Genomic DNA, 86,082 nt, shown 5'->3' on the forward strand with positions numbered 1-86,082 from the left:
TGGCAGCGTCGGCGATTCCTACGACAACGCGCTGGCCGAGACGATCAACGGGCTGTACAAGGCCGAGGTGATTCACCGGCGCTCGTGGAGGAACCTCGAAGCGGTCGAACTGGCCACGCTGGATTGGGTGGACTGGTTCAACCACAAGCGACTGCTAGGGCCGATCGGGAACATCCCGCCAGCGGAAGCCGAAGAGGCTTACTATCGGCAACAGGCCGCGCTGCCGCTGGCAGCGTGACTCAAACCAAACAGCCTCCGGAATTTCCGGGGCGGTTCAGATCGAGCTTTGCAGGGATTTAGGTTCAAAGCTGGTTGAACGCTTTGGCTTTGCCTTGCAGTTCAATGTCCATCTGCCAGACAAGCCCGGTGGCCTCAACCACCATGTACACATGCTGGCTTCAACCAGAAAGCTGGAAGCAGGAGGCTTCACCGACAAAACCCGCGAACTCGATGAGATGGCCAAGGCCAAGGATGAAGACGGCAAGCGCTTCAATCCTGCCATTCTGGAAGTCAGAAAGCTGGTCGCTGATGTCACTAACGAACACCTTGCTCATGCAGGTTTCAGCGTGCGTGTTGACCATCGTTCTTTGCTGGATCAGCAGCAGGCAGCAGCAGATGCCGGCGATCTCAAAGCCTTGGTCCATGCCAACAGACGGCCCACCATCAAGGAAGGGCATGGAGCAGGCAGCGAACACAGGAAGGCAGTGAATGTTCAGATTAGGGCCGAGAACTTCCAGCAGCAGCGGGAATTCATCGACCTGCTGAAAGCAGAAATCAATCCCATCGAGATCAAGAAGGAAGCGCTGGCAATGCTGGGCCTGAGCGCCGAACCCAGCAAGGCAAGACCTTCTGGACCCATTGCCACCTCAAGCCCACATGCTCGCTTTGAGCAGTTTGGAAATCTGGTTGCACATCTGGCAGGCCAGCAGGCTCCATCAATGTCCAGCAGTTCGGGCAGTTCAATGGATGGCTCGATAGAAGCCACCATCAGCCAAATCGATGCCCTAGAAGCTCAGCTTGCAGCGTTACCTGGTGCTTTTAACCCCAAAGTCAGCCAGCAGCGTGCCAGCCTCAAGAAACAGATTGAGAACCTGAAGTCCCAGCTTGCTCAGCAGTTGGACCAGAAAGCGAAGCAGAAGGGGGCCAGCAGCACAGGCCCCACATTCCCCAGCAGGCCAACGGCCACACCAGTAGCCACAGGTCCACCAGTGCCCGCCGTGAAGCTGCCAGCACTAAGGTCCCGAAGGCTTATTTAGGCTCATGTGTTGCCCCTTTTTGGAGGGACGCAAACGAACAAGCCCTAATGCCAGCAGTGGCAGAAGAAGAAATGGATCGATGGAGCCACCGCCACCTTGATCCGTGTCGTCATCTGCGGTTGCTTTCGATAAATCAGCAACTGCCACGACGCTGCTCAGCCCATTTTCTGAAGGATGGTCGCAAAGAGCCATGAAGCCCGGAATGCTGTCTGGGCTGCCTGTGCCATCTGCACTGTTGTTCGAATTGCCAAGGCTGCCAGAAAAATCACCAGCACTGTTTCCGGGACAATACGTGTCTTGAGCCTGTGAACGATCGCCAAATCCATAGGGATTGTTGTAGGGCACCCCAACATAAAAAATGTGGACCTGCCCTGACGCTCCTTGATCCAAACTCACGGCGTCTGTTAGCACGCCAGAATTTGAGATATTGCCCGAATTATTCTGCCCAGTTGCATCCGGAATATTGGCCGGACCAACAGTGTGAAGCACCACGTTTTTTGTGCTGGTATTGATGTCAGTTTCTGGGTTCCAAGTGACCGTGAAACCCCGAGTCTGGTAGGTGCTAGTGTAGTTCAAATTCGCATACTGCCGACCTTTCCCAGCGTCCAAGGCAAGTGGAGAAGGATGCACACCATTGACGATCAAGCCTTCTGCTGGCTCTGAAATTGCAACAATGTCAGGCGTGGTGCCTGCACTTTGATCACCCGCAGCATAGACGAAACGATAAGTCTCATATTCTTTCGTGGCAGGGTCATAGTGATAAGCCGTGCTTCCATTGGGAATTACGTGCTCCCCTTCGCCTGAAATTACTTCAATGTCGCGCGGGTTCCCTGAGTTGCATTGAAATGAACGGAAGGGGCTTGATGTTGAGCCTTTCGAATTGACCGTGAAGACTTGGCACTGCCGCCCACCGGCTTCTGTCTTGATGCCTAGTACATAGATGTCGCCATTGACGACGTTTTGATCGAGACCCACCGCCTTAAAGCCTGTGAGGGCAAGGGAAAGCGTCTTTTGCTTTCCCTCGTCATCAAATGCAGTGATTTTTGACTGTCCGGCTGTATCAACCTGCAGAAAGGCGGTGTTGAAGTAAGCGAACGCGCAAGATGGAGCAAAAGAAAGAATGGCTAAAAGATTGGCGTTATAGGTCTTCATTGTTCTTGGCGTGATAAGTAGCGACAGAGTGAACTCGACGATATGTCTATTTTGTTTGATACCCGAGTACGTCCGATACTTCTTTCAGGAGTCCGAAGGCTTGAACGGAAGCGGGTAAAGAAAAACCTGCCATCAATTGCTTGGTGGCAGGTTCTGTTGAGTACAAGAAATCAGCGGAAGCCCATAATGTTGCCAACTTCTGCCATGAGGCCATATGCCTGCGCTTCATTCAGGGCGCTGCCAATGATGTGCCTATTGCCCCCTGCCTCGAAGCAAACCATGTTACCCACTGCTGCCACCTGAGCTTCACGAGCTTGGCGAATTGAATCAGTGATGGCATTTGCAACACCTGCGGCCATCATGGTCCCTGATGTGCCCACAATCGTTGTAGAGGTGGACTCTTTGCCCGTCATGACATTACGTGTCAGAACCCGAGCAATCGAAGACACAGGGTAAGTCCGGCCATCGAGCGTCAGTTCATTTTCACTGACTACAAATTCATAGGGGCGGCCGAGCGTCTGCTTCTGGAAGCCCTTCTTTGCAGAATGGCGCCAGAGCACCGTCAGCCAGGTAGCAAAGATGGCCGGAGTAACGATTAAACCCGCGATGCCTGTTGCCAAGCCCAAGTTGACGTCCTTGTCCCCCGTAACAATAACGGCAAGGCACATCATCCCAATAAATCCGCCGATGAAGCCTCCCACCAGAGTGATGAAGGAGGTGCCAAGGTATTTGCCTTGATCAACATTCGGGGAAACGGTGAACTTCCATTTCCCAGCCCCGGCCTGCGTTCTTTCGTAGCCCGGTATCGCTTTGGTGGAAATCCGCCTTGAGCGCATTACTTGCAGGTGGGTCCACATGAAGAAGCAGAGGCCACCTGAAATTGCCAAATAGATAAGCAGTCTCATGGGTGCCGCCTTACTTTCCGGTCAGGGGATTAACAGCAGGTTTCCCCTTCTCGTTGCAGATGGCGTCTGAGACGTTCTTGCCAGTGATGCCAATGGTGCCCATCACATAGCAGTTGTATTGCTTGCCGGCCTTCGTCTTCACTGAGTAGGTCGTTTTCAGCCCTTCATCCATGCGGTTTGCGATCGTGAAATCTCCCACGTCCAGGCCCAAGGCAAAGGCCGTGTTCTGTTCCAGCCTTTGATCTGTGACAGCCATTGAAGCGCAGGCCGACAACAGGACAGCAAAACCCCCAACCGCTACTTTTTTCATGCGTGGCTCCCGTAATTCTCCCAAAATGGGAGTACAGATAGCCTAGCGGTAGCCTAGTTGGCTGTATAGACGGCATGTCTCCCGAGAACATGGGCGAATGCCAAAAGGAGCACGAAACACAACCATCCGCCGCCATCTTGGGATGAACCTCAAGTACGGCAGGACCCTGCTGGGGCTGACCCAGGAACAGTTGGCAGAGCGGGTCAATGTAGACCGCAGCCTTGTGGGTGCCATCGAGCGGGGAACCAGCGGGGCCAGCATCGACTCACTGGTAACGCTGGGGGCGGCCATCCATGTGCCTGCCCATGTCCTCATCATGCCACCGGCAGAAGCGCATCCCCTGATACTGGCTGGCATTCAGCCACTGCTGCAGAAGGCGCAAATTGACGGCCTGATTGAAGGCAAAAACCTTCCAGCAGGAAAGAAGCGGAAACGCTACACCGGCTTATAGAACTGGGCGGTCTTCACCAGTCGGCAAATCTTTGTGGGCCATGTCAGCCTTAATCGTTGCGTCCTGCTCGGCCGCCCTCTCGGCATCTAAGTGCTTCTGCCTTGCTGCCAGATACTGAGGAAGTGTCAGCCACTGGCCTTCCGTGTCTTCAGATAGGTTCTGCGTCAGAGAGTGGAAGAATTCCAGCGGTTTCCCGGCCTCGATCATGAAGGGCCACAGTGAGTCATGGCCTTCGTTCATGAAGGCACTGAAAGAAGCACTCATCAAGCCACTGGTGAGCTTCCGTTCATGGCTTGAGGCTTGGGCAGTGCTCTTGAACGTATTGCCTCGAACGTACTCGCGGATTGCCTGAATGCTGTACCGGTTCGATCCACCCACCTTTGTGAATGGCGGGGGACGGCCTGCCGCTCGGTCATCGCTGAGTTGCTTCGGTGTTCTTGAGAGAATGATGGACGCCTGCTGGGGGGTCACCAGCAGCATCCCATCAAGCTGCGACAACTCACGCAGCAACACTTCCGTAGGAATGCCAGGGATTTCTTTTGGCACAGGCAACTCCGAGGCTCTTTTTCTCAGGCGAGGATACCTGCTGGCGAGCCAAAAGAAGCAGCAAAAGGGCAACGGTAAATGCCCGTATAAGCCGGAGCCATGCCGGAGCCATAATCAAATTGGTGGGCCCACCCGGACTTGAACCGAGAACCTACGAATTATGAGTTCGCTGCTCTAACCGATTGAGCTATAGGCCCTTTTTACACTTTCCCCAACCAGCGCCTTCGACTTCTGAAAATCCCAAACGCGGGATTATGAGTCTCCTGCTCTAACCATTGAGCTATAGGCCCGCGCGGAGCGCGCATCTTACGCGAAGGGCGCGGCGGACCGGAATGCGCTCAGGGCGGTGGCGCGATGGGCAGCTCGATGCGCACGCGCAGGCCGCCGCCGTCGCGGTTTTCGGCGGCGATGCGGCCGCCGCTGGCTTCGATGACGCGCTTGGCGATCGCCAGGCCCAGTCCGTAGCCGCCGCTTTCGCGCTCGCGCGCCTCGGAGACGCGCACGAACGGCTGGAACACGGCTTCGAGGCGGTCGGCGGGAATGCCGGGGCCGCGGTCTTCCACCTCGATCGTGCAGCGCCCGCCGACCGCCTGCAGGCGGACCTCGACGGCGCTGCCGGGCGCGGTGTAGCGGATGGCGTTGCGCACGACGTTCTCGATCGCACTGTGCAGCAGGTTCTCCTGCCCGCGCACGTGGACGTCGGGCTGCAGCTGGCTGCGCACTTCGATGCCGCGTGCGCGGGCCTCGAAGCGGGCGTCCTCGCACAGGGCTTCGACCAGTCCGTCGAGTTCGAGCACTTCGCTTCCGAGCGGCGTCTCGCGGTGCTCGAGGCGGGCGATCAGCAGCAGCTGGGCGATCAGCTCCTCGAGCTTGGCGGCTTCGGTTTCGATGCGGTCGAACTGCGCGTCGGCGTGCGTGTCGCGCGCCAGCTCGGCGGCGATCTGCAGGCGCGCGAGCGGCGAGCGCAGTTCATGCGAGATGTCGCGCAGCAGCTGCTGCTGCGCGTCGAGCAGGCGCTGCAGGCGCTCGGCCATGTGATTGAAGTCGACGGCCAGCGCGCCGATCTCGTCGTGGCGGCCGGCGACCTCGGCCGGCACGCGCGCGTCGAGGTGACCTTCGGCGACGGCGCGGCTGGCGCGCTGCAGCGCGGCGACCGGTTGCGTGATGCGGCGTGCGACGAGCCAGGCGGAAAGCGTCATGACGACGATGCCGACGGCCAGCAGCAGCAGCGTGTCGAGGCGGCGCATGTCCGGGCCGCGCGGCGGCGGGATGACGGCGACCCAGCGCAGGCGGTGGCCGTCCTCAGTCAGCACGATGGCGGTCTTGAGCAGGGCGCCGCCGGGCAGCTGCACGAGGCTGTTGCCGGCTTCGGACGCGGCGATGGCGTCGCGCAGACGCGGCGGCGGCGGGCCGTCGTGGCCGGTCAGCGGCGCGCCGTGCTCGTCGAGCAGCAGGCGGTAGATGCCGTCCTCGCGGCGCAGCTGGCGTTGCCAGCGCTCGACGGCGCGCGGGCCTTCCTCCGCGAGCAGCGCCGCGGCGGTGCGCGCTTCGGCGGCGGCGTCATATTCGCGGTACATCAGGCGCCAGAGCTGCGAGCCGAGCGTGAAGCTCATCGCCACGGTGACGACGATGCCGAGCGTGAACCACAGCGCCAGACGCGTGCGCAGGCGCATCAGCAGGACTCCGGACGGGTGCGCGCGGCGCGCAACGGGGCAGGCGGCCGGTGCGTCATTCGGTAGCGGCGTAGAGATAGCCGCGGTTGCGCACCGAGCGCACGCGCGGCGAGCCGTCGCTGTGCGGGCCGAGCTTCTGGCGCAGGCGGCTGACGTGCATGTCGATCGAGCGGTCGAAGGCGCCGAGCCGGCGGTTCAGCGCGCGCCGCGAAAGGTCTTCCTTGGCGATCACCTGGCCGGCGTCCTCGATCAGCGCGCGCAGCACGTCGAACTCGGCGCCGGTCAGCTCGACCGGACGGCCGCCGACTTTCACCAGGCGCGCGGCCGGTACCAGTTCGAGATCGCCGCAGCGCAGCGGCGCCGGGTCGGCGGCGGCCGGGTGCGAGCGGCGCAGCACGGCGCGCAGGCGGGCGGCCAGCTCGCGCGGGTTGCAGGGCTTGGCGACGTAGTCGTCGGCGCCGAGTTCGAGGCCGACGATGCGGTCGACGTCCTCGCCGCGCGCGGTCAGCATGACGACCGGCAGGCGGTGGCTGCTGCGCAGGCGTTCGAGTACGCGGAAGCCGTCGGCCTTCGGCATCATCACGTCGAGCACCAGCACGTCGTGCGCGCCGCGCCCGGCCTGTTCGATCGCGGCCAGGCCGTCATGGACGGCGTCGACCTCGAAGCCCTGACTGCGCAGGTATTCGGACAGCAACTCGCAAAAGCCGACGTCGTCGTCGGCGAGCAGCACGCGCGGTTTGCCGGATTCCAGGCTCATGATCGCCGCCACTTTACGCGGTCGCGGCGCCCGCAGGCGCCGCGATCGGTTCGGAACCGTCAGTCATGCGCGCGCGGCGGGGCCTGCGGGCGCTCGGCATGGCGTTTCGCGCGCTCGGCGCGGCGCTCCTGCAGCTGCCGGGCCTGTTCCGGGGTCAGGGTCGCGACCAGCTCGGAGCTGACGCGGGCGCGCAGGCGCAGCTGGTCGCGTTCGATCTGGCCGGCCTGCTCGGCGAGCTTGTCGCTCTGCGCGACGTAGTCCTTGGCCTGCGGATCGAGCGCGGCGAGGCTGCGGTGCAGATCGCGCTCGCGCTTGAACAGGTCGCGCCGTTCGCGGTGATGCTTGACGGAAATGTCGTCGATCGCGTCCTGCTGCGCGTCACTGAGGTCCAGGCCGCGCAGCTCGCGCCCCAGCGGGCCGCCGGGACCGACGTGCATCGGGTTGCCGGCGCGGCCGCGGCCTTCGCCGTGCCGCATCGCATGGTGCAGGCCGCGCCCGCCCGGCGCCGGGGCGAGCTCGGGCGCGTCGGCTTCGGCCGCCGGCGGCGGCAGCGGTGCGGCGGCCGGCGCGGCGGCGAAAGCCGCGGTCGTGGCGGCGGCGAGTGCCAGCGCGGCGCCGAGCGAGGCCTGTTTGAAGGAAAGTTTCATTGTCGACTCCGGGGTCGGATGCGCCACAAGTGATGGCGTCGACGTTATAGGCCCGGGGCGCGCAAGGATGCGCTGCGCTTTGTAAAGAATAGTAACCATCGGCCTCGGCTTGTCGTTATCCTCCCCGTAGAATGAAGATGGATGTCCATAGTGGGTAAATGGGGGAATAGCTGTCGGCGATGAGGGTCCGGACCAAACTCCTGGCCGTAATGATCCTGGTGAACCTGGCCATCGTGCTGGCCGGGCTGGTGATCGTGCCGTCCCTCGATGCCGACCGCGACATCGAGTCGGACGTGCTCGGCCGTGCCAACCGCGTGGCGATGACGGTGGTGCTGCAGCGCGCGCTGGCCGATGTCCGCCGCGAGAGCGCCGCGCTGCAGGCCGACCTCGCGGCCGGCGCCGATCCGGCGCTGGCGCTGGCGCGGCTGCAGTCGGCCCGCGCCATGGTCCGCAACCAGCTTGCCTTCCTGCCGTCCCGCAACGAGGCCGGCGTCACCGCGCTGCGCCAGTACATCGAGGACGGCGACGCCCAGCTCGAGGCCCTGCTGCAGCCGCCGCTCGATGCCGCGCGCGCCGAGCAGGCGGTGCGCCTCGGCGCGGCGCTCGACGATCGCGCCGGCCGGCAGCTGTCGACGTTGATGGAGCGCGACAACGCCGAGGGGCTGCGAGATACGGCGACCGAATTCACGCGGCTGCACCGCCGGCTCGCCATCGCGCTCGGCGCGGTGCTCGGTGCGCTGCTGCTGTCGGTGGCGCTGTCGGTGTTCGCGTACCGGCGCGTGCTGCGGCCGCTCGGCTCGGTCACCGGCAGCCTCAACGCGGTGCTGACCGGCCGCCAGCCGAACAGCAACATGATCGAGACCGCCGACGAATTCGGCGACATCGTGCGCGCGATGCGGCGCATCCAGGCGCAGGCCGAGCACATCCGCCGCATCGCCTATCTCGATCCGGGCAGCGGCCTGCCGAATCGCAACAGCCTCGACGCCGAGCTGCGCGAGGTGCGTCGCCTGCGGCCGATCGATGGCACGCACGGCCTGCTGCTGATCGGCGTCGACACTTACGTGGCGATCCGCAGCGGCTTCGGCACGCGGCTGGCCGAGGCGGCGATGCGCACGGCCGGCGAACGCCTGCGCAATCTGGACGTGCTGCCGACGCAGACCTTCCGCGTCGACGCCGAGACGATCGCCCTGCTGATCGACCGCGGCAGCACCGAGGCGGTGACCCGCGTCGATCTCAAGCGCATCGCCGCCGAGGCGCTGCTGCGCCTCGCGCAGCCGGTCGAGGTCGACGAGCAGCGCTTCCTGCTGACCGCCAACGCCGGCGGCGCGGTGTATCCGGACGACGCGCGCGATCCGGAGGAATACGTCAACGTCTGCCTCGAGGCGCTGCGCCTGGCGCGCAGCGAGGGCGCCGGCCACCTGCGCTTCGGCGAGCGCGGCCACACGCATCGTCTGCGCCGCCATCTGGCGCTGACCGAGCAGATCCGCAGCGGCCTGCGCCAGGGCCAGTTCGTGCCGTTCTTCCAGCCGATTGTCGACGTCGCGCGCCGCAAGGTCGTCGGCGCCGAGACGCTGACGCGCTGGCGCCAGCCGGACGGCCGCGTCACGCTGCCGAGCGAGTTCATCTTCGTCGCCGAGGGCTCGGACCTGATCGCCGACATGACGCGCGCCGTGCTGGCGCGCGCCTGTACCACCTTCCGCAACTGGAACGATCGCGGCTACGAGCTGCGCGTGTCGTTCAATCTGTCCGCCAAGCTGCTGTCGGCGAACGTGCTCGACATCGTGCGCGAGGCGCTCAAGGAGAGCAGCATCAATCCGGCCCATCTGGTCGCCGAGGTCACCGAGACGGCGCTGGTCGGCAACGTCGACGACGTCAGCCTCGTGCTCGACGACCTGCGCAATCTCGGCGTGATGCTGTCGCTCGACGACTTCGGCACCGGCTATTCGTCGCTAACGCATCTGTATCGCTTCGATGTCGGCGGACTCAAGATCGATCCGGTGCTGACGCGTGCCGCGGCGCAGAACCGCCGCGTGCAGGAAATCATCCGCAGCCTCGTGCAGCTGACCAGCGCGCTCGACATCACGCTGATTTCCGAAGGCGTCGAGACCGAGGACGACATGCGCCTGATGCGGAAGCTCGGCGTGCGTCTGATGCAGGGCTTCTTCTTCAGCCGTGCGATGCCGGAGGAGCAGTTCCTCGACTGGCTGCGCAATTACGAGGCTGGCATTCTCGCCGCCTGATCCCACGACGCGGACCCGTCCGCCCATGCCGGAGCCATCGATGAAAACCCCTGCCTGCAAGTCGCTCGCGCTGGCGCTCGGCGCCGCCTTCGCCGCCGGCGCCGCCAACGGTTTCGCCGCCACTGACCTCGGCCGCGGCTACGAGCTGGCCGCCAACACCGAGCCGGCGCCGAAGACGCCGGCGGCCCCGGTTGCCGCGCCGGCGTCGCAGCCGGCCGATGCCGGCAAAGCCGCCGACAAGACGGCCGACAAGGCGGCGGAAAAGGCTGCCGACAAGGCGAACGGCAAGGCCGACAAGGCCGCCGAGCACGCCTGCGGCGAGGGCATGTGCGGCAGCGCGCCGCCGCCGGCGCGTTGAACGACCGCGGGCGCGTCGGCCTCGGCCTGCGCCGCGGTCTGCTCGACGCGCTGGAAGGTGAGGACGCGCCGCTCGACTTTCTCGAACTCGCGCCCGAAAACTGGCTCGAGCTCGGCGGCCGCGACGCGCGCCGTCTGCGCGCGCTGGCGGCCCGCTTTGCGCTGAAGGCGCACGGGCTGTCGCTGTCGCTCGGCGGCTTCGCGCCGCTCGATCTCGACTTCGTCGGCCAAGTGGCGCGCTTCCTCGATGCGTTCGGCATCGACGACTACAGCGAGCACCTGAGCTGGTGCGCCGACGACGGCCAGCTCTACGAGCTGCTGCCGATGCCGTTCAGCGCCGAGGCGGTCGAGCACGTCGCCGCGCGCGTGCGCCGCGTGCAGGCGCTGACCGGCCGCCGCCTGGCGCTGGAGAACATCAGCTATTACGCGAGCCTCGGCGGCGAGCTCGACGAGCCGCAGTTCATCGCCGCGGTGCTCGACGCGGCCGACTGCGAGCTGCTGCTCGACGTCAACAACGTCTACGTCAACGGCCGCAATCACGGCTACGACCCGCGCGCCTTCATCGACGCGCTGCCGGCGGCGCGCGTGCGCGGCTTCCACATCGCCGGTCACCGGCGCGGCGACGATGGCGTCTGCGTCGACACGCACGGCGAGGCGGTGGCGCCGGCGGTCTGGGAACTCTATGCGTATGCCTGCCGGCGTTTCGGCGCGCGGCCGACGCTGCTCGAACGCGACAGCGCGCTGCCGCCGTTCGCCGAGCTGTGCGCCGAGCTGGACACGATCCGCCGCCTGCAGGCCGCGAGCGCATGAGCGAGACCGCGCTCGCCGCGCGCCAGCACGCGTTCGCCCGGGCCCTGCGCGATCCGTCGCTGCCGGCGCCGGCCGGGCTCGATCCGGCGCGCCTGGCGCTGTACCGGCGGCTGCTGCGCGATAACGTCGACCGCGCGCTGGCGCGAGTGTTTCCGGTGCTGCGGCGCACACTCGCGGCGGCGACCTGGGACGCCTGCCGCGACGACTTCCTGCTCCGCCACCACTGCCGCACGCCGCTGTTCCGGGCGCTCGGCGGCGAGTTCGTGCGCTATCTGGAGCACCGCGACGGCGGGCCGCCGCTGCCGGCCTACGCGGCGGCGCTGGCGCATTACGAGTGGCTGGAGGCCTGGCTGGCGGCGGCGCCGGACCCGGCCGAGCCCGGGCCGCTGCGCGACGGCGACCTGCTCGACGGCGTGCCGGTGCTGTCGCCGCTGGTCGTGCTGCAGGCCTACGACTGGCCGGTGCACCGCATCGGCGCGGCGCTGCAGCCGGCGGCGCCGCTCGCCGTGCCGGTGTTCCTGCTGCTCAACCGCGACGCCGCCGGCACGGTGCGTTTCCTGGAGGTCGACGCGCTCGGCGCGGCGCTGGTCGACAGCCTGCGTCGCGCGCCGCAGCGCAGCGGGCGCGCCCAGCTGAGCGCACTGGCGGCGCATCACGGCCTGGCGCCGGACGTCGCGTTCGCCGCCGGCGGCGCCCTGCTGGCCCGCCTGCGCGAGCGCGGCGCGATACTGGGCGTGCGCGCCGCCTGAGGCGGCGGGGGCGCTCGCCGCGCGTTCGCCGTCCGCCGGCGCGGCCCGGCCGCAGTGCCGCGCGGCGCGGCGGCCGCGGCGGGGCGTGCAGCGCCGTTGCCAGCCGCTCCGGCGGGGTAGGGCGACCGTTCGTCGCTGCCCGCCGGACCCCGGCCGGCGCGGCGGCGTGCGGGGCGGTGCAGCGGGTACAATGCGCGCCCACCCGGAGGCCTCCATGAGTGTTATCGCCGAGCGCGCGGCGCGGCGCCGCACGTTCGCCATCATTTCGCATCCCGACGCCGGCAAGACGACCTTGACCGAGAAGCTGCTGCTGTTCGGCGGTGCGATTCAGCTGGCCGGCACGGTGAAGGGGCGCAAGGCGAGCCGCCACGCGACTTCCGACTGGATGGCGCTCGAACAGCAGCGCGGCATCTCGATCACCACCTCGGTGATGCAGTTCCCGTACAACGACTGCATCGTCAACCTGCTCGACACGCCGGGCCACGAGGACTTCTCGGAAGATACCTACCGGACGCTGACGGCGGTCGACTCGGCGCTGATGGTGATCGACGCCGCCAAGGGCGTCGAGGCGCGCACGATCAAGCTGATGGAAGTCTGCCGCCTGCGCGACACGCCGATCGTCACCTTCATCAACAAGCTCGACCGCGAAGGCCGGCCGCCGCTGGAGCTGCTCGACGAGGTCGAGAAAGTGCTCGGCCTGCAGTGCACGCCGGTGACCTGGCCGCTCGGCATGGGCCGCGACTTCAAGGGCGTCTATCACCTGCTCGAAGACCGCTTCTACCTGTACTCGGGCGACAAGCACCGCGTCTCGGAGATCGAGACCATTGACGGCATCGACGCGCCGGGGCTGGCCGAGCGCTTCGGTCACGTCTACCAGCAGCTGCGCGACGAGATCGAACTGCTGCAGATGGCTGGTGCCGAGTTCGATCTCGACCAGTACCGCGCCGCGAAGCTGACGCCGGTGTTCTTCGGCTCGGCGATCAACAACTTCGGCGTGCGCGAGCTGCTGAACGGCTTCACCACCTGGGCGCCGCCGCCGCAGTCGCGGCACGCCAAGACGCCGGGCGGCGAGCGCGACGTGCAGCCGGACGAGGAGAAGTTCACCGGCTTCGTGTTCAAGATCCAGGCGAACATGGACCCGAAGCACCGCGACCGCGTCGCCTTCCTGCGCGTCTGCTCGGGCGTCTACAAGAAGGGCATGAACATCCACAGCGTGCGCCTCGACGGTCCGGTGCGCGTGTCGAACGCGCTGGTGTTCATGGCCGCCGACCGCGAGGCGGTCGAGGAAGCCTATCCGGGCGACATCATCGGCCTGCACAACCACGGCACGATCTCGATCGGCGACTCGTTCTCCGAGGGTGAGGTGCTGAACTTCACCGGCATCCCGAACTTCGCGCCGGAGCTGTTCCGCCGCGTCGTGCTCAAGGACCCGCTGAAGGCCAAGCAGCTGAACAAGGGCCTCGACCAGCTGTCCGAGGAAGGTGCGACCCAGGTCTACCGGCCGGTCATCAGCAACGACATCGTGCTCGGCGCGGTTGGCGTGCTGCAGTTCGAGGTCGTGCAGTACCGCCTGCGCGACGAATACGGCGTCGAGTCGGTGTTCGAGCCGGTGCAGGTGCACACGGCGCGCTGGGTCGAATGTGACGATCCGAAGAAGCTCAGGGAATTCCGCGACAAGAACGATTCGCGTCTGGCGCTCGACCATTACGGCCAGCTCGTCTATCTGGCGTCGAGTTCGGTGAATCTGAGCATGACGCGGGAGCGCTTTCCGGACGTGCGCTTCCTTGAAACGCGCGAGCACGGTGCCCAATGAGGGGGCATGCCGCTGCTGGCGCGACTTTCGCATCCTTTTTCCGCTGTTCCCGGCGCACTGTCGCGCTGTCACCGTCGATGCAAGACTTAGATGGACACTCCGCTTAAATCCCGCAGCTTCGATCCGTCGAGCTGGCCGATGCTGGTCCTGTTCGTCGCCATCCACCTCGCCTGCTTCGCGGCGATCTGGACCGGCGTGCACTGGAGCGACGTCGCCCTGTGCGTGGCGCTTTACGTGGTGCGCATGTTCGGCGTCACCGCCGGCTACCACCGCTACTTCTCGCACAAGGCCTACAAGGCCGGCCGCGTGTTCCAGTTCGTGCTCGCCTGGCTCGCGCAGTCGTCGCTGCAGTCGGGCGCCCTGTGGTGGGCGGCCAAGCACCGCGATCACCACCGCTACTCGGATACCGAGCTCGACGCGCACTCGCCGCGCCAGTACGGCTTCTGGTTCGCGCACCTCGGCTGGATCTTCAACAAGCAGGCGCAGGCGGTCGACTACGAGCGCATCGCCGATTTCGCCAAGTATCCCGAGCTGCGCTGGCTCAACAAGTACCACTGGGTGCCGGGCGCCACGCTCGGCATCACCGTCTGGCTGATCGGCGGCTGGTCGGCGCTGGTCGTCGGCTTCATCTGGTCGACGGTGCTGCTCTGGCACGCGACCTTCTGCATCAATTCGCTGGTGCACGTGCTCGGCCGCCAGCGCTATCTGACCGGCGACGATTCGCGCAACAACTGGCTGTTCGCGCTGCTCTCGCTCGGCGAGGGCTGGCACAACAACCATCACTACTACATGGCCTCGGCGCGCCAGGGCTTCAAGTGGTGGGAGATCGACATCACTTACTACACGCTGTGCGGTCTGGAGAAGATCGGTCTGGTGTCCGATCTGCGCGATCCGCCGGCGCACGTGCTCGACGGCAGCCGCGCGCTGTCGGCGGAGATCAAGGAGCGCGTCGCGCAGGCGCTGGCGCGCCGCTTCTCGCCGGATCACATCGTCTACCGCATGCAGAAGCGCTGGGCCGAGCTGCACGGCGGTCAGGCGATCGCCGACTGGCGCCGGCACTGGGCCGAGCAGATGGCGAGCCGCCGCGAGCAGCTGCTGCAGAACGTGCACGCCGAGCTGCCGAGTCTCGACCAGCTCTATCGCACGGCGCGCCGCCGCTTCGCGCGCACGCCGGCGATGGAGGAGATCGTGGCCCGCGCCCGCGAGCTGATCGCGCACGCCGTGGTCGCCCGTCTCGAGACCGTGCCGGTGCATGCCTGAGACGCCGGCGCCGGCGCGGCATGATCCGTATGCCGCGCTGCGCTATCCGGAGTTCCGGGCGCTGGCGGTCGGCGCTTTCCTGCTCAGCTGCGGGCTGCTGATCCAGGAAGTCGCGCTCGCCTACGAGATCTACCGCGTTACGCACGACCCGCTGTCGCTCGGCCTGATCGGTCTGGCCGAAGCGGTGCCGTTCATCACGCTGGCGCTGTTCGGCGGGCATCTCGCCGACCGCCGCGAGAAGCGCGGCATCATCCGCGCCGCGATCGCGGTGATCTTCGCCGGCTCGCTGGCGCTGGCGGCGCTGTCATGGCCGGGCGTGCGCGCGCAGCTGGCGCCCCACGTCTGGCTGTTCAGCGCCTACGGATTGATCGCGCTGGTCGGTTTCGCGCGCGGCTTCTACTCGCCGGCGGCGTCTTCGCTGCGCGCCTTTCTGGTGCCGCGCGAGGTCTACGGCAACAGCGCAACCTGGTGGAGCACCTTCTTCCAGACCGGCGCGATCCTCGGCCCGGTGTCGGCCGGCTTCCTGTTCGCGCTCGGCGGCCTGTCCGGCACGCTGGCGGTCGTGGTCGCGATGTTCACCGGCAGTCTGCTGCTGATCTCGTTCGTGAAGCCGCGCCCGGTGGCGCCCGGCGCCAGCGCCGGCAATCTGTGGGCGAGCCTGCGCGAAGGCATCGACTACGTTTTCGGCAACAAGATCATCCTCTACGCGATCTCGCTCGACATGTTCTCGGTGCTGTTCGGCGGCGTGGTCGCACTGCTGCCGGTCTTCGCCGAGGACATCCTGCGCGTCGGGCCCGAGGGGCTCGGCCTGCTGCGCGCGGCGCCGGCGATCGGCGCGCTGCTGACCGTGGTCTGGTGCGCCTACCATCCGCCGCTGGCGCGGCCGTGGCGCAACCTGCTGCTGGCGGTGCTCGGCTTCGGCCTGGCGACCTTCGTGTTCGCGGTGTCGAAGTGGTTCTGGCTGTCGATCGCGGCGCTGTTCGCGACCGGCGCGTTCGACAGCGTCAGCGTCGTGATCCGCAACACCATCATGCAGGCGGTGCCGCCGGATCACCTGCGCGGCCGCGTGCAGGCCGTCAACAGCATCTTCATCAGCTCGTCGAACGAGCTGGGCGCGTTCGAATCCGGGCTCGCCGCCAAGCTGCTCGGCACGGTGCCGTCGGTGATCGCCGGCGCGGCGGTGACCTGCGGCGTCGTCGCCTGGATGTGGCGGCGCTCGCGCGAGCTGTTCACCGTGAAACTGTAGGGCCGAATTCCATGCGCATTTGCGTCTTCTGCGGTTCCAGCGCCGGCGCGCGGCCGGCCTATTGCGCGGCGGCGGTTGCGTTCGGCGAGGCGCTGGCCGATGCCGGCATCGGCCTGGTCTACGGCGGCGCTTCGGTCGGCCTGATGGGCGCCGTCGCCGACGCAGCGCTGGCGCGCGGCGGCGAGGTCATCGGCGTGATGCCGCGCGCGCTCGCCGATCGCGAGCTGGCGCATCGCGGCCTGACGCAGCTGCACGTGGTCGGCTCGATGCACGAGCGCAAGGCGCTGATGGCGGAGCTGTCCGATGCCTTCGTCGCGCTGCCGGGCGGGCTCGGCACCTTCGAGGAACTGTTCGAGATCTGGACCTGGGTGCAGCTCGGTCATCACCGCAAGGCCTGCGCGATGCTCAATACCGAGGGCTACTACGACGGCCTGCTCGCCTTCCTCGACCACGCCGTCGACGAGGCGTTCATCAAGCCGCTGCATCGCGGCACGCTGCGCGTCGAGCGCGATCCGGCGGCGCTGCTCGATGCGATCCGCGCCTATATGCCGCCGCCGGCGACCGGCAAGTGGATCGGCCGCAACGAGACTTGAACGCGGGGCTGCGCCTCAGGGCTTCTGGCGCGCGGTGTTGACCACCGTCGCCGCGAGTCCGAACGGCTGATCGCCGATCAGCTCGCGCAGGCGCGTCGGCAGGTGGCGCTTGTCGAGCTGCAGCACCGAGACCTGCGCGAAACCATCCGTCGCTTCGCCGGCCCAGGTCTCGGCGATCGGCTGATCGCCGGTGCGCTTGGGGCGGATGCCGAGCGCGGCCAGACGTTCCTGCTGCGGCAGCAGGCCATGGCTGCCGGCGTCGAGCGAAGCGGTCGAGGCCTGGATCTCGACCCAGGTGTTGAGATCGAGCTGCAGCAGCGGCTCGGCCAGGCGGCGGACCAGCGGCACGGCGAGCGCGCGCTGCGCGACGCTCTGCACGGCATGGCCGGCGCGTTCGGCGAGGCGCAGCGAGCGGCCGGCCGGCGCCGGCGGCGTTGTTCCGGCGGGCGGCAGCGCCGCGCGCTCCGAGCCGTCTTGCCGCGCCTGTGCGGCGGCCAGCGCCGGCCGCAGCGCGCTCGCGAAATTGGTTTGCAGGTGCGCGCGCAGGCGCAGCCGTTCGCCGTCGGCCTGCGGCTCGGTGACCATCTGCACCTGCAGCTTCCACAGGGGTTCTTTTTCGCCGACCGGCAGCTCGGCGACGAACGCGAAATTCTCGGTGGCCGGCGCCACCGCCTGCGTCTTGTGCTTGCCGCGCCGGTTTAAGATCGCCATGGGTTTTCCTCGATGCACACTTCGAGCATGTCGACATCGTACCGGTTCCGCGTCCGCGGCCGCGTCCAGGGCGTCTTCTTCCGGCAATCGACGCGCGAACGCGCCGACGCGCTCGGTTTGTCGGGCTGGGTCGAAAACCGTCCCGACGGCAGCGTCGAGGGCCTGGCCTGCGGCGCCGCGCCGGCGCTCGATGCCTTGCGCGAATGGCTGCAGCACGGCCCGCCGCGGGCGCGCGTCGATGCGCTCGACTGGGAGCGCAGCGACGAGCCCGCGGCGGCCGGCTTCAGCGTGCGGCGCTAGGCAGCCGCCTTGGCGGCCGGCGCCAGCGCTTCGGCGAGTGCGGTGGCATTGCGCGAGACGAAGCCGTAGATCGTCAGCTGCGGGTTGGCGCCGATCGAGCTCGGGAACATCGAGCCGTCGAAGATCGACAGGTTCTCGGTCTCGTGATGGCGACCGCGGCTGTCGATCACGCAGCGCTGGCGGTCTTCGCCCATCGCGCAGCCGCCCATCAGGTGCGCCGTGACCAGGCCGGTGCGGTGCTTGCGCATCGGCAGCGCCGCGATCGCCGCGCGCGCCTCGTCCATGTTGGCGCACGGCTCGGCGTCGATGTGCGCCGGACGCACGGACTTGGCGCCCGCCGCAAACTGGATCTCCGCCATCTGCACGAAGGCATGGCGCAGGGCGTTCCACAGCGGCTCGTGCACGTCGTAGTCGAACACCGGCTGGCCGGCGTCGTCGATGCGCACGCGGCCGCCGGCCGATTGCTCGTGGAAGCCGTCGCGCATCAGCGCGATCAGCACGTTGGTGTTCGGCAGCTGCGCCATGTCCTGCGCGAGCGCGTCGCCGTAGCGCGCGAGCACGCTGCTGGCGAGCATCGGCTGCAGCGGCGGCACTTCGAGCTTGTAGCCGATGCCGCCGTCTTCCGGCCACAGGAAATGGTCGGAGTAGATCGACTGCGGCGCGCCGTGAAAGCCGTCGATCTGGCGCTCGAACACGGCGAGGCTGGCGTTGACCGGATGCACGCAGGTGCGCTGGCCGATGCGCTGATGCGGATCCGGCGCCTTCGAGCGCAGCAGCAGCGCCGGCGTGTTGATCGCGCCGCCGGCGAGCACGTAGTGCCTGGCGCGCACGTTCAGCGTGATGCCGGTCGGATGCCGCGTGTCGGCGTCGAGCGCGTGCACAGTCAGGCCGTTGACGCGGCCGCCGGCGAACTGCAGGCGGTCGGCGCGGGCGTGATGGACCAGCGTCATGCCGCGGTCGAGCGCCGCCGGGATCGTCGTCACCAGCATCGACTGCTTGGCGTTGACCGGGCAGCCGACGCCGCAGTAGCCGAGGTTCCAGCAGCCGCGCACGTTGCGCGGGATCGTCTTCCAGTGCAGACCGAGCTTCTCGCAGCCGTCGCGTAGCACGGCGTTGTTGGCGTTCGGCTCGGCCGCCCACGGCGCGACGCCGAGACGCTCTTCCATCTTCGCGAACCACGGCGCCATGTCGTCGCTGGCGGAGCTCTTCAGGCCGAAGTCGCGGGTCCAGTATTCGAGCGTCTGCGCCGGCGTGCGAATGCTGGTCGTCCAGTTGACCAGCGTGGTGCCGCCGACCGCGCGGCCCTGCAGGATCGGGATCGCGCCGTCCGAGGTCGCGCGTCCGGCGGCCTCCTGGTAGAGCTTGCTGTACGAGCTGAATTCGTCGAGCGCCTTGAAGTCGCGCGAGGTGTAGAGCGCGCCTTCTTCCAGCATCAGCACCGACAGGCCGGCCGCGCTGAGGATCTCGGCGGCGGTACCGCCGCCGGCGCCGCTGCCGACGATGACGACGTCGGCTTCCAGCGTCTCGTCGCGCGTCAGCGTCGAGGCGTCGCGAATCTTCCAGCCCTTGGCGAGGCCGTCGGTGTAAAGGTCATTGATGGCCATGGCGGGACTCAGGCGTTGAGGGCGGCGACCGCCCAGGCCGGCGGGCCCGGGTAGCGCGCCAGCGGATAGGCGACCGGCTGGCTCCAGAAGACGATGCTGCCGATCTTCGCGAGCGCGCGGAAGGCGCCGTTGAGCAGGCCCAGGCGGCTGGCGCTGAAGTTGGCGAGCAGGGCCTGCATGTCGGCCGCCGTGGCTTCCGACCACGGCTTGGCGACGCCGCCGGCGAAGCGGCGGAACGGCCCCCACTGCAGGAGGTCGAACAGCTTGCGCACTTCCTTCTGCGCTGGCGCGCCGAGCGCGTCCAGGCAGATGTCGATGCGGCGCACGCCTTCTTCGAGGGCGGCGTCGGCGACCGCCGGGTCGGCGGGCAGCGCCGAGCCGGCGACGCCGGCGACGAGCAGGCGCGCGAATGGCAGGTCGGCGGCGGTCAGCCAGCGGAAGCCGGCGGCGGCCGGCGTGGCCTGCTGGCTGCAGCCGGCGAGCTGCACGCTGGCGCCGAGCAGGGTGAAGGCGGCGGCGCTGCCGGCGCCGAGTTTGAGAAAGCCGCGGCGATCCAGCGCCGTGGCGGGCGCCCAGTCGGGGGACATCGGGACTCCTCCGTTCGGTCTTGTATTAATTGAACGATAGATCAATTCCGGCCCGCAGAGCGGACCGGAGACGCCGCGACTCTAGCGCGGCGGCATCCGGTCTGCGATTGGCCCTGGCGCCCGCGAGGTGGGCGACCGACCGTCAGAAGCGATCAGCAGCGCGAGGTGCGCGCCGCAGCAGGGCGGCGGCCGGCGCGTGCCTCAGAGACGGATCGCGCGGCCGAAGATGAAGTCGAAGTGGAAGTCGCGGGCCGCGGTCTTGGCGTTCTGGAAATCCGCCATGCGCGCGAGGCGCGTCGGCACCTTCATCAGCTTTTCCTGGGCTTCGCGCCCGGCGGCCGACAGGTTGGTCATCACGCCGATCTTCCAGAAGTCGAGTAGTTCCTCGACGATTTCCTTGTACTGGCTCGCGCAGAAGACCCCGGCGCGGCGCACGACCTCGCTCATGTCGTCGTAGCCGCGGATCGCGTGGCCCGGCATCGCGAAGTTCAGCGTCACCTTGAGCAGCGACTGCAGCGCGCGGTTCGGGTCGCGCTCGAGGATCGCGCCGAACACGGCGCGATAGAACTGGTAGTGGCGCGACTCATCACTGGCCAGATGGGCGAGCACCTTCTGCGCCATCGGCTCGATCGCCGAGCACAGGCGGCCGGCGTTGGCGTGCGAGATCTGCGTGGCCTTTTCCTGCAACGAGGTATACGCGAGCAGGCGATACGGATCCTGCTCCCAGTCCGGGTTGAAGCCGGCCTCGATGTAGCGGTACTGCAGCTTCTCGAGCGCCCCCATGTCGAACAGGCGGGCGTCGCGCACGTAGTCGCGCAGCGCGCAGCCGTGGCGATCCTCTTCGGCCGTCCACAGATTGTTCCAGTCGCTCCACGGCGTGCTGTTGCCGAGGTGCACGGCGATCAGGCGATGGAAGTGCGGCAGGCCTTCTTCGGTCAGCAGGTTCAGCGCGATGGCGACGCGGACGGTGTCCGGCAGGCCGCGCGCGGCATCGCGGATGCGGGCCAGCTCGGCGTCGGCGGCGGCGTCGAGATTGGCGTCGGCCGGCATCAGATCGTTCGGGAACCACAGGCGGCGCTTCTCGACATGCAGTGCCATCTGCTGGGCGACCACACCTTCGATCGCGACCAGGGTCTCGATTTGATCGGGAGAGCCGAAACGCGCATTGAGCGCCAAGCCAGACATCGTCAATAACTCCGGGTGATTCAATGGGAGCGGCCGCTTTGCCGGCCACGGTAAGGCGAGCTTATAAGAAATTCACATTACCCGCGACGGACCAGACTGAGGAACTCCTCGCGGGTCCGGTGATCTTCCCGGAAGCGGCCCACCATCATCGACGTGACCATCGTCGAATTCTGCTTCTGGACACCGCGCATCATCGCGCACAAATGCTGCGCCTCGATGACGACGCCGACGCCGTGCGCGCCGGTCACCGACTGGATGCAGGTGCCGATCTGCTGGGTCAGGTTCTCCTGGATCTGCAGACGGCGCGCGAACATGTCGACGATGCGCGGAATCTTCGACAGGCCGATGACCTTGCCGGCCGGCAGGTAGGCGACGTGCGCCTTGCCGATGAACGGCAGCAGATGGTGCTCGCACAGCGAGTACAGCTCGATGTCGCGGACGATCACCATTTCGTCGTTGCTCGACTCGAAGACGGCGCCGTTGACGATCTCGTTGACGTCCTGCTCGTAGCCGCGGGTCAGGAACTCCATCGCCTTGGCGGCGCGGTGCGGCGTGCGCAGCAGGCCCTCCCGCTCGGGGTTCTCGCCGATCGCTTCGATGATGGCGCGAAAGTTCTCTTCCATCGTCCCTTCCGTTATTCGTTGTAATGCGCATTATTCCACGCCTTGGCGGCGCGGCGTGCGCCTGGGGCCGTCGGCGCGGCGGGCGCGGCGCGGCGGCGGCCCGTAAAATGCGCGCATGAGCCGCAAGCGCGCCCCCGGCGAAATCCGCGATATCCCGATCGACCTGATCCGGCCCGGCAGTCAGCAGGCGCGTCGGCACTTCGACGCCGATGCGCTGCGCGAGCTGGCCGGCAGCATCAAGGAATCCGGCGTCGTGCAGCCGATCGTGCTGCGCACGCGGGTCTGGGGCTACGAGCTGCTGGCCGGCGAACGGCGCTGGCGCGCCGCGCAGCAGGCCGGGCTGCACGAGATTCCGGCGCTGATCCGCGACGACCTGTCCGACAGCGAAGCCTTCGTGCTCGGCCTGATCGAGAACCTGCAGCGCGAATCGCTGACGCCGATGGAGACCGCCGCCGGACTGAAACGCCTCGGCGAACTGTTCTCGCTCAAGCACAGCGAGATCGGCGAGCGCATCGGCAAGTCGCGCGAATACGTGACGAACTACCTGCGCCTGCTCAATCTCGCGCCCGAGGTGGCGGCGCTGGTCAACGAAGGGCATATCCTGCTCGGCCACGCCAAGGTGCTGGCCGGTGTGCCGGTGGCCGACCAGGTGCGCTATGCCGACGAGATCATCCGCCACAAGCTCACCGTGCGCGGACTCGAGCAGCGCATCGCCGCGGCGCGCGACAAGCTCGTCGTGTTCCGGCCGGGCAAGCCGAGCGACTGGCAGCGCCTCGAGCGCGAGCTCGCCGATCATCTGGCCTGCCCGGTGACGGTCAGCGCCGACAAGGCGGGCAAGGGCGAGCTGCGGGTGAAGTTCCATTCGCTTGACGAGCTCGACGGCGTATTGGCCAAGATCGGCTATGTCGCCAAGTGATCGCGGCGAGTTGTCCCCAGAGCGCGGGGAAAAGCCTGTGGATAGCCGTCGGATGAAGTGCGTGTGATGCCGATGGCGGCTGCGTTTCAAGCCGATCGGCGCTTTTTTCGGCGACCGGCGGTGCGCGGATGCCGAGTTATCGACAATGGCGCGGGATAAGCTTGTGGATAGCGCGCGGATGAAGTGGCGCAGAGCTTGCTGCGACAAGCCTGAGCTGCGGTGCCGGTGAAAAATTCAGCAGCGGCGCGGGCTTGGCGGCAAGAGTTATCGACAGCGGGGCGGGATAAGCCTGTGGATGAGTTGCGGATGGAGTGCCACCGGGCCAGCTGTGATGCGGCCTGCTGCGGGGCTGCGCAAAAAATCATCGCGCCGGCGGGCTGAACGGCAGGAGCGGCATGCAGATCGAATTGTTCCGCGACGACTATCACTTCGAGGAGCGGGTCAGCGCCAAGGCGCGCAGCATCCGTCTCGAAGTGCGGCCGGACCGTCGCGTGGTGCTCGTCTACCCGCGCTGGACGCCGCGCGCCGAGGCCCTGGCTTTCCTGCGCTCGCGCGAGCGCTGGGTGCGCGAGAAGCTGGCCGAGATGGCGCAGCTCGCCGCCGCCCGGCCGCTGCCGCAACAGCTGCGCTGGGACGGCAGCGATCTGCTCCAGCTGCGCGGCCGCGAGCTGGCGGTGCGCGTCGAGCCGGCGCGCCTGCGCAGCGTCAACGTGCGTTTCGAGCCCGAGCGCATCGTCGTGTTCGCGCCGCCGGCGCTGCGCGAGACGCCACGCAAGCTGGAGGCGGCGCTGCGCCAGGCGCTCGCGCATCAGGCGCGGCTGGACGCAGTGCGCCTGCTCGAGGACGGCGCCGCTCCGCTCGGCGTGCGCTACCGCGAGCTGCGCATCAACGATCCGCAGACGCTGTGGGGCAGCTGCAATCCGGGCGCGGTGATCTGCCTGTCGTGGCGCCTGGTGATGGCGCCGCCCGAAGTGTTCCGCTACGTCGCGGTGCACGAGCTCTGCCATCTGGTCCATCTCGATCACTCGGCGCGGTTCTGGAACCTGGTGGGGCGGCAGATGCCCGATTACGAAACGCACAAGCGCTGGCTGCGCGACCACGGCCACCAGCTGCACGGCTGGCTGCCGCGGCGCAAGGCTTGAGTGCGCCCCGCGCAGGGGCTATCGTCGGCTCACAAACGCCACTGCGCGTCGGGCGGATCGAGGAGAGCGATATGGCCACGCTGGAAAAAGTCAGCGTCCGCGACTACATGAGCACGCGGCTGATGAGCTTCACCCCCGAGATGGAGGTGATGAACGCTGTGCACCAGCTGGTCAAGAGCGGTCACTCCGGCGCGCCTGTGGTCGATGCGCAGGGCACGCTGGTCGGCATGCTGTCGGAGCGCGACTGCCTGCAGATCGCGATGGTTGCCGCGCAGGACACCTGCGTCGCCGGCCCGGTCAGCCAGTACATGAGTACCAAGGTCGAGACCGTCAGCTCGGACATGAGCCTCGCGCAGCTGGCGGGCTTGTTCATCAGCAACCGCCACTTCCGCCGCTACCCGGTGGTCGACGGCGGCAAGCTGGTTGGGCAGATCTCGCGTTCCGACGTGCTGCGCGCGATCAGCCACTGCTGCTGAGGCGGCGCGCGCCGCTCAGGGCGTGCAGGGCCCCATGTAGCGGCCGTTGATCTTCTGCGTCATCTCGATCGGGGCGCCGCTGCGGTCCTTGCCGGTGACGTGGGTCGTCGAGGTCATCGTTCCGCCGCTGTAGGTCGCGGTGCCCGTCGCATTCATCTTGCCGTGCGGCGAATCGCAGACCGAGGCCCACTCGACGGTGTTGCCGCGGCGATCCATGCGCGTGATCTTGCAGTGCTCGCCGCTCTGGTCGTTGCGCGGGACCAGGTCCGCCTGCGTCAGGCAATGCTCGTAGTTCATCGTCATGCCGCCCGCGCCCATCTGCGGCAGTGCCATGCCGGGCGGCAGCTTCGAGGCATCGACTTTCGGCATCGCGGGCATGTTCGGCATTTCCATGGTCATGGTGTAGGCCCAGCGGCCCTCGCGAATGTCCTCGGCCTGCGCGCCAAAAGTCGCGGCCAGCAGCAGGCCGGCGAGCGCCGGTGCGATCGTCTTCATGGTCGGTTTCTCCGGTGCCGGCTTTACTTGAACAGCTTGTTGAAGACCTTGTCGAGCGCCTTGTCGACGGCCTCGTCGGTCTTTTCGTCGACCTTGTTGTCGACGCGCTGGGTGACGCGGTCGGTCTGGCGCTCGACCTTGCCGCCGGCGTAGTCACCGGCCGCGTCGGCGGCCTGGTGGCCGGCGTCTGCTTCCCCGGCCGGCGGTTCGGCGGCGAGCGCGCTGCCGAACAGCAGGGCGGCGGTCACGGCGAGATAGGCAGGCTGGTTCATGGTTCTCCCCCAAGATGTCGTGGTGCAAGACGGCGCATGGTCGAAGAATCGCCGATCGCCAACCGAGACCTGGGTAGCAACGCGGCGGCGGGTTCGTGCGCCAGTCCACACCCGGCCTGCCGGCAGTCGCCAGGACGCGGGCAATAAAAAAGGGCTCTCTCGGGGGGGTGAGAGAGCCCTCGGGGCGCCCTGCGGGGGGATGCAGGGCTGGGGGGACTATTCAGCAGGGCGACGACGATCTGGTTCGTGTCGCGCTGGCCCGGATGTCCTTGCGGTCCGATCCGGCCGTGACATGCAGACTACGGGCCCGCGCTGAATTGCAGATGAACGGGTGTCAGCCCTGCCGGCGCAGCCGCCCGGTTTTCTTCAGGTGGATCAGCAGCAGCGAGACCGCGGCCGGTGTGACGCCGGAAATGCGGCCGGCCTGCGCGACGGTTTCCGGGCGATGCTCGACGAGCTTGGCGCGGACTTCGTTGGAGAGGCCGATGACGCTGTGATAATCGAGATCGACCGGCAGCGGCGCCGCCTCGTAGCGCTGCACGCGCTCGATCTCCAGCTGCTGGCGATCGATGTAGCCCGCGTACTTGGCCTGGATCTCGACCTGTTCGGCGACCTGCGGATCGATGTCGGCCGGCGCCAGCCCCTGCGCCTGCAGGAAGGCATAGTCGCCTTCGGGCCGGCGCAGCAGGTCGGTGCCCGACAGGCCGCTGTCGCTCGGGGCCGGCCCGAAGCGCTCGACCAGCGCGGCCTGCGCGAGTTGCGCCGGCTTCAGCCACAGCGCATCGAGCCGTGCGCGCTCGCGCTCGATCGCCTCGCGCTTGCGCGCGAACGCGTCCCAGCGCTCATCGTCGACCACGCCCAGCTCCCGGCCGAGCGGCGTCAGGCGCAGGTCGGCATTGTCCTCGCGCAGCAGCAGGCGGTGCTCGGCGCGCGAGGTGAACATGCGATACGGCTCGTTGGTGCCGCGCGTGATGAGGTCGTCGACGAGCACGCCGATGTAGGCCTCGTGGCGCTGCGGCGTCCACGGCTCGCAACCCTGCACCTGCCGCGCGGCATTGAGGCCGGCGAGCAGGCCCTGTGCGGCGGCTTCCTCGTAGCCGGTCGTGCCGTTGATCTGGCCGGCGAAGTACAGGCCGGCGATGACCTTGGTCTCCAGCGAGCGCTTGAGGTCGCGCGGATCGAAGTAGTCGTACTCGATCGCGTAGCCCGGCCGCGTGATGCGTGCCTGCTCGAGGCCGCGGATGCTGCGCACGAAGCGTTCCTGGATGTCATACGGCAGCGAGGTCGAGATGCCGTTCGGGTAGATCTCGCGCGTGTTCAGGCCTTCCGGTTCGAGGAAGATCTGATGGCTGTCCTTGTCCTGGAAGCGGTTGACCTTGTCCTCGACGCTCGGGCAGTAGCGCGGGCCGACGCCCTCGATGACGCCGGTGAACATCGGCGAGCGGTCGAAGCCGCTGCGGATGATCTCGTGCGTCTGCGCGTTGGTATGCGTCAGATGGCAGGGCACCTGACGCGGATGCTCGGCGCGCGAGCCGAGGAACGAGAACACCGGCGTCGGCTCGTCGCCCGGCTGCGGCACCAGAAGATCCCAGGCGATCGTGCGCCCATCGAGGCGCGGCGGCGTGCCGGTCTTCAGCCGGCCGACGCGCGGGTGCAGTTCGCGCAGGCGTGCGGCCAGCGCGTTGCTCGGCGGATCGCCGGCGCGGCCGCCCTGGTGGTTGGCCAGCCCGACGTGGATGCGGCCGGCGAGGAAGGTGCCGGTCGTCAGCACCACGGCCGGCGCGTAGAACTTCAGGCCGAGGCGCGTGACGATGCCGCGCACCGCGCCGCCTTCGACGATGAGGTCCTCGACTTCCTGCTGGAACAGCGACAGGTTCGGCTGGTTCTCGAGCGCCTCGCGCACGACCCATTTGTAGAGCATGCGGTCGGCCTGCGCGCGCGTCGCGCGCACTGCCGGACCTTTCGAGGCATTGAGGATGCGGAACTGGATGCCGGCGCGGTCGGCGGCGCGCGCCATCAGGCCGCCCAGCGCGTCGACTTCCTTGACCAGATGGCCCTTGCCGATGCCGCCGATCGCCGGATTGCAGGACATCTGTCCGAGCGTTTCGATCGACTGCGTGACGAGCAGGGTGCGGCAGCCCATGCGCGCCGGGGCGAGCGCGGCCTCGGTGCCGGCGTGGCCGCCGCCGATGACGATGACGTCGAAATGATGCAGGTCCGACATGGGCTGATTCGGCTGGTTCCGCGGGGCGCGGATTCTACGCCAAAGCCGTCGGCGCGGCTAAAAAATGCTCAGGGCAGCGGCGCCAGATCCGGCTCGACGAAATCCTGGCGGGCCGCTGCGCTGCCGAGCCGCTGTGCCGAGTAGTGCCGAGCGACGAGGCTGCGCGCCTCGCCGAACAGTTCGGGATGGGCGGCGGCGAAGGTGTCCCAGTCGGCCTGCGGCATCTGCCGGCGGCGGGCTTCGATCAGGCGCAGCAGGGCGATCGTCAGCGTGTGGTGGTACTTGGTTTCGGCGCCCAGCGCCGCGACATAGCCGCGCAACAGCGCCACGAAGCGCTGCTCGGCCGCGGCGCGATCGGGGGCCTGCTGCAGGCATTGCCAAGCGGCCTCGACGTGGCGGACATGATCGAACGCCGCTGGTGGCAGCGAGCCGTCGGCCAGCTGTTCCAGCAGGCCGCGGTCGTCGGCCGGCATGGCTTAGAACGCGAGGCGTCCGCTCAGCATTTCCCACCACATGCGCCAGTCGCCCATGAAGGAATAGAACGGATGCTTGAAGGTGGCCGGCCGGTTCTTTTCGAAGAAGAAGTGGCCGACCCAGGCGAAACCGTAGCCGAGCACCAGCGCCAGCGGCAGATACCACCACAGGCCCTTGATCGCGGCGAACAGCACGCAGGCCAGCGCCAGGCTGCTGCCGGTGAAGTGCAGGCGCCGTGCGGTCTGGTTCGAGTGTTCGGTCAGATAGAACGCGTAGAAATCGGAGAACGTCTTGTACTGCGCGACAGCCATGTCCCACCCCCGTGACGAGAGTTCGAGTATAGGCGGCCCGCGTGACGCCGCGCAGCCACGGCTTCGCCGCTATGCTTGTCGGACGACGACGATACGGAGTGCTCGTGAGGCGACGCGACAGTGAACCCCTGCGGGAGCTCGGCTGGCGGGAGTGGCTTGCGTTGCCCGAACTCGGCGTGGCGCGGATCAAGGCCAAGGTCGACACCGGCGCGCGCTCCTCGGCGCTGTACGCCTCGGCGATCGAGACCTTGCCGGACGGGCGCGTGCGCTTCGCGCTGCGGCCGCTGCAGAACTCCGGCCGCGAGCAGTGGTGCGAGGCGCAGCTGATCGACCGTCGCTGGGTCACCGATTCGGGCGGCCGCCGCGAGTTGCGGCCGTTCATCCGCACCGAGGCCGTGCTCGGCGGCGAGCGTTGGCCGATCGAGATCTCGCTGTCGGCCCGCGACAGCATGCGCTTCCGCATGCTGCTCGGCCGAACCGCGATCGCCGGGCGCTTCACGGTCGATCCGGCGGCCAGCTACGTGCAGGGGCGCCGCGTCGCGAAGGAGCACGCATGAAGATCGCCCTGCTGTCGCGCAACCGCCGTCTGTACTCGACGCGGCGTCTGATCGAGGCGGCCGAGGCGCGCGGCCACAAGGTCCAGGTCATCGACGTGCTGCGCTGCTACATGAACATCCAGCCGGGACGGCCGGAGATCTGGTATCGCGGCCGGCGGCTCGAGGGCTTCGACGCGGTGATTCCGCGCATCGGTGCGTCGGTGACGTTCTACGGCACGGCGGTCGTGCGCCAGTTCGAGATGCAGGGCGTCTACACCCTCAACGAATCGGTCGCGATCACCCGCGCCCGCGACAAGCTGCGCGCGCTGCAGCTGCTCGCGCGCAAGGGTGTCGGCCTGCCGCGCACCGGCTTTGCCCATGCGCCGGACGACACCGAGGGCCTGATGAAGCTGGTCGGCGGCGCGCCGATGGTCATCAAGCTGATCGAGGGCACGCAGGGGCAGGGCGTGGTGCTGGCCGAGACCGACAACGCCGCCGCCTCGGTGATCGAGGCTTTTCGCGGGCTCGACGCCTACTTTCTGGTCCAGGAGTTCGTCGGCGAGGCCAACGGCAGCGACATCCGCTGCTTCGTCGTCGGCGGCGAGGTGATCGCGGCGATGCAGCGTACCGCCTGCGCCGGCGAGTTCCGCTCGAACCTGCACCGCGGCGGCAGCGCGGCGCCGGTCGAGATCAGCGCCGCCGAGCGGCGCACGGCATTGCGCGCCGCCAAGATCATGGGGCTCAACGTCGCCGGCGTCGATCTGCTGCGCTCGAAGTCCGGACCGATGGTGATGGAGGTGAACTCCTCGCCGGGTCTCGAGGGCATCGAGGCGGCCTCCGGCATCGACATCGCCGACGCGATCATCCGCCTGGTCGAGGCGCGTGCCCGGCCCGGCAGGACGGGCACGCAGGGCCGCGGCTGATGGCCGGGACGGGCCGCAGCCGGGCAGGTAGGGCGCCCGGCCGGCGTGGCGTCTCTATAAAAGGTGTGGCATGGCGATAAAAAGGCAGCGTCGCGCCGGCGACGGCTTCGAACTGGGCGGGCAGCAGATCGCGCCCGGCGAGGCGCGCGTCGTCGAGCTGCCGGTCGCCAATCTCTATACGCATACCCCGGTGACGCTGCCGGTGCGCGTGCTGCGCGGCCGCGAGCCGGGGCCGACGCTGTTCATCAGCGCCGCGCTGCATGGCGACGAGATCATCGGCGTCGAGATCATCCGGCGCCTGCTGCTGCAGCGGGCGCTCAAGCGCCTGCGCGGCACGCTGCTGGCGGTGCCGGTCGTCAACACGCTGGCCTTCCTGCACCAGTCGCGCTACCTGCCGGACCGCCGCGATCTCAATCGCAGCTTTCCGGGCAGCGAGAAGGGATCGCTGGCGGCGCGGCTCGCGCATCTGTTCCTGAAGGAGATCGTCGGCCGCGCGCAGTACGGGGTCGACCTGCACACCGGCGCGATTCACCGCCCGAACCTGCCGCATATCCGCGGCGATCTCGGCAACCCGGAGATCCTGCGGCTGGCGCAGGCCTTCGGTGTGCCGCTGGTGCTGAATTCGCCGCCGACCGCCGGCACGCTGCGCCATTACACGACCGAGCGCGGCATTCCGGTGCTGCTGTACGAGGCCGGCGAGGCGCTGCGCTTCGACGAGCTGGCGATCCGGACCGGCGTGCGCGGCCTGCTCAACGTGCTCAAGGCGCTGGGCATGCTGCCGGCCGACGGCCGGCCGGACCGCATGCCGGCGCCGGTCGTCGCTCGCGCCAGCAGCTGGGTGCGGGCGCCGGCCAGCGGCGTGCTGCGCGCCCAGGTGGCGCTCGGCGAGGAGGTGCGCAAGGGTCAGGTGCTCGGGGTGATCGGCGATCCGCTCGGCACCAGCGAGGTGGCGGTGCTGGCCACGGCGCATGGCGTGGTCGTCGGTCGCGCGGCGCTGCCGCTGGTCTATGAAGGCGACGCCCTGTTCCACCTGGCGCGCTTCGATGCGCCGGAAACCGCTGCCGGCGTTGCGCGCAACATCCGCAACGCGCGCCGCGTGCTCAAGCGCAGCCGGCGCAACCAGCCCCGCGTGGTCTGATCTCCGGTCGGTGCCGCGGGGGGATCTTCCCCCCAGTCAATTCGAATCGTTTCCCGATCTGGCTGCAAAAACGTTGTACGGAGCGCCGGGCTACGTCGTTCAAGCCGTTGATTTCGGCTTATGAACGGTCGGAATTGTGCGGCCAGTCATATACAATTCCGCCACTTTACGCGGGCGCAACCCGGCAACGACGCCATTGCGCCCATCTGGATGGCACTCAAGAGGCTTGCGATGGCTCCCATCAGCGCGTGGTCCGCTCAAACCTGGTCCCTGATCGTCTACGTGGTCGCGGTCATCGGTCTGGTGGCGCTGATGCTGGGCCTGTCCTGGGTGCTGGGCGGACGCGACTGGGGCCGCGCCAAGAACGAACCGTTCGAGTCCGGCGTGCTCGGCCAGGGCGGCGCGCGCCTGCGTCTGTCGGCCAAGTTCTATCTGGTCGCGATGTTCTTCGTGATCTTCGACGTCGAAGCCTTGTTCCTCTATGCCTGGGCCGTTTCCCTCAAGGAAGCCGGCTGGGCCGGCTTCGCCGAGGCTTTCATTTTCATCTTCATCCTGACCGCCAGCCTCGTCTATTTGTGGAAGATCGGTGCGCTCGAGTGGGCGCCGGCCTCCCGCGCGAAACTGGCCAAGGAACGGCAGGCCGAGCGGCCGACGCCACCCTCGCGCTGACCTAAGCCGCCAGCCTACGCAGAGCAAGCAGCCATGGAATACACACTCACGCGAATCGACCCGAACGCGCAGCGCTACCCGATGCAGGAGCGCGAGAAAGTGCGCGATCCGCTCGAGGAGCAGGTCGAGAAGAACGTCTTTCTGGGCACGCTGGAAGGCGCGCTGCACGGCGTCGTCAACTGGGGACGCAAGAACTCGATCTGGCCGTACAACTTCGGCCTGTCGTGTTGCTACGTCGAGATGGCGACCGCCTTCACGCCGACGCACGATCTCGCCCGCTTCGGCGCCGAGGTCATCCGCGCTTCGCCGCGCCAGGCCGACCTGATGGTCATCGCCGGCACCTGCTTCATGAAGATGGCGCCGGTCGTGCAGCGTCTCTATGAGCAGATGCTGGAGCCGAAGTGGGTCATCAGCATGGGCTCCTGCGCCAATTCCGGCGGCATGTACGACATCTATTCGGTGGTGCAGGGCGTCGACAAGTTCCTGCCGGTCGACGTTTACATCCCCGGCTGCCCGCCGCGTCCCGAGGCCTTTCTGCAGGCGCTGAACCTGCTGCAGGACTCGATCGGCAAGGAGCGCCGCCCGCTGTCGTGGGTGGTCGGCGACCAGGGCGTCTACAAGGCCGAGTTCCCGTCGCGGCGCGAGACGCTGCGCCCGGAGCGCAGCGCGCAGACGACGCTGCGCACGCCGGACCAGGTCTGAGGAAAGGCGATGGCAGACGACGTCCCGCACGCCGCGCCGGGCCTCGATAACGAGGTCCTGCGCGAGCTCTACGCCCGCTTCGGTGCCGACGCTTTCGTCGCGCAGCAGACGAAGGACGGCATGCCGACCCTGTGGGTCGGCGCCGAGCGCATCATCGAGGTGCTGCGCTTCCTGAAGGGCAGCATCGCCAAGCCGTACAAGACGCTGTACGACCTGACCGCGGTCGACGAGCGCCTGCGCAAGAACCGCCAGGGCCTGCCGCCGGCTGATTTCACGGTCGTCTACCAGCTGCTGTCGGTGGAGCGCGACATGACGCGCGCCGGCACGCCGGACCTGCGCCTCAAGGTCGCGCTGCACGGCGAGTTCCCGCACCTGCCGACGGCGACCGCGGTCTACGCCAACGCCAACTGGTACGAGCGCGAGGTCTGGGACCTGTTCGGCATCGTCTTCGACGGCCATCCGAACCTGCGTCGCATCCTGCTGCCGCCGCGCTGGGTCGGTCATCCGCTGCGCAAGGAGCACCCGGCGCGCGCCACCGAGTTCGATCCGTTCGTGCTCGACCAGATGCGCCAGGATCTCGATCAGGAAGCGCTGCTCTTCAAGCCCGAGGAATGGGGCATGAAGAAGGGCACGGAGAACGAGGACTACATGTTCCTCAACTTCGGCCCGAACCATCCCGCCGCGCACGGTGCGTTCCGCATCGTGCTGCAGATGGACGGCGAGGAGATCGTCGACTGCGTGCCGGACATCGGCTACCACCATCGCGGCGCCGAGAAGATGGGCGAGCGCCAGTCCTGGCATTCGTACATTCCGTACACCGATCGCATCGACTATCTCGGCGGGGTGATGAACAACCTGCCGTACGTGATGACGGTCGAGAAGCTCGCCGGCATCCAGGTGCCGCCGCGCGCGCAGACCGTGCGCATCATGATGTCGGAGTTCTTCCGCATCACCTCGCACCTGCTGTTCTACGGCACCTTCCTGCAGGACGTCGGCGCGATGTCGCCGGTGTTCTACGCCTTCGTCGACCGCCAGAAGGCCTACGATGTCATCGAGGCCGTCACCGGCTTCCGCATGCATCCGGCGTGGTTCCGCATCGGCGGTCTGGCGCACGACCTGCCGCAGGGCTGGGAGCGTCTGGTCCGCGAGTTCGTCGACTACCTGCCGAAGCGTCTCGACGACTACCAGAAGGCGGCGGTCGAGAACAGCCTGGTCATCGCCCGTACGCGCGACGTCGCGGCCTACACCACGGCCGAAGCGCTCGAGTGGGGTACGACCGGCGGCGGTCTGCGCGCCACCGGCCTCGGTTACGACCTGCGCAAGGCGCGCCCGTACTGCGGCTACGAGAACTTCGACTTCGAGGTGCCGACCGGCTCGCGCGGCGACGCGTACGACCGCCTGGTGCTGCGCGTCGAGGAGATGCGCCAGTCGGTGCGCATCATCAAGCAGTGCCTCGAGAACATGCCGTCGGGCCCGTACAAGGCGGATCACCCGCTGACGACGCCGCCGCCGAAGGACCGCACGCTCAAGGACATCGAAACGCTGATCACGCACTTCCTGCAGGTGTCGTGGGGACCGGTGATCCCGGCCGGCGAGGCATGCACCATGGTCGAGGCGACCAAGGGCATCAACAGCTACTACCTGACGTCGGACGGCAGCACGATGAGCTACCGCACGCGCATTCGCACGCCGAGCTACGCGCATCTGCAGCAGATCCCGAGCGCGATCCGCGGCGAGATGATCGCCGACCTGGTCGTGTACGTCGCGTCGATCGACTTCGTCATGGCCGACGTGGATCGTTAAGTTATGAGCGATACCGTCATCAAAGATACCGTCATCAAGCTGGCCGATCTGGTCGGCAAGCCGGCTGCCAAGCCCGAGCCGTTCGTGCTGTCCGACGCGGAAAAGCACGAGATCGAGCACGAGCTGACGCACTTCCCGGACGGCCGCGCCGCCAGCATCGAGGCGCTGAAGATCGTCCAGAAGCACCGCGGCTGGGTGCCCGACGCGGCGCTCGAGCCGGTCGCGCAGCTGATCGGCATCACCGCCGCCGAGCTCGAAGGCGTCGCCACGTTCTATTCGCAGATCTACCGCAAGCCGGTCGGCCGCCATGTCGTGAAGGTCTGCGACAGCATCACCTGCTTCCTGGTCGGCTTCGAGGAGATCAAGGCCGCGCTCGAGCAGCAGCTCGGCATCGGCTTCGGCCAGACCACCGCCGACGGCCGCTTCACGCTGCTGCCGATCTGCTGCATCGGCGCCTGCGACAAGGGCCCGGCGCTGATGGTCGACGACGATCTGCATTACGACCTGACGCCGCAGAATCTGGCCACGGTCCTGGAGGCGTACAAGTGAGCGATTACGCCCAAATCGAAAAGGAACTGCTCGTCCGTCCGCTGACGGCGCGCATCAACGCCAGGCTGTCGGTCGACATCGCTTCGTACGAGGCGACCGGCGGCTACCGCGCGATCCGTCAGGCGATCAAGGACCTGTCGCCGGCCGACGTACAGACGCGCGTCAAGGATTCGAACCTGCGCGGCCGCGGCGGCGCCGGCTTTCCGACCGGCGTGAAGTGGGGCCTGGTGCCGATGGGCCCGGACGCCGGCAGCAAGTATCTCGTCTGCAACGCCGACGAGATGGAGCCGAACACCTTCAAGGACCGCCTCCTGATGGAGGACGCGCCGCACCAGCTGATCGAAGGCATGCTGGTCGCCGCGTACGCGATCCAGGCCACCGCCGGCTACATCTTCCTGCGCGGCGAGTACGTGAAGTCCGCGCAGCGCCTCAACGCGGCGCTCGCCGAGGCGCGCGCCGCCGGCCTGCTCGGCGACAACATTCTTGGTTCGGGCTGGAGCTTCACGCTCATCGTCCACACCGGCGCCGGCCGCTACATCTGCGGCGAGGAAACGGCGCTGATCAATTCGCTGGAAGGCCGCCGCGCCAATCCGCGCGCCAAGCCACCGTTCCCGCAGATCGCCGGCGCCTGGGGCCGGCCGACCGTCGTCAACAACGTCGAGTCGCTGTCGAACCTGGCACACATCGTCAACAACGGCGCCGACTGGTTCAAAGGCCTGTCGCAGGGCAAGTCCAAGGACGGCGGCACCAAGCTCTACGGCGCCAGCGGTCGCGTCAAGCGCGGCGGCATCTACGAGTTGCCGATCGGCACCAGCGCGCGCGAGATCCTCGAAGAGCATGCCGGCGGCATGCGCGACGGCTACACGCTGAAGTGCTGGCTGCCCGGCGGCGCCTCGACCGACTTCCTGATGCCCGAGCATCTGGACCTGGCGATGGACTTCGACACCATCGCCAAGGCCGGCTCGCGCATGGGCACCGGCCTGATTCTCGCGCTCGACCAGACCCACAACATGGTCTCGGCGGTGCGCAACCTCGAGGAATTCTTCGCGCGCGAGTCCTGCGGCTGGTGCACGCCGTGCCGCGACGGCCTGCCGTGGAGCGTGAAGATGCTGCGCGCGCTCGAGGAAGGCCGCGGCAGCGCCGAGGACCTCGTCCAGCTGCAGAAGCTGACGCGCCTGCTCGGTCCCGGCAAGACCTTCTGCGCGCACGCGCCCGGCGCGATGGAGCCGCTGCAGTCGGCGCTGAAGTTCTTCCGCTCCGAATTCGAAGCCGGCATCGCCCAGACGCCGGCCCCTGCCGCAGCCGGGGCGCCCGTCGCCGCCGGCGCAGCCAGTGCCAAGGTCGCATAAGCTCTCATGGCCACGATTCACGTAGACGGCAAGCAGTACGAGGTCAACGGCGCCGACAACCTGTTGCAGGCCTGCCTCAACCTCGGACTCGATATCCCGTATTTCTGCTGGCACCCGGCGCTCGGCAGCGTCGGCGCCTGTCGCCAGTGCGCGGTCAAGGCGTTCCGCGACGAGAACGACAAGCAGGGCCGCATCGTCATGTCGTGCATGACGCCGGCTTCGAATGGCACTTTCATCTCGATCGACGACGACGAGGCCAAGCAGTTCCGCGAGGCGATCGTCGAGTTCCTGATGACCAACCACCCGCACGACTGTCCGGTCTGCGAGGAAGGCGGGCACTGCCACCTGCAGGACATGACGGTGATGACCGGCCACCACAGCCGCTCGTACCGTTTCGAGAAGCGCACGCACCTGAATCAGGAACTCGGGCCGTTCATCGGCCACGAGATGAACCGCTGCATCTCGTGCTACCGCTGCGTCCGTTATTACAAGGACTACGCCGGCGGCACCGATCTTGGCGTCTACGGCGCGGCCGCCAACGTCTACTTCGGCCGCGCCGAGGAAGGCACGCTGGAGTCGGAGTTCTCCGGCAACCTGACCGAGGTCTGCCCGACCGGCGTGTTCACCGACAAGACCCACAGCGAGCGCTACAACCGCAAGTGGGACATGCAGTACGCGCCGAGCATCTGCGAGAGCTGCGCGGTCGGCTGCAACCTGTCGCCGGGCGAGCGCTACGGCGAGATCCGCCGCGTCGAGAACCGCTACAACGGCGAGCTGAACGGCTACTTCCTCTGCGATCGCGGCCGCTTCGGTTACGGCTACACCAATCGCAAGGACCGTCCGCGCCAGCCGCTGGTGCAGGGCGAGGTGGTGACGCGCGAGACCGCGATCGCCGCCGCCGCCGCCGCGCTCAAGGGTGCCGGCAAGCTCATCGGCATCGGCTCGCCGCGCGCGTCGGTCGAAGCCAACTTCGCGCTGCGCGGTCTGGTCGGCGCCGAGAGCTTCCATGACGGACATGCGCTCGGCCATGGCGAACTGGTGCAGCTGGCGCTGAACATCGTCCGCAACGGCCCGGCGCGGACGGCGACGATCAGCGAGATCGAGGATGCCGACGCCGTGCTGGTGCTCGGCGAGGACGTCACCGCCACGGCGCCGCGCTTCGCGCTGGCGATCCGTCAGGCCGCGCGCGGCAAGGGCAAGGCGCTGGCCGCCGAAAAGAAAGTCTCCGAGTGGCAGACGATCGCGCTGTCCGATCTGCTGCAGCGCGACAGCTATCCGGTCTACCTCGCCAGCGTCGACAGCACCCGCCTCGACGACGTTGCGCGTGCCACCTACCGCGCCGCGCCGGAAGATCTGGCCCGCCTCGGCTTCGCCGTTGCGCATGCGCTCGATGCCGCCGCGCCGGCCGTCGTCGGCCTCGACGCCGCAACGGCCGAGCTGGCGCAGGCGATCGCCGCGGCGCTCGGCCAGGCCAAGCGTCCGCTGGTCGTCTCGGGCACCGGCGCCGGTTCGGCGGCCGTGCTGCAGGCGGCGGCCAACGTCGCTTGGGCGCTGAAGGCGAAGAACGAGAATGCCGGTCTGGCGCTGGCGCTGCCGGAAGCCAACAGCTTCGGCCTCGCGCTGCTCGAACCGCAGCCGCTCGATGCGGCGCTGTCCGCCATCGAGCGCGGCGCGGTCGACACGCTGGTCGTGCTCGAGAACGATCTGTACCGGCGCGCGCCGAAGGCTCGCGTCGACGCCGTGCTGGCCAAGCTCAAGAACCTGATCGTCATCGACCACCAGGTCACGCCGACCGCCGACAAGGCCCAGGTCGTGCTGCCGGCGGCGACGGTGTTCGAGGGCGACGGCACGCTGGTCAACTACGAAGGCCGCGCGCAGCGCTACTTCCAGGTCTTCGACCCGACCTATTACGACAGCAAGATCGGCCTGATCGAGTCCTGGCGCTGGCTGGCGACGCTCGAGCATGCGTCCGGCTGGAAGATCCTCGACGACATCGTGCTGGCCTGCGCGCAGGCTTTCCCGGCGCTGGCCGGCATCGTCGGGGCGGCGCCGAACGCGGCGTTCCGCATCGACGGCCTGAAGATCGCGCGCGAACCGCACCGCTACTCGGGCCGCACCGCGATGCGCGCCAACCAGAGCGTGCACGAGCCGCGTCAGCCACAGGACCCGGACACCGCGCTGAGCTTCTCGATGGAAGGCTACAACGGCGTCGGCAGTCTCGACCGCCCGTCGGAGCTGACGCCGTACGCCTGGTCGCCGGGCTGGAACAGCCCCTCGGCCTGGAACAAGTTCCAGCAGGAAATCGGCGGCGCGCTGCGCGGCGGCGATCCGGGCCTGCAGCTGTTCGCCGGCGGCAGCCCGCAGCCGTACTTCGGCGAGGTGCCGGCGGCGTTCGCGCCGCGCGGCGATGCCTACCGCGTGCTGGCGCTGAACCTGCATTTCGGCGGCGAAGAGCTGTCGTCGCGCGCCGAGCCGATCGTCAAGCGCGCCTCGCCGGCCTTCGTCGCGATCGCTCGCGCCGACGCCGCGCGGGCCGGCGTCAACGGCCACGCGACGGTTGCGATCGACGGCCAGCTCGTGCAGTTGCCGACCTTCGTCAGCGACACGCTGCCGGCCGGCACGATCGGTCTGCCGGCGGGTTTCGCCGGCGTGCCGTTCATCGCGCCGGGCGCGATGGCGACCGTGACGGGAGCCTGAGCATGGACGCCATTGCCAACTGGTTCGCCGCGCATCCGCAGTTCACTGCGGCGCTGATCGCCTGCATCAAGGCCGTCGTCATCCTGCTCGCGACCGTGATCGTCGCGGCCTGGATGATCTGGCTTGAGCGTCGCCTGCTCGGCCTCTGGCAGGACCGCTACGGGCCGAACCGCATCGGTCCGTTCGGCCTCGGCCAGGTCATCGCCGACATGATCAAGATCTTCTTCAAGGAAGACTGGATCCCGCCGTTCGTCGACAAGTTCACGTTCATCCTCGCCCCGGCGATCGCGATGGGCCTGATGCTGCTGATGTTCGCGCTGATCCCGGTGACGCCGACCTGGGGCGTCGCCGACTTCAACGTCGGCATCCTGTTGTTCCTGGCGCTCGCCGGCCTCGAGGTCTACGCGGTGATGCTCGGCGGCTGGTCGAGCAACAGCAAGTACGCGCTGCTCGGCGGCCTGCGCGTGACCGCGCAGACGGTCTCGTACGAAGTGTTCATGGGCATTTCGCTGATGGGCATCGTCATGCTGGCCGGCAGTTTCGACCTGCGTCAGGTCGTCGAGTACCAGGCCCAGAACGGCTGGAACATCGTCCCGCAGTTCTTCGGCTTCTGCGCCTTCGTGATCGCCGCGATCGCGGTCGTGCACCGCACGCCGTTCGATCTGCCGGAAGCCGAGTCCGAACTGGCCGCCGGCTTCCACACCGAGTACTCGGGCATGAAGTTCGGCATGTTCTTCGTCGGCGAGTACGTCGGCATCGTGCTGGTCTCGGCCATCACCGTGGTGCTGTTCTTCGGCGGCTGGAGCGGTCCGGGCGTCGCCAGCCATGCCTGGCTGGCGTTTCCGTGGTTCGCGCTCAAGTGCCTGTTCTTCATGTCCGGCTTCATCCTGCTGCGCGCGTCGCTGCCGCGTCCGCGCTACGACCAGATGATGGCCGTCGGCTGGAAGGTCTGCCTGCCGCTGTCCCTGATCAATCTGCTCGGCACGGCCGCGGTCGTGCTCGCCGGGCAAGGAAGCTGATATGGCCGAGACCATCGCCAAGACCAATTCGGAGCGCGGCGCGTTCGGCGCGCTCAAGGGCCTGCTGTGGGGCATCTACACGCAGCTGCGCAGCATCTGGATGATCTTTTCGCACTCGTGGCACAAGCGCGACGTCATTGCGTATCCGGAAGTGAAGCCGTACCTGCCGCCGCGCTACCGCGGCCGCATCGTGTTGACGCGCGATCCGGACGGCGAGGAGCGCTGCGTCGCCTGCAACCTCTGCGCGGTCGCCTGTCCGGTCGGCTGCATTTCGCTGCAGAAGGCGGAGAAGGAAGACGGCCGCTGGTATCCGGAGTGGTTCCGCATCAACTTCTCGCGCTGCATTTTCTGCGGCCTGTGCGAGGAAGCCTGCCCGACCACCGCGATCCAGCTGACGCCGGATTTCGAGCTCGCCGAGTACAAGCGCCAGAGCCTGGTCTACGAAAAGGAAGACCTGCTGATCAGCGGCACCGGCAAGTATCACGAGTACAACTTCTATCGCGTCGCCGGCATGGCGATCGCCGGCAAGCCGAAGGGCGCGGCGGCCAACGAGGCGGCGCCGGTCGACGTCAAGAGCCTGCTGCCATGACGATCTTCTTCTATATCGCGGCCGCGGTTGCCGTCGTCTCGACGCTGTTCGTGATCAGCGGCCGCAATCCGGTGCACGCGCTGCTCAACCTCGTCGTGTCGCTGCTCGCGGTGGCCGGCATGTTCTTCATGCTCGGCGCGCCGTTCGCCGGCGCGCTCGAGGTGATCGTTTACGCCGGCGCGATCATGGTGCTGTTCGTGTTCGTCGTCATGATGCTGAACCTCGGCAAGGCCACCACCGAGCAGGAGCGGCACTGGCTGACGCCGAAGAACTGGGTGGCGCCGAGCATCCTCGCCGGCGCGCTGCTCCTGGCGCTGCTGGTGGTGATCGCCGGCGGCGGCATGCACCCGGCGGCCCTGGCCGGAGTCGACGCCAAGCAGGTCGGCATCGCGCTGTTCGGTCCGTATCTGCTCGCGGTCGAGCTGGCCTCGATGCTGCTGCTGGCGGCGCTGGTCGCCGCCTACCATCTCGGCAAGCACGACTAAACGACAAGCACAACGACTATGGAAACTGGCACTGGTTTGGCGACGGGCTTGGTCGGGATTCCGATGGAGCACGGACTGGCGGTTGCCGCCGTCCTGTTCTGCCTCGGACTCGCCGGCGTCATGGTGCGCCGGAACATCTTGTTCATGCTGATGTCGCTCGAGGTGATGATGAACTCGGCGGCGTTGGCCTTCGTGGTCGCCGGCAGCCGCTGGCAGCAGCCCGACGGACAGATCATGTTCATTCTCGTGCTGACGCTGGCCGCTGCCGAGGCGTCGGTCGGTCTGGCGATCCTGATGCAGCTGTATCGCCGCTTCCACACGCTGGACGTCGATTCGGCCTCCGAGATGAGGAGCTAAGGCGATGCATCTGCTCTTCCTCGTCTTCCTGCTGCCGCTGCTCGGCTTTCTCACGCTGGCGCTCGGCCGCTCGCGCGTTTCCGAGAACGCGGCGGCGGTCATCGGCGTCGGCTCGATCGGTCTGTCGGCGCTGCTGACCGCGTTCATCGGCTGGCAGTTCTACCAGCTGCCGGCCGGAGAGTCCTACACCCAGGTGCTGTGGACCTGGATGAACGTCGACGGTTTCGCGCCGCGCTTCGCGCTGCGCCTCGACCAGCTGTCGATGCTGATGATGTCGGTCATCACCGGCGTCGGCTTCTTCATCCACCTGTTCGCGTCCTGGTACATGCGCGGCGACGAGGCGTATCCGCGCTTCTTCGCGTACATGAACCTGTTCGTCGCGGCGATGCTGTTCCTGGTGCTCGGCGACAATCTGCTGTTCCTGTACTTCGGCTGGGAGGGCGTGGGTCTGGCCTCGTACCTGCTGATCGGCTTCTGGTACAAGGATCCGGCCAACGGCGCCGCGGCGCGCAAGGCTTTCGTCGTCACGCGCGTCGGCGACACCTTCATGGCGATCGGCCTGTTCATCCTGTTCCATGAGCTCGGCACGCTCGACATCCAGCAGCTGCTGACGCTGGCGCCGCAGAAGTGGCCGGAAGGCGGCACGATGGTGACCATCGCCGCGCTGCTGCTGCTCGGCGGCGCGGTCGGCAAGTCGGCGCAGCTGCCGCTGCAGACCTGGCTGCCGGACGCGATGGCCGGTCCGACGCCGGTCTCGGCGCTGATTCACGCGGCGACCATGGTTACCGCCGGCGTCTACCTGATCGCGCGTACGCACACGCTCTTCGAGCTGTCGCCGCTGGCGCTCGATGCGGTCGGCTGGATCGGCGGCCTGACGCTGCTGATGGCGGGCTTCATCGCGCTGACGCAGTCCGACATCAAGAAGGTGCTCGCGTATTCGACGATGTCGCAGATCGGCTACATGTTCCTCGCGCTCGGCGCCGGGGCCTACCAGCCGGCGGTGTTCCACCTGATGACGCACGCCTTCTTCAAGGCGCTGCTGTTCCTGTCGGCGGGCTCGGTGATCCTGGCCTGCCATCACGAGCAGGACATCTTCAAGATGGGCGGTCTGCGCAAGCAGATTCCGTTCACGTTCTGGGTGTTCCTGATCGGCTCGCTCGGCCTCGTCGCGTTCCCGCTGACCTCCGGCTTCTTCTCGAAGGACGAGATCCTGTTCCAGGCCTGGGCCTACGGCCACCACGAGCTGTTCTGGATGGGCCTGGTCGGCGCCTTCATGACCGCGCTGTACACCTTCCGCCTGATCTTCATCGCCTTCTTCGGCGAGGCACACGGGCACGAGGTGCACAAGCCGCACGGCGTCGATCACACGCTGCCGCTGGCCGCGCTCGCGGTCGCCGCGCTGCTCGGCGGCTTCATCCACATCCCGCTCGACGCGGTGCTGCCGCAGGCGGCGATCCCGGAAGAACTGGAGCCGATGAAGCACACGCTGGCGTTCGCGTCGGTCGGCGTGTCGTTCGTCGGCATCTTCCTGGCGTGGTTCTTCTTCCTGCAGAACCGCGGCTTGGCCGCCGCCATCAAGAACTCCGCCATCGGCCAGCTGCTGTTCCGCTGGTGGCGCGCTGCGTTCGGCTTCGACTGGCTGTACGACAAGCTGTTCGTCAAGCCGTACCTGTTCCTCGTCCACATCAACCGTAACGACATCGCCGACCAGGCGATCGGCCTGTTGCCGCGCCTGACGCTCGCGCTCAATGCGCGCCTCACGCGCACGCAGACCGGGCAGCTGCGCTGGTACGCCGGCGCCACGGCTGCCGGTGCCGTCGTCGTGATCGCCGCGGTGGTGCTCCTATGATTCTGCTCTGGCTCATCCTCATCCCGTTCATCGGCGGCCTGCTGGCCTGGCAGGGCGAGCGTATCGTCGGCCGCGGCTTCCCGCGCTGGATCGCGCTCGGCACGATGCTGGTCGCGCTCGCCATCTCGGTGTGGCTGTGGGTGGTCGGCGACTGGTCGCTGGCCTCGGTCGGCGGCGTGCCGCAGTGGACCATCGAGTATCAGGCGGCGTGGATTCCGCGCTTCGGCATCTCGCTGCATTTGGCGATGGACGGCCTGTCGCTGCTGCTGGTCGTGCTGACCAATCTGCTCGGCGTGATGGCGGTGGCCTGCTCGTGGCGCGAGATCGACCGCAACGTCGGCTTCTTCCATCTGAACCTGCTGTGGAACCTCGGCGCGGTGGTCGGCATCTTCCTCGCGCTCGACCTGTTCCTGTTCTTCGTGCTGTGGGAAATGATGCTGGTGCCGATGTACTTCCTGATCGCGCTGTGGGGCCACAACGCCCCCGGCGGCAAGGGACGCATCTACGCGGCGACCAAGTTCTTCATCTTCACGCAGGCCTCGGGTCTGGTCATGCTGCTGGCGATCCTCGGCTTGGTGATCGTGCATTACCAGCAGACCGGCGCCGTCACTTTCGACTACATGGCGCTGCTGAAGACCGAGATGTCGGCGAACGTCGAGATGCTGCTGATGCTCGGCTTCTTCGTCGCGTTCGCGGTCAAGACGCCGATGGTGCCGCTGCATTCCTGGCTGCCTGACGCGCACTCGCAGGCGCCGACTGCGGGCAGCGTCGACCTCGCCGGCATCCTCCTGAAGACGGCGGCCTACGGCATGCTGCGCTTCTCGCTGCCGCTGTTCCCGAACGCCTCGGCGGCGTTCGCGCCGGTGGCGATGTGGTTCGGCGTGATCGGCATCGGCTACGGCGCGTTCCTGTGCTTCGCGCAGAACGACATCAAGCGCCTGGTCGCGTACTCGTCGGTCAGCCACATGGGCTTCGTGTTGATCGGCATCTACGCCGGCACCGAGTACGCGCTGCAGGGCGTCGTCGTGCAGATGCTGGCGCACGGCCTGTCGGCCGGCGCGCTGTTCATCCTCAGCGGCGAAATCTACGAGCGCCTGCACACGCGCGAGCTGTCGAAGATGGGCGGCCTGTGGGCGCGCTTCCCGTACCTGCCGCCGATCGCGTTGTTCTTCGCGGTCGCCGCGCTCGGTCTGCCGGGCCTCGGCAACTTCGTCGGCGAGTTCCTGATCCTGCTCGGCAGCTGGCCGGTCAATCCGCTGATCACCGTGCTGGCGTCGACCGGCCTGATCCTCGGCGCCGTCTATTCGCTGATCCTCGTGCAGCGCGCTTTCCATGGCGCGCCGCCGGAAGGGGCGCCGCCGCTCAAGGATCTGGGCAGCCGCGAGCTCAGCATGATGGCGGTGCTGATGGTGCTGCTGATCGCGCTCGGCATCTATCCGCAACCCGTACTCGACACATCGGCAGCCGCGATGCAGCAGGTGCACAGCATCTATAGCGCCGCCCAGGCGCTGACCGGGGTGACGCCATGAGCTTCACGTCCGAACTCTTCGCGGCACTGTCGCCGATCCTGGCGCTGTCGGCGACGATCGTCGCCGTCATGCTGGCGATCGCCTTCCGCCGCCGTCACACCGCCAATGCGACGCTGGCCGTGATCGGCCTGAACCTCGCGCTCGCCGCCTGCGTGGCGCTGATCTGGACCGCGCATCCGGCGACGATCGTCACGCCGCTGCTGGTGGTCGACGGCTACGCGCTGTTCTACATGGCGCTGATCCTGGTCACGACGCTGGCGACCGCGACGCTCTCGCACGCGTACCTCGAGAACGCCAGCGGCGAACGCGAGGAGATGTACCTGCTGCTGACGCTGTCGGCGCTCGGCGGCCTGACGCTGGCCTGCGCGCAGCACTTCGCGTCGCTGTTCATCGGCCTCGAACTGCTCAGCGTGCCGCTGTACGCGATGATCGCCTATCCGGTGAAGGGGCATCGCCCGCTCGAGGGTGGCCTCAAGTATCTGGTGCTGTCGGCAGTCGCTTCGGCCTTCCTGCTGTTCGGCATCGCGCTGATGTACTCGCAGGCCGGCAGCCTCGGCTTCTCCGAGATCGGTGCGTACTTCGCGGCCGGCGGCACGCCGATCGCCCTGGTCGGCGGCGCGATGCTGCTGATCGGTCTCGGCTTCAAGCTGTCGCTGGTGCCGTTCCATCTGTGGACGCCGGACGTCTACGAAGGTGCTCCGGCGCCGGTCGCCACCTATCTGGCGACGGCGTCGAAGGTCGCGGTGTTCGCGGTGCTGACGCGCTACTTCGTCGAGGCCGGCGGCTATTACCAGACCTCGCTGGTGCAAGTGCTCGCCTGGCTCGCCTTCGCGTCGATGCTGATCGGCAACCTGCTCGCGGTGCGCCAGAACAACGTCAAGCGCATGCTCGCGTATTCGTCGGTCGCGCACTTCGGCTACTGCATGGTCGCGCTGATCGCCGGCGGCCCGCTCGCCGTCGAAGCGGTCGGTGCCTACCTGCTGACCTACGTCGTCACCTCGATCGGCGCGTTCGGCGTCATCACGCTCAGCTCCAACGCCGGCGGCGAACGCGACGCGGATGTCATCTACGACTACCGTGGCCTGTTCTGGCGTCGCCCGTACCTGGCCTCGATCCTCACCGCCATGCTGCTGTCGCTGGCCGGCATCCCGCTGACGGCCGGCTTCCTCGGCAAGTTCTACGTGATCACCGCCGGCGTCGACGCGCATCTGTGGTGGCTGCTCGGCGGTGTCGTCGTCGGCAGCGCGATCGGTCTCTACTATTACCTGCGCCTGATGGTCTCGCTGTTCCTGCTCGATCCGTCGAAGCATCGCTTCAGCGCCAAGCTCGACTGGGCGCAGCGCTCGGGCGGCATCATGGTGCTGCTGGCGATGATCCTGATGCTGGTGCTTGGCCTGTATCCGCAGCCGTTCGTGCAGCTGCTGCGGATCGCGACGCTGATTCCCGGCTGAAGCCGCGACACAACCGACCGGCGAGGCCGCGCCCGGCGAAGGCGCGGCCTTTTTTGTGCGCCATGACCACCGGCCCGGGCCTCCGCGGCTGGCGAGCGCCCGCCATTTCGCATAACGTGTTCGCTACACGACAAGGGGGAGCCGGAATCACCGGCGGCGGCATGCAGGCGTACGAGAAATTGAAGGATCTGGCGCGGCTGGCTTCGCGCGAGGAGTGGTACCGGCGCATCGTCACGCCGGAGATCGAGCAGCAGATTGCGCGCATGCCGAAGCCGGTCGGCAGCTTCGGTTACGACGCCTGGGGCTACAACGAAAACGCGGCCAAGCTGGGCCTCGGCATCGTCAAGCTGCTCTATGAAAAGTACTTCCGCGTCACCGCGCACGGGCTCGAGCACATCCCGCCGCACGGCCACGTGCTGGTGATCGCCAACCATTCCGGGCAGCTGCCGCTGGACGGCGTGCTGATCGGCGGCGCGATGGCGATGAACCCGCTCGGCCCGCGCGCGCCGCGGGCGATGGTCGAGCGCTTCTTTCCGACGGTGCCCTGGCTCGGCAGCATGCTGACCGGTCTCGGCGCCGTGATCGGCGATCCGCTCAACTGCGTCAAGATGCTCGAACAGGACGAGGCGATCATTGTCTTTCCCGAAGGCGTGCGCGGCTCGGGCAAGCTTTATCGCCATCGCTATCAGCTGCAGCGCTTCGGCAACGGCTTCATGCATCTGGCGATGCAGACCGGCGCGCCGATCGTGCCGGTCGGCGTGGTCGGCTGCGAGGAGACCATGCCCTCGCTCGCCAATCTTTCGCCGCTGGCCCGGCTGCTCGGTCTGCCCTATGTGCCGGTCGCGCCGCCGCTGCCGCTGCCGGCGCGCGTCTACCTCAATTTCGGCGAGCCGCTGCACTTCGATGCGGCGGCCTGCAGCGAGGAGGAAGTGACGGCGCGCGTCGAGACCGTCAAGGAGCGCATCCGAGCCCTGATCGATCGCGGTCTGGCCGAACGCAGCAGCGTGTTCTGAACGGCGGCACGCAGTCATGAACGAAAAGAAGAAAACCGTCCTCGTCACCGGCGCCGCCGGCTCGCTGGCCAAGCGCGTCATCGCGCGCCTGCACGGCCGCTATCACGTCGTCGCCGTCGATTTCCGCCGCAAGGTCGAGACCGATGCGGACATTCCCTCGTACAAGGTCGAGATCCACAAGCGTGGCTTCGAGGACGTGTTCCGTCGCCACAAGATCGATGCCGTGCTGCATCTCGGCCGCATCTTCGCGCATGAGGGCGATCGCACGCGCCGCTACAACGCCAACGTGCTCGGCGGCAAGAAGCTGTTCGAGCTGTGCCGCAAGTACGGCGTCGGCCAGGTCATCGTGCACTCGACCTACTTCGTCTACGGCGCCTCGGCTTTCAATCCGGCGCTGCTCGACGAGGATGCGCCGCTGAAGGCCAGCGAGGTGACGCAGGATCTCGTCGATTCGGTCGAGCTCGAAAATCTCGCGCAGATCTACCTGTGGAAGGCGCCGGAACTGAACATCACGATCCTGCGTCCCTGCAACGTGCTCGGCCCCGGCGTCCGCAACACGATGTCGGTGCTGCTGTCGCGGCCGCTGGTGCCGGTGCTGGTCGGCTTCTCGCCGCTGATGCAGTTCCTGCACGTCGACGACATGGCCGACGCCATCGTCTGCGCGTTCGAGCAGAACAAGCCGGGCATCTACAACGTCGCGCCGGACGATTATGTGACCTACCAGGTCGCCGTCGAGCAGTGCGGCTGCCGCAAGCTGCCGGTGCCGTCGATTCCGCCGCTGCTGCCGAAGATGATCAGCGGGGCGCTGAACTGGAACGCGTTCTTCCCGCCGTACCTGATCAACTACTTCAAGTATCCGGTGATCATCGACGGGCGCCTGTTCCGCCAGACCTTCGGCTGGAAGCCGAAGCGCAATCTCAACGACATCTTCAGCTACTACCGCAAGCACAAGCTGCTGATGGCGTGAATGGCGCCGGAAGCGCCGGCGACTCGATAGCCGGTCTCAATCGCGCGGCTTGATAAAGATCATTTTGCCGGCGTGATGATGCACTCTAAACTCATTTGCATCATTCGACAGGAGCCACGCATGGCCAAGAGCAAAGCCAAGGAAGCCGGGTCCGCCAAGATCGACATCGGCATCGACAAGCAGCAGCGCAAGGCGATCGCCGAAGGCTTGTCGCGTCTGCTCGCCGACGAATACACGCTGTATCTGAAGACGCACAACTTCCACTGGAACGTCACCGGGCCGATGTTCAACTCGCTGCACCTGATGTTCGAGACGCATTACACCGAGTCGGCGACGGCGGTCGATCTGGTTGCCGAACGGATTCGCGCGCTCGGCTTCCCGGCGCCGGGCACCTACAAGCAGTACGCCGCGCTGTCCTCGATCGAGGAAACCGACGGCGTGCCGGAGGCGATGGACATGGTCCGCCTGCTCGTGAAGGGGCATGAGGCCTGCGCGAAGACCGCGCGCAGCGTGTTCCCGATCGCCGAATCCGCGCAGGACGAACCGACCTGCGATCTGCTGACGCAGCGTCTGCAGCTGCACGAGAAGACGGCCTGGATGCTGCGCTCGCTGCTCGAGTGAGCGTCACCGCCGCCGCCGGCCGGGCGAGTCCGGCAGGCCGGCGGCGGGACGTGCCGTTCTCGGCGTCGGGGCGCCCGCCGTAAAATGGTGCGGTTGTGCGCTGCCGATGCGAGATCGGCCTGCTTACCAGAGTCGTGCCGCGGTGCGTCCCGTTCCCATTGCTTCGAATTCCGGCGCCGAGTCGCCCCTGCTGGCGGTGCGCCAGCTGCGCGTCCACTATCACGGCCGCCGCTGGCTGCCGTGGCAGGCGCCGAGCCTGCTGCGCGCCGTCGACGATCTCAACTTCAATCTGCGGCGCGGCGAAACCCTCGGCGTGGTCGGCGAATCCGGCTCCGGCAAGTCGACGCTGGCCCGGGCACTGGCCGGGCTCGAACCGATCACGGCCGGTTCGGTGCGCTTCGAGGGCCGTGAGCTCAAGGGCCTCGACAAGCGTGGCTGGAAAGGCCTGCGCCGTGATGTCCAGATGGTCTTCCAGGATCCGCTGGCGAGCCTCAATCCCAAGTTCAAGGTCGGCCGCTGCGTCGGCGAGCCGCTGAAGGCCTTGCACCCGGAGCTGCCGGCCGACGAGCGCCGCCGCCGCGTGCTGGAGATGCTGGAGCGGGTCGGCCTGTCGGCGGCCGATGCCGAGCGCTATCCGCGCGAATTCTCCGGCGGCCAGTGCCAGCGCATCGCCATCGCCCGCGCGCTGATCGTGCGGCCGAAGCTGCTGATCTGCGACGAGGTGGTGTCGGCGCTCGACGTCTCGGTGCAGGCGCAGATCATCAACCTGCTGCGCGAATTGCAGCGCCAGTACCAGCTGGCGATCCTGTTCATCTCGCACGACCTCGCCGTCGTGCGCCACATCAGCGACCGCGTGCTGGTCATGTACTTCGGCAAACTGATGGAGCAGGCCGAGCGCGACGCGCTGTTCGCCACGCCGCGGCATCCATATACGAGGGCCCTGCTTGCGGCGATCCCCGGACACGACGCGTTCGCGGCCTTTCGCGCCCGCGACGGCGAGCTGCCGAGTCCGTACGCGCAAGCGGTCGGCTGCCTGTTCGTGTCGCGCTGTCCGATGGCCGACGAGCGCTGCACGCGCCAGCCGCCGCACTACCGACGCTATCCGGACGGGGCCGTTGCGCTATGCCATTACGCCAGCGAATTCGGCCGCGACGGTATCGTCGATTTCGAGACGGCGGCGCTGGCACGCTCCTGAAGCCGCTGCCATGATGGCGCCCCCCACGCAATCAGGAGCACGGCGATGCGGATTCTCTGGGCCTGTGCCGCGGTCGGCGCTCTGGCGCTGAGCGCTTGCGACGACGGTCGGCTCGATCTGCAGCTGACCGACGCGCCCTATACGGACGCGAGCAGCGTGCTGGTGACGATCACCGGCGTCGAGCTCAGGTCCGTCGACAAGGGCTGGCAGCGTTTCGAGTTCGCCACGCCGCGGCGGGTCGATCTGCTGGCGCTCAACGGCGGCAAGACGCAGTCGCTGCTGAGCAATGAGAGCGTGCCGTCCGGCGACTACGATGCCGTGCGCCTGCTGCTGCGCACGGCCGAGGACAGCACCGCCGACGCCTACGTGCGCCTGCGGACCGGCGAGACCTTGCCGCTCCACGTCGCCGACGACAGCGACGCTCGCCTGGCGATCGAGTCCGAATTCTCGGTCGACGATGTCGACAACACCGCGCTGACGCTCGATGTCGATCTGCGCCGGGCCCTGCTGAAGCCGACCGACGCCAAGCCGGACGTCTATCGCTTGGTATCGGCACTGCGCCTGGTCGACAACGACAAGGCCGGCACGCTCAGCGGCACGGTCGCGGCGCAGGGCTCCGGCTGCGTGCCGGCGGTCTATGTCTACGAGGGCGAGGTCACGCCCGACGACATCGGTGGCAGCGGCGCCGAACCGCTGACCTCGGCCGCGGTGACGACCAGCGGCAGCGGCGGCAGCTTCACCGCCGCGTTCCTGCCCGAGGGTCGCTATACCGCCGCGCTGACCTGCCAGGCCGACGAGGACGATCCGGCCCGCAACGACAGCATCGACTTCTCGGACGCGGTCCGTTTCGACGTCGACCGGGGGCAGACGACGACGATCCGCTTCTGAGCGCGCCGCCGTCGCGCGCATGAAAAAGGCCGCGGCTTTGCGCCGCGGCCCTTTCCGTTCTCTCCTCCAGAGGCCCTCTGGACTATGCGGCGCGCGACTCGCGTGCCGCTTTCATCTGCTCGAATTTCTTCTTGCCCGGCAGGATGCCCATCATCTTGCAGATGATGCCGAGCATGACCTCGTCGGCGCCGCCGCCGATCGAGACCAAGCGCGTGTCGCGATACGCACGCGTCACGACGTTGTCCCACATGAAGCCCTGGCCGCCCCAGAACTGCAGGCAGGCATCGGTCACCTCGCGCGACACGCGCCCGACCTTGAGCTTGCACATGCTGGCGAGCATCGCGATGTGCTCCGCCGACTGCTTGCCGCTCAGGTATTCCTCGGTGGTCTGGTAGACCATCGCCTTCAGCGCCTCGACTTCGGTGCGCAGTTCGGCGAGCCGGAAGTGCACGTACTGATTGTCGAGCACCGATTGTCCGAAAGCCTGGCGCTGGCCGGTATAGGCAATCGTCTCGTTGATGACGTTGAACAGTCCGTCGATGCCGCTGGCGGCACCGAACAGGCGCTCTTCCTGGAACTGCAGCATCTGGTAGGTGAAGCCCATGCCTTCCTGGCCGATCAGATTGCGCTGCGGCACGCGCACTTCGTCGAGGAAGATCATCGCCGTGTCGGAGGCGCGCATGCCGAGCTTGTCGAGCTTGGTCTTGCGATCGATGCCCTTGGCGTCCATCGGCACGACGATCAGGCTCTTGTTGAGGTGTGGCTTGCCGTCCGAGGTGTTGACCAGCATGCAGGCCCAGTCGCTTTGCGTGCCGTTGGTGATCCACATCTTCGAACCGCTGATGACGTAGTCGCCGCCGTCCTTGCGCGCGGTGGTCTTGATGTTGGCGACGTCGGAGCCGGCGCCGGCCTCGGAAACCGCGATCGACACCACCATGTCGCCGCGGATCGCCGGCTCGAGATATTCCTTGCGCAGCTCATGCGAACCGAAGCGGGCGAGGGCCGGCGTCGCCATGTCGGTCTGCACGCCGATCGCCATCGGCAGCGAGCCGCAGCTGCAGTTGCCGAGCGCCTGCGCGAACAGCACTTCGTACGAATAGTCGAGGCCGAGCCCGCCGTACTGCGTCGGCTTGGTGATGCCGAGCAGACCGAGGTTGCCCATCTTCTTGAGCACCTCGTGCGCCGGCCAGATGCCGGCCTGCTCCCATTCGGCGACGTGTGGATTGAGCTCCTCCTCGACGAAGGTCTTGACCGTGCGGTACAGCTCCTTGTGTTCGTGAGTAATTTGCATTACCGCATCTCCGGAGGAATTCGGGTGAGCAGTTATAAGGCGCCTTCGGATTTAGCGTCAATGCTGGGCGCGCATCGAATGATGCAAAGGTAAATATAGTTACCGAACGACTCGCGCCATCACCGCCTCGGCACGTCGCCAGCGGTGGCGCGGGGCCTCGGCAGCTTGGCGAGGCGCAGCTCGTACATCACCGGCCAACGCTTGCCGGTCACGTAGTAGCGATCACGCGCGGCGTCATGGGCGATGCCGTTGAGGACGTTGTCGGTGGCATCCCAGTCGGAGCCGTGCTCGATGTGCTGCGTCAGCGCCGACAGGTCCAGCCAGGCGAGCACGGCGCCGTCGGCCGGATCGATCGCGGCGATGCGATCCGACTGCCAGATGTTCGCCAAGATCAGGCCGTGCGCGTACTCGAGCTCGTTGAGGCGCTCGACCGCGCGCGCGCCGTCGTGCACCTCGATCGTGCGCGCGATGCTGAAATCGTCGCGGCGGCGGAAGGACAGGGTCGCGCTGCCGTCGCTCATGATGAGGTGCTCGCCATCGTGCGTCAGGCCCCAGCCTTCGCCTTCGTAGTGCAGCACGGCGCGCGGTTGCAGCTGGCGGTCGTAGACCACGGCAGTGCGCTCGCGCCAGCTGATCTGGTAGATGCGATCGTCCACGCAGGTCGCGCCTTCGGCAAAAAAAGCGGGCGGCAAGCGATAGCGCTGCAGCGCTTCGCCGCTGTCGATGTCCTTCCGAATCAGCGCAGAAACGCCATACAGGCCGACACTCTCGATCATCGTGCCGTCACAGATTTCGAGGCCCTGCGTGAAGTCGGAACGCGCATGCGGCAGCGTGCGAACGATCTCGTAGCGCAATGCTGTGGATGCCTCGAAACCCGCATCAGAGCTGGGTTTCAGCGCGATGGCCGGTACGCTGAAAAGCGTGATCGAAGCGATGCAGATTGCGGCGATGCAGAGGTGTCGGCGCATGATGTCTTGAGTTCGGTCCTGATGAAGACATTGATTTGAAAACTTTTTATCAGTAAAAATTCACAACGTGGAAATACGCAAGCAAGCGATTCCCGAATCTGCGCGGAGATTTCCGCGAACCTTGTCTCTCGAGGAGGATGTCCAGATGGCGACTGCGAAGAAGGCTGCGAAGAAGGCGACGAAGAAGGCTGTGAAGAAGGCGCCGGCCAAGAAGGTGGCGAAGAAGGCGGTCAAGAAGGCGCCGGCCAAGAAAGTCGCGAAGAAGGCGGCCAAGAAGGTCGTGAAGAAGGCGGCGAAGAAGGTTGCCAAGAAGGCTACGAAGAAGGCGGCGAAGAAGTAAGCGGACTGTCTCCGCAAGGGCGGTTCTCCCAGGGAGTAAATGCCGCAACGGCTGCCGCCCGGTTTCAATCGAAGTAGCACACGCTTCACTCTTACGCCGCGGCTATGCGAACGCTCGTCTAGCCGCGTTTTCTTCGGCGCGATCCGCCGTCCTGGTCCATCCCGCCGTCATCCCGCCGCGACGCCGCTACAATGCCGCGTCATCCGGTCCGCCCTCGGCGGCGGACAGCCAACGGGAGTTCACATCACATGATCCACAGCATGACGGGCTATGCCCGTGTCGAGGCCGCATTCCCCTGGGGGCGCCTCAGCTGGGAGCTGCGATCCGTCAATCATCGCTACTTCGACGTGCAGTTCAAGGTGCCGGAGGAATTCCGCGTGCTCGAGGGCGAGCTGCGCCAGGCGGCCGGCGCCAAGATCGCGCGCGGCAAGGTCGAGTGTGGCTTGCGCTACGTGCGCGAGGCAGCGGTCGCCGACCGCATCGAGCTCGATCGTCCGCGCCTCGTGCAGCTCAAGGACGCGCTCGACGCGCTGGCCGCGGAACTGGGCGCCACTGCCGTTCCCGAGCCGATGCGCGTGCTCGCCTATCCGGGCGTCGTCCGCGAAGAGCAGGCCGATTTCGCGCCGCTGCTCGCCGAGGCGCGCACGCTGTTCGACGCCGCGCTGCGTGACTTCGCCGCGGCGCGTGCGCGCGAAGGCGAGCGCCTGCAGCAGTTCATCGTCGAGCGCTGTGCGGCGATCGAGACGCTGGTCGCCGACGTCCGTGCCCGGCATCCGCTGGTGCGCGATCAGTGGCTGGCGCGGCTCAAGGCACGCTGCGCCGAGCTTGGCGTCGAGGTCGAGCCCCAGCGCCTCGCCCAGGAGCTGGCGCTGATGGCGCAGCGCCTGGACGTCGAAGAGGAGATGTCGCGCCTGCTGAGCCATCTGCAGGAAGTGCGCACCTCGCTGGCGCGCGGCGAATCGGTCGGTCGTCGGCTCGATTTTCTGATGCAGGAGCTCAACCGCGAGGCGAACACCCTGTCGTCGAAGTCGCAGGATGCGGAGATGACGCGCTGCGCGGTCGAGATGAAAGTGGCGATCGAACAGATCCGCGAGCAGGTCCAGAACATTGAGTGAGCGGCGACCGGACGCAGGAGCGCGCAGCGCATGAGCCAGGGCAGTCTTTTCATCGTTTCGGCGCCGAGCGGCGGCGGCAAGACCAGCCTGACGCGGGCGCTGGTGCCGGCGCTCGCGCGGCACGGCGTCACCGCGACGATCTCGGTGTCGTTCACGACGCGTGCGCCGCGGCCGGCCGAGACCGACGGCGTGCACTACCACTTCATCGACGAGGCCTGCTTCGTCGACAAGATCGGCCGCGGCGATTTTCTCGAGCACGCCGAGGTGTTCGGGCGTCGCTACGGGACCGGGCTGTCGGAGACGCGCGCGCTGCTCGACGCCGGCCACGACGTCATCCTCGACATCGACTGGCAGGGCGCCCGGCAGGTCAAGCGCGAGTGGCCGCAGGCGATCGGCATCTTCATCCTGCCGCCGTCGCTCGCCGAGCTGGAGCGGCGCCTGCGTGGTCGCAGCCAGGACTCCGACGCGGTGATCGCGGCGCGGATGCGCGAGGCGCATGAGGAGATCGCCCACCACGCCGAGTACGACTACCTGATCGTCAACGAGGACTTCGAGTGTGCGCTGGCCGAGATGGTGTCGATCTTCCTCGAGCCGCGCCTGCGTGGTCAGCGGCAGATCGCGGCGCATGCCGGCCTGATCGCCCAGCTTCTGGCCAATTAGTGCCCGTTCCGGTATGATCCGCGCCCTTCCGTTGTAACGCCCGATGGTAGCGAAGTCATGGCACGTGTAACCGTTGAAGATTGCCTGAAGCTGATTCCGAACCAGTTCGACCTGACGCTGGTCGCCGCCAAGCGTGCCCGCCAGCTGGCGCGCGGCGCCGAAGCCAAGCTGCCGTGGGGCAACCACAAGTCGACGGTGCTGTCGCTGCGCGAGATCGCCGAGGGTTACACCGACCGTTCGGTGCTCGACGAAGTCGATCTGCCGGCGATCCAGCAGCCGAAGATGGAACTCGAGGCGCTCGACCCGTCGTTCGACGCCTGATCCGTCCCGCTTCGGTCCGAAGGCCCGCCTCGTGCGGGCCTTTTGCTTTTCCGGCTGCAGGAGGGGAGGGTCGGCGCGGGGCCCCGTTCGTGCTCGGGCTGTCCGCGCGGCGCCAGCGGCGCCGGGCCATGGTCGGCGCCCGCGACCGGCGGGTCGTGATCGCGATGCGCCGGCGGGCGGCGCCGCGGTCCGTTTGCGGATCGGCAGGTTTTGCTTGCGCGAGCACCGTCACGCCTTCATATACTCCTGCCATGGAGCAGCTTTCCGTCATTCAGCGTCTGGGCAATGCCCTGCGCACGCAGCGTGCCGAGCGCGAGTTCGGCATGGATGCGCTGACGCGCATGCTCGAAGGCTATCTGCCCGAAGAGCAGATCGCCCAGGTGCGCCGCGCGGCGGAGTTCGCCAAGAACGTTCATGAGGGACAGCGGCGCACGTCCGGCGAGCCGTACGTGTATCACCCGCTGGCAGTGGCCCGCATCCTTGCCGAGATGCGCCTCGATCACACGACCTTGAGCGCCGCGATCCTGCACGACGTCATCGAGGACACCGGCATCTCGCGCGAGCAGCTGGCGACCGAGTTCGGCCCCGATGTCGCGGCGCTGGTCGACGGCGTCAGCAAGATCGCCAAGATCGAGGGCCGCTCGCGCGCCGAGATGCAGGCGGAGAGCTTCCGCAAGCTGCTGCTGGCGATGACGCAGGATCTGCGCGTCATCCTCGTCAAGCTCGCCGACCGCCTGCACAACATGCGCACGCTCGGCGCCATGGCGTCCGAGAAGAAGCGGCGCATCGCCCGCGAGACGCTCGACATCTATGCGCCGATCGCGCAGCGGCTCGGTATCTACTTCATCCGCACCGAACTCGAGGACCTGGCCTTCGCCAACCTCTATCCGCGCCGTTACGCGGTGCTGGTGCAGGCGATCAAGGCCCAGCTCGGCGATACCCGCAAGCTGATCCGCGAGGTCGAGCAGAAGCTGTCGACGGTCCTGCGCGAGGAGGGCATCGGCGCCAGCGTCGTCGGCCGCGAGAAAAACGTCTACGGCATCTATCAGAAGATGCGGCGCAAGAAGCTGAAGCTGCTGAAGGTCACCGATCTGCTCGGCTTTCGCGTGATCGTCAACAAGGTCGATGACTGTTACCGCGCGCTCGGCGTCGCCCATCACGTCTACAAGCCGGTGCCCGGCGAGTTCGACGACTACGTCGCCAATCCGAAATCGAACGGCTACCAGTCGCTGCATACCTCCTGCGTCGGCCCGGGCGGCCACAAGATCGAGATCCAGATTCGCACGCGCGACATGCACCACGTCGCCGAGAGCGGCATCGCCGCGCACTGGCAGTACAAGCTCGGCGAGCGCGACAGCCAGTCGGCCCCGCAGGTGCGTGCGCGCGAATGGGTGTCGGGCCTGCTCGACGAATTCGGGTCCACCAATGCGATGGACTTCGTCGACAACGTCAAGGTCGATCTCTTCCCGGACGAGGTCTACGTGTTCACGCCGCGCGGCGAGATCCGCCGCCTGCCGCGCGGCGCGACTTCGGTCGACTTCGCCTACGCGGTGCATTCGGAACTCGGTGACCACTGCGTCGCGGCGCGTCTCGATGGCCAGCTCGAGCCGCTCAACACGCATCTGCGCAACGGTCAGACGGTCGAGATCATCACCTCGCGGCACGCGCGCCCGAACGCCGCTTGGCTCAACTTCGTCAAGACCGCCAAGGCCCGCGCCGCGGTGCGCGGCTATCTGCGCACGCAGCGCGAGGACGAGGCCGTGCGGCTCGGGCGGCGTCTGCTCGAGATCGCGCTGCGCGAGCTCAACGTGCCGGCCGCGGTGCTCAAGGATGAGGCGCGCCTGCAGCCGGTGCTGAAGATGCACCAGATGCACGACGTCGAGGAGCTGTTCGCGGCGATCGGCTCGGGCGAGCGTCTGGCCGCGCTGGTCGCCCGTCATTTTCTGCCGGAAGGCGAGGCGGACCGCCAGCCGGGACAGGCGGCGCCGCTGGCGATCGAAGGCACCGAAGGGCTGGTGCTCGATTACGCGCGCTGCTGCTACCCGCTGCCGGGCGACGAGATGCGCGGCCACGTCAGCACCGGGCGCGGCATCGTCGTGCACCGCCTCGACTGCCGGCAGGCCAAGGCGCGGCCCCAGGACTGGGTGCCGCTGGCCTGGTCGGATCGCGTGCAGGGCGATTTCCTCTCGGAAATCCGCATGAAGACGATTCGCAAGCGCGGCATGCTGGCCAAGGTCACGGCCGAGATCGCCGGCGCCGAGTCGTCGATCGAGAACGTGCAGATGCCGGACCGCGCCGGCAGCGAGGCGGTCGAGATGCGCTTCATCATCACCGTGCGCGATCGCGTGCACCTGGCGCGCGTGCTGCGCCGCCTGCGCCGCATCGAGGGCGTCGAGCGCGTCTTGCGCGCGTAGCCCGGCCGGCGGATCTGCCGTTCCGGGCCGCGGCGCGTGTGCCGTCATCGCCGGCCGTGTCCGGCGGCGAGCGCGGCGGCTGCCGGCAAGTCCGCGCCTGCCGCCTTGGCTGCCGCGCCGGCTTCGCCGACAATCTCCGGCGCTTCATCCCCATCCGCAAAAGAACTAGAGCAGAAACGACATGGCACGGCAGATCATTCACACGGACGCCGCCCCGGCGGCGATCGGCACGTATTCGCAGGCGGTCCGCTGTGGCAACACGGTGTACCTCTCCGGGCAGATTGCGCTCGACCCGCAGACCATGCAGCTCCGCAATGCCACGATCGAGGACGAGATCCATCAGGTGTTCAAGAATCTCGACGCCGTCGCCAAGGCCGCCGGCGGTACGCTGAGCCAGCTCGCCAAGCTCAACGTCTACCTGACCGACCTGGCGCACTTCGCCAAGGTCAACGAGATCATGGCGCAGTACTTCAGCGCGCCGTATCCGGCGCGGGCGGCGATCGGCGTCGCCCAGCTGCCGCGCGGCGCGCGCATCGAAGCCGACGGCGTTCTCGTTCTCGACTGATCCCTTGGCAGCCGCACGGCCGGCGTCCGGTGCTCCGCGTCCTGCGCTGACGCTCGACACCGAGGCGACCTTCCTCAAGGGCGCCGGCCCGGCGGTGGCGATGCGCCTGCGCACGCTGGGGCTCGTCCGCGTGCGCGATCTGCTGTTCCATCTGCCGCTGCGCTACGAGGACCGCCGTGCGCATCAAGCGGTCGCGCGTCTGCGCATCGGTCAGGAAGCGCTGGTCCGCGGGCGCATCGTCGGGCAGGACCTGCGCTTCGCCGGGCGGCGCACGCTGCGCGTCACCATCGACGACGGCAGCGGGCCGCTGCTGCTGCGCTTCTTCCACTTCAACGACGCGCAGCGCGCCCAGCTCGCCAGCGGCCGCTGGCTGCAGGCCTTCGGCGACGTGCGCGCCGGCAGCGGCGGCCTCGAGATGGTGCATCCGCAGTACCGCGTCGCCGATGCGCCGGAAGAACTGCAGCCCGAGGCGACGCTGACGCCGATCTATCCGCTCACCACCGGCCTCACGCAGGCACGTCTGCGCCTGCTGATCGAGCAGACGCTGGCGCTTGCCGCGCGCGACGCCGATCTGGCGCGCGCGCTGCCCGGACTCGACGGTCCGGACACGCTGGCGGCACTGCATGCGATCCACCAGCCGAAAGACGATCGCGACGCGCAGCGCCTGCTCGCGCAGACGCACCCGGCGCAGCAGCGCCTGAAGTGCGAGGAGTTGCTCGCGCACCAGCTGAGCCTGCGCGTGCTGCGCCAGCGGCAGCGCAGCCGGCCGTCGCCGCGCCTGCCGGACGCCGCGCGGGCGACGGCCGAGCTGCAGGACGTGCTCGGCTTCGCGATGACCGGCGCGCAGCGGCGCGTGATCGCCGAGGTCTGTCGCGACCTCGGCGCCGCGCAGCCGATGCTGCGACTCGTGCAGGGCGATGTCGGCAGCGGCAAGACCGTGGTCGCGGCGGTGGCGATGCTCGCGGCCGCGCGCGCCGGGCTGCAGGCGGTGCTGCTGGCGCCGACCGAACTGCTCGCCGAGCAGCATCAGCGCAACCTCGAACGCTGGTTCGCGCCGCTCGGCTTCGCGCCGGTGCTGCTCGCCAACAAGCTGAAGAAGGCGCGCCGCGAAGCGGCGCTGGCGGCGATCGCCGACGGCAGCGCCGCGCTGGTCGTCGGCACGCACGCGGTGTTCCAGGACGAGGTGCGCTTTCACCGGCTTGCAGTGGTCGTGGTCGACGAGCAGCACCGCTTCGGCGTGCAGCAGCGTCTGGCCCTGCGCGACAAGGGCGGGGCCTGGGCGCCGCACCAGCTGATCATGTCGGCGACGCCGATCCCGCGCACGCTGGCGCAGACCGTCTATGCCGATCTCGACGTGTCGGTGATCGATGAGCTGCCGCCGGGGCGTACGCCGGTGCAGACCGTGGTGCTGTCGAACGAAAAGCGCGACGAAGTGCTGGCGCGTATCGGCGAGGCCTGCCGGCAGCAGCGTCAGGCGTACTGGGTCTGCACCCTGATCGAGGAGTCCGAGGAGCTGGACGCCGAGGCCGCCGAGGCGACCGCGACGCGCCTGCGCGCCGAGCTGCCGGGCGTGCGCGTCGGCCTCGTGCACGGGCGCATGAAAGGCGAAGCCAAGGACGAGCAGATGCGCGCGTTCAAGGACGGCGTCACGCAGCTGCTGGTCGCCACCACGGTGATCGAGGTCGGCGTCGATGTGCCGAACGCCAGCATCATGGTGATCGAGAACGCCGAGCGTCTCGGTCTGTCGCAGCTGCACCAGCTGCGCGGCCGTGTCGGCCGCGGCAGCGAGAAGAGCCAGTGCGTGCTGCTGTATCAGGGGCCGCTCGGCGAGGCGGCGCGCGCGCGGCTGGAGACGATGCGGGCGACCACCGACGGCTTCGCGATCGCGCAGCGCGATCTCGAATTGCGCGGGCCCGGCGAACTGCTGGGCCGTCGCCAGACCGGCGAGATCGGCATGAAGCTCGCCGACCCGCTGCGCGACGCGGCACTGGTGCCGCCGCTGCAGCAGCTCGCCGAACGCTATCTCGAACGCGAGCCGGAACTCGCCAAGCTGCTGATCGCGCGCTGGGTCGGCGACCCGGACCGCTACGCGCGCGTCTGAGCATCACGCCGCGATGCGATACTGCGCCCGATCATGAATCCGCTTTCCCGCGACAAGCTGGTCGACTACTGGCGCCTCACGCGCATGGACCGGCCGATCGGCATCTACCTGCTGCTGTGGCCGACGCTGTGGGCGCTGTGGTTCGCCGCCGGCGGACCGCCGTCGCTGCACGTGCTCGCGGTCTTCGTGCTCGGCACGGTGCTGATGCGCGCGGCCGGCTGTGCGATCAACGATTACGCCGATCGCGATTTCGATCCGCACGTCAGCCGCACGCGGCAGCGGCCGGTCGCCGCCGGTCGCGTCAGCGGCCGCGAGGCGGTCGGCGTGTTCGTCGTGCTGTCGCTCGTCGCCTTCGCGCTGCTGCTGTCGCTGCGCAATGCCTATGCCGTCGCGTTGTCGGTGCCGGCGGTGCTGCTCGCCGGCAGCTACCCGTTCGCCAAGCGCGTGCTGTCGATTCCGCAGGCGATTCTCGGTCTGGCCTTCTCGGCCGGCATCCCGATGGCCTACGCCGCCGTGCATGGCACCGTCGACTGGGGCATGGCGACGGCGCTGATCGCCGCGAACCTGTGCTGGGTGATCGCTTACGACACCTACTACGCGATGGCCGATCGCGAGGACGATCTGAAGATCGGCGTGAAGTCGTCGGCGATCCTGTTCGGCCGCCATGACCGCCTGATCACCGCGGCGCTGCAGGCGCTGTCGCTGCTGATCCTGCTGGGCGTCGGCCTGCACGACGGGCGCGGCGCGGCCTACTACGCCGGGCTGGCGGTCGGCGCCGGCTGCGCGGTCTACGAGCAGTGGCTGATTCGTGCGCGTGAGCCGGCGGCGAGCTTCCGCGCCTTCCTGCACAGTCATTACATCGGTCTGGCGATCCTGGTCGGGCTCGCGCTCGATTGGCGTTAGCCGGGCCGGTCGCCGACGCCTTCAGGCGACGCGCGCGAGGGCCCAGGCCTCCACCGTCACGGCGCCGGCACGCCGGCAGCTGCGCGCCAGTTCGCCGAGCGTCGCGCCGGTCGTCATCACGTCGTCGAGCAGCGCCACGCGCAGGCCGCGCACGCCGGCGTCGACGCTGAACGCGCCGCGCACATTGCGCCGTCGCGCGACCGCATCCATGCCGATCTGGTCCTGCGTCGCGCGCATGCGTCGCGCCCAGCCGGCTTCGACGCGCAGTCCGGCTTCGTCGGCGAGCGGCCGCGCCAGCTCGACGCTCTGGTTGTAGCCGCGCCGGCGCAGACGCCCCGGATGCAGCGGCACCGGAATGACGACGTCCACGTCGTCGCCGCCGCGTGCGCGCAGGCTCAACGCCAGCAGACGGCCGAGCGTGCGCGCCGGCACGAAGTCGGCGGCGTACTTCAGTGCGTGAATCTGCTCGCGGATCGGCGCTTCGAGACGGAATGGTGCCCAGGCGCGGACGTACGGCGGCGGATGCGCAAGGCAATGGGCGCAGGGCTGATCGTGCGTCTGCGGCAGCGCGCAGCGCGGGCAGGCCGGGTGATTCCACGGCAGATCGGCGCGACAGGCCGCGCACAGCGCCAGCTCGTCGCTCGGCGCGGCACAGAACTGACACCGGGCGGGCGACAGCAGGGCCAGCAGCTCCTGGCGGATGTCAACCATGTCAGTGCATTTTGAGTTGACAAGTTCCGGCGTGACCCGGAACACTAAAACCGCTGGCGCACCGACGCTTCGTGCGCTTCGCTGCGTCTAAAAATCATTATTCCAACTTTTATCACAGGGTTCGCTCCCTGAAGGAATTCGCATGTCGGCCGTGCTCAGCCCCAGCGTATCCACCGCGTCCGGCGCTGCCGAGACGCACCGCACGGACGACGGCCTGCGCCACGACTGGCGCCATGACGAAGTCCAGGCGCTGTTCGATCTGCCGTTCAACGACCTGCTGTTCCAGGCCCACACCGTGCACCGGCAGCATCATGAGCCGAACACCGTGCAGCTGGCCACGCTGCTGTCGATCAAGACCGGCGCCTGTCCCGAGGATTGCGCGTACTGCCCGCAGTCGGTGCGCTACGAAACCGGCCTGAAGAAGGAGCCGCTGCTGCCGCTCGACGCGGTCGTCGAGGCGGCGAAGGAAGCCAAGGCCAACGGCGCGACGCGCTTCTGCATGGGCGCCGCCTGGCGCTCGCCGAAGGATCGCGACATCGAGCGCGTCGAGGCGATGGTGCGCGCGGTCAAGGACATGGGTCTGGAGACCTGTGTGACGCTCGGCATGCTCAAGCCGGCGCAGGCGCAGCGTCTCGCCGACGCCGGCCTCGATTACTACAACCACAATCTCGATACCTCGCCGGAGTTCTACGGCAAGATCATCAGCACGCGCACCTACGAGGATCGCCTGCAGACGCTCGACAACGTACGCGAGGCCGGCATCAAGGTCTGCTGTGGCGGCATCGTCGGCATGGGCGAACAGGAGCAGGATCGCGCCGAGCTGCTGCGCCAGCTGGCCAATCTCGACGTGCATCCGGAAAGCGTGCCGATCAACAACCTCGTGCAGGTCGAAGGCACGCCGCTGCAGGGCCAGGATGAGGTCCATCCGATCGACTTCGTGAAGATGATCGCGGTGGCGCGCGTGCTGATGCCGAAATCGCAGGTGCGCCTGTCGGCCGGGCGCCAGCAGATGAGCGAGGAGATGCAGGCACTGTGCTTCTTCGCCGGCGCCAACTCGATCTTCTATGGCGAGCGCCTGCTGACGACCGAGAACCCGCAGAACGCCAAGGACCGTGCGCTGATCGCGCGCCTGGGCATGCGCACCGAAGGTCGCGTCGAGACGGCCGACCCCTGCGCGCACGAGCATGGCCGCGGGCCTGAGCACGGGCACGCGCAGGGTGGCTGCAACGCCGCCGCCTGCGCCCACGGCTGAGCGTCCGGCGATGGCGGCTGACGACGCACGCGCGGCGCGGTCGCCGCTGGGCTCGCACCTGGCGGCCGAACTGGCGCGCATCCGCGCCGCCGATCTGTATCGCGTGCGTCGCGTCATCGACGGCGGCCACGGCGCGCAGATTCACGTCAACGGCCGCCGCTGCATCAACTTCTGCAGCAACGACTATCTCGGTCTCGCCGCCGATCCGCGCCTCGCCGAAGCGGCGCGGCGCGCGCTGGCGGGCGGCACCGGCAGCGGCGCCTCGGCGCTGGTGTCCGGCTACAACCGCGAGCATCAGCGGCTCGAAGAAGAAGTCGCCGCCTTCGTCGGCCGGCCGCGCGCGCTGCTGTTCTCGACCGGCTGGGCCGCCAATCTCGGCGTGCTGCGCGCCTTGCTTGGCCGCGACGATCTGCTCGTCGCCGACGAACTCAACCACGCCTCGCTGATCGACGGCGGTCGCCTGTCGGGCGCGCGCTACCAGCGTGTCGCGCATGCCGACGCCGCCGGCTTCGATGCGGCGTTGCGCGATGGCGGCGCGGCAGGGCTGAAGCTGCTGGTCAGCGACGGCGTGTTCAGCATGGACGGCGATCTCGCGCCGCTCCCGGCGCTCGCCGCGGCGTGCGCCGCGCACGGTGCAGCGCTGATGGTCGACGATGCGCACGGCTTCGGCGCGCTCGGTGCGCAGGGGCGCGGCGTGTTCGAGCTGAGCGGCGTGACGCCGGATGTCCAGGTCGGTACCTTCGGCAAGGCGGCCGGCGCCGCCGGCGCCTTCGTGGCCGGCGACGAGGATCTCATCGAATACCTGATCCAGCGTGCGCGCAGCTGGGTGTTCTCGACGGCGCCACCGCCGGCGGTCGCCGCCGCCGCGCGCTGCGGTCTGCGTCTGATTCAGGAAGAACCCGAGCGCCGCGCGGCGCTGCACGAGAACCTGCGCCGTTTCCGCGACGGCGCGCGCCAGCTCGGCATTGCGCTCTTCGACTCGGCGACGCCGATCCAGCCGCTGCTGCTCGGCGATGCGGCGCGGGCGCTGCGCCTGTCGCAGCGCCTGTTCGAGCAGGGCTTCTGGGTGGCGGCGATCCGCCCGCCGACGGTGCCGCCGAATACCTCGCGGCTGCGCATCACGCTGAGCGCCGCGCACCGCGCCGCCGAGATCGACGCGCTGCTCGCCGCGCTCGCCGACGGGCTGCGCGGATCGTGAGCGGCGCCGGACTGCAGGCGCTCGACGAGCGCCGCGCCGCGCGTCGCTTCTCGGCGGCGGCGGCGCGCTACGAGCAGGCCGCGCGGCTGCAGGCGCAGACCCGCGCGCAGCTGCTCGCGCTGCTGACTCCGTACGTGCCGGTGCGCTGTGTCGTCGATCTCGGCTGCGGCTCCGGGCCGGCGCTGCCGGCGCTGCGCGCGCGCTATCCGGACGCGGCGCTGGTCGCGCTCGATCGCGCCGCCGGCATGGTCGCGCAGGCGCGCGGCCGCGACGCCGCGCAGGGCCTGATCGCCGATGCGCAGGCGCTGCCGCTGGCCACGGCCAGCGTCGACCTGCTGTTCTCGAATCTGGCGCTGCAATGGTGTTCGCGCCGCCAGGCAGCACTTGACGAGGCGGCGCGCGTGCTGGCGCCGGGCGGTTTGCTGGCGCTCGCGGTGCCGGGGCCGGCGACGCTGCGCGAGCTGCGCCTCGCGTGGCAGCAGATCGACGCGGCCGAGCACGTCCACAGTTTTGCCGCGCCCGAGGTCTGGCTCGATGCCGCCGCCGCGTCCGGTCTGGCCGTGCGGGCGGACGTGCGGCGGCTCTATCAGCCGCAGCATCCCGACGTGCGCGCACTGATGCAGGAGCTGCGCGACATCGGCGCGCGCAACGCGAGCCCGGCGCGCCGGCGGCACTGGCTCGGCAAGTCGGCGCTGGCGAGGCTCGAACAGGCTTACGCGCCGTGGCGGTGCGACGGCGGCGTCTACGCGAGCTGGGAAATCCTCTACCTGGTGCTGCAGAAACCATGAGTGCGCAGACGCTGTTCGTCACCGGCACCGATACCGGCGTCGGCAAGACGCGCGCGGCGACCGCGCTGATCCGTTATGCGCGCCGGCAGGGGCTCGACGCGGTCGGTTACAAGCCGGTTGCATCCGGCTGCGAGCGCGTCGACGGGCAATGGCGCAACGACGATGCGCTGCAGCTGCTCGAGGCCAGCGGCGGCGCGCTGCGCTACGAGGACGTCAACCCGATCGCGCTGCCGGCGGCGATCGCGCCGCATCTGGCGGCGCGCGAGCAGGGCGTCGTGATCGACACGGCCGAGCTCGACGCCGGACACGCGCGGCTCGCGCAGCGCCACGACCGCGTGATCGTCGAAGGCGCCGGCGGCTGGCGGGTGCCATTGAACGAGGCCTGCGATTTCGCCGACTGGGTCGGCGCTCATCGCTGGCCGGTCGTGCTGGTCGTCGGCCTGCGCCTCGGCTGCATCAATCACGCCTTGCTGACCGCCGAGGCGGTGATGCGCCGCACGCGGCTCGCCGGCTGGATCGCCAACCGCTTGCCGCCGGCGCAGCCGCACTGGCAGGACAATCTGGAAACGCTGCGCGACCGCTTGCCGGCGCCTTGCCTCGGCGTGCTGCCGGAGCACGGCGACGCGGCGGCGAACTGTCACGCACTCGACACGGCTGCCACGCGCGTCGCCCTCGGGCTGGCGGCGTCGGCCACGGTCTAGTCCGGAATGGTGTTCCTTTTGCGCCGGTTTTCAGCCATGCTCTACACTCCCAAGGGCTCGACGGAACGGTCTTGCGCGCATGAGCCGGGACACGCAGCTGATGATCGGGCCGAACGCGTCGCTGACGGTTCGCCAGGCCTGGCTGTTCTTCGGGCTGATGGCCGCGACCGGACTCGGCATCGCTGGGCTGATGGCGGCACGGGGTTTGTGGCCGGTGCTGCCGTTTGCGGGGCTGGAGCTGGGGGCGCTGGGCGCCGCGCTGATCGTTTCGGTCAGGCGCAACGCCTATCGCGAAGTGGTGTGGTTCACAGGCGATAATGTCCGGATCGAATTCGGCAGACTGGGCCGTGGTGCGAGCACGGTCGTGACGCTGTCGCGCCATTGGACCAGGGCTGAACTCGAATCGGGCGCGACCCGCCATGCGCCGATGCGGTTGTGGTTGAGGAGCGGGGGACAGCAGGTCGAGATCGGCCGCTGCCTAACAGACGAGGAGCGCGAGCGCCTGCAAAGGCGTTTGCAGGAATTATTGACGCCCGCCTGGCGCAGCCGCCCAGGCACGCGCGGACCGTCGTCCGTGCAAGGGTTGCCATTGGGAGAGCGATAAATGTCGAAGAAGGGATGGCTGGCGCGTCTGGTAGCGGGCACCGGCATGGCGCTGATGGCGCTGCAGGCTGCGGCGTACACCCAGACCAGCGGCGGCTACAACATGCCGACCGGCGTCACCGAGATCGCGCACGAGGTGCACGGTCTGCACATGAAGGTCTTCGCCGTCTGCACCATCATCGGCATCCTCGTCTTCGGCGTGATGATCTATTCGATCATCAACCACCGCCGCTCGAAGAATCCCAAGCCCGCCGATTTCCATGAAAGCGTCAAGGTCGAGATCGCCTGGACGTTGATCCCGTTCCTGATCCTGATTGGCCTCGCCGTGCCGGCGGCCGGCACGCTGATCAAGATGGAGGACACGCGCAATTCCGAAATGACGGTGAAGGTCACCGGCTATCAGTGGAAATGGCAGTACGAGTACGTCGGCGAGGATGTGTCGTTCTTCTCGACGCTGTCGTCCGAATCGAATGCCGCACGCCAGACCGGCTCGGGCGTCGATGTCACCCAGGTGCCGAACTATCTGGTCGACGTCGACAATCCGCTGGTGCTGCCGGTCGGCAAGAAGGTCCGCTTCCTGATCACCGCCAACGACGTGATCCACGCCTGGTGGGTGCCGGAGTTCGCGGTCAAGAAAGACGCGATCCCGGGCTACATCAACGAGGTCTGGACCAAGATCGAACAGCCGGGCACCTATCGCGGCGTCTGCGCCGAGCTGTGCGGCCGTGATCACGGCTTCATGCCGATCGTCGTGCGCGCCGTTCCGGAAGAGGAATTCAAGGCGTTCCTGGCCGCGAAGAAGGGTGGCGCCAGCGAAGTGGCCGCCGCCGCCCCGGCGACGATGAGCGATGCAGCGCCGGCCGCCGCCGAACCCGCCGCTCCGGCTGCGACCGAAGTTGCCGCGGTCGACGCCAAGCCGGCGGCCGCCAAGGACGAGGAGCCGGCCGAGCTGATGAAGAAGGGCGAGAAGGTCTACAAGGCCAACTGCGCCGCCTGCCATCAGGCCGACGGCACCGGCCTGCCGCCGAACTTCCCGTCGCTGCACGGCAGCAAGGTCGCCAACGGCCCGGCCGATGCGCACATCCTGCAGGTGCTCAAGGGCAAGAACCTGATGCCGCCGTTCCCGCAGCTGTCCGACGAGGACGTCGCCGCGGTCGCCACCTATCAGCGCCAGTCCTGGGGTAACAAGGGCGGCGTGATCCAGCCTTCACAAGTCGCCGCGCTGCGCAAGTAAGCGACGCATCAGCACCAGAGAGGAGTTCCCCATGGCTCACACGAACGATCTCGCGCACGGCCACGACGATCACGCGCACCACGGTCCCGACAAGGGCATCATGCGCTGGATCAAGACGACCAATCACAAGGACCTCGGAACGCTGTATCTGTTCTTCGCGTTCACGATGTTCTTCATCGGCGGCCTGATGTCGCTGGTGATCCGCGCCGAGCTGTTCCATCCGGGCATGCAGTTCGTGCAGCCGGAGTTCTTCAACCAGATGACGACGATGCACGCGCTGGTGATGATCTTCGGTGGCGTGATGCCGGCTTTCGTCGGCCTCGCCAACTGGATGGTGCCGATGATGATCGGCTGCTCCGATCTGGCGCTGCCGCGCGTCAACAACTGGGGCTTCTGGATCCTGCCGTTCGGCTTCGCGATGATGCTGTCGACGCTGTTCATGGAAGGCGGCGGCCCGGCCGGCGGCTGGACCATGTATCCGCCGCTGATGCTGCAGACCGGCAACGCGTTTCCGTTCCTGATCTTCTCGGTCCACCTGCTCGGCATCTCGTCGATCACCGGCGCGATCAACGTGGTCGTCACCATCCTCAACATGCGCACGCCGGGCATGACGCTGCTGAAGATGCCGCTGTTCGTGTGGACCTGGCTGATCACCGCGTACCTGCTGATCGCCGTGATGCCGGTGCTCGCCGGCGCGGTGACCATGCTGCTCACCGACAAGTACTTCGGCACCAGCTTCTTCACGGCGGCCGGCGGTGGCGATCCGGTGCTGTTCCAGCACGTCTTCTGGTTCTTCGGCCACCCCGAGGTCTACATCCTGATCCTGCCGGCTTTCGGCATCGTCTCGACGATCATCCCGACTTTCGCGCGCAAGTCGCTGTTCGGCTACGACTCGATGGTCTACGCCACGGCGGCGATCGGCTTCCTGTCGTTCATCGTCTGGGCGCACCACATGTTCACGGTCGGCATGCCGCTGGCCGGCGAGCTGTTCTTCATGTTCGCGACCATGCTGATCGCGGTGCCGACCGGCGTGAAGGTCTTCAACTGGGTCGCGACGATGTGGCGCGGCTCGATGAGCTTCGAGACGCCGATGCTGTTCGCGATCGGCTTCGTGTTCCTGTTCACGATCGGCGGTTTCTCGGGCCTGATGCTGGCGATGACGCCGGTCGACTTCCAGTACCACGACACCTACTTCGTCGTCGCGCACTTCCACTACGTGCTGGTGCCGGGCGCAGTGTTCTCGATCATCGCCGCGATCTACTACTGGATCCCGAAGTGGACCGGGCGCATGTACAACGAGTTCTGGGGCAAGACGCACTTCTGGCTGTCGGCGATCTTCATCAATCTGACGTTCTTTCCGCAGCACTTCCTCGGTCTCGCCGGCATGCAGCGGCGCGTGCCCGACTACGCGCTGCAGTTCACGGACTTCAACGAGATCAGCACGATCGGCGCATTCGGCTTCTTCGTCACGCAGTTCATCTTCATCTTCAACATCCTCGGCTGCTGCTACGGCTGGTTCGGCCGCAAGCGCGACCTGCCGGATCGCGTCTGGGAAGGCGCGCGCGGTCTCGAGTGGACGGTGCCGTCGCCGGCGCCGTACCACACCTTCGAGGATCCGCCGGTCCTGCCCGCCGCCGAGGTGACGGGCGTGCACGACGCCGAAGCGGTACATCACTGAGCCGTCCGCCGTGTCCATTGGCGCCGACACCGCGCAGGCCGAGGCCATGAACGACAAGCGCCGCGCCCGTCGCAACGTGCTGTTGTTCTGGGTGCACATCGCCCTGGCCGCCGTGGTGCTCGGCTGGTTCGTCTATTCGGTCGCGCACAAGTGAACGCTGATCTGCGTCGCCGGCACTGGCTGCGCCTGCTGTTCGTGACCCTGGGCATGTTCGGCTTCGGGTTCGCGACCGTGCCGCTGTACAACAAGCTCTGCTACGCGATCGGGCTCAACGGCAAGGTCGCCAACGAGGCGGCGACGATCAGGACGACGAGCGTCGACACGAGCCGCACGGTAACCGTCGAGTTCCTGACGACGGTCAACGGCGGGCGTCCGTGGAAGTTCCGCGCCGACCAGGCCACGGTGCAGGTGCATCCGGGGCAGATGACGACGGTGAGCTTCTACATGCAGAACACGCAGGATCACGCGATCGTCGCGCAGGCCGTGCCCAACGTCGCGCCGACCGACGCCGCGCAGTACCTGAAGAAGACCGAGTGCTTCTGCTTCAACCGCCAGCCGTTCGCGGCTGGCGAGGAGCGCCATATGCCGGTCGTCTTCATGCTCGACTCGGAGCTGCCGAAGGACATCGACCGCATCACGCTGGCCTACACTTTTTTCGACGTAACCGACGTTGCACAGAAGAACTGAAGAGGAGTTAGTCATGGAGACCCCAGCCGCGCATCACGCCGAGCGCTACTTCGTGCCTGCACCGAGCGTGTGGCCGTTCATCCTGACCGCCGCGCTGGTGGCGTTGGTCGCGGGCGTATCCGGCTATCTCGAGGACGACCACATCGGCCCGCTGCCGATCTACGGCGGTGGGGCGCTGGCGATCGCCATCATCTTCCTGTGGTTCCGCGACATCGTGCGCGAGAGCGAGGGCGGCCAGTACAGCGCGCAGGTCGATCGCACCTACCGCTGGGGCATGTCCTGGTTCATCTTCTCCGAGGTGATGTTCTTCGGCGCGTTCTTCGGCGCGCTGTTCTATGCGCGCGAGCTGTCGCTGCCGTGGCTCGGCGGCGAGGGTTCGAAGATCGCGACCAATCTGGTGCTGTGGCCGGGCTTCGAGGCGTCTTGGCCGTCGAACGGTCCGGCCAACGCCGGCGGCGCATTCAAGACGATCCCGGCGTTCAGCGTGCCGCTGCTGAACACCATCCTGCTGCTGTCCTCGGGCGTCACGATCACGCTGGCGCATCACGCGCTCAAGGCCGGCAAGCGCCTGCCGTGCATCCTGTGGATGTGGGCGACGGTCGCGTTCGGCGCCGTCTTCCTGTACTTCCAGGCGCACGAGTACATCGAGGCCTACACCGAGCTCAATCTGACGCTGAAGTCGGGCATCTACGGCTCGACCTTCTTCATGCTGACCGGCTTCCACGGCCTGCACGTCACGCTCGGCACGATCATGCTGATCGTCATCACGCTGCGCCTGATGGCCGGCCACTTCAAGCCGGATTCGCATTTCGGCTTCGAAGGCGTGGCCTGGTACTGGCACTTCGTCGACATCGTCTGGCTCGGCCTGTTCATCGTCGTCTACTGGCTCTGAACGGCGGGCGCGAGTCCGAAAAAAGGCGACCTTCGGGTCGCCTTTTTCGTTGATGCGTTGCTCAGACGGCGCCTAGGCTGGCCCCCGGACGGCCGCACAGGACCGCGCGCCGATCCCGCGCGGTGCAACGGACCGCCGCTTTACGGTGTCAGCCCATGCGGCTGGATCCAGCCCATGCAGTACGAGAGGACGATGAAGACCAGCAGCGTGACCGACAACGCGATGCGGATCTTCAGGCCGGTCAGCGTGCGCCGCCGCGAACTCGGGTCGCGGACCAGGAACACCATGCTCGCCAGCAGCGCGACGACGGCGGCGAGCAGCAGGACGACGATGATGGTCTTGACGAGCATGAACGGAGGCCGCAGCGGACAAAGCCGGTAATTGCCGGCATCATAGCGTGCGCAGCGGCCTCGATGCCGCGGCGACGACAAGTACAGCGGACACGAGACTTCGTGCGAAGGGGGGGACGTGGCACGCAGGAAATTCCGGCCGGCCGTATGGGCCGTGCTCGTGGTGCTCGCGCTCGGGGCGCTGATGGTGTCGCTCGGCGCCTGGCAGCTGCGCCGCGGCTTCGCCAAGCAGGAAATGCTCGATCACTATGCGCATGCCGCCCAGCAGCCGGCGCAGCACATCGACGCCGGCAAGGTGGCCTACGACGGCCAGATCGAACGCGTCTTCGTCAAAGGCCATTTCGACGCCAGCCGCCAGCTGCTGCTCGACAACCAGGGCTACGACGGCCAGCCGGGGTACCACGTGTGGACGCCGTTCGTGCAGGACGACGGCAGCACGGTGGTCGTCGACCGCGGCTGGATTTCGCGCGCGGCAGGACAACAGCCGGAGGCGCTCGCCGTCGCCGCCGACGAACGTCAGGTGCAAGGCTACTGGCGCAGCCTGCCGCGCCCGGGCTTGCGCCTGGAGGCCGACAACTGTGCCGCCGCGCCGTGGCCCCGCGTCGTGCAGTATCCGACCGTCGACGATCTGCACTGCCTCTACGGCGATTTCGTCGCGCAGGGCCTGCTGCTGATGGACGCCGAAGCGCCGGACGGTTTCGTCCGCGAGTGGCGCACGGCACCGGAATTGCAGCCGGCCAAGCATTACGGCTATGCCGCGCAGTGGTTCGCGTTCACGCTGACGCTGATCGCGATTTTCGTCAAACTCAGCTTTCGCGTTCCCAAGCCCCGTCCTTCATGAATCAGGTTCCCCGCGGCCGCGGCCAGCTCCTGCTGCTCGCCGCCCTGTTCTTCGGCCCGCTCGTCGCCGCCGTACTGCTGTACTTCGTCTTCCCGCAGTTCCAGCCGCAGGGGCGGACCAACTATGGCGAACTCATCGACCCGGCGCGGCCGTTGCCGGCGCTGGCGCTGGTCGATGCCGACGGCAAGGCTCTGGACCGCGAAGCGCTGCGCGGGCGCTGGACCTATCTCTATCTCGGCGGCGAGCGCTGCGATGCGGTCTGCGCGAACAAGCTGTTCCAGTTCCGGCAGATCCGCACGCTGCTCAACGAAAAGCGGATGCGCGTGCAGCGCGTCTATCTGGCACCGGATGCGGCCGCGCTGCCGGCGCTGCGCGAGCAGCTCGGCGCAACGCACCCGGATCTGCAGCTGTACGCCGAATCGGCGGCGCCGGTACTGCGCGCGTTCCTGCAGGCCGGCGGTCCGGCACGCGATCCGCAGTCGGTGTACCTGATCGACCCGCTCGGCAACTGGCTGATGGTCTATCCGGCCGAAGTCGACTATCGCAAGGTGCTCGACGACATCAAGAAGCTGCTGCGCATCTCGCAGATCGGCTGAATGGCGGTGTCCGCATCCTGCCCCGTTCGCTTCGCGTCCCGCCCCGGCCCGATCGGTTAAAATTCGCGCAAATCGAGGCGGCCGAAGCACCGGGCCGCCTTTTCATTCTTCCGCCATCGCATCGCATGCTCTGGTTCCACCGCCTCAATCTGCTCGCCGTCGTCTGGTGTTTCTGCCTGGTGGTCGTCGGCGCCTACGTGCGCTTGTCGGACGCCGGCCTCGGCTGCCCGGACTGGCCGGGCTGCTACGGTCATCTGACGGTGCCGGATGCCGAGCACGAGATCGCCGCCGCCGAGGCCCGCTATCCGGATCGCCCGGTCGAGGCGCCGAAGGCCTGGAAGGAGATGGTGCATCGCTATCTCGCCGAGACCCTGGGCCTGTTCATCGTCGCCCTGGCGCTGATGAGCCTGTTCATCAAGGACGCGCGCCGGCCGCGCGTGCTGCCGTGGCTGCTGGTGGCGCTGGTGATCTTCCAGGGCATTCTCGGCATGTGGACGGTGACCTGGCAGCTCAAGCCGCTGGCGGTCACCGGCCATCTGCTCGGCGGCATGTCGACGTTCGCGCTGCTGCTGTGGATGTGGCTGTCGACGCGGCCGCGCAGCGAAGCCGCCGTCGCGGTGGCCACGCGCACGCGCGAGATCCGCAGCGAGCGCGCCGCGGCCTTCGTCATCGAACGCGAACTGGTCGGTAGCGCCGCGCCGGTGCCGCTGCGGGTGGCACCGCGCGGCCTGCGCACGTTCGCGCTCGTCGCGCTGCTCGTCGTCGCCGGCCAGATCTTCCTCGGCGGTTGGACCAGCACCAATTACGCGGCGCTGGCCTGCCCGGATCTGCCGACCTGCCATGGCAGCTACCTGCCGCCGCTCGACGTCAAGGAAGCCTTCACGCTGTGGCGCGGCCTCGGCATCAACTACGAATACGGCGTGCTCGATGCGCGGGCGCGGGTGACGATCCACTACTTCCACCGCGTCGGCGCCGTCGTCGTCACCACCGTGCTGCTGGCGCTCGGTCTGTTCCTGCTGCGCCGCGGTGGGGTCCCGCTGTGGCGGCGGCTCGGCGCCGCCGTGCTCGGCGCGCTGGCGCTGCAGATCACGATCGGCATCTGCGTCGTGCACTTCCAGCTGCCGTTGCTGCTGGCGGCGGCGCACAATCTCGGCGCCGAACTGTTGCTCGGCACGCTGATCGTGCTGAACTTCCACGCGTGGCGGCGCCCCGACTGATGGCCGCCGGATCGAACGCGGTGGATGCTGCGCACCAGGCGATGCCGTCGCGCCTGCACGAGTACTACGAGCTGTGCAAGCCGCGCGTCGTCATGCTGATCGTGTTCACGGCGATCGTCGGCATGTTCCTCGCAGTGCCCGGCCTGCCGCCGCTGTGGGCGCTGCTGTGGGGCACGCTCGGCATCGCCCTGCAGGCTTCGAGCGCGGCGGCGATCAACCAGATCATCGACCGCAACATCGACGCGCGCATGGCGCGCACCTGCGGCCGGCCGCTGGTCACCGGGCGCCTGACGATGACCGAGTCGATCGCCTTCGCGACGCTGCTCGGCATCAGCGGCTTCGCCGTGCTGTGGTTCCTCTGCAATCCGCTGGCGGCGGTGCTGACGCAGTTCACGCTGATCGGCTACGCCGGCATCTACACGCTGTACCTGAAGCGCGCGACGCCGCAGAACATCGTCATCGGCGGCGCCGCCGGCGCCGCGCCGCCGCTGCTCGGCTGGGTGGCCATCACCGGCGAGATCCACGCGCATGCGCTGATCCTGTTCGCGATCATCTTCATCTGGACGCCGCCGCACTTCTGGGCGCTGGCGATCGAGCGCCGCGACGAGTACGCGAAGGTCGACATTCCGATGCTGCCGGTCACGCACGGCATCGAGTTCACCCGCACGCAGGTGCTGCTGTACACGATTCTGCTGTTCGCGGTGACGATGCTGCCGTTCGCGACCGCGATGTCCGGCTGGATCTATCTGGCCGGGGCCGTGCCGCTCAACGCCGTGTTCCTGTACTACGCGATCCGCATGAAATGGTGGCCGGTGCCCGGTCTGCCGATGAAGACTTTCGGCTACTCGATCGTCTACCTGATGGGCATCTTCACTCTGCTGCTCGTCGACCACTATCTCGCCGGGCTGCTGGCCTGAGCGGTTTCGCTCCCGGCCGGGCCCGGTGTTTGCCGGCCGCCGGGTGGCGCCGACGGGCCGCAGGATCGCCGGCCCGCTGCGGCGAAGAAATGCCCGGCGACGGATGCGTCCCCAGAAACAAAACGCCCGGCATGAGCCGGGCGTCCGCAAGCGTTTGTCTGCCGATCAGGCTTCGGCGGGTTCGATCGCCTTGCGCAGCTTCTTCATCGCCGAGGCTTCGATCTGGCGGATGCGTTCGGCCGATACGCCGTACTCGTCGGCGAGTTCCTGCAAACCGGCCTTCTCGCCGTCGTGCAGCCAGCGGCGCTGCAGAATGTCGCGTGAGCGCGGATCGAGCGCAGTCAGCGCCTGCGTCATGCGGGCTTCGCGCGCGTCCTGCCACTCGGCTTCCTCGATCGCCGAAATGTCGTCGGTCTCCGAGGCCAGCCAGTCCTCCGGCATGTAGCTCGTCTCCTCGCCCTCGGTCGGCGTGGCGTTGAACGACATGTCGTTGCCGGAGAGGCGGGCTTCCATCTGGAAGACTTCCTCCGGCTTGACCTTCAGATCGGCGGCGATCGCCTCGGCTTCCTGCGTGCTCAGCCAGCCGAGCGACTTCTTCGACGAGCGCAGGTTGAAGAACAGCTTGCGCTGCGCCTTGGTCGTGGCGATCTTCACGATGCGCCAGTTCTTCAGGATGAATTCGTGGATCTCGGCCTTGATCCAGTGCACCGCGAAGCTGATCAGGCGCACGCCGACGTCCGGGTCGAAGCGCTTGACCGCCTTCATCAGACCGACGTTGCCTTCCTGGATCAGGTCGCCGAGCGGCAGGCCGTAGCCCAGATAGCCGCGCGCGATATGCACGACATGGCGAAGATTCGACATGATCAGCTGCTGGGCGGCGGCGATTTCGTTCTGGTCGCGCAGGCGCTCGGCCAGCGCCTTCTCGGCAGCGGCATCGAGCGCCGGGGCCTGGTTCACGTGCGCGATGTACGCATCCAGACTGCCCGTCGAAAGCGGCAGCATCGCCATCGGTTGGCGCGCAAGCGTTGTGATCTGGCTCATCTCAGTAACCTCCCAATGCCATCTTAGCACTCGGATTTATAGAGTGCTAAAAGCGGCGAAAGTTCCCGGGCCCCTTGCTAAGTCCTTGATCTGCCGGGATCGATCCCCACATGGGGACGATTCAGCGCGGTTCAATGAGGGCCAGGCGCCGGCCGACGGTGACGTATGCGCCGGCCCAGCCGAGCACCACGCCGGCGGCCAGCAGGGCGAGTCCGTCGGTCCACGGCAGGCCGGCGAGCTGGAACTGGCTGCCATAGGCCTGGGCGAGCTGCTCGGCGGGCGCGCCGAGGGCCTGCACGCCGGCGGCGACCAGGATCCAGGCCAGCAGGCCGCCGAGCAGGCCGTGCCAGAAGCCGGCATAGAGGAAGGGGCGGCGGATGAAGCTGTCCGGCGCGCCGATCAGCTTCATCACCTCGACCTCTTCACGGCGCGCTTCGATGTCGAGGCGGATGGTGTTGCCGATGATGACCATGACCGCGACGCCGAGCAGGATCGCGACGATGCCGACCGAGCGCTGGGCGATGTCGAGCAGCGCGTACAGGCGTTCCAGCCACTTCTGGTCGAGCTTGGCGAGGTCGACTTCGGGCAGGCGCCCGAGCCGCGCCGCCAGTTCCTCGACGCCGGCCTTGCCGAGCTTGCGGTTCGGCGTGACGGCGATGACCGCCGGCAGCGGGTTGTCCTGCAGGATCGCCAGGGCGTCGCCGAAGCCGGACTGCGCCTTGAAGTCGGCGAGCGACTGCGCGCGCGAGATGTAGTTGGTCTTGCTGACGCCGATTTCGGCGCGCAGTTCCCGGGCCAGTGCCGCGCCGCGTTCCTCGGTCACGCTGTCCTTGAGGAACAGCGAGATCTGCAGCGATTCCTGCCAGCTGTAGCCGACGCTGGCGAGATTGCGCGTCAGCACGTAGAGGCCGGCCGGCAGCGCCAGGGCGATGCCGATGACCAGCGCGGTCAGCGCCGCCGCCAGCGGTGCGCGCGCCAGCTTGCCGAGCGAGAAGAAGAACACGCGCGCATGTTCCTGCGCCAGGCGCGCGAGCCAGCCCGGGCGTTCGAGTCCGGCTTCAACGAGCGCCATGGCGGTCTCCGAGTTGCGAGGCGGCGGTCGGCCGCTTGTCGGTGATCTGTCCGTGTTCGAGATGGATGATGCGATGCGGCAGGGCCTCGATCAGATCGATCGCGTGCGTGGCGATCATCACCGTCACGCCGGCCTCGTTGAAGCGCTGGAAGCCGCGCATCACTTCGAGCGCCATTTCCGGGTCGAGATTGCCGGTCGGCTCGTCGGCGAGGATCAGCGCCGGCTTGGTGACGATCGCGCGGGCGATGCCGACGCGCTGCTGCTCGCCGCCGGACAGCGTCAGCGGCAGCGACTTCTCGCGATTGAGCAGGCCAACCGCGTCGAGCGCCGCACGCGTGCGCCGGCCGATGTCGGCATACGCATAGCCGCGGATCACCAGCGGCAGCGCGACGTTGTCGAACACCGTGCGGTCGTAGAGCAGGTTGAAGTTCTGGAAGACCAGGCCGATGTGCTGGCGGTAGGCCGGGATGTGGCGGTTCTTCAGCGCCGACAGGTTCTGGCCCATGACGACGAGCTGGCCGCGCGTCGGCCGGCACAGCGCCGCGATCAGGCGCAGCAGCGTGCTCTTGCCGGCGCCGCTCGGGCCGGTCACGTAGACCATCTCGCCCTGCGCGATCGAGAAGTTGACGCCGCTGAGCACGTCCTGGCCGCCGGGGTAGCGGTAGGCGAGCTGGTCGAAGCGGACGATGTCGGAGGCGGGCGGGCTCATGCGCGCGCCGTCTCCGACGCGGTTCGCCGCCTGTGCTTGCGCATGCCGTTCACTCCCCGATGAGCGCGTCCGCATAGGCTTCGGCGTCGAACGGCTGCAGATCGTCCACCGCCTCGCCGAGCCCGATGAAGCGCACCGGCAGGGCCAGCCGGCGCGCGATCGCCAAGAGGATACCGCCCTTCGCGGTGCCGTCCAACTTGGTGATGACGAGGCCGGTGAGGCCGATCGCCTCGTGGAACTGGATGGCCTGCGTCAGCGCGTTGCCGCCGGTCGTGGCGTCGACCACCAGCAGCACTTCGTGCGGTGCGTACGGGTCGTGCTTCTGCACGACGCGCTTGATCTTGCGCAGCTCGTCCATCAGGTGCGCCTGCGTGTGCAGGCGGCCGGCGGTGTCGGCGATGACCAGATCGATGTCGCGCGCCCTGGCCGACTGCACGGCGTCATAGATCACGCTCGCCGAATCGGCGCCTTCACCCTGCGACAGGATCGGCACGCCGACGCGCTCGGCCCAGGTCTGCAGCTGCTCGACGGCGGCGGCACGGAAAGTGTCGCCGGCGGCCAGCAGCACGCTTTTGCCCTCGCGCTTGTAGCGCGCGGCGAGCTTGCCGATGGTCGTCGTCTTGCCGACGCCGTTGACGCCGGCGACGAACAGGATGAACGGCTTGATGAAGGGCGGCATCACCAGCGGCTTGGCGATCGGCGCGAGCAGTTCGACCAGATACTTCTTCAGCGCCGCGCGCAGCTGCGCCGGATTCTTGATGCGGCCGGCGTTGACCTCGTTCTGCAGGCGCTCGATCAGCCACTGCGTCGCATCGACGCCGGCGTCGGCCATCAGCAGGCGCGTTTCGAGCTCCTCGAGCGCTTCCGGCGTCAGCTTGTCGGCGGTGAAGAACGTCGAGATGTCGCGTGTCAGCCAGGAATCGCCCTTGTTGAGGCGGGTGCGCAGCTTGCTCAGCAGGCCGGGTTCGGACATGGGGATTTCAAAAAAAATGGAAACGGATTTACCACAGCAACCATAGCGGACCGTGGACGCGGTGTTGCGTGTCGGGCAGCGCCGCGACCAGCGGCGCCAGCGGCGGATCGAAGTCGGTCGCGACCGGATAGCGCAGCAGGCGGTGGAAACTGCGCGCCTCCTGGCGAGTGACGGTGCCGATCCAGATCGGCCGGCCGTCGTCGAGGCGGTAGTGCGAAGGCCACAGGCGCACGAAGTACTGGTGCGCGTCGTCGAGCGGCAGGCGCAGCATCAGCGCCGGATGTTCGCCGGCGTGCACCTGCGGCATCACCGGCAGCTCGCCGATCGCCGCCGAGCTGGTCAGCCAATGCAGCATCTGCGCCGCGCCGAGCGGTGCCGGCGTCTGCCAGCCGGCGGCGCGCAGCTGCGTCTCGACGGCGCTGAGATCGCCGGCCCACTGCAGCGTGAACGGCTGACGCGCGCGGCCGGCGGCGTCCTGGCGCTGCAGCGCAAAGCGCGGCGTGGCGGCGGACGCGTCGAGCCAGTCGGCGAGGCTCAGGGTGCGATAGTGCGGCGGCGGCAGCGCGTGCGGTTGCGCCAGGCGTTGCCACTGCCAGCCGAGCGCCAGCGCGAAGCTGAGCGCGATCAGCGGCAGCACGCGCCAGGCGCGCAGGATCTGCGGCCGGTGCAGGCGATAGCCGAGGCCGAGCAGCGCGCTCCAGGCGAGTCCGAACAGCAGCAGCAGCAGCGCGACGCTGAACCACTGCAGGCCCAGGTACAGCTGCGCGAAGGCGACGAGCAGCAGCAGCACGGCGCTGATCGCATAGAACACCGTGCGCAGCGCCGGCGCGCGGCCGGTCGCCAGCAGCACCGGCAGGAAGCCGTAGGTCACGGCCGCGAGCACGAGGTCGCGGCTGCGCGCGGCGCCGGGCGCCGGCGTATCGAAGAAGTGGTAGGGCGGTGGCAGCAACGGGATGGCGTACAGGCCGGCGGCGATCGCGCCGCCGAAGGCCAGCGCCGCCGCCCAGTGCGTCGCCGCGCGCAGCTTGCGCAGCGCCAGCAACACCACGAAACCGGCGATGGCGACGGTGCCGTACACCGGCCACTCGCCGATCTGCAGCAGGCGTCGGGCCAGCGCCGAGCCCCAGGGCGTATGCAGGTCGCGCAGCGACTGGAAGATCGCGGCGTCGAGGCGCAGCGGATACTGGTGCAGCTGCGTGCCGGCGGCCAGGTACAGCGAGCCGGCCGCGACCAGCAGCAGCGGCAGCGCCAGCAGCGCGAGCGCCGGCGTTTCCGGCAGCTCGTCGTCGATCAGCGCGAAGCCGTGACGGCCGGCCTGGCGCCGGCGGCGGCTCCATTCGAGCAGGCGCGGAATCCAGGCCGCCGCCAGACGGCCGACGAGCCGCGACAGCACGATCGTCAGCCACAGCGCCAGCCACAGGCCGAGCAGCAGGGCCAGCAGCAGGCTGGCGAGGCGGCCGGCGACTTCGGCGGCGAGGCCCAGCGAGGCGCCGAACACGACGCCCGGCAGAATGAAGGCGCAGGCCCAGAGAGCCGCGCCGATGCCGTCGGCGAGCGCGAACTTCCAGTACGGCATGCCGGCCGCTGCGGCGAGCGCCGGCGTCACCGCCCGCAGCGGGCCGAGGAAGCGCGCCAGCAGGATGCTGTAGGAGCCGTGCCGTGCGAAGAAGCTGCGGCCGCGCAGCACCAGGTCCGGATGCTTGAGGAAGAAGCGCGCCTGGAACAGGCGCTCGCCGTAGCGGCAACCGAGCCAGAAGCTGAGGCTGTCGCCGAGCAGCGCGCCGGCGGCGGCGATCAGCAGCGTCGGCCACAACTCCAGCGCGCCGAGCGCGACCATCGCCCCGATCGCGAACAGCGGCAGCGCCGCGGGCACGAAGGCGCCGATGATGAACAGCGAATCGAGCAGCGTGACGGCGAACAGCAGGCACAGCGCCCAGTGCGGATGGGCGCCGATCCAGGCCAGAAGCGACTGCAGCGCCTCGGTCATTTCGCCTCGGCGAAAGCCTCGGCGGCGGCGTCCAGCGTGCGCTCGATCTCTTCCGGGCCGTGGCGCGTCGACACGAAGCCGGCCTCGTAGGCCGACGGCGCGAGGTACACGCCGCGCGCCAGCATCGCGTGGAAGAAGCGCTTGAAGCGCTCGCCGTCGCAGCGCATGACGTCGGCGTAGCCGTTGATGTGTTCGGCGTCCGTGAAATAGAGGCCGAACATGCTGCCGACCTGCGTCGTCGTGAATGGCACGCCGGCATCGCGCGCCCGCTCACGCAGGCCGGCGAGCAGCTGCGCGGTGCTGTGTTCGAGCGCGGCGTACAGGTGCGCATCGTCGAGCTTGCGCAGGATGGCCAGGCCGGCGGCCATCGCCAGCGGATTGCCCGACAGCGTGCCGGCCTGATAGACGGGGCCGAGCGGCGCCAGCTTTTCCATGATCTCGCGCTTGCCGCCGAAGGCGCCGACCGGCAGGCCGCCGCCGATGATCTTGCCGAGCGTGATCAGGTCCGGGGTCAGGCCGTAGCGGCCGCAGGCGCCGCGCGGGCCGACGCGAAAGCCGGTCATCACCTCGTCGACGACCAGCAGCGCGCCGCTTCTCGTGCACAGCGCGCGCAGGCCTTCGAGAAAGCCCGGCAGCGGCGGCACGCAGTTCATGTTGCCGGCGACCGGTTCGAGGATGATCGCGGCGACGTCGCCGTCGTGATCGCGCAGCAGCGCCTCGACCGACGCGAGGTCGTTGTACTGCGCGGTCAGCGTGTACTTGGCAAGGTCCGCCGGCACGCCCGGCGAAGTCGGCACGCCGAAGGTCAGCAGGCCCGAGCCGGCTTTCACCAGCAGCGCGTCGCCGTGGCCGTGGTAGCAGCCCTCGAACTTGATGATGTAGTCGCGGCCGGTGGCGCCGCGCGCCAGGCGCAGCGCCGACATCGTCGCCTCGGTGCCGCTGTTGCACATGCGCACCATGTCGAGGCCCGGCACGCGCGCGCACAGGAGCTCGGCCATCTCGATTTCGAGCTCGGTCGGCGCGCCGTATGAAACGCCGATCGTCGCCTGATGCTGGATCGCGGCGATGACGTCCGGGTCCTGGTGGCCGGTGATCATCGGCCCCCAGGAGCCGACGTAGTCGATGTAGCGCTGGCCGTCGGCGTCGCAGAGGTAGGCGCCGTCGGCCGAGGCGATGAAGCGCGGCGTGCCGCCGACGGCACGGAAGGCGCGCACCGGCGAGTTCACGCCGCCGGGGATCGTGCGCTGCGCGCGCTGGAACAGTTCGTCGGAGCGGGTCATGGGCGTCAGGGGAGCGGCGCGCGCGGCGCCGACGGTGGGCGGGAGGAGGGATTCTAAGGGGCTTCGCCGAGCGCGGCGACGTAGGCGCGGGCCGCCGCGGCGACGTCGTCGGCGCCGAACACGCCGTCGATCGCGGCGATCAGCTCGGCGCCGGCCGCGCGCACGGCGCCGGCATTGGCCGGCGTGATGCCGCCGATGCCGCAGATCGGCACCGTCAGCGCGCGCCGCGCGGCGGTCAGCGTCGCCAGTTGCGCCGGCGGCGCGTCCGGCTTGGTGCGCGACGGGAACAGGCGGCCGAAGGCGACGTAGTCGGCGCCGGCGGCGACAGCGGCGCGCGCCCGGTCGAGCGAGTCGCCGCAGGTCGCGCCGAGGATCGCCTGCGGGCCGAGCCGCGCGCGCGCCGCGGCCAGGCTGCCATCGCCGGCGCCGAGGTGCGCGCCGTGCGCGCCGGCGGCGGCGGCGAGTTCGGCATCGTCGTTGACGATCAACAGCGCGCCGCCGGCGCGGCAGCACTGCGCCAGCGCCCGCGCCAGGCGCAGCCGCTCGTCCGGCGCGTTCCACTTGTCGCGGTACTGGATCAGACGCGCGCCGCCGGCGATCGCCGCCGCGACGGCCGGCAGCAGGCGCTCGGGGGCGCGGACCAGCGCCTCGGGCGTGATCGCGTAAAGGCCCTTCAATTCCATTGACGGTTCCGGCGCGGAATCAGGCGGCCCTGGCCGGTGCGATAGGCCGCGGCCAGCGCCGCGTGCGTATAGCGCTGGCCGCGCTCGATCGCGCTTGCCCAGTCGTCGCCGACGGCGAGGCGGCCGGCGATCGCCGCCGCCAGCGTGCAGCCGGCGCCGTGGAAGCGGGCGGCGAGGCGCGGCCAGCGGTATTCGCGGGCGCGACCCTCGGCATCGAGCCAGAGATTGCGGACTTCGGCATCCGCTTCGTCGCCGCCGGTGACCAGGACCTGCCGGCAGCCGAGCCCGCGCAGCGCCGCCGCCGCGGCCGCGGTGTCGGCGGCGTCCGGCGCCAGGCGCCGCGCCTCGGCGGCGTTCGGGGTCAGCAGGTCGACGTGCGGCAGCAGCGTGTCGCGCAGCGCCGCCAGCGTCGGCGCGGCGCTGACCTCGGCGCCGCCGCCGGCGCGCAGCACCGGATCGCAGATCACGGGCACGCCGGTGCGGCGGATCGTCTCGACGATCACCGGCACCTGCGCGGCATCGCCGAGCAGGCCGATCTTGATCGCGGCGATGCGGCTGTCGGCGAGCAACACGGCCAGCTGCTCGGCGATCAGCGGCGGCGCGACCGCCTCGACGCGGCGCACGTCGCGGCTGTCCTGCACGGTCAGCGCGGTGATCACGGTCAGCGCGTGGGCACCCTGCGCGGCGATCGCCTCGAGATCAGCATGAATGCCGGCGCCGCCGCCCGGGTCATGGCCGGACAGACAGAGCACCAGTGGCGGGTCGGCTAGGAGCAGATCGGACATCCGGGGAGTCGCTCTGGCGGAACAACGAGGTTTGTGAAAGCCCTTGACAGAAGGGCGCGATTTACGTTGCGCTGCGGCATCTTATGCACAAGCTTTGGGCATGGGCGCTACAGGCCGCATGAGAGCGACATTTTTCTGCAAAAACACCGTAAGAATCTCTTATCACCATGATCCGGAAAGGAAAATTGGCGTGAACACAAACTGCCCCCGAGGCAGAAACAGGCGCAGTTACGGCCACTTATCGCGTTGCTCCCCCCATTGTGCACAAACTTATCCACAGATGCTGTGGGCAAAATCCACTTTCCCCTCATGGACAGCGGTTTAGCGCCATCTTTTAAAGCTGAACCGGGCCTCGGGACGCGACGGCCGGGTCGCCGCCGGGCGCTGCGCTCGGCCGCCTGCGGGCTCGGCTTATGGCTGTGCTTTCCGATACTTGCCCAGGGCGGCACGGCGGTGGCGGCGCTCATCGACGACGCCGAACTGCCGGAAATTTCGGGCTGCGCCGCTTCGCACCGGCAGCCCGGCTGGCTGTGGCTGCACAACGACAGCGGCAACGCCCCGCGCCTGTTCGCGATCGACGATCGCGGCCGCGTGCGGGCGCGGGTCACGATCGACGGCGTCGCCGCCGGCGACTGGGAGGACATCGCCGGCTACGACGGCCCGACCGGACCGATGCTGGCGATCGCCGATACCGGCGACAATTTCGCGCTGCGCCGCGAGGTCAGCGTGTTCCTGCTGCCGGAACCGGATGCCAGTGCGACACACGCCGCGCCGCTGCGGCAGATCCGCTTTCGCTACCCGGACGGCCCGCGCGACCTCGAAGCGCTGGCGGTCGACGCGGCGGCCGGCCAGATCCTGCTGCTCGACAAGCGCCGCCCGCCGGCGACGCTCTACGCGCTGACGCTCGCCGGCCCCGACGAGCAGATCGCGCAGCGGCTGGCGACCGTGCCGGACTGGTGGCCGGAGCCGCCGACGCCCGTCGAGACGATCGGCGCCAGCCGCTACCGCGGCGCGGCGACGGCGATGGACCTGGCACCGGACGGCCGCCGGCTCGCGGTGCTGAACGACACGCACTGGCAGGTTTACAGCCGCCAGCCCGGCGAATCCTGGGCGACGGCGCTGCAGCGTGCGCCGCGTTCCGGGCGGCTGCCGCGCCAGGGTCTGCCGATGCGCGACACGATCTACGAAGCGCTGTGCTGGGACGCCGCCGGTGACGGCCTGTGGATCAGCGGCGAACGCCTGCCGGCGCCGCTGCTGCACGTCCATCCGGACGCGGCCGCCCCCTAGCTGGCCGGTGCGGCGGGCGCGGCTTCCGGTTCGCTCGGCTCGGCGGGTGCCGGTGCCGGCGCGGCTGGCTCCGGCGCCTGCGTCGGCGGCGCGACGGGCGCCGCGGCCGGCGCGCGGCCGGCCTCCTCCGCGTCGATCTGCCGCTGCAGTTCCTCGGGAATGTCCGGCTCCGGTTCGGGTTCCGGCTCGGCGCTGCGGCGGCCGTAGCCCATCTGTCCGGCGATCCAGTTGGCGCGACGCTGCACGTAAGTGCCGGGGCGGGTGACGCTCCAGTGCCGCGGGCTCGGCAGCACCGCGGCGAGCCGCGCCGCCTCCATCGGCGTGAGCCGTGCCGCCGGCTTGTGGAAATAGGCCTGCGAAGCGGCCTCGACACCGTAGATGCCGGGACCGAACTCGGCGACGTTCAGGTAGACCTCGAGAATGCGCTGTTTCGGCCACAGCGCCTCGATCAGTACCGTGTAGCCGGCCTCGATGCCCTTGCGGAAATAGCCGCCGCCCGGCCACAGGAACAGGTTCTTGGCGGTCTGCTGGCTGATCGTCGAGGCGCCGCGCTTGTGCCGGGAGCGCCGGTTGTGGGCGCGCGCCTGCTCGATCGCCTCGAGGTCGAAACCGTTGTGCGTCCAGAACTTCTGATCTTCGGCCGCGACCACGGCGCGGCGCGCGCTGTCGCTGATGCGGCTGGCCGGCACCCAGTGGTACTGCACCGGCCGCGTCGGGCTCTGCAGCATGTACGCGGTGGTCGGCGGCGGCAGCACGCGCAGCAGCGCGACCGGCAGCGCCGTGAGCGCGAGGATGGCGAGCAGCAGCCAGCCCAGGAACCGCAGGCCGCGGCGGCGTTTCTTCATCATTTCCGTTGGTGGCGATCGAGATCGAAGACCGGCAGCGTCAGGTTCCACCAGATCGCCGCCAGACGCAGGGCCGCGATCAGGGCCATGCCGACGAAGGCGGCGAGGTCGCGGTCGAGGCCGAGCCGCTGCAGCAGCACATAGCTGAGCGCGCCGGCGACGACGGCGCTCGCGTACATCTGGCCGCGGCGCAGGATCATCGGGATTTCATTGCACAGCACATCGCGCACGACGCCGCCGAAGGTGCCGGTGATGACGGCGATGACGACCGCGATCAGCCCGGACAGCTGCGCGTTCTCGGCGATGCGCGCGCCGGAGATCGAGAACATCGCCAGGCCCAGCGCGTCGGCGATATCCAGCTGCTTCTCCGGCGGATGGCGGTAGCGTACGTAGTCGGTCCTGAAATATTCAATTCACCGCCGCCAGCCGCCGACCCGGCGGCCATGCCCCCCTCGTCACTGACCACCCGCTCAAGCATCCCGACCAGAAGCCAGAGTGCAAAAAGGGCCTTCAGTCCCAACCGGGCAATGGCCCGCATCAACCAGCGCAGGTTGTAGCCGGCGGCACACAACACCGGATGCAGCACATCCCCTTCCGATCCTTTGAGCCAGTTCCGCCGTAGTCCGCAGTCGTCCTTCAGGTGCCCGATCACCGGCTCCACGG

The 86,082-nt window shown here is 68.0% G+C and carries 90 protein-coding genes, 1 tRNA gene and 1 pseudogene; 59 read left to right on the forward strand and 33 right to left on the reverse strand.

The window, feature by feature from the left end:
- A partial coding sequence (locus H149_RS0114670) for an integrase core domain-containing protein (RefSeq protein ID WP_020650521.1) occupies window positions 1-238 on the forward strand: 238 nt, incomplete at its 5' end.
- A 40-nt stretch (window positions 239-278) separates the two neighbouring features.
- Window positions 279-1,256: a MobA/MobL family protein gene (locus H149_RS22825; protein WP_281167593.1), complete on the forward strand. Its 978-nt coding sequence runs from the start codon at window positions 279-281 to the stop codon at window positions 1,254-1,256.
- Here H149_RS22825 and H149_RS23320 read toward each other — a convergent pair.
- From H149_RS23320 to H149_RS21155, 3 genes are all read right to left on the reverse strand, one after another.
- Window positions 1,233-2,408 carry a hypothetical protein gene (locus tag H149_RS23320; protein ID WP_154654835.1) on the reverse strand — a complete coding sequence of 392 codons (1,176 nt, stop codon included), beginning with the start codon at window positions 2,406-2,408 and terminating at the stop codon, window positions 1,233-1,235. The genes H149_RS22825 and H149_RS23320 overlap by 24 nt on opposite strands.
- 170 nt (window positions 2,409-2,578) lie before the next feature.
- Window positions 2,579-3,313 (reverse strand): hypothetical protein, encoded by a 735-nt coding sequence (locus tag H149_RS23325; protein ID WP_154654836.1) that lies wholly within the window; start codon window positions 3,311-3,313, stop codon window positions 2,579-2,581.
- Between the two features lie 10 nt (window positions 3,314-3,323).
- Window positions 3,324-3,623 (reverse strand): hypothetical protein, encoded by a 300-nt coding sequence (locus H149_RS21155; protein ID WP_211213613.1) that lies wholly within the window; start codon window positions 3,621-3,623, stop codon window positions 3,324-3,326.
- A 142-nt stretch (window positions 3,624-3,765) separates the two neighbouring features.
- Between H149_RS21155 and H149_RS22830 the strand changes: the two genes are divergently transcribed.
- The gene (locus H149_RS22830) at window positions 3,766-4,074 is read left to right on the forward strand and encodes a helix-turn-helix domain-containing protein (RefSeq protein WP_039749101.1); all 309 of its coding nucleotides are present in this window, start codon (window positions 3,766-3,768) and stop codon (window positions 4,072-4,074) included.
- Here H149_RS22830 and H149_RS23330 read toward each other — a convergent pair.
- The 5 genes from H149_RS23330 to H149_RS22300 form a co-directional block, all read right to left on the reverse strand.
- Window positions 4,069-4,620 carry a hypothetical protein gene (locus H149_RS23330; RefSeq protein WP_154654837.1) on the reverse strand — a complete coding sequence of 184 codons (552 nt, stop codon included), beginning with the start codon at window positions 4,618-4,620 and terminating at the stop codon, window positions 4,069-4,071. The two genes, H149_RS22830 and H149_RS23330, sit on opposite strands and share 6 nt — an antisense overlap.
- 120 nt (window positions 4,621-4,740) lie before the next feature.
- A tRNA-Ile gene (locus H149_RS0114700) sits at window positions 4,741-4,817 on the reverse strand.
- 141 nt (window positions 4,818-4,958) lie between these two features.
- The gene (locus H149_RS22295) at window positions 4,959-6,293 is read right to left on the reverse strand and encodes an ATP-binding protein (RefSeq protein WP_020650526.1); all 1,335 of its coding nucleotides are present in this window, start codon (window positions 6,291-6,293) and stop codon (window positions 4,959-4,961) included.
- A 55-nt stretch (window positions 6,294-6,348) separates the two neighbouring features.
- Window positions 6,349-7,050 (reverse strand): response regulator transcription factor, encoded by a 702-nt coding sequence (locus H149_RS0114710; RefSeq protein WP_039749110.1) that lies wholly within the window; start codon window positions 7,048-7,050, stop codon window positions 6,349-6,351.
- Between the two features lie 59 nt (window positions 7,051-7,109).
- Window positions 7,110-7,697: a Spy/CpxP family protein refolding chaperone gene (locus H149_RS22300; protein WP_020650528.1), complete on the reverse strand. Its 588-nt coding sequence runs from the start codon at window positions 7,695-7,697 to the stop codon at window positions 7,110-7,112.
- Between the two features lie 218 nt (window positions 7,698-7,915).
- Here H149_RS22300 and H149_RS0114720 point away from each other — a divergent pair, with 218 nt between their 5' ends.
- The 8 genes from H149_RS0114720 to H149_RS0114755 all read left to right on the forward strand — a co-directional run bounded on the left by H149_RS0114720 (window position 7,916) and on the right by H149_RS0114755 (window position 16,765).
- Window positions 7,916-9,937, forward strand: coding sequence for a putative bifunctional diguanylate cyclase/phosphodiesterase (locus H149_RS0114720; RefSeq protein WP_169518361.1), 2,022 nt, complete (start codon window positions 7,916-7,918; stop codon window positions 9,935-9,937).
- 40 nt (window positions 9,938-9,977) lie between these two features.
- Window positions 9,978-10,295, forward strand: coding sequence for a hypothetical protein (locus H149_RS0114725; RefSeq protein WP_026353196.1), 318 nt, complete (start codon window positions 9,978-9,980; stop codon window positions 10,293-10,295).
- Window positions 10,292-11,104, forward strand: a complete 813-nt coding sequence (locus H149_RS0114730; RefSeq protein ID WP_026353197.1) for an MbnB/TglH/ChrH family RiPP precursor modification enzyme — start codon at window positions 10,292-10,294, stop codon at window positions 11,102-11,104. Before H149_RS0114725 ends, H149_RS0114730 begins: the two co-directional genes overlap by 4 nt.
- Complete coding sequence (locus tag H149_RS0114735; RefSeq protein WP_020650532.1) at window positions 11,101-11,853, forward strand: HvfC family RiPP maturation protein; 753 nt, start codon at window positions 11,101-11,103, stop codon at window positions 11,851-11,853. The genes H149_RS0114730 and H149_RS0114735 overlap by 4 nt, the downstream gene beginning before the upstream one ends.
- Before the next feature lie 214 nt (window positions 11,854-12,067).
- Entirely contained in the window at window positions 12,068-13,666 is a 1,599-nt protein-coding gene (locus tag H149_RS0114740; protein WP_020650533.1) for a peptide chain release factor 3, read from the forward strand.
- Between the two features lie 90 nt (window positions 13,667-13,756).
- Window positions 13,757-14,926 (forward strand): acyl-CoA desaturase, encoded by a 1,170-nt coding sequence (locus H149_RS0114745; protein WP_026353198.1) that lies wholly within the window; start codon window positions 13,757-13,759, stop codon window positions 14,924-14,926.
- Window positions 14,919-16,172 carry an MFS transporter gene (locus H149_RS0114750; protein WP_020650535.1) on the forward strand — a complete coding sequence of 418 codons (1,254 nt, stop codon included), beginning with the start codon at window positions 14,919-14,921 and terminating at the stop codon, window positions 16,170-16,172. The genes H149_RS0114745 and H149_RS0114750 overlap by 8 nt, the downstream gene beginning before the upstream one ends.
- An 11-nt stretch (window positions 16,173-16,183) precedes the next feature.
- Entirely contained in the window at window positions 16,184-16,765 is a 582-nt protein-coding gene (locus H149_RS0114755) for an LOG family protein (RefSeq protein ID WP_020650536.1), read from the forward strand.
- A gap of 15 nt (window positions 16,766-16,780) precedes the next feature.
- Here H149_RS0114755 and H149_RS0114760 read toward each other — a convergent pair whose 3' ends face one another.
- Window positions 16,781-17,476, reverse strand: coding sequence for a hypothetical protein (locus tag H149_RS0114760; protein WP_020650537.1), 696 nt, complete (start codon window positions 17,474-17,476; stop codon window positions 16,781-16,783).
- Between the two features lie 27 nt (window positions 17,477-17,503).
- Between H149_RS0114760 and H149_RS0114765 the strand changes: the two genes are divergently transcribed.
- Complete coding sequence (locus H149_RS0114765) at window positions 17,504-17,776, forward strand: acylphosphatase (RefSeq protein ID WP_020650538.1); 273 nt, start codon at window positions 17,504-17,506, stop codon at window positions 17,774-17,776.
- Here H149_RS0114765 and H149_RS0114770 read toward each other — a convergent pair.
- The 4 genes from H149_RS0114770 to folE all read right to left on the reverse strand — a co-directional run bounded on the left by H149_RS0114770 (window position 17,773) and on the right by folE (window position 21,790).
- Window positions 17,773-19,380 (reverse strand): GMC family oxidoreductase, encoded by a 1,608-nt coding sequence (locus tag H149_RS0114770; protein ID WP_020650539.1) that lies wholly within the window; start codon window positions 19,378-19,380, stop codon window positions 17,773-17,775. The genes H149_RS0114765 and H149_RS0114770 overlap by 4 nt on opposite strands.
- 8 nt (window positions 19,381-19,388) lie before the next feature.
- On the reverse strand, window positions 19,389-19,967 hold the full coding sequence (locus tag H149_RS22305; RefSeq protein WP_020650540.1) for a hypothetical protein: 579 nt from the start codon (window positions 19,965-19,967) through the stop codon (window positions 19,389-19,391).
- 201 nt (window positions 19,968-20,168) lie between these two features.
- Entirely contained in the window at window positions 20,169-21,152 is a 984-nt protein-coding gene (locus tag H149_RS0114780; RefSeq protein WP_051101876.1) for an acyl-ACP desaturase, read from the reverse strand.
- Window positions 21,153-21,229: 77 nt separating this feature from the next.
- Window positions 21,230-21,790, reverse strand: coding sequence for a GTP cyclohydrolase I FolE (folE, locus tag H149_RS0114785; protein WP_281167594.1), 561 nt, complete (start codon window positions 21,788-21,790; stop codon window positions 21,230-21,232).
- A 100-nt stretch (window positions 21,791-21,890) separates the two neighbouring features.
- On the opposite strand from folE, the gene H149_RS21180 reads away from it, so the two are divergent.
- The 3 genes from H149_RS21180 (at window position 21,891) to H149_RS0114800 (ending at window position 24,309) form a co-directional block, all read left to right on the forward strand.
- A complete protein-coding gene (locus tag H149_RS21180; RefSeq protein WP_020650543.1) occupies window positions 21,891-22,691 on the forward strand; it encodes a ParB/RepB/Spo0J family partition protein in 801 nt (266 codons plus the stop codon).
- 395 nt (window positions 22,692-23,086) lie between these two features.
- Window positions 23,087-23,833, forward strand: coding sequence for a M48 family metallopeptidase (locus H149_RS21185; protein ID WP_020650544.1), 747 nt, complete (start codon window positions 23,087-23,089; stop codon window positions 23,831-23,833).
- A 71-nt stretch (window positions 23,834-23,904) separates the two neighbouring features.
- Window positions 23,905-24,309, forward strand: a complete 405-nt coding sequence (locus tag H149_RS0114800) for a CBS domain-containing protein (protein ID WP_020650545.1) — start codon at window positions 23,905-23,907, stop codon at window positions 24,307-24,309.
- Between the two features lie 15 nt (window positions 24,310-24,324).
- Here the strand turns inward: H149_RS0114800 and H149_RS0114805 are convergent, their stop codons facing one another.
- From H149_RS0114805 to H149_RS0114825, 5 genes are all read right to left on the reverse strand, one after another.
- Window positions 24,325-24,804, reverse strand: a complete 480-nt coding sequence (locus H149_RS0114805) for a DUF3617 domain-containing protein (RefSeq protein ID WP_020650546.1) — start codon at window positions 24,802-24,804, stop codon at window positions 24,325-24,327.
- 23 nt (window positions 24,805-24,827) lie between these two features.
- A complete protein-coding gene (locus H149_RS0114810) occupies window positions 24,828-25,076 on the reverse strand; it encodes a hypothetical protein (protein WP_020650547.1) in 249 nt (82 codons plus the stop codon).
- 334 nt (window positions 25,077-25,410) lie between these two features.
- A complete protein-coding gene (mnmG, locus tag H149_RS0114815; protein WP_020650548.1) occupies window positions 25,411-27,300 on the reverse strand; it encodes a tRNA uridine-5-carboxymethylaminomethyl(34) synthesis enzyme MnmG in 1,890 nt (629 codons plus the stop codon).
- 68 nt (window positions 27,301-27,368) lie between these two features.
- Window positions 27,369-27,773 carry a hypothetical protein gene (locus tag H149_RS0114820; RefSeq protein WP_020650549.1) on the reverse strand — a complete coding sequence of 135 codons (405 nt, stop codon included), beginning with the start codon at window positions 27,771-27,773 and terminating at the stop codon, window positions 27,369-27,371.
- 3 nt (window positions 27,774-27,776) lie between these two features.
- Window positions 27,777-28,085 (reverse strand): Mpo1-like protein, encoded by a 309-nt coding sequence (locus H149_RS0114825; RefSeq protein WP_020650550.1) that lies wholly within the window; start codon window positions 28,083-28,085, stop codon window positions 27,777-27,779.
- Window positions 28,086-28,156: 71 nt separating this feature from the next.
- On the opposite strand from H149_RS0114825, the gene H149_RS21190 reads away from it, so the two are divergent.
- The 21 genes from H149_RS21190 to H149_RS0114930 all read left to right on the forward strand — a co-directional run bounded on the left by H149_RS21190 (window position 28,157) and on the right by H149_RS0114930 (window position 50,414).
- On the forward strand, window positions 28,157-28,642 hold the full coding sequence (locus tag H149_RS21190; protein ID WP_083931013.1) for an ATP-dependent zinc protease family protein: 486 nt from the start codon (window positions 28,157-28,159) through the stop codon (window positions 28,640-28,642).
- Window positions 28,639-29,544 carry a 30S ribosomal protein S6--L-glutamate ligase gene (gene rimK / locus H149_RS0114835; RefSeq protein WP_020650552.1) on the forward strand — a complete coding sequence of 302 codons (906 nt, stop codon included), beginning with the start codon at window positions 28,639-28,641 and terminating at the stop codon, window positions 29,542-29,544. Before H149_RS21190 ends, rimK begins: the two co-directional genes overlap by 4 nt.
- A gap of 70 nt (window positions 29,545-29,614) precedes the next feature.
- Window positions 29,615-30,682, forward strand: coding sequence for a succinylglutamate desuccinylase/aspartoacylase family protein (locus H149_RS0114840; protein ID WP_020650553.1), 1,068 nt, complete (start codon window positions 29,615-29,617; stop codon window positions 30,680-30,682).
- A 231-nt stretch (window positions 30,683-30,913) separates the two neighbouring features.
- Complete coding sequence (ndhC, locus tag H149_RS0114845; RefSeq protein ID WP_026353200.1) at window positions 30,914-31,351, forward strand: NADH-quinone oxidoreductase subunit A; 438 nt, start codon at window positions 30,914-30,916, stop codon at window positions 31,349-31,351.
- Window positions 31,352-31,384: 33 nt separating this feature from the next.
- A complete protein-coding gene (locus H149_RS0114850; protein WP_020650555.1) occupies window positions 31,385-32,053 on the forward strand; it encodes a NuoB/complex I 20 kDa subunit family protein in 669 nt (222 codons plus the stop codon).
- 9 nt (window positions 32,054-32,062) lie between these two features.
- Window positions 32,063-33,856, forward strand: coding sequence for an NADH-quinone oxidoreductase subunit C/D (nuoC, locus tag H149_RS0114855; protein WP_020650556.1), 1,794 nt, complete (start codon window positions 32,063-32,065; stop codon window positions 33,854-33,856).
- Between the two features lie 3 nt (window positions 33,857-33,859).
- Window positions 33,860-34,405 carry an NADH-quinone oxidoreductase subunit NuoE gene (gene nuoE / locus H149_RS0114860; RefSeq protein ID WP_020650557.1) on the forward strand — a complete coding sequence of 182 codons (546 nt, stop codon included), beginning with the start codon at window positions 33,860-33,862 and terminating at the stop codon, window positions 34,403-34,405.
- On the forward strand, window positions 34,402-35,754 hold the full coding sequence (gene nuoF, locus H149_RS21195; RefSeq protein WP_020650558.1) for an NADH-quinone oxidoreductase subunit NuoF: 1,353 nt from the start codon (window positions 34,402-34,404) through the stop codon (window positions 35,752-35,754). The genes nuoE and nuoF overlap by 4 nt, the downstream gene beginning before the upstream one ends.
- Window positions 35,755-35,760: 6 nt before the next feature.
- Window positions 35,761-38,451: an NADH-quinone oxidoreductase subunit NuoG gene (gene nuoG, locus H149_RS0114870; RefSeq protein ID WP_020650559.1), complete on the forward strand. Its 2,691-nt coding sequence runs from the start codon at window positions 35,761-35,763 to the stop codon at window positions 38,449-38,451.
- Between the two features lie 2 nt (window positions 38,452-38,453).
- The gene (gene nuoH / locus H149_RS0114875; protein WP_020650560.1) at window positions 38,454-39,470 is read left to right on the forward strand and encodes an NADH-quinone oxidoreductase subunit NuoH; all 1,017 of its coding nucleotides are present in this window, start codon (window positions 38,454-38,456) and stop codon (window positions 39,468-39,470) included.
- A 100-nt stretch (window positions 39,471-39,570) separates the two neighbouring features.
- On the forward strand, window positions 39,571-40,059 hold the full coding sequence (gene nuoI / locus H149_RS0114880) for an NADH-quinone oxidoreductase subunit NuoI (protein WP_436278844.1): 489 nt from the start codon (window positions 39,571-39,573) through the stop codon (window positions 40,057-40,059).
- The gene (nuoJ, locus tag H149_RS0114885; protein ID WP_020650562.1) at window positions 40,056-40,544 is read left to right on the forward strand and encodes an NADH-quinone oxidoreductase subunit J; all 489 of its coding nucleotides are present in this window, start codon (window positions 40,056-40,058) and stop codon (window positions 40,542-40,544) included. Before nuoI ends, nuoJ begins: the two co-directional genes overlap by 4 nt.
- A 48-nt stretch (window positions 40,545-40,592) precedes the next feature.
- Window positions 40,593-40,901 carry an NADH-quinone oxidoreductase subunit NuoK gene (nuoK, locus tag H149_RS0114890; protein WP_026353204.1) on the forward strand — a complete coding sequence of 103 codons (309 nt, stop codon included), beginning with the start codon at window positions 40,593-40,595 and terminating at the stop codon, window positions 40,899-40,901.
- A gap of 4 nt (window positions 40,902-40,905) precedes the next feature.
- Window positions 40,906-42,750: an NADH-quinone oxidoreductase subunit L gene (gene nuoL / locus H149_RS0114895; protein WP_020650564.1), complete on the forward strand. Its 1,845-nt coding sequence runs from the start codon at window positions 40,906-40,908 to the stop codon at window positions 42,748-42,750.
- The gene (gene nuoM, locus H149_RS0114900) at window positions 42,747-44,279 is read left to right on the forward strand and encodes an NADH-quinone oxidoreductase subunit M (RefSeq protein WP_020650565.1); all 1,533 of its coding nucleotides are present in this window, start codon (window positions 42,747-42,749) and stop codon (window positions 44,277-44,279) included. Before nuoL ends, nuoM begins: the two co-directional genes overlap by 4 nt.
- Window positions 44,276-45,730: an NADH-quinone oxidoreductase subunit NuoN gene (gene nuoN / locus H149_RS0114905; protein WP_020650566.1), complete on the forward strand. Its 1,455-nt coding sequence runs from the start codon at window positions 44,276-44,278 to the stop codon at window positions 45,728-45,730. Before nuoM ends, nuoN begins: the two co-directional genes overlap by 4 nt.
- 161 nt (window positions 45,731-45,891) lie before the next feature.
- Window positions 45,892-46,743 carry a lysophospholipid acyltransferase family protein gene (locus tag H149_RS0114910; protein ID WP_020650567.1) on the forward strand — a complete coding sequence of 284 codons (852 nt, stop codon included), beginning with the start codon at window positions 45,892-45,894 and terminating at the stop codon, window positions 46,741-46,743.
- Between the two features lie 16 nt (window positions 46,744-46,759).
- Complete coding sequence (locus H149_RS0114915; protein ID WP_020650568.1) at window positions 46,760-47,710, forward strand: SDR family oxidoreductase; 951 nt, start codon at window positions 46,760-46,762, stop codon at window positions 47,708-47,710.
- 120 nt (window positions 47,711-47,830) lie between these two features.
- Window positions 47,831-48,331 (forward strand): Dps family protein, encoded by a 501-nt coding sequence (locus H149_RS0114920; RefSeq protein ID WP_020650569.1) that lies wholly within the window; start codon window positions 47,831-47,833, stop codon window positions 48,329-48,331.
- 196 nt (window positions 48,332-48,527) lie between these two features.
- On the forward strand, window positions 48,528-49,526 hold the full coding sequence (locus H149_RS21200; protein WP_020650570.1) for an ABC transporter ATP-binding protein: 999 nt from the start codon (window positions 48,528-48,530) through the stop codon (window positions 49,524-49,526).
- A gap of 45 nt (window positions 49,527-49,571) precedes the next feature.
- Window positions 49,572-50,414: a DUF4382 domain-containing protein gene (locus tag H149_RS0114930; protein ID WP_020650571.1), complete on the forward strand. Its 843-nt coding sequence runs from the start codon at window positions 49,572-49,574 to the stop codon at window positions 50,412-50,414.
- Window positions 50,415-50,496: 82 nt separating this feature from the next.
- Here H149_RS0114930 and H149_RS0114935 read toward each other — a convergent pair whose 3' ends face one another.
- Together H149_RS0114935 and H149_RS0114940 are read right to left on the reverse strand one after the other, a co-directional pair.
- Complete coding sequence (locus H149_RS0114935) at window positions 50,497-51,705, reverse strand: acyl-CoA dehydrogenase family protein (RefSeq protein WP_020650572.1); 1,209 nt, start codon at window positions 51,703-51,705, stop codon at window positions 50,497-50,499.
- A gap of 119 nt (window positions 51,706-51,824) precedes the next feature.
- On the reverse strand, window positions 51,825-52,673 hold the full coding sequence (locus H149_RS0114940) for a glutaminyl-peptide cyclotransferase (protein ID WP_083931015.1): 849 nt from the start codon (window positions 52,671-52,673) through the stop codon (window positions 51,825-51,827).
- 145 nt (window positions 52,674-52,818) lie between these two features.
- On the opposite strand from H149_RS0114940, the gene H149_RS0114945 reads away from it, so the two are divergent.
- From H149_RS0114945 to ubiA, 8 genes are all read left to right on the forward strand, one after another.
- Complete coding sequence (locus H149_RS0114945; protein WP_020650574.1) at window positions 52,819-53,013, forward strand: hypothetical protein; 195 nt, start codon at window positions 52,819-52,821, stop codon at window positions 53,011-53,013.
- 260 nt (window positions 53,014-53,273) lie between these two features.
- The gene (locus tag H149_RS0114950; protein WP_154654840.1) at window positions 53,274-54,128 is read left to right on the forward strand and encodes a YicC/YloC family endoribonuclease; all 855 of its coding nucleotides are present in this window, start codon (window positions 53,274-53,276) and stop codon (window positions 54,126-54,128) included.
- Window positions 54,129-54,158: 30 nt separating this feature from the next.
- Window positions 54,159-54,788, forward strand: a complete 630-nt coding sequence (gene gmk / locus H149_RS0114955) for a guanylate kinase (RefSeq protein WP_020650576.1) — start codon at window positions 54,159-54,161, stop codon at window positions 54,786-54,788.
- Between the two features lie 57 nt (window positions 54,789-54,845).
- Window positions 54,846-55,109: a DNA-directed RNA polymerase subunit omega gene (gene rpoZ, locus H149_RS0114960; RefSeq protein WP_020650577.1), complete on the forward strand. Its 264-nt coding sequence runs from the start codon at window positions 54,846-54,848 to the stop codon at window positions 55,107-55,109.
- A 251-nt stretch (window positions 55,110-55,360) separates the two neighbouring features.
- Window positions 55,361-57,523 (forward strand): RelA/SpoT family protein, encoded by a 2,163-nt coding sequence (locus tag H149_RS0114965; protein WP_020650578.1) that lies wholly within the window; start codon window positions 55,361-55,363, stop codon window positions 57,521-57,523.
- 181 nt (window positions 57,524-57,704) lie between these two features.
- Complete coding sequence (locus H149_RS0114970) at window positions 57,705-58,088, forward strand: RidA family protein (RefSeq protein ID WP_020650579.1); 384 nt, start codon at window positions 57,705-57,707, stop codon at window positions 58,086-58,088.
- A 4-nt stretch (window positions 58,089-58,092) separates the two neighbouring features.
- Window positions 58,093-60,189, forward strand: a complete 2,097-nt coding sequence (gene recG, locus H149_RS0114975; protein ID WP_020650580.1) for an ATP-dependent DNA helicase RecG — start codon at window positions 58,093-58,095, stop codon at window positions 60,187-60,189.
- Window positions 60,190-60,222: 33 nt separating this feature from the next.
- Window positions 60,223-61,092 (forward strand): 4-hydroxybenzoate octaprenyltransferase, encoded by an 870-nt coding sequence (gene ubiA, locus H149_RS0114980; protein ID WP_020650581.1) that lies wholly within the window; start codon window positions 60,223-60,225, stop codon window positions 61,090-61,092.
- Window positions 61,093-61,113: 21 nt separating this feature from the next.
- On the opposite strand, the gene H149_RS23335 is transcribed toward ubiA, so the two are convergent.
- Window positions 61,114-61,803: a ComF family protein gene (locus H149_RS23335; protein ID WP_020650582.1), complete on the reverse strand. Its 690-nt coding sequence runs from the start codon at window positions 61,801-61,803 to the stop codon at window positions 61,114-61,116.
- Between the two features lie 142 nt (window positions 61,804-61,945).
- Between H149_RS23335 and bioB the strand changes: the two genes are divergently transcribed.
- The 10 genes from bioB to H149_RS0115035 all read left to right on the forward strand — a co-directional run bounded on the left by bioB (window position 61,946) and on the right by H149_RS0115035 (window position 70,836).
- Window positions 61,946-63,055, forward strand: a complete 1,110-nt coding sequence (gene bioB / locus H149_RS21205; RefSeq protein ID WP_020650583.1) for a biotin synthase BioB — start codon at window positions 61,946-61,948, stop codon at window positions 63,053-63,055.
- Between the two features lie 10 nt (window positions 63,056-63,065).
- The gene (bioF, locus tag H149_RS23645; RefSeq protein WP_020650584.1) at window positions 63,066-64,253 is read left to right on the forward strand and encodes an 8-amino-7-oxononanoate synthase; all 1,188 of its coding nucleotides are present in this window, start codon (window positions 63,066-63,068) and stop codon (window positions 64,251-64,253) included.
- Window positions 64,250-65,041 (forward strand): methyltransferase domain-containing protein, encoded by a 792-nt coding sequence (locus tag H149_RS23650; protein ID WP_020650585.1) that lies wholly within the window; start codon window positions 64,250-64,252, stop codon window positions 65,039-65,041. The genes bioF and H149_RS23650 overlap by 4 nt, the downstream gene beginning before the upstream one ends.
- On the forward strand, window positions 65,038-65,742 hold the full coding sequence (gene bioD, locus H149_RS0115005; protein WP_020650586.1) for a dethiobiotin synthase: 705 nt from the start codon (window positions 65,038-65,040) through the stop codon (window positions 65,740-65,742). Before H149_RS23650 ends, bioD begins: the two co-directional genes overlap by 4 nt.
- Window positions 65,743-65,821: 79 nt before the next feature.
- On the forward strand, window positions 65,822-66,346 hold the full coding sequence (locus H149_RS0115010) for a DUF2244 domain-containing protein (protein WP_020650587.1): 525 nt from the start codon (window positions 65,822-65,824) through the stop codon (window positions 66,344-66,346).
- Window positions 66,347-67,579, forward strand: a complete 1,233-nt coding sequence (gene coxB, locus H149_RS0115015; RefSeq protein WP_020650588.1) for a cytochrome c oxidase subunit II — start codon at window positions 66,347-66,349, stop codon at window positions 67,577-67,579.
- A 31-nt stretch (window positions 67,580-67,610) separates the two neighbouring features.
- Window positions 67,611-69,257, forward strand: coding sequence for a cytochrome c oxidase subunit I (ctaD, locus tag H149_RS21210; protein WP_020650589.1), 1,647 nt, complete (start codon window positions 67,611-67,613; stop codon window positions 69,255-69,257).
- A gap of 10 nt (window positions 69,258-69,267) precedes the next feature.
- Entirely contained in the window at window positions 69,268-69,411 is a 144-nt protein-coding gene (locus H149_RS23340) for a hypothetical protein (RefSeq protein WP_020650590.1), read from the forward strand.
- Window positions 69,408-69,944: a cytochrome c oxidase assembly protein gene (locus H149_RS0115030; protein WP_020650591.1), complete on the forward strand. Its 537-nt coding sequence runs from the start codon at window positions 69,408-69,410 to the stop codon at window positions 69,942-69,944. The genes H149_RS23340 and H149_RS0115030 overlap by 4 nt, the downstream gene beginning before the upstream one ends.
- Window positions 69,945-69,957: 13 nt before the next feature.
- Window positions 69,958-70,836, forward strand: coding sequence for a cytochrome c oxidase subunit 3 (locus H149_RS0115035; protein WP_020650592.1), 879 nt, complete (start codon window positions 69,958-69,960; stop codon window positions 70,834-70,836).
- 140 nt (window positions 70,837-70,976) lie between these two features.
- Here the strand turns inward: H149_RS0115035 and H149_RS0115040 are convergent, their stop codons facing one another.
- Window positions 70,977-71,186 carry a DUF2909 family protein gene (locus H149_RS0115040; RefSeq protein ID WP_020650593.1) on the reverse strand — a complete coding sequence of 70 codons (210 nt, stop codon included), beginning with the start codon at window positions 71,184-71,186 and terminating at the stop codon, window positions 70,977-70,979.
- A gap of 118 nt (window positions 71,187-71,304) precedes the next feature.
- On the opposite strand from H149_RS0115040, the gene H149_RS0115045 reads away from it, so the two are divergent.
- The 4 genes from H149_RS0115045 (at window position 71,305) to cyoE (ending at window position 74,757) form a co-directional block, all read left to right on the forward strand.
- A complete protein-coding gene (locus H149_RS0115045; RefSeq protein WP_154654841.1) occupies window positions 71,305-72,027 on the forward strand; it encodes an SURF1 family protein in 723 nt (240 codons plus the stop codon).
- On the forward strand, window positions 72,024-72,623 hold the full coding sequence (locus H149_RS0115050; RefSeq protein WP_020650595.1) for an SCO family protein: 600 nt from the start codon (window positions 72,024-72,026) through the stop codon (window positions 72,621-72,623). Before H149_RS0115045 ends, H149_RS0115050 begins: the two co-directional genes overlap by 4 nt.
- Before the next feature lie 125 nt (window positions 72,624-72,748).
- Window positions 72,749-73,840: a COX15/CtaA family protein gene (locus H149_RS0115055; RefSeq protein WP_020650596.1), complete on the forward strand. Its 1,092-nt coding sequence runs from the start codon at window positions 72,749-72,751 to the stop codon at window positions 73,838-73,840.
- On the forward strand, window positions 73,840-74,757 hold the full coding sequence (gene cyoE, locus H149_RS0115060; RefSeq protein WP_020650597.1) for a heme o synthase: 918 nt from the start codon (window positions 73,840-73,842) through the stop codon (window positions 74,755-74,757). The genes H149_RS0115055 and cyoE overlap by 1 nt, the downstream gene beginning before the upstream one ends.
- A 165-nt stretch (window positions 74,758-74,922) precedes the next feature.
- Here cyoE and rpoH read toward each other — a convergent pair whose 3' ends face one another.
- The 8 genes from rpoH to thiD all read right to left on the reverse strand — a co-directional run bounded on the left by rpoH (window position 74,923) and on the right by thiD (window position 83,287).
- A complete protein-coding gene (rpoH, locus tag H149_RS0115065) occupies window positions 74,923-75,798 on the reverse strand; it encodes an RNA polymerase sigma factor RpoH (RefSeq protein ID WP_051101878.1) in 876 nt (291 codons plus the stop codon).
- Between the two features lie 121 nt (window positions 75,799-75,919).
- On the reverse strand, window positions 75,920-76,870 hold the full coding sequence (ftsX, locus tag H149_RS0115070) for a permease-like cell division protein FtsX (protein WP_020650599.1): 951 nt from the start codon (window positions 76,868-76,870) through the stop codon (window positions 75,920-75,922).
- Window positions 76,857-77,579, reverse strand: a complete 723-nt coding sequence (gene ftsE, locus H149_RS0115075) for a cell division ATP-binding protein FtsE (protein WP_020650600.1) — start codon at window positions 77,577-77,579, stop codon at window positions 76,857-76,859. The genes ftsX and ftsE overlap by 14 nt, the downstream gene beginning before the upstream one ends.
- A gap of 49 nt (window positions 77,580-77,628) precedes the next feature.
- Window positions 77,629-78,552, reverse strand: coding sequence for a signal recognition particle-docking protein FtsY (gene ftsY, locus H149_RS21215; protein ID WP_020650601.1), 924 nt, complete (start codon window positions 78,550-78,552; stop codon window positions 77,629-77,631).
- A 28-nt stretch (window positions 78,553-78,580) separates the two neighbouring features.
- Window positions 78,581-80,539 carry a VTT domain-containing protein gene (locus tag H149_RS0115085; RefSeq protein ID WP_020650602.1) on the reverse strand — a complete coding sequence of 653 codons (1,959 nt, stop codon included), beginning with the start codon at window positions 80,537-80,539 and terminating at the stop codon, window positions 78,581-78,583.
- A complete protein-coding gene (gene hemL, locus H149_RS0115090) occupies window positions 80,536-81,819 on the reverse strand; it encodes a glutamate-1-semialdehyde 2,1-aminomutase (protein WP_020650603.1) in 1,284 nt (427 codons plus the stop codon). Before hemL ends, H149_RS0115085 begins: the two co-directional genes overlap by 4 nt.
- 53 nt (window positions 81,820-81,872) lie before the next feature.
- Window positions 81,873-82,502 carry a thiamine phosphate synthase gene (gene thiE / locus H149_RS0115095; protein WP_020650604.1) on the reverse strand — a complete coding sequence of 210 codons (630 nt, stop codon included), beginning with the start codon at window positions 82,500-82,502 and terminating at the stop codon, window positions 81,873-81,875.
- A complete protein-coding gene (gene thiD / locus H149_RS0115100; RefSeq protein WP_020650605.1) occupies window positions 82,493-83,287 on the reverse strand; it encodes a bifunctional hydroxymethylpyrimidine kinase/phosphomethylpyrimidine kinase in 795 nt (264 codons plus the stop codon). The genes thiE and thiD overlap by 10 nt, the downstream gene beginning before the upstream one ends.
- 453 nt (window positions 83,288-83,740) lie before the next feature.
- Here thiD and H149_RS22310 point away from each other — a divergent pair, with 453 nt between their 5' ends.
- Complete coding sequence (locus tag H149_RS22310) at window positions 83,741-84,574, forward strand: hypothetical protein (RefSeq protein ID WP_020650606.1); 834 nt, start codon at window positions 83,741-83,743, stop codon at window positions 84,572-84,574.
- On the opposite strand, the gene mtgA is transcribed toward H149_RS22310, so the two are convergent.
- The 3 genes and pseudogenes from mtgA to H149_RS24410 form a co-directional block, all read right to left on the reverse strand.
- Complete coding sequence (mtgA, locus tag H149_RS21225) at window positions 84,571-85,419, reverse strand: monofunctional biosynthetic peptidoglycan transglycosylase (protein WP_020650607.1); 849 nt, start codon at window positions 85,417-85,419, stop codon at window positions 84,571-84,573. The two genes, H149_RS22310 and mtgA, sit on opposite strands and share 4 nt — an antisense overlap.
- Entirely contained in the window at window positions 85,419-85,748 is a 330-nt protein-coding gene (locus H149_RS21230; RefSeq protein WP_020650608.1) for a trimeric intracellular cation channel family protein, read from the reverse strand. The genes mtgA and H149_RS21230 overlap by 1 nt, the downstream gene beginning before the upstream one ends.
- Window positions 85,694-86,082 (reverse strand): annotated as a pseudogene (locus H149_RS24410) (hypothetical protein); the annotation flags it as partial. The gene H149_RS21230 and the pseudogene H149_RS24410, both read right to left, overlap by 55 nt.

The organism is Solimonas variicoloris DSM 15731 (genome assembly GCF_000382285.1).
In the GTDB taxonomy this organism is placed as follows: Bacteria; Pseudomonadota; Gammaproteobacteria; order Nevskiales; family Nevskiaceae; genus Solimonas; species Solimonas variicoloris.

Excerpts from the sequence above, each read along its gene's own strand:
- H149_RS23320 (WP_154654835.1), bottom strand. The coding sequence starts at position 2,408 with ATGAAGACCTATAACGCCAATCTTTTAGCCATTCTTTCTTTTGCTCCA.
- rpoZ (WP_020650577.1), top strand. The coding sequence starts at position 54,846 with ATGGCACGTGTAACCGTTGAAGATTGCCTGAAGCTGATTCCGAACCAG.
- H149_RS0114950 (WP_154654840.1), top strand. The coding sequence starts at position 53,274 with ATGACGGGCTATGCCCGTGTCGAGGCCGCATTCCCCTGGGGGCGCCTC.
- H149_RS21230 (WP_020650608.1), bottom strand. The coding sequence starts at position 85,748 with ATGTTCTCGATCTCCGGCGCGCGCATCGCCGAGAACGCGCAGCTGTCC.
- H149_RS0114805 (WP_020650546.1), bottom strand. The coding sequence starts at position 24,804 with ATGAAGACGATCGCACCGGCGCTCGCCGGCCTGCTGCTGGCCGCGACT.
- ftsY (WP_020650601.1), bottom strand. The coding sequence starts at position 78,552 with ATGTCCGAACCCGGCCTGCTGAGCAAGCTGCGCACCCGCCTCAACAAG.
- cyoE (WP_020650597.1), top strand. The coding sequence starts at position 73,840 with ATGGCCGCCGGATCGAACGCGGTGGATGCTGCGCACCAGGCGATGCCG.
- H149_RS21180 (WP_020650543.1), top strand. The coding sequence starts at position 21,891 with ATGAGCCGCAAGCGCGCCCCCGGCGAAATCCGCGATATCCCGATCGAC.
- H149_RS0114850 (WP_020650555.1), top strand. The coding sequence starts at position 31,385 with ATGGAATACACACTCACGCGAATCGACCCGAACGCGCAGCGCTACCCG.
- H149_RS0114940 (WP_083931015.1), bottom strand. The coding sequence starts at position 52,673 with ATGCGCCGACACCTCTGCATCGCCGCAATCTGCATCGCTTCGATCACG.
- H149_RS0114825 (WP_020650550.1), bottom strand. The coding sequence starts at position 28,085 with ATGGCTGTCGCGCAGTACAAGACGTTCTCCGATTTCTACGCGTTCTAT.
- H149_RS0114970 (WP_020650579.1), top strand. The coding sequence starts at position 57,705 with ATGGCACGGCAGATCATTCACACGGACGCCGCCCCGGCGGCGATCGGC.
- gmk (WP_020650576.1), top strand. The coding sequence starts at position 54,159 with ATGAGCCAGGGCAGTCTTTTCATCGTTTCGGCGCCGAGCGGCGGCGGC.
- nuoE (WP_020650557.1), top strand. The coding sequence starts at position 33,860 with ATGAGCGATACCGTCATCAAAGATACCGTCATCAAGCTGGCCGATCTG.
- mnmG (WP_020650548.1), bottom strand. The coding sequence starts at position 27,300 with ATGTCGGACCTGCATCATTTCGACGTCATCGTCATCGGCGGCGGCCAC.
- H149_RS0115055 (WP_020650596.1), top strand. The coding sequence starts at position 72,749 with ATGCTCTGGTTCCACCGCCTCAATCTGCTCGCCGTCGTCTGGTGTTTC.
- nuoI (WP_436278844.1), top strand. The coding sequence starts at position 39,571 with ATGATCTTTTCGCACTCGTGGCACAAGCGCGACGTCATTGCGTATCCG.
- H149_RS0114710 (WP_039749110.1), bottom strand. The coding sequence starts at position 7,050 with ATGAGCCTGGAATCCGGCAAACCGCGCGTGCTGCTCGCCGACGACGAC.
- nuoL (WP_020650564.1), top strand. The coding sequence starts at position 40,906 with ATGCATCTGCTCTTCCTCGTCTTCCTGCTGCCGCTGCTCGGCTTTCTC.
- H149_RS0114935 (WP_020650572.1), bottom strand. The coding sequence starts at position 51,705 with ATGCAAATTACTCACGAACACAAGGAGCTGTACCGCACGGTCAAGACC.
- H149_RS0114735 (WP_020650532.1), top strand. The coding sequence starts at position 11,101 with ATGAGCGAGACCGCGCTCGCCGCGCGCCAGCACGCGTTCGCCCGGGCC.
- H149_RS22830 (WP_039749101.1), top strand. The coding sequence starts at position 3,766 with ATGAACCTCAAGTACGGCAGGACCCTGCTGGGGCTGACCCAGGAACAG.
- H149_RS22300 (WP_020650528.1), bottom strand. The coding sequence starts at position 7,697 with ATGAAACTTTCCTTCAAACAGGCCTCGCTCGGCGCCGCGCTGGCACTC.
- H149_RS0115040 (WP_020650593.1), bottom strand. The coding sequence starts at position 71,186 with ATGCTCGTCAAGACCATCATCGTCGTCCTGCTGCTCGCCGCCGTCGTC.
- H149_RS0114760 (WP_020650537.1), bottom strand. The coding sequence starts at position 17,476 with ATGGCGATCTTAAACCGGCGCGGCAAGCACAAGACGCAGGCGGTGGCG.
- nuoN (WP_020650566.1), top strand. The coding sequence starts at position 44,276 with ATGAGCTTCACGTCCGAACTCTTCGCGGCACTGTCGCCGATCCTGGCG.
- H149_RS21190 (WP_083931013.1), top strand. The coding sequence starts at position 28,157 with ATGCTTGTCGGACGACGACGATACGGAGTGCTCGTGAGGCGACGCGAC.
- bioF (WP_020650584.1), top strand. The coding sequence starts at position 63,066 with ATGGCGGCTGACGACGCACGCGCGGCGCGGTCGCCGCTGGGCTCGCAC.
- H149_RS0114945 (WP_020650574.1), top strand. The coding sequence starts at position 52,819 with ATGGCGACTGCGAAGAAGGCTGCGAAGAAGGCGACGAAGAAGGCTGTG.
- nuoG (WP_020650559.1), top strand. The coding sequence starts at position 35,761 with ATGGCCACGATTCACGTAGACGGCAAGCAGTACGAGGTCAACGGCGCC.
- ftsE (WP_020650600.1), bottom strand. The coding sequence starts at position 77,579 with ATGAGCCCGCCCGCCTCCGACATCGTCCGCTTCGACCAGCTCGCCTAC.
- rimK (WP_020650552.1), top strand. The coding sequence starts at position 28,639 with ATGAAGATCGCCCTGCTGTCGCGCAACCGCCGTCTGTACTCGACGCGG.
- H149_RS0115010 (WP_020650587.1), top strand. The coding sequence starts at position 65,822 with ATGAGCCGGGACACGCAGCTGATGATCGGGCCGAACGCGTCGCTGACG.
- nuoJ (WP_020650562.1), top strand. The coding sequence starts at position 40,056 with ATGACGATCTTCTTCTATATCGCGGCCGCGGTTGCCGTCGTCTCGACG.
- H149_RS0114965 (WP_020650578.1), top strand. The coding sequence starts at position 55,361 with ATGGAGCAGCTTTCCGTCATTCAGCGTCTGGGCAATGCCCTGCGCACG.
- nuoH (WP_020650560.1), top strand. The coding sequence starts at position 38,454 with ATGGACGCCATTGCCAACTGGTTCGCCGCGCATCCGCAGTTCACTGCG.
- H149_RS0114910 (WP_020650567.1), top strand. The coding sequence starts at position 45,892 with ATGCAGGCGTACGAGAAATTGAAGGATCTGGCGCGGCTGGCTTCGCGC.
- H149_RS0114755 (WP_020650536.1), top strand. The coding sequence starts at position 16,184 with ATGCGCATTTGCGTCTTCTGCGGTTCCAGCGCCGGCGCGCGGCCGGCC.
- H149_RS22305 (WP_020650540.1), bottom strand. The coding sequence starts at position 19,967 with ATGTCCCCCGACTGGGCGCCCGCCACGGCGCTGGATCGCCGCGGCTTT.
- H149_RS0115050 (WP_020650595.1), top strand. The coding sequence starts at position 72,024 with ATGAATCAGGTTCCCCGCGGCCGCGGCCAGCTCCTGCTGCTCGCCGCC.
- H149_RS0114725 (WP_026353196.1), top strand. The coding sequence starts at position 9,978 with ATGAAAACCCCTGCCTGCAAGTCGCTCGCGCTGGCGCTCGGCGCCGCC.
- H149_RS0114765 (WP_020650538.1), top strand. The coding sequence starts at position 17,504 with ATGTCGACATCGTACCGGTTCCGCGTCCGCGGCCGCGTCCAGGGCGTC.
- H149_RS0115035 (WP_020650592.1), top strand. The coding sequence starts at position 69,958 with ATGGAGACCCCAGCCGCGCATCACGCCGAGCGCTACTTCGTGCCTGCA.
- hemL (WP_020650603.1), bottom strand. The coding sequence starts at position 81,819 with ATGACCCGCTCCGACGAACTGTTCCAGCGCGCGCAGCGCACGATCCCC.
- H149_RS21155 (WP_211213613.1), bottom strand. The coding sequence starts at position 3,623 with ATGAAAAAAGTAGCGGTTGGGGGTTTTGCTGTCCTGTTGTCGGCCTGC.
- H149_RS0114810 (WP_020650547.1), bottom strand. The coding sequence starts at position 25,076 with ATGAACCAGCCTGCCTATCTCGCCGTGACCGCCGCCCTGCTGTTCGGC.
- H149_RS0114745 (WP_026353198.1), top strand. The coding sequence starts at position 13,757 with ATGGACACTCCGCTTAAATCCCGCAGCTTCGATCCGTCGAGCTGGCCG.
- H149_RS0114780 (WP_051101876.1), bottom strand. The coding sequence starts at position 21,152 with ATGTCTGGCTTGGCGCTCAATGCGCGTTTCGGCTCTCCCGATCAAATC.
- coxB (WP_020650588.1), top strand. The coding sequence starts at position 66,347 with ATGTCGAAGAAGGGATGGCTGGCGCGTCTGGTAGCGGGCACCGGCATG.
- H149_RS22295 (WP_020650526.1), bottom strand. The coding sequence starts at position 6,293 with ATGCGCCTGCGCACGCGTCTGGCGCTGTGGTTCACGCTCGGCATCGTC.
- mtgA (WP_020650607.1), bottom strand. The coding sequence starts at position 85,419 with ATGAAGAAACGCCGCCGCGGCCTGCGGTTCCTGGGCTGGCTGCTGCTC.
- nuoC (WP_020650556.1), top strand. The coding sequence starts at position 32,063 with ATGGCAGACGACGTCCCGCACGCCGCGCCGGGCCTCGATAACGAGGTC.
- ctaD (WP_020650589.1), top strand. The coding sequence starts at position 67,611 with ATGGCTCACACGAACGATCTCGCGCACGGCCACGACGATCACGCGCAC.
- bioD (WP_020650586.1), top strand. The coding sequence starts at position 65,038 with ATGAGTGCGCAGACGCTGTTCGTCACCGGCACCGATACCGGCGTCGGC.
- H149_RS0114930 (WP_020650571.1), top strand. The coding sequence starts at position 49,572 with ATGCGGATTCTCTGGGCCTGTGCCGCGGTCGGCGCTCTGGCGCTGAGC.
- thiD (WP_020650605.1), bottom strand. The coding sequence starts at position 83,287 with ATGTCCGATCTGCTCCTAGCCGACCCGCCACTGGTGCTCTGTCTGTCC.
- rpoH (WP_051101878.1), bottom strand. The coding sequence starts at position 75,798 with ATGAGCCAGATCACAACGCTTGCGCGCCAACCGATGGCGATGCTGCCG.
- H149_RS0114920 (WP_020650569.1), top strand. The coding sequence starts at position 47,831 with ATGGCCAAGAGCAAAGCCAAGGAAGCCGGGTCCGCCAAGATCGACATC.
- H149_RS0114840 (WP_020650553.1), top strand. The coding sequence starts at position 29,615 with ATGGCGATAAAAAGGCAGCGTCGCGCCGGCGACGGCTTCGAACTGGGC.
- H149_RS0114740 (WP_020650533.1), top strand. The coding sequence starts at position 12,068 with ATGAGTGTTATCGCCGAGCGCGCGGCGCGGCGCCGCACGTTCGCCATC.
- ftsX (WP_020650599.1), bottom strand. The coding sequence starts at position 76,870 with ATGGCGCTCGTTGAAGCCGGACTCGAACGCCCGGGCTGGCTCGCGCGC.
- H149_RS23335 (WP_020650582.1), bottom strand. The coding sequence starts at position 61,803 with ATGGTTGACATCCGCCAGGAGCTGCTGGCCCTGCTGTCGCCCGCCCGG.
- H149_RS0114770 (WP_020650539.1), bottom strand. The coding sequence starts at position 19,380 with ATGGCCATCAATGACCTTTACACCGACGGCCTCGCCAAGGGCTGGAAG.
- thiE (WP_020650604.1), bottom strand. The coding sequence starts at position 82,502 with ATGGAATTGAAGGGCCTTTACGCGATCACGCCCGAGGCGCTGGTCCGC.
- bioB (WP_020650583.1), top strand. The coding sequence starts at position 61,946 with ATGTCGGCCGTGCTCAGCCCCAGCGTATCCACCGCGTCCGGCGCTGCC.
- nuoM (WP_020650565.1), top strand. The coding sequence starts at position 42,747 with ATGATTCTGCTCTGGCTCATCCTCATCCCGTTCATCGGCGGCCTGCTG.
- H149_RS0114800 (WP_020650545.1), top strand. The coding sequence starts at position 23,905 with ATGGCCACGCTGGAAAAAGTCAGCGTCCGCGACTACATGAGCACGCGG.
- H149_RS0114915 (WP_020650568.1), top strand. The coding sequence starts at position 46,760 with ATGAACGAAAAGAAGAAAACCGTCCTCGTCACCGGCGCCGCCGGCTCG.
- H149_RS23325 (WP_154654836.1), bottom strand. The coding sequence starts at position 3,313 with ATGAGACTGCTTATCTATTTGGCAATTTCAGGTGGCCTCTGCTTCTTC.
- H149_RS21185 (WP_020650544.1), top strand. The coding sequence starts at position 23,087 with ATGCAGATCGAATTGTTCCGCGACGACTATCACTTCGAGGAGCGGGTC.
- H149_RS0115085 (WP_020650602.1), bottom strand. The coding sequence starts at position 80,539 with ATGACCGAGGCGCTGCAGTCGCTTCTGGCCTGGATCGGCGCCCATCCG.
- ubiA (WP_020650581.1), top strand. The coding sequence starts at position 60,223 with ATGAATCCGCTTTCCCGCGACAAGCTGGTCGACTACTGGCGCCTCACG.
- H149_RS0114820 (WP_020650549.1), bottom strand. The coding sequence starts at position 27,773 with ATGCCGGCCGACGACCGCGGCCTGCTGGAACAGCTGGCCGACGGCTCG.
- H149_RS0114750 (WP_020650535.1), top strand. The coding sequence starts at position 14,919 with ATGCCTGAGACGCCGGCGCCGGCGCGGCATGATCCGTATGCCGCGCTG.
- ndhC (WP_026353200.1), top strand. The coding sequence starts at position 30,914 with ATGGCTCCCATCAGCGCGTGGTCCGCTCAAACCTGGTCCCTGATCGTC.